We start from the raw sequence: 83,531 nt of genomic DNA on the forward strand, positions 1-83,531 counted from the left end.
GGCAAGGTGCCGGTGCTGGTGCTCGGCGCGGTGCTGCTGCTGGCCGCCGCCGCGCTGGCCGGCACGGCGGGGCACCAGGTGTGGCAGGTGACGACCGCGCTCGTGCTGCTCGGGCTCGGCTGGTCGTGCGGCCTGGTGGCCGGCTCCGCGCTGGTCACGGAGGCGGTCGGGATCGACCGCCGCCCCGCCGTCCAGGGCCTGTCGGACCTGCTCATGAACGTGTGCGGCGCGACGGGCACGCTCGTCGCCGGCTCGATCGTGGGACTGCTCGGCTACGGCACCCTCGGCCTCGTCGTCGGCGTCATGGTCGGCACGGCGGGGCTCTGGCTGGTGCTCACCCACCGCCGCCCGCCGCGTCACCCGGCATAGCGCCGGGTCATTTGGCGTCGGCGTAGGAGCCGACGGCGACCGCCTCCATCGGGAAGCGTACGGGCGTCGAGCCGAACAGCAGGCGGCTGGCCCGCGCCGCCGACTCCGAGACGGCGGCGATCACCTCTTCCGCCTGATCGAGCGGGCAGTGCACCATCACCTCGTCGTGCTGGAAGAACACCAGCCGGGCCGGCTCGGGCAGCAGCCCGCGCAGCACGGCGAGCAGCGCCAGCGCCCACTCGGCCGCCGTGCCCTGCACCACGAAGTTGCGGGTGAAACGGCCCCGGTCGCGGGCCGCCCGGCCGCCCTCGGGCCCGGAGACGAGCTGTCGCCACCGCTCCGACGGGGGCGGGCTCGTGCGCCCCAGCCACGAGCGCACGATACGGCCGTCCTCGCCCGCCTTGGCGGCGTCCTCCACGAACTGGTACGCCTTCGGGAAGCGCTGCCGCATCACCGCCAGCAGCTTGGAGGCGTCGCCGCTGGTGCCGCCGTACATGGCGGAGAGCATCGCGATCTTCGCGTTGGCCCGCTCGCCGCCGAACGACTGGGCGAGCGCGGCGTACAGGTCGATCTCGCCGGCCGCCCTGGCCAGGCCCACGTCGCCGGCCATCGCCGCCAGCACCCTCGGTTCGAGCTGCGCCGCGTCGGCGACGACGAGGGTCCAGCCGTCGTCGGCCAGCACCACGCGGCGCATCACCTTGGGGATCTGCAGCGCGCCGCCGCCGTTGGTGGCCCACCGCCCGGAGACCACGCCGCCCACCACGTATTCGGGACGGAAGCGCCCGCCCCGCACCCATTGGTCGGCCCACGCCCACCCGTGGGCGCTGAACAGCCGCGCGAGCTCCTTGTAGGAGAGCAGCGGCGCCACGGCGGGGTGGTCGATCCGCTTGAGCTCCCACGAGCGGGTCGTCCTCAGCTCGACGCCCGCGCCCTTGAACGCCTTGACGAGCTGCTGCACCGAGTCGGGGTTGACCGGGTGGCCGAACGCCGCCGCCACCTCGTCGGCCAGCGCCTGCAGCTTGGCCGGCCGCATGCCGTGGACCGGGCGCGGCCCGAGCAGCTCGGTGAGCAGCGCGTCGTGCAGGTCTCTGCGCCAGGGCATGCCCTCGTGGGACATCTCGGCGGCGACGAGCGCGCCCGCCGACTCGGCCGCGACCAGCAGCCGGAAGCGGCCGGGCTCGGGCAGCGCCGCGATGCGCCGCAGCTGGTCGGCCAGCACCTCGGCGACGGCCTCGGCGGCGAGCGGCTCGGGCGCGAACAGCGTGCCGGCCGCGTTCGGCTGCTCGTCGGGCACCGGCAGGCCGTGCAGCCTGGCGTGCGCCGCCCTGGCCGAGCGGGGCTCGCCGTAGCGGCCCTCGTGGGCGAGCAGCAGGCCCTCGGTGAGCGCGAGGTCGTGGCAGCGCGCGACGCGCACGCCCTGCTCCAGCAGCGGCGCGTACGCCTCGCGCGTGTCGGCCCACACCCACCGTGGCCCTTCGGCGGTCTCGAGCTCCTGGACCGCCCGCACGAGGTCGCCGGGCCGTCGCGGCACGCCCGTGGACGCCATCGGGTCGTCCCCGACAGGCAGCAGCGTCTCATCAGCGACCACGACGTACACGTGTCCAGGGTGCCAAACGGCACCGACAGAAAAGGACCTCAGGCCAGGCTGATGCGCACCTCGTCCTCCAGCGGCGGCTGCAGTTCCTGGGCGAGGCAGCCGGTGGCGGCGAAGCAGCGCAGCGTCAGCTCCTGCGAGGTGACCGCGACGTGCAGGAACTGCTTGAAGAACGGCGGCGTGTCCCAGTCGGACAGCTCCGACAGGTAGCGGTGGAACACCCGGTCGACGGGGAGCCGCAGCGGCCAGGGCCAGGAGCCCAGCAGCCGCGCCGCCCAGCGCATCCGCCGGGTGAGCGGCACGGGCCCGGACGGCGAGCGCACCGGCTGGTTGCCGATCTGCTCGGCCATGATGCAGGCCGCCTCGTCGGGCGTGAGGCGGAGCCACTTCATCCGCAGCCGCCGGGCGTACATCTGGCTGTAGAACGACAGCGAGTCGCCGCGCAGCGGGTAGCACCGGAAGTCGTCCTCGTGCACGCCGGCCACGTCCACCCGGCGGATCGTGTGCGTGGCGTGCATGAACGCCCCCGCGCCGCCGGTCACGACGTACTGGATGACCCGGTCGCCCACCTTGACCGGATAACGCTGGTAGTTGTGCACGTCGCCCCCGATGGCGGCGACGTACCGGTGCGCCGGGTCGCGGACGATGTCGTCGATCGTCCCGCCGTCCTCCAGGGCGGACGGCTTGTACGCGTTGGCGGTGTAGATCGGCTTTCCGGTCACCAGGATCTTCGGCCTGGGGTCTCGCGAGACCCGCCGCAGCCAGGCGGTCTGCTCGCGGTCGATGACGTTCCTGATGCCGGTGTCGACGCCCACGATGAGCAGGGCGTCGCTCTCGATCACCCAGTACGGCCCCGGCTGCTCGGCCTGCTGCGACGGCTTGCCGCGCAGCGAGCGGGCCTCGGTGAGCCGCGTCTCGTCGATCGTCTCCGGCTTGCGCCACAGCAGGCCGCGCAGCCCCCGGTCGGGTTTCGGCTTGAGCGGGGCCGCGTCGCAGAAGACCCGCATGAACCCGCCGAGCCCGTCGTACCAGTCGTGATTGCCGGGGACGGCGTAGATGGGGGCGTCGTAGTCCTTGTACGGGCGGAAGAACTTGTCGCCGTACTCGTTGCCCGACCCGGTCGGATAGATGACGTCGCTGGCGATGACGGCGAACGAGGTGTCCTCGCCGATCCTCAGCATTCCCGGGACGACGGCGTACTGCGAGGCGTCGCCCTCACCGGTGTCGCCGAGGACGAGAAAGCTGAAATCTCCCCCGGCGGGCGCCTTGACCTGGAAGTCGGGGTCGGCCCCGCGCGCCTTCTGGGCCGCCACCCAGCGCGCCCGCACCTCGCCGGAAGGATCGCCGAGCAGGCCGGCGAGGACCTCGTTCCTCGACCTCCACAGCGTGCGCAGGTTGAGCCACGAGAAACCTCGCTTGTCGGGCCTGAGCTGGGCGAACGTGCCGATCTGCGCGCAGGTCCAGCCCGCGCCCTCCTCCGACGTCCTGGACGACAGCTGCTTTCCCCGCTCGGCCGCTACATCCACCATGACCACATCTTTACCGCGATCTTCCGTTCGCGCATCTTGAACGCTGCGTGCTGGCGCAAACACAGAAGGTGTTTCATGATGTACCCTCACCCCCCAAGCAAGCGGTGGGTCGCCGAAGGAGGCTCGCATGATCCGTCAAGGCCCGGACGACGCGGCGCGCGTAGGCGGCACCTCCGACGTGGCGGCCGTCGAGGCCCTGCTCGCGTACGCCGCGTCCCTGTCGCGCCGGAGCGGCTCCACCGCGATCGCGCGGGCGAGCGAGGCGGTGGCCCGCAGCCGCGACCTCCACCGCAGGTCGCGCGGCGAGCACGCCGCGCTGCTGGCCCGCTGCCTGCGGGTCAGCGCGGAGCTCATGCTCGGGCGGCGCCGCGCGCAGGAGGCGCTCCCCATGGCCCGGGAGGCGGTGGAACTCTCCCGCCTCAACGGCGGCGCCGCGCTGGTGATGGCGCTGATGTCCCTCGCGCGCGTCCTCGACGCGCTCGGCCGGCACGCCGAGGCCGCCGCCGCGATGGCCGAGGCCGCGGCGGTCCCGCCGGGCGGCTGACGCTCATCCCTCCGGTACGAGGACGCCAGGGTTGAGGATCCCCGCGGGGTCGAGCTCCGCCTTCACCGCCCGCAGCACGGCGGCCCCGAGCGGGCCGATCTCCTCCCCGTACGCGTCCCTGTGGTCACGGCCCACGCCGTGGTGGTGCGAGATCGTGCCGCCCGCCGCGACGATCGCGGCGTTGACCGCCGTCTTGGCCCGCCGCCACTGCTCGACCGGGTCGGCGTCCTGCGCGGTCACGACGGTGAAGTACAGGGAGGCGCCGGTCTCGTACACGTGCGAGACGTGGCACATGACGAGCGGCGAGCCGAGCTCGCCGAGCAGCGCGAGGCGTACGGCGTCGTGGAGCCGGGGCAGGTTCGACCAGAACCCGGCCGTCTCCAGCGTCTCCACGGTCGCCCCGGCCGCGAGCAGCGAGTCACGCAGGTACGGCGCGGAGAAGCGCCCGTGCTCCCACGCCTGCCCCGGCTCGGCCCCCAGGGGCTCGCCGCCCATCCGGGTCAGCACCGCGGAGGCGGCGGCGTGCCGCCCGCCCACGCGTTCGCCCTCGTACCCGGCGACGAGCAGGCAGCCACCGGAACCTCCCGAGCCGATCTCGTCCGGCCGCGCGAGGCCGATCATCGTCTCGGTCTCGTCGGAGAGCCTGAGGACTGCGGGCAGCGGACCCTCCTGGGCGAGGGCGCGTACGGCCGCCGTGCCCTCGGCGAACGTGGCGAAGCGCCAGCCCTCGTAACGCCGTTCCGCCGGGGCGCGCCGGACGCGCAGCCGCAGCGAGGTGATGACCCCGAAGGCGCCCTCTGAGCCGAGGACGAGCTGGCGCAGGTCGGGCCCCGCGGCGGACCGTGGGGCGCGGCCGAGCTCCATGGCGCCGCGCGGCGTCGCGAGGGTCAGGCCGACGACCATGTCGTCGAATCGGCCGTACCCGGCCGAGGCCTGGCCGCTGGAGCGGGCCGCGGCGAAGCCGCCGAGCGTGGCGTACTCGAAGGACTGCGGGAAATGCCCGAGCGTGAGGCCGTGCGCGGCGAGCAGCCGCTCCGCCTCGGGGGCGCGCACGCCCGGTTCGAACTCGGCGACCATCGACTCGGCGTCCACCGACCGCAGCCGGTCGAGGCGGCGCAGGTCGAGCGCGATCACCCCGGCGTACCCCTCGCGGGCGGCGGCCAGCCCGCCGACGACGGACGTCCCTCCGCCGAAGGGCACCACCGCGATCCGCTCGTCCGAGCACAGCCGCAGCAGCGCGACGACCTCCTCGTGCGAGCCGGGCAGCACCACCGCGTCCGGCGCGTCCGAGCCGTCGCCCGCGCGCATGCGCAGCAGGTCGGGGGTGGACTTGCCGCGCGTGCGGCGGACGCGGTCCTCGTGGCCGGTCAGCACGTGTCCGGGGCCGACGACCTCGGCGAGCGCCGCCAGCCGCGCGTCGGTGAGGGCGACCGGCGGGAGCCGTACCGACTCGAGGGTGGACGCGGGGGCGGTGGGGGGCCGCACGCCGAGGAGGTCGCGCAGCAGGACGCGGACCTGTTCCGGCAGCTCACGGGCCTGGGCGGGGTCGCCCCAGCCGGACCACAGCATGGCTTCTCCAGTCACGCTTACACTGTGACATATGACGGTAAATCGTCACAACGACGGCGTGCTCGACGCGGCCCGCGACTGCGTGCTGGCCTACGGCGTGCGCCGCACCACCCTCACCGACGTGGCCCGCCGCGCGGGCGTGTCACGGATGACGCTCTACCGCCGCTGGCCCGACGTGCGCTCGCTGGTCGCCGACCTGATGACCAGGGAGTGGGTACGCGTCGCGGACGGTCTCGACATGTCCGACCCGGTAGGCGCGGTCGTGACAGGGGTACGGGAACTGCGTGCTCATCCGCTGTGGCGCAAGATCGTGGAAGCCGACCCCGAGCTGCTGCTGCCGTACCTGCTCCAGCGCCGGGGCGCCGCCCACGAGGCGATGCTCGACGCGCTCGCGGGCGCGCTCGGCGACCGGCGGAAGGCCACGGCGGTGCTGCTGGTCGCCCAGTCGTTCCTGCTCTCCGCCCCCACCATGCTCGGCCCGGTGACGACGGACGAGCTCGACGCCGAGCTGCACGCCCTCCTGGAGGCCTATCTTGGATAGCTCGCTGAACGCCGCCCGACGCTCGCGCGAGCTGCGCGAGGTCGCGGAAGAACGCCTCGACGTGCTGGTGGTGGGCCTCGGCGCGACAGGCGCGGGCGCGGCGCTCGACGCCGCCTCCCGCGGCCTGCGCGTGGCCGCGATCGACGCGCACGACCTCGCGTTCGGCACCTCGCGGTGGAGCTCGAAGCTGATCCACGGCGGCCTGCGCTACCTGGCCAAGGGGCAGGTGGGCGTCGCCTACGAGAGCGCGGTGGAGCGCGGGATCCTGCTGCGCCGCACGGCACCGCACCTGGTCTCCGCGCACCCGTACGTGCTGCCCCTGACGCCCGCCGTCCCGGCGCGGCAGGCGGCGCTGGTGATGGCCGGCTACCGGCTCGGCGACGGGCTGCGCGCGGCCGCCCGCACGCCCCGCCGCCTGCTGCCCGGCCCGTCGCGGCTGGGCCCGGAGCGCGCGCACACGCTCGCGCCGGTGCTGAAGCAGGACGGCCTGCGCGGCGCCCTGCTGTCGTGGGACGGCCGGCTGCTCGACGACGCCCGCCTGGTGGTGGCGATCGCGCGCACCGCGGCCGCGCACGGCGCTCGGGTGCTGACCCGCTGCCGCGCCCTGCGGCTGACCGGGCACGGCGCCGACGTCCGCGACGAGCTGACCGGCGAGCAGTTCACCGTCCGGGCCAAGGTGGTGATCAACGCGACCGGCGTGTGGGCGGGCGGGCTCGACCCCCGGGTACGGCTGCGCCCATCCCGCGGCACGCACCTCGTCCTGGCGCCGGGAACGCTGCCGGGCCTGATCGCGGGCCTGCATCTGCCCATCCCTGGCGAGGCGAACCGGTTCGCCCTGGTTCTTCCGCAGGCCGACGGCCGCATCCACGTCGGGCTGACGGACGAGCCGCTGGACGGACCGGTGCCCGACGTCCCCGAGGTGCCCGAGGAAGACGTCAGAAGGCTTCTGGAGGTGCTGAACGGGGTGCTTGAGTCTCCGGTGACACGAGAGGCGGTCGCGGGCGCGTACGCGGGCCTGAGGCCCCTTCTGGCGGCCGACGGGCGGACGGCCGACCTGTCCCGCCGGCACGAGGTGCTCAAGGGGGACGGCGTCGTCACCGTCGTGGGAGGAAAGCTCACGACATATCGCCGCATGGCCGAGGACGCGGTCGACTGCGCGGTCGAGCACGCGCAGCTGGCGGCCGGGCGGTGCCGTACGCGCAGGCTCCCGCTCGTGGGCGCCGGCCCCCACCCGAGGGGGGTGCCCGCCCGCCTCGCCGAGCGGTACGGCTCCGAGGCCGCGGCCGTGCGCGACCTCGTCGCGGCGCACCCGCAGGAGGCCGCCCTCGGTCTCACCCGGGGCGACCTGCTCTGGTCGGTCCTGCACGAGGGCGCGCTCGACGCGGACGACCTCCTCGACCGGCGCACCAGGATCGGGCTGGTCAGGCGCGACAGGGATCGCGCGCTCGCCGTGGCCAGGGACGCGATGGACGAAGCACCCCGCCTGTGACTGTCCTCACCCGTTAGGTTAGTCTTACCTAATCTGCATCGGGGAGAAGGGGCACGAGCGTTGGCGAGGGGCTGCGACCATCCGGCCGGCTGCCACACCGGGACGGCTCCCACCATGGCCAGCGCCACCGTGGGAGCCAGGCTCTGGCTGCTCATCGAGTACGCCGGGCCGTGGCCGTCACACCTGGAGAGCCTCCAGCTGCCCGACAAGATCGCCGAACTCGTCCGGCGGGCGCTCGACCGGGGCATCAGACCCCAGCTGATCCGCCGCCCTGGACGGCGCACCCGGACGCAGGTCGAGGACCTCCATGTGCTAGTCGCCTACGCGGCGAGCCAGGAGCCCTGGATGGCGCGGGGCGTCGTCGCAGGTCCCGACGATCTTGACCTCGACGCGCTCGTGGCCGGAGTGGTCCCGGAGTCCTGCATACTGGAAGACGAGCCGGTATTTCTGGTCTGCACGCACGCCAAGCGCAATGCGTGCTGCGCCCGCATTGGACTACCCCTCGCTCGGTCCCTGGCCGAAAGCCTGCCGGACAGAGTATGGGAAACGTCACACGTTGGCGGCGATCGCTACGCCGCCAACCTCGTGTGCTTGCCACACGGAATTTTCTACGGCAGCATGTCTCAGGCTGCTGCACTGGCAGCGGCTAACGCGTACCGGTCGGGCGAGGTCATCCTCGACCGCCTCCGGGGGCGCGCAGGCATCCCTGAGCCACTGCAAGCCGCGGAACACTTCGCCCGAGCCCATACGGGAGAGTGCTCTGTCGGCGCTGTGGCCGTGGAATCCTCCAGGTCGGACGGTGACGTCACCGAAGCCATCGTGCGCTGCGGCGACGTCCGGATCCAAGTTGTGGTCGAACCATCGGCGTTCACACCGCCGTGTGGCACGGCTTGCGCCGAGACGATCACAACTTACCGGCTGGTTTCGCTGGACAGGCTCACGCCTGTGCAGTACACCACGCCCGCCCTCGCCTGAGTAGGGAACATCACGGCCCGACCTTGCGTTGGAACAGTGACGCCATAAGCGTCCAATGCGGCTCAATTACCGAAATACCTCTCACGAAGGTGGTTTTCTCATGTCTCAGGTACGTCGGCAGCTCGCCCGCCCGCGCCCCAGCTGGGGTTGGCAGGATGATGCCGCGTGCCGGGGTGAGGACCTCGTGCTCTTCTTCGGCCCCGATGGGGAACGGCAGCCCGAGCGTGACGTACGTGAGCGGAAGGCCAAGGCGATCTGCGCCCAGTGCCCCGTCCGCAACGAGTGCCTTGACTACGCGCTGTCCCGGCCCGAGAAGTACGGCACGTGGGGCGGTCTCAACGAGGACGAGCGCGCCAGCGAGCGTCGCCGTCGTATGCGCCGCGCGGCCAGCGCCGGCATCTCCGCCGCCTGACACACCCGGCAGTCTCACCATCATCGCGTGATCACGCAGTTGTCCCGATGAACCGGAGCCTGGCCCGCCATGTCCAGGCTCTGGCGAACCCGGTCGGGGCAACTGCCTGATCAGGCGGATTACGCCGTCACCGACGGCACACGATCCCCAAGCGGTCCTCGCGGGCCCGCCCGGCGCCCCCGCGCCACGGCGGACCCGCGTCGCCGCCCGCCTTGCCCGCGGTCACCGCCACTGCATGTTCATGACCCGCTCCACGCGGGCGACCGCCTGCCCCGGGTCGAATCCCGGCAGGCCCTGGCGGATCAGTTCCTCCACCCTGCGGGTCACGTCGTGTCCCGCGCTCGCCACCGCCGCGAGCACCTCCTCCGACAGCGTCCGGCTGTCCAGGCGCACCGCGCGCGGCTTCAGGCTCACCTCGACCACCCGGCCGCTCGCCGCCACCACGGCCGTCACCTGCCCCGACGGGCTCTCACCAGTTCCGGTGAGCTCCTGCAGCTCGGCCTGCGCGCGATCGGTCCACGCGAGGATGCGCTCCGCCTCTTCCTCGGCTCGCGCGATGTCGTCGTCCCGGAAGCCGTCCGGGTCCGCCGCGAAGTCGTGCACGTCCCTCTCTCAGCTCATCAGATTGCCGGCGATCCGGTCCACCCGGTCGCGGACGAACCTCTCGTCCAGCGCGTCGGGCAGCGTCGCGGTGTCGGCCAGGGCCTCCTCGGTGACCCTCCGCGCCCTGGCCTCGGCCTCCCGCTGGGCGTCCTGCAGCACCGCCGTGATGCGCGCGCCAAGCGACACGTGGTCGAGCCGCATCACCCGCGGGTCGAGCCGCAACTCCACGATGCCGCCCTGGCCGTCGGCGACGGCCCGCACCATGCCGTCGGAGGTGCGGCCCGTGCCGGTGACCTGGCTCAGCTCGGCCCGTGCCCGCCGCAGCCTGGCCATCGTCTCCCTGCCCTGTCGCACGACGCGCTCCAGAATCTCGGCGTCGGCCTCGGGCGAAGGTGTCGACATGACAGGCTCCTACGGTTCGGCGGTGACAACCCGTCAGTTTTCCACAGCTCACCACATCCCGGACACATGCGATATGGATCACGAAACAGGCGATCACCGTGTGCCCGGAGATCGGGCTGACTAGGGTAGGTCCGCATGAGTGCGGGGTTCGAGATCGCCCGCGGCACCGTGGAGCAGCAGGCCTCCCGGATGCGGGCACACGGAGACGACTACGCGGCCGCGCTGCGGCGGCTCAGCGAACGCGGACCCGGCGCGGGGTCCTGGGCGGGTGGCAGCCTGCTCTCGGTCCTGGCCGGCCCCTACGCCGAGGCTGTCGGGCTCGGCCTGCGGGCCATGACCGAACTGTCCGCGACGATGACCGGCACCGGCGACGCGCTGGACCGCGCCTCCGCCAACACCCGCGAGACCGAACGCGCGGGCGAGGAGGGGGCACGCCGCATCGCCGACCTGCTCAGCGGCGGGCGGGCCTGACATGGGCGTGACCGTGCCGCCCGAGGTGCACGCCGTGCTCGGGATGCTCGGCATGCCCTGGCTCAGCGCCGACCTCGACGTCGACGAGGACGAGATCCGCAAGGACGCCGACGCCTGGCGCACCGTGCTCGCCATGGCCGAGCCGTCCGCCACCGGCGCCGACGCGGCCGTCCGCGCCACCGAGCAGGCCTACCACGGCGAGGGCGGCACCGCCCTCGCCTCCTACTGGAGCGAGACGGGCGGCGGCGGGCACCAGGGCCAGGCGCTCGGCGCGGCGAGGATGGCCCCGGCGGTGCTCGACAACACCGCCTGGCTCTCGACGGGCTTCAAGGTCGCGGTCGGCACGGCGGCGGTCGTCACGTCCGTACGCGTGGCCAGGGCGTTCCTGGCGGGCGGCCCCTTCGGCGGGGCCATGGCCACGGCCGAGATGCTCCGCTCCCGCGCCCTGATGGGCAAGCTCCAGCGGGAGGGCGCGGAAGGCGCGGGCAAGGTGCTGGCACCCGCGCTCAACCGCCACGTGACCGCGCAGTTCCGCCGCGTCCTGGACAGTCTGCGCCGTCCGGGCGGCGGAGGTCCCACACCCGCGCTCGCCGGGGCGGGGCGCGGGCTCGCGCGACCGCGCACGGTCGGCCCCCGGGCGACAACCGGCCCGGTGCACGTCCGCGACCGTATGGCGGCGATGGGCCGCAGCAACAACAACGCCAGGCGCGGCGGCAACGGGCGGCGCGGCGGAGGGGGCAGACGCGGCGGCGGCGGCCGTGACAACAGCCCGCAGAACAGCACCGACGGCACGACCTCGCACGCGAATGATCGCCAGGGCCAGCGCAACATCAGCGACGACATGGTCGCGCAGACGAAGAAGAACGGGAAGAAGCGTCCCGGCAACAAGCCGGGAACGACGGTCTACGAGACCCAGGCCGTCCGGATCGTGACCAATCAGAAGGGCGGCATCATCTCCGCCATCTGGAAGAAGAAGTAGAAGGTCTGCCGTGCGCATCGAACACGACGACGAGAACGACGTCGCGTACATCTACCTCGTGGACGAGATCGGCCCCGGGGAGGCCGACTCGCAGTTCCTCGTGGAGCGCGAGGGCATGCCGGGGGAAATCGTGCTCGACTTCGACGCCGGTGGCCGTCTCCTCGGCATCGAGGTGCTCGGGGCCGCCGCCATCCTGCGGCCGGAGGTCCTCGCCCTGGCGAACGAGGACGAACCGCCATCCGACCCGTACGGATTCCCGCCGAGATAGCCGGCCCGCGCGGCCTGTCATGGAAAGAGCCGGCCCTTGAGCGGCCGGCTCTTTCGCATGGCCGAAACCCGGTGACGCCAGGCCGGAACTCAGGTCAGGCGACGAGGTCGTCGAACTCGCCGTCCTTGGCCCCGAGCACGAACGCGGTGATCTCGGCCTGGGTGTAGACGAGGGCGGGTCCTTCGGGGAAGCGGCTGTTCCGCAGGGCGATCTCCCCGTTCGGCAGGCTCGCCACCTCGACGCAGTTGCCGTTGGGGTTGCTCCACCGGCTCTTGCGCCAGACGACGGGAAGGGCGGCTGCGGATGTCCCGTTCCGGAACTCTTGCATGGGGGGCAGCTCCTCGCGATCTTACGGATGCACGTGCATCCGCGTGTGCGAGCCGACACTACGGCAGCAGGACCGATTCCACAGAGCGGACGGCCAAAAAAGCGCTATGGGGTGGATCACAGCGCCAGCAGGCGCTCCAGGAAGCGCCTGGACGCCCGAGGGTCCTCCGCCTGGACGCCCAGCTGGTTCATGACCCCCGAGTAGTGATCGGAGTCGGCGTGTTTGTCCAGGTAGAGGGCGCTGGTCAGCTGTTCCATGTACACGACGTCGGGCAGCTCGGGCTCGGGGAAGCGCAGGATGCTGAACGGCCCGCCGGCCGCCGCGTGCCCGCCGCGCTCGAACGTCACGATTTGCACGGTCACGTTGCGCTCTGCTGTCATCTCCAGCAGATGCGCGAGCTGCTCGCGCATGACGTCCGGGCCGCCCAGCATGCGGCGCAGCACGGCCTCGTCGATCACCGCCCAGAGCGTCAGCCCGCTCTCCAGCCGCTTCTGCCGCGCCATCCGTAACGCGACCCGGCGGTCGATCTCGTCCTCGGGGGCGTGCGCGTGCGCCAGCTCGATGACCGCCCGCGCGTACGCGGGCGTCTGCAGCAGCCCTGGGACGAACTGGTTCTCGTACGTGCGGATGATCGAGGCCGCGCCCTCCAGGCCGATGTAGACCTCGAACCAGGACGGCAGCAGGTCGCTGTAGCGGTGCCACCAACCGGGCTCGTTGGCCTGCCGGGCGAGGTCCAGCAGCGGCTGCCGCTCGGCGGGGTCGACGACGCCGTAGAGGGTCAGCAGGTCGGCCACGTCGCGCTGTTTGAAGCTGACCTGGCCGAGCTCCAGCCGGCTGATCTTGGCGTGCGACGCGCGGATCGAGTAGCCGGCCTCCTCCCGCGAGATGCCCTTCTCGGTGCGCAGCCGGCGCAGCTGGGTACCGAGCAGGATCCGCAGCACCGTCGGGCTGCCCGGCGCATGGCCCAGCAGCCTGCCCTCCGCGCTCTCTGCGCTCACTCGCCCCTCCGAGATCGTCTGCACGTGCATGTGCAATTCGCATCTGTAAAAGACGGAAAGTCTTGCATCAGTAAGCACTCCCCGTAAAGATGGGCTCTGGATCATCAGACCGCGCTTCGGGGGCACGATGACGACTTTCGACGCACGGCCGTTAGCCGCCACCGGTTGCCGGCCACCAGGATGGCTCGCCTCCATCCTCATGGAGGGTCAATCGGCCGAACGTGACGCCGTGTTCTCGTTCCGGACCGATGACGCGCAGGCGCCCGCCTGCGTGGCCGCGGCCCGCAGGTTCGTCGATCGGACGCTCGGCCCCTGGGGAGCGGCGGAGCAGGCGTTCGACACCCAACTGGTCGTCTCCGAGCTGGTGACCAACGCGATGCGGCACGGCGGCGGCGCGGGCCTGCTCCGTCTGCTGGGCGGCGGCGGACGGCTGGTGTGCGTGGTCAGCGACCACAACCGCGCGACCCCCGTGTCCGCCACGCCCGACACCTTCTCCGAGTACGGACGCGGCCTGCACCTGGTCGACGCCCTCTGCTCGGCCTGGGGGTGGCTCGTCCCCCGCGATTCCGGCAAGCTCGTCTGGGCCATCGTCTCCGACTGACCCGTCCGATCGTCACCGCCTGCCGAGCAGGCGCAGGACGTCGTCGTCGGTGAGCTGGTCGAAGTACGCGTACCACTGGCCGACCGCCCTGAAGTCGAGGGGCGTCTTGAGCACGACCACCTCGTCCGCCTCCTTCTGCAGCGACCGTACGGTTCCGCGCGCCCCCACGGGCACGGCCAGCGTCACCTTGGCGGGCCCGGCTCGGCGCACGGCCCTGACCGCCGCCCGGGCGGTGTTGCCGGTGGCCAGACCGTCGTCCACCACGATCACCTCGCGGCCCTCCAGCGGGGGCAGCGGGCGGTCGCCGCGGTAGACGCGTACCCGGCGGGCCAGCTCGTGCCGTTCCCTGCGCACCACCTCGGCGACCGACTCCGGGGTGAGCCCGAGCCGGTGCAGCAGCGCCATGTCGAACACCGGTTCGCCGCCCTCCGCGATGGCCCCGACGCCCAGCTCCGGCGCGGGCGGATAACCGATCTTCCGCGTCACGAGCACCTCGACGACGGCGTCCAGCCGCCGCGCGATCGGCACGGCCACCTCGACGCCGCCGCGGGGCAACGCGAGGATCACGGGGTCGTGCGCGTCCAGCAGCCGCTCCGCGAGCAGCTCCCCCGCCTCGGCCCGGTCTGCGAAGAGCTCCATGCCCCCCGCCTACCCCGAGATGCGCCCGTCTCGCATCGAAATCCGCCCTCCGACCGGCCCCGCGGGCCGGTCGGAGGGCGGCACGCGGTCAGGGACGGTTGCGGCCGGCCCGGCGCATCTCCTTGGTGATCGCCTTCCACTTGTCCTGCTGATCCTTGCGGAGCCGCGCATCGGTACGGGACGCCATCCAGGCGGCCTCCCGCTGCAGCTTGCGCCAGCTTTCGAGACGCCGTTCCGGCAGGTCGCCCGAGTCGAGAGCGGCGAGCACCGCGCACCCCGGCTCTCCGGCGTGCCCGCAGTCGCCGAAACGGCACTGCTCGGCCAGCTCCTCGATGTCGGAGAAGACGCGATCGACGCCTTCGGCCATGTCGTAGAGCCCGATCCGCCGGATCCCGGGCGTGTCGATGACGAGCCCGCCCCGGGCCAGCGGGATCAGCTCGCGGTGGACGGTGGTGTGCCGGCCGCGCCCGTCGGCGGCGCGTACCTGCTGGGTGGCCATGACCTCATCGGCGGCCAGCGCGTTGACCAGGGTGGACTTGCCCGCCCCTGACGCGCCGAGGACGACCGCCGTACGCGAGCCTTCGAGGTAGCCGGCGACCAGCTCGACGCCGTCGCCGCGCAGCGACGACACCGCGTGGACGTCGACGCCGGGCGCGGCCGCGCGGACGTCGGCGAGCAGCCCGTCGAAGCTGCGCTCGAGGTGCTGGTCGAACAGGTCGGACTTGGTGACGAGCACCACGGGCGTGCCCCCGGACTCCCAGGCGAGCGCGACGAGCCGCTCGATACGGGCGAGGTCGGCGAAATCGGTCGCGTGCATGGACGGCTCGGCCACGAACACGATGTCCACGTTGGCCGCGAGCACCTGGCCCTGGCTGTCGCGGGACAGGCCGCCGACGGAGGTGCGGCCGACGCCGCCCCTGACGAACGCGGTGGTACGGGGCAGCACCGCGTCGAGGACGTACCGGCCCTCGGGCAGCCACCGCAACGCCGCCCAGTCGCCGACGCAGGGCAGCGCCACCGGGTCGGCGGCCGCCGCACGGCGCACGTCGGCGGCGTACTTGACGTGGTGCTGGCCGTCGGCGGCGAGAACCTCGGCGGCGCCGCGGTCGACGCGGGCCACCCGTGCGGGGACGGCGCCTTCTGGCAGCTCGGCGGCGCGGTCATCGGTCCAGCCGAGCAGGGAGAGATCGTAAGACAACGGAGTGCAACCTTCGGTGATCGAGAAAGGGTGGAGCCGGGCGGCTCAGACACACGCCCGGAGGTGGGCTGACGGCATGGCGAAGACGGCGACCCGCATAGCCCTCACCTCCTCGATCGGTTACCTGCGTGACTCTACGCACCTGGCCGGAAGGAGCGCAATCACATTACTTTCCGCCCCTTTTTGAACCGCTCCAGGCACGGCGGCCGTACCACCTGCCGACGGACCGGGAAAGGGGAACGATGCGAGCCACCACGTATCCCCCGCCCGCGGCCGACGCCTCGACGGGCCGCGCACGGCCGGACGACGAGCCGATCGTGTCCGCTCTCTACCGGGAGTACCACCGGCCGCTGCTGGCGTTCGCGATCCGGTTGACGGCGGGTGACCGGCAGTGGGCGGAGGACGTGGTGCAGGAGACCATGATCCGGGCCTGGCGCAGCGCGGAGCGGCTCGACGCCGGAGCGGCCTCGTTGATGCCGTGGCTCGCCACGGTGGCCAGGCGCGTCGTGATCGACGACCGGCGGCGCCGCGACGCCCGTCCCCGTGAGGCGGGCGACGGGCCGCTGGCGGGCGTCGCCGTGCCCGACGGGTTGGAGGGGCTGCTGCACCAGGTGGTCGTCTCCGAGGCGCTGAAGGCGTTGTCGCCGGCCCATCGCGAGATCCTCAACGAGACGATCCTGCGCGACCGGTCCGTCAACGAGGCCGCGGAGCTGCTCGGCATCCCCGTCGGCACCGTGAAGTCGCGCGTCTACTACGCCGTACGCGCGCTGCGGATCGCATTGGAGGAAAGGGGGGTGACGGCGTGACCTCGAGAGTCGAGCACACGGACGTGGGCGCGTACGCGCTCGGTCTGCTGGACGACGACGACGGCGCGGCCTTCGAGGCCCATCTGCTCGGCTGCCGCGCCTGCCGTCACGAGCTGACGGAGCTGGAGGGCGTGGCCGGCCTGCTGCGCACGGTCGGGCCCGGCCCGCTGCCGCGCGGCCGTCCGAACGGGGGCGACGTGATCGACCTGCCCCGGCGGGAGGACGCCGGCCGGCGGACGCGCAGGGGGACGTTGGCGATGGGGATGGCGGCGGCGGTCACGCTGGTGGCCGGCGGGCTCGCGATCGGCACCCAGATCGGCGCCCAGCTGGGCACCCAGGCCGACCCGCGGGCAGGCGCCCAGATCGGGGCACAGGTCGGGGCACAGGTCGGGGCCCAGGTCGACACGCGGGTCGGTGCGGGAGAGCCGCGGCCGACGGCCCACGGGGCCGGCGGGGGCATGGGCGACCATACGGGGCCCGCCGAACAGTTCTACGCCGCCGGGCGGCCCATCACGGGCGAGGGCTCGGACGGCGTGACCGGCGGGCTCGTCGTGGAGTCGAAGAAATGGGGCACGCACGCGGCGCTGAAGCTGGCCGGGGTCACCGGGCCGCTGGAGTGCGAGCTGGTGTCGGTGTCGACGGCGGGCGAGCGACGGGTGATGACCGGGTGGTCCGTACCTCCAGCCGGGTACGGAGTGCCGGGTTCACCCGACCCGCTCTACATGCACGGCGGCACCGCCACCCCGCTGAAGGACATCGACCACTTCGAGGTGACCACCACAGACGGCAGAAGACTCCTGACCGTCAGAACCTGAACGCCACGACGCCTCTCCGCCCGAACGCCCCGGAGGGCCAGGGCGTGCTCGCGGCCGGGCCCCCGCAGGTCGGGGGCCCGGACCACGCTCGGTTACAGGCCCGGGGCGGGGAACTGGGCGGTGAGTTCGCTGACCTCGTGGTGGACGCGCGTGATGACCGCCTCGGCGTCGCCCTTCGCGACGGCGGTGACGACCTCGTCGATCCAGGCGCCGATCTGCCGCATCTCGGCCTCGCCCATGCCGCGCGAGGTGACCGACGGCGTGCCGATGCGGATGCCGGACGGGTCGAACGGCTTGCGCGGGTCGAACGGCACCGTGTTGTAGTTGGTCTCGAGGCCCGCGCGGTCGAGCGCCTGGGCGGCGGGCTTGCCGCCGATGCCCTTGGGCGTGAGGTCGAGCAGGATCAGGTGGTTGTCGGTGCCGCCGGAGACGAGGTCGAAGCCGCGCGAGCCGAGCTCGTCGGCCAGCGCCTTGGCGTTCGCGACGACCTGGTGGGCGTATTCGCGGAACGACGGCTGGGCGGCCTCGTGCAGCGCGACGGCGATGGCGGCCGTGGTGTGGTTGTGCGGGCCACCCTGGAGACCAGGGAAGACCGCCTTGTTCAGCGCCGCGGCGTGCTCGTCGCTGCCGGCCATGAGCATGGCGCCGCGCGGGCCGCGCAGCGTCTTGTGGGTCGTCGTGGAGATCACGTCGGCGTGCCCCACCGGCGACGGGTGGGCGCCGCCCGCCACCAGGCCGGCGATGTGGGCGATGTCGGCGGCGAGCACCGCGCCGACCTCGCGGGCGATCGAGGCGAAGCCCTCGAAGTCGATCGTGCGCGGGATCGCGGTGCCGCCGCAGAAGATCAGCTTCGGCCGGTGCTCGAGCGCCAGCCGGCGGACCTCGTCGAGGTCGATGCGGCCGGTGTCCTTGCGGACGCCGTAACGGACCGGGTTGAACCACTTGCCCGTGGCCGAGACCGACCAGCCGTGGGTGAGGTGGCCGCCGAACGGCAGGCCCATGCCCATGACGGTGTCGCCCGGCTGCAGGAACGCCATGTAGACGGCGAGGTTGGCGGGCGAGCCCGAGTAGGGCTGGACGTTGGCGTGGTTGACGCCGAACAGCGACTTGGCCCGCTCGATGGCGACGGACTCGATCTGGTCGATGACCTGCTGACCCTCGTAGTACCGCTTACCGGCGTAGCCCTCGGAGTACTTGTTGGTCAGCACGGTGCCCGTGGCCTCGAGCACCGCCTTGGACACGTAGTTCTCGGACGCGATCAGCTTGACGGTGTCGGCCTGGCGACGCTCTTCCGCCTTGATGAGCTCGGCGATCTGAGGGTCGACGCTGGCGAGAGAACCCATGACTCTCCTGACATCATTGATGATCGGCGAAGACCCAGGCGCCCGGCCTCCGCTCACTCCGCTCCCTGGTGGTCGATCCCACCGAATGCGCCAGTCGCGTCTCGCTCTAGACGATAGCGGATCCCACGCAGGCTCCATTCGGGCGACGGCCCAGGTCAGTCGTCAGGATGATGAGACGGCCACGTTCTTGAGCACACCGAGCGGGCCGAGATTGACGTCGACGTACCCGGCGTCCTCGGGGAGTCCCTTGAAGATCGCCCAGAACTGCAGCTGGTCGCCCGCCTGGAACGACAGCTGGGGCACCTTGGAGCATTCGCAGGCTTCACCCACGGAGGCCGGGTAGACAGGGCTGGCCACCCCTGGCGGGACGAGGCTCACCCGCGAGACCGAGTTGTCGGTGACACCGTTGCCCAGCTTGTTGTACAGCAGCACGCCTTCGGTGCCGGCGTTCTGCACCGTCCACGCCAGGCGCGCGGTGGTGCCCTGCTGCACGAGCGAGTCGATCCGGACCTGGAACCTGGTGCCGAGGGCGTCGACCGTGCCGGCGGTGGCGGGCGTGCCCGGGTCGGCGCCGCGTTGCTCCCACGGGCGTACGACGCCCAGGGTGGCGCCCGCGCCGACCACGGCCGCGAGCAGCCCTACGGCGACGAGCAGCCACGGGCTCCTGCTGGCCGGCCCGGAGCCCGCGGGAAAGGACGCCGTCGCGGGGCGGCGGGTGGGCAGGACGGGCGTCCAGGTCTCCGAGACCGACTGCGACGCCACCGCGACCGGCACCTGTGTGCGACCCAGCAGCAGGTCCATGAGCTGCTGGGCGCTCGGCCGCCGGCGGGGGTCCTTGTCGAGCGCCCGTTCCACCAGCGCCCTCAGGCGCTCGTCGAGCCCGTCGAGCACGGGCGCGTGATGCATGACACGGTAGATGACCTCGTGGCCGCCACCGTTTCCGAACGGCGGCTTGCCGGTGCCCGCGTACGCGACCAGCGAGCCCCAGGAGAAGATGTCGCTGGCCGGAGTCGCCGGCTCTCCCCTGGCCTGTTCCGGAGACATGTACGCGGGCGTGCCCATCGACTGCGCGACCGTCGCCACGGTGTGGCCGGCGTCGGCGAGCTGGGCGATGCCGAAGTCGATGACCCGCGGCCCGACGGGGCTGAGCAGCACGTTCGACGGTTTCAGGTCGCGGTGGACGACCCCCGCCTGATGGATGGCGGTCAGCGCGGTGGCCACGCCGACGGCCAGGGCCTCCAGGTTGGAGCCGGTCAGCGGGGCTTGCGCGACGACGGCCGACAGGTCGGGGCCCTCGACGTACTCGGTGACGATGTAGGCGGTGCCGTCGTCGAACCCGGCGTCGAGCACGGGCGCGGTGCAGAACCGAGCCACCCTCCGCGCGGCGTCGGCCTCCTTGCCGAACCTGCGCCTGAACTCCTCGCGTGCGGCCAGCTCGTGGCGCATGGTCTTCAGCGCGACCGGGCCCCCCGCTGGGTCATGAGCGAGGAAAACGTAACCCATGCCGCCTTCGCCAAGCTTTCTGACGATTAAGTACGGTCCGACCCGCCGTGCGTCCATCCCAGGGATTATTCCGGACCTGACCCCGCGAGGTGCCCGTTGCTTCGGGCACGTTCCCGCGCCCGAAGATCCACCGTTGGTGCGGAGGACTACCCGCGCTGGGGCGGGTCCTCACCCACCAGGCCGTCGATCGCCTCGCGGAACAGGTCCGCGTGGCCGACGTGCCTGGCGTACTCGTCGTGGAGGTCGACGAGAACACGGCGCGCGTTGGGCGATCGGCCGTCCTCGGTGACGGTGAACCCGGCGGGCCGGTCGAGACCGCCGTCGGCCAGCACCCTGGCCACGGCGGCCCGGCCGCGGGCGACGGCCTCGCGCCAACGGTCGTAGAGCTCCTCGGGGGTGTCGTCGGCGGCGGCCTCCCATTCCCAGCCGTGTTCTGCGCTGTCCCAGGGCGGCGTGGGGCGCTCCCCGAACAGGCGCCAGGCCGCCGTCTCCTCCTCGACCCGGGTCAGGTGCTTGATCAACCCGGCCAGGGTCATCGTGCTCGGCGGGTGCGGACGGTTCAGGGCGGCGGCGTCCAGGCCGCCGGTCTTCCAGGCGAACGTGGCACGGGAACGGTCGAGGGCGAACAGCACCATCTCGACTTCGTCGGCGGTCAGGGACGGCTCACTGATGGCTGTGTCGTCGGTCACGGTCCGCATGCTAGAGCTGGTTCCGGACGTTCACCTTCCGGAACGTTCGCCCGTCCGTGGCCTATCGCGGCCGGCTGATGCCCGGCCAGAGCCGGTCGACCTCGGCGTTCAGGATCGCGCCGATGAGCACCGCCAGGGCCGTGATGTAGAGCCAGAGCAGCAGCGCGATGGGAGCGGCGAGGGAGCCGTACACGGAGACGGGCGAGAACCAGGCGGCGAGCACCGCGCGCAGCACCGCCGCGCAGACGATCCACAGGAACAGCGCCAGGATGGCGCCCGGCAGCTCGCGGTACCACTTCGTGCGCACCGGCACGCTCACGTGGTAGAGCACGGTGAGGAACAGCACCGAGCCGACGATCACGACCGGCCAGTAGAGCAGGTCGATCATGACGCCGTACTCGCCGGGGAGCGCGTCCCTGAGCAGGGTGGGGCCGATGACCAGGATCGGCATGACGATGATGCCGATGATGAGGCCCATGACGTAGAGGCCGAACGACATCAGGCGGGTGCGGATGATGCCGCGCTCCTCGCCGAGGCCGTAGGCGACCGAGATGAGGTCGACGTAGACGTACAGGGCGCGCGAGCCCGACCAGAGCGACAGCAGGAAGCCCAGCGAGATGATCGACACCTTGCCGGCGTCGTCGCTGAGCACGTCGGTGATGAGCGGGTTGATCACCTTGTTGACCGCGTCGTCGGTGAACAGCAGCCCCGCCTGGTCGATCACCCACGTCTTGACCTGGGTGACGACGTCCGGCCCGAGCCAGGCGCCGAACTTGCCGAGCACCCCGATGAGCCCGAGGACGAACGGCGGCAGCGACAGCAGCGCGAAGAACGCCGCCTCCCCGGCCAGACCGGTGACACGGTAGGCGACCCCGGCATTGGTGGCGGCGCGCACGATGGACCAGGACTTGGTGTCGAGCGCCCAGTTGAGCCGCGCCCGCGCGTGCGAGACGAGCCCTCGTTTGGGCCTGGATGGCGCTTCGGTGGACGTCATGGGCACCCAAGGAACTCGCAGTAGGAACTCGCAGTGACTCTTCGGGACAGCTTACGTGCCCTGCCCCGGTCGCCAGGCAGGGTGCGCCCTGGCGCCCGGCTACGACCGGGTCATCGGGGAACTATGCGTAGTGTGATCTGCGAGAGGTGCAAGGACAAGCGTCACGAGGAGTGCCGCGGCGGCTCGTGGTGCGACTGCCAGCACCGGCCGTCCGACAAGGAGCACGAGCCCGCGCTCGGCTGGCGCCGTCAGGGATGATGCCGAAAAGGGCCTCGGCCTGCGGTGACGAGACAAGTCCCACACTGTGGACCAACTCTTGGACATCTCGGACAGCCGGGGTACTCTCGAATCATGCCAGCGGACCCCATGCTCGTCGGTCGACGCCACGTCGACCTTCTGCGCGTCCGCTCTGCCATCTGTTGCGACGCCCGCTGACCGCACCTTTTCCTGCCGCTTAGCGCGTCGCACTCCTTTTTTCCTTTTTGCAGCCCTGACCTCGACGGCGAGGCGGGCGGGACGTCGCGCGCGCTGAAAAATCGAAGGACGCGCAATGATCACCCCTGCCAGCCGTACTCCTGCCAACCGGCACCACAAACGCCCGCGGGGCGAAGGCCAGTGGGCTCTCGGTTACCGCGAGCCGCTCAACAAGAACGAAGAGAGCAAGAAGAGCGACGACGGGCTCAACGTCCGCCAGCGCATCATCGACATCTACTCCAAGCGCGGATTCGACTCGATCGACCCGGCCGACCTGCGCGGACGCATGCGCTGGTACGGCCTGTACACGCAGCGCAAGCCCGGCATCGACGGCGGCAAGACCGCGGTGCTGGAGCCGGAGGAGCTCGACGACCGCTACTTCATGATGCGCGTGCGCATCGACGGCGGCCAGCTCGACGTGGCCCAGCTGCGCACGATCGCCGACATCTCCAACGAGTACGGCCGCGGCACCGCCGACCTCACCGACCGCCAGAACATCCAGCTGCACTGGATCGAGATCGAGTCGGTGCCCGACATCTGGGAGCGCCTGGAGGCCGTAGGACTGTCGACCACCGAGGCGTGCGGCGACACCCCGCGCGTGATCCTCGGGTGCCCGCTGGCCGGGATCGACGTCGACGAGGTCATCGACGCCAGCGAGCAGATCCGCGAGGTCCACGAGCGGATCGTGGGCAACCCGGCGTACTCCAACCTGCCGAGGAAGTTCAAGGGCGCGCTGAGCGGCTGCACGGCGCACTGCACGGTGCACGAGATCAACGACGTGGCGTTCGTCGGCGTGACCGGCGACGACGGCCAGGTCGGCTACGACCTGTGGGTGGGCGGCGGGCTGTCCACCAACCCGATGCTGGGCAAGCGGCTCGGCGTGTTCGTCCGCCCCGAGCAGGTGGCCGACGTCTTCGAGGGCGTCATCGGCATCTTCCGCGACTACGGCTACCGGCGGCTGCGCCACCGGGCCCGCATCAAGTTCCTCGTCAACGACTGGGGCCCTGAGCGGTTCCGTGAGGTGCTGGAGACCGAGTACCTGAAGGAGCGGCTGCCCGACGGCCCCGCGCCCGAGCAGCCGCGCGCGAGCCGCCGCGACCACGTCGGCGTCCACCGGCAGAAGGACGGCAACTTCTACGTCGGCTTCGCCCCCAAGGTGGGCCGGCTCGACGGCGACAAGCTGCACGCGATCGCCGACATCGCCGAGCGCCACGGCTCGAACCGGGTGCGGACGACGGTCGAGCAGAAGATGGTCGTCCTCGACGTGACGCCCGACCAGGTCGACTCGCTGGTGGCCGAGCTGGAGGCGAACGACCTGCGGGTCAAGCCCTCCACCTTCCGCCGCCAGACGATGGCCTGCACCGGCATCGAGTACTGCAAGCTCGCCATCGTCGAGACCAAGGCGACCGCCGCCGGCCTGATCGACGAGTTGGAGCAGCGGCTCCCCGACTTCGACGAGCCGCTCACCATCAACGTCAACGGCTGCCCCAACTCCTGCGCCCGCATCCAGGTCGCCGACATCGGCCTGAAGGGCCAGCTCGTCGTCGACGAGAACGGTGACCAGGTCGAGGGCTTCCAGATCCACCTCGGCGGCTCGCTCGGCGTCGACTCGGGCTTCGGCCGCAAGGTGCGCGGGCTCAAGACGACCGCCAAGGCGCTGCCCGACTACGTGGCCCGCGTGGTGTCCAACTTCGACAGCCAGAAGAAGGAAGGCGAGTCGTTCGCCGACTGGGTGCAGCGAGCGGACGAGGCGGACCTGCGATGAGCAGCCGAGCGGTTCCCTTCCACTGCCCGTACTGCGGTGACGAGGACCTGGAGCCCTACGAGGGCGAGCCGGGCGGCTCCCCCGACCGCGCGGCCGGCGGCGGCTGGTACTGCCGCGCCTGCGCCCGCGCCTTCAAGCTGAAGTTTCTCGGAATCGGAGTGAGGATATGACGCTGGCCGACATCGAGGCCGGTCTGAGCGCGCAGCGAGATTCGCTGGATCTCCAGGAGATCGTCGAGTCCGCGGCGACGTTCCTGGAGGGCGCCCCCGCCCGCGAGATCATCCGCTGGGCGGCGGCGACGTTCGGCGACCGGCTCTGCCTGACCTCCTCCATGAGCGACGCCCTCCTCATCGACCTGGTGAGCAAGGTCAAGCCCGGCGTCGACGTGCTGTTCATCGACACCGGCTACCACTTCGTCGAGACGATCGGCACGCGCGACGCCGTGCGCCAGGTCTACGACGTCAACGTCATCGACATCACGCCGTCCCGTACGGTCGCCGAGCAGGACCGCGACCTCGGGCCCCGCCTGTTCGGCCGCAACCCCGACCTGTGCTGCTACCTGCGCAAGGTCGAGCCGCTCAACCGGGCGCTGGAGCCGTACCTCGCGTGGATCTCCGGCATCCGCCGCGACGAGTCGCCGAGCCGGACCTCGACCAAGGTCGTCGAGTGGGACGCCAAGCGGCAGATGGTGAAGGTCAACCCGATCGCCGCCTGGACGCAGGACGACGTCGACAACTACATCGCCGACAACGGCGTACTGATCAACCCGTTGCACTACGACAACTACCCCTCGATCGGCTGCGCGCCGTGCACGCGGCAGGTCCTGGAGGGAGAGGATCCGCGCAGCGGACGCTGGGCGGGCCTGGGGAAGGTCGAATGCGGCATTCACCTGTGATCCCCAGCAGGGGTCCCGTCCCGTTGGCAGGCGGGACGGCCCCCGGCCGCGTGCCACTGGTGGCGGTGGCGCACGGGTCGCGCGACCCGCGTGCCGCCGCCACCGTGGCCGCGCTGCTCGACCGGGTGCGCGTGGCCCGTCCCGACCTGCCGGTGCGGGTGGCCTACCTCGACCACTGCGCTCCCACGCTGGGGCAGGCGCTGGACGGCCTCGACGCGGCGGTGGTGCTGCCGCTGCTGCTCACCGAGGCCTACCACAGCCGGGTCGATCTCCCGGCGGCGCTGAACGAGGCGCGGGCGCGCGAGCCGCGGCTGAGCGTGCGCTACGGCGCCACGCTGGGGCCGCACCCGCTGCTGCTGTCGGCGCTGGAGCGGCGGCTGGCCGAGGCCGGGGTCGCCCCGGGCGACCAGGACACGGCCGTGGTGCTGGTGTCGGCGGGGTCGAGCGACGCCCGCGCCAACGCGGTCGTCGCGGACACGGCGCGCTCGTGGCGGCGTTCCGGCTGGTGGACGGTGTCGGCCGCGTACGCCTCGGCGGCCGGGCCTGCGCCGGGTGAGGCCGTGGCCGCGCTCGTGCGGGCGGGAGCGCCACGCGTGGTCGTGGCGCCGTACCTGCTGGCCCCCGGGTTCTTCGCCGACAAGGTGCGCCGCGACGCGCTGGAGGCGGGCGCCGAGGTGGTGGCCGACGTGCTCGGCCCCGCGCCAGAGCTGGTCGAGGTGCTGCTGGAGCGGTACGTCGCCGCCCAGCACCAGCCGGTGACCCTCGCCGGCTGACCAGGCTCAGTAACCTCTGTGACGGTCGTCGCGGAGCTGCCTGCGCAGCTCGCGGCCCTCGGCGCGCAACTGCCGGCCGACCGCGCGCCAGTCGTCGCCGTGCAGCGCGCGCCAGTGCTCGCGCCAGGCCGACAAGCCGCGCTGCAGCGGCTGCGCCCGCGCGTCGCCGACCACCTTGACGTCACCCATCACCGCGTACGCCTTCACCCGCACGACGGGCACGTTCATGCCGGGAGCGGCCTCCAGGACGTCGACCTTCTTGTCGCCCATGACGGCCACGCCCTCGATGTCGACGATGACACCGTCCGGGACGATGATCTTGACGTCGCCCATCACGGCGACGGCGACGATGTCCACCGTGTCGGTGCGCACCTCGGCCTCGCGCAGGTCGAGCCGTACGTCGCCCATCACGGCGACCGCGCCGAGCTCCTGGTCGATCCGCCACTTCCCGCGGCGTTTGGAGTCGCCCATGATGCCCACGAACCACCGCCGCTTCCTGCCCTCACCGGCGGGCGCCGGGGCCGGCGCGGGCGCTGCCGAGGACGCGGGCAGGTCCTGGACGAGCAGCACGAGCTCGGCGTGGGTGGCCGCGGTGTAGGCGGCCTCGGTACGGTCGGTCAGCTCTGTGAGGGAGAGCCGGCCCTCGACCGAGGCGACGCGAAGCTGCTCGACTACGGCCTCACGCTCGGCGTCCGACGCGCGGACCTCACCGGGTTCAGTCATACTCGCAACATATCGCGTCTTGGCCCGCCTTGAAGGTCCTGATTTGGTAGCGATCGCCGCGACGCGGAGCCATGCCCGTACGGCATGGGAGGTGAACCTCACGGCGACAGGTCCCGTACCACCTCATGACACGGGACCCTGGCATGGTCGGGGGCGCGGCCGGACCAGGCTAGGGTCCCTGTCATGCATGAGGAACAGCTCTATCGCGCGGCGTTGAGCGGCGACATCGAGACCGTGGGCAAGCTGCTCGCGAGCGGCGCCGACCCCGACCGGCCCAGCGAGGCCGCACACGACGGCGGGGAGGGCGGTCTGCCCCTGTGCGCGGCCGCCGCCTGGGACCGCACCGAGGTGGCCGAGGCCCTGATCGCGGCCGGCGCCGACGTCAACGCCCGCGAGTCCGGCGGCTGGACCGCGCTGCTCTGGGCCGCCGCCAACGGCCACGCGGCCGTCGCAGGGGTGCTGATCGAGGCGGGCGCCGAGATCGACGCCACGAACGAGTCCGGCGACACCGCGCTGACGCTGGCCGCCCGGCGCGGCGCCCTGGGCGTGGTGCAGGTGCTGCTGGACGCCGGGGTCGACGCCGGCAAGTACGACGGCGACGGCGACACGCCGCTCCAGATCGCCGTCGACTGGGTGGGCGTGCACCTGGAGAGCGCGCTGCTCGACCAGATCGAGCAGGAGGGCTGGGAGTACGTCGTCACCCGCCAGTACGCCAAGGACGGCACCGAGCTCGTCACCGTGTCGGGCCGCGCGCCCGACGGCTCACGGAGCGAGGAGGTGCAGGCCCAGCGCGGTCACGCGGCCGTCGCGACCCTGCTGGAGGAGGCCACCGACGTCTTCGTGCCGGTCGACCAGCTCGTGGCGCGCGCCCTGGCCCACCGCGACATCGACGAGGACGCCGAGACCTGGTGGATCGTGGCCGACACGCTCGCCAAGCGGGCCGACGAGACCACGTACGAGGCACTGGCCCGCCTGTGCATGAGCGAGGACGCCAGGGAGCGCGAGTTCGGCGTCGACGCGATCGCCCAGTTCGGCTTCTCCGACGGCGAGAAGCCGTACCTGGAGCGGACGCTGCCGCTGCTGCAGAAGATGGTGACGACGGAGGCCAACCCGCAGGTGCTGCGGTCGGTCCTGGCGGCGCTCGGCCACCAGGGCGACCCGCGGGCGCTGCCGTCCGTGCTCGGCATCATCGGGCGGCCCGGCCACCAGCGCACGATCACCGACCCGATCGCGCTGGCCGACGTGCTGCCGCCCGACCACGAGGAGGGCCTGGCGCTGCTCGTCGCGATGTCGGAGGACGACGACGCGGAGATCCGCGACTGGGCGACCGCCGGGCTCGCCGGGCTCGCCGCCGACACACCCGCCATCAGGGAGGCCCTCGCGGCCCGGCTGGACGACTCCGACCTGCGTACGGTCGCCGAGGCCACGCGCGGCCTCGCGATCCGCGGCGACGAGCGTGCGGCGCGCGGCGCGGCGCGGGTGCTGGAGGAGTCCGACGACGAGTACGCCAGAGACCTCGTCACCCAGGCCGCGCACGAGTGAGCGTCAGTCGCCGTTGAGCACGCGGGTCACCCAGTCGAGGGTGCCCGTGCGCAATGCCTCCTCGGCCAACCGCTTGCCGGTGGCGGTGGTGAGCGCGGCGAGCGAGCTGTCGATCCAGCCCTGCACGTTGCGGTGCCCCTGCTCGCGGTACTCCACGGCCTGGATGAGGCACTCCAGCTTGTCGGCGTCGCGCGCGCAGACGGCCTCGAGGCTGGTCTTCTCCTCGTACTCGGCCACCGCGTCGCCCACCATGTCGGCCACGGCCGCCGGGATCCCGCGCACCTGGTCGGCGGTGACGTCCTCGTTGGAGGGCGGCTTGAGGTAGCGCTTGCCGATGTACGGGATGTCGGTGATGCGGGTTTCCTGCGTGTCGTGGAACAGGCTCATGAACGCCGCCCGCTGCGGGTCGGCGCCTTCCATCCTGGCGATCACGGCCGCGATGACGGCCGCGCGGAACGAATGCTCGGCGATGCTCTCGGGATCGCGTACGCCTGCGACCAGCCAGCCGGTTCGCTTGTACCGCTTGAGCAGGCCGAACTCGTACAGAAGCCCTGCCAAGCCTGTCGCGTCGTCCGTCACGAGGACCCCCTTTCCTCCTGCGCGGGACCGGTCGGCGGCTTCCGCCGCCGCGCCCCGCGCGCCGATCCGGCACGTCCGGCCGGTTAGTCACAGGATGCCGTGGCCGCGCACCGCGGCCACGGCATCCGTCGTCGGTCGTCCTGCCCGGCGTCCTGTCTAGTACCGGACCTGGTCGCTGAACTTGTCGTGCGCACCGAACCAGTCGTCGCCGCCGAACTTGTCGCGCTCGTCGAACTTGTCGCGCTCGTCGAACTTGTCGCGCTCGTCGAACTTGTGGTCGGCGAACTTGTGGTGGTCACCGAACTTGTCGTGGTCGGCGAGCTTGTCGAGGTCGGCGAACCAGTCGCCGTCGAACTTGCCACCCTTGTCGAACTTGTCGCCCTTGTGGAACTTGTGGAACTTGTCGCCCTTGTCGAACTTGTGATGGTCGGCGAACTTGTCGTGGCGGCCGAACTTGTCCTGATCACCGAACCTGTCGTGGTCGGCGAACCCGTCCTCGCCGTCGAACCCGTCGTGGTCGGCGAACCTCTCGTGGTCGCCGAACCACTCGCCGCCGTCGAACCCGTCGTGGTCGCCGTGGTACCAGTCGTCCTCGCCGGACCAGTCGCGGTCGCGGAACCTGTCGTCGCCGAACCTGTCGTGATCACCGAACCTGTCGCGGTCGGCGAACTTGTCCTCGCCGCCGAACCAGTCGCCCTCGCCGTACCTCTCGTGGTCGCCGAACCACTCGCCGTCACCGTACCCGTCGTTGTCGCCGTACCCGTCGTTGTCGCCGTACCCGTCGTTGTCGCCGTACCCGTCGTGGTCGCCGTACCCGCCGTGGTCGCCGTGGTACCAGTCGTCGCCGGAGTTCTCGTCGCCGAACCACCCGCGATCAGGGTCCTCGTACCCCGTCCCGGAGTTCACCACCACGTCCTGCCTCACCCGCGTCTCGGGCGCCCGGAGGATGATGGGCGGCTGGGTCATGGGCGCCGTCGCCGGGCGGACCCGGTGGTGATGGTCGTGGGCGTGGTCGTCACGCTTGTGAGCGACGTTGCGGTTGATGTTGTCGATGGTGATGCGGTAGTCGCGCCAGGCGCGCTTGTTGCGGCCGCCGCGCCACCCGCACTTGCGGCACCGCAGCAGCGGTTTCTCACCGGAGACGACCGCGGTGCCGGTCTGGACGACCGGAGCGGCCGTGCTCGCGCCGGCGGTGCCCTGCCCGAGAGGCAGAAGGCCGATGCCGGCGACCGCGACGACGGCGGCGGCGAGCCCGGCGACACGACGGCGAAGCGTCCTATGCGGATGCGAAGCGTGGAATTCTGGGTGCATTTTTCCGTCCATGGGTAGAGCGCCCCGATATCCGATGCCCATCTCACGGTGCATTCGGACCAGTGCGAACGTACCCATGCGCAGAATTCCATTTACCTCCACAACCTCCAACAACCCGTCAAATCATATGCGGTACGTACGCCTGCCACCCCAATCCCCAGGCCGCCTATGCCTTACAAAGCCGGTCGTATCCGACATATTCGTCAGGGATTTATTCGTGGATATTTCGCAAGTCGTCCTTTTTGTGGAATCACGTGCCAGAAAGAGCCGACAAGGATGTCCCGGGCGAGCCTTGAATCGCCTTCGGCGCCGCCGGGCGAGCGGACGTCCCCGGAACCCGGCGCGGCAGGCGACCGCCGGACGGCGAGCGGGACGGCCCGCTGAGGTCACCCCTGCCGCTAGCGATAGGGTCGGAAATCCACAACGGAGGGAGCACAGACCATGGCCACCACTCGTACCGCCACCACCCAGTGGAAGGGCGCCCTGCTCGACGGTTCCGGCACCGTGTCGCTCGACACGTCCGGCGTCGGCACGTTCGACGTCTCGTGGCCGTCGCGCGCCGAGGCCGCGAACGGCAAGACCTCGCCCGAGGAGCTCATCGCCGCCGCCCACTCGTCCTGCTTCTCGATGGCGCTGTCGCACGGGCTCGCCGGCGCGGGCACGCCGCCGGAGTCGCTGACGACCAGCGCCGACGTGACGTTCCAGCCGGGTGAGGGCATCACCGGCATCGTGCTCACCGTGCGTGGCCACGTCCCCGGCCTGACCGCCGAGCAGTTCCAGGAGGCCGCCGAGAACGCCAAGGCCAACTGCCCGGTCAGCAAGGCGCTCGCCGGCACGACCATCAGCCTCAAGGCCGAGCTTCTCTGAACAGGGCTCTCTTTCCTTTCCGCATTCCTTTCCGCGCGCCATCGGCGGCTCCGGCGTCCCCCCGGGCCGGACGCCGGGCGCCGGGAGGGCGGCCTGTCACGCGAACCGTTCTCATCAACAAGAGACCAAGAGCACGTTCGCGTGCGACAATCGGGTCACATGCGTGAGATCTGGCCGGGCGAACCGTATCCACTCGGCGCCACCTGGGATGGCGTGGGCACCAGTTTCGCGGTGTTCTCAGAGGTCGCCGAGCGGGTCGAGCTTTGCCTTTTCCACGACGACGGCGACGAAGAGCGCCTCACGCTGCCCGAGGTCGACGGGTTCGTCTGGCACGGCTACCTGCCGGGCATCCAGCCGGGGCAGCGTTACGGCTACCGCGTGCACGGGCCGTACGAACCGTCGCAGGGCCACCGGTGCAACCCCGCCAAGCTGCTGCTCGACCCCTACGCCAAGGCCATCGACGGCGGGCTGACCTGGAACCAGGCGCTGTTCCCTTACTACTTCACCGATCCGAGCAGGCGCAACACCGAGGACAGCGCGCCGTACATGCCGAAGAACGTGGTCGTCAACCCGTTCTTCGAGTGGGGCAACGACCGGCCGCCGCGCATCCCGTACCACCAGACCGTGATCTACGAGGCCCACGTGCGCGGGCTCACGATGCGCCACCCCGACGTGCCGCCCGACCTGCGGGGCACGTACGCGGGCGTCGGGCATCCGGCGATCATCGAGCACCTGCAGTCGCTGGGCGTGACGGCGGTCGAGCTCATGCCGGTGCACCACTACGTCCCCGAACACTTCCTGGTGGCCCGCGGGCTGACCAACTACTGGGGCTACAACACGATGGCCTACCTCGCCCCCCACGGGGGCTACTCCAGCGCGGGCACGCGGGGTCAGCAGGTGCTGGAGTTCAAGGCCATGGTCAGGGCGCTGCATGAGGCGGGCATCGAGGTCATCCTCGACGTGGTCTACAACCACACCGCCGAGGGCGACCACATGGGCCCGACGCTGGGGTTCAGGGGCATCGACAACACCGCCTACTACCGCCTGCACGACGGCGACCGTCGCTACTACCTCGACTACACCGGGTGCGGGAACTCACTGAACGTCCGTTCCCCGCACGCCCTGCAGCTCATCATGGACTCCCTGCGCTACTGGGTGCTGGAGATGCACGTCGACGGGTTCCGGTTCGACCTGGCCTCCGCGCTCGCCAGGGAGCTGCACGACGTCGACCGGCTGAGCGCCTTCTTCGACCTGATCCAGCAGGACCCGGTGATCTCGCAGGTCAAGCTGATCGCCGAGCCGTGGGACGTCGGGCCCGGCGGCTACCAGGTGGGGAACTTCCCTCCCCTCTGGACGGAGTGGAACGGCAAATATCGCGACATCGTCCGCGATTTCTGGCGGGGTACGCACTCCGCGCTGCCCGAGTTCGCCTCCCGCCTGACCGGCTCGTCCGACCTGTACGAGTCGTCCGGCCGCCGTCCGGTCGCCTCGATCAACTTCGTCACCTGCCACGACGGTTTCACCCTGGCCGACCTGGTCTCGTACGACCACAAGCACAACGAGGCCAACGGCGAGGACAACCGCGACGGCACCAACGACAACCGGTCATGGAACTGCGGCGCGGAAGGCCCCGTCGAGGACCCGCAGATCGTCACCCTGCGCCGCCGGCAGCGACGCAACTTCCTCGCCACGCTGTTCCTGTCGCAGGGCGTGCCCATGCTGTCGCACGGCGACGAACTCGGCCGCACCCAGCGGGGCAACAACAACGCCTACTGCCAGGACAACGAGCTGGCCTGGGTCGACTGGTCGCTGGTGAACGCGGAGTCCGACCTGCTGGGGTTCGTCAGAGCGCTGGCCAAGCTGCGCCGCGAGCACCCGGTCTTCCAGCGCCGCCGCTTCTTCCACGGCCGCCACCCCGACAACGGCAAGCGCGACCTGGTGTGGCTCACCCCCGACGGCCGCGAGATGACGGCGGGCGACTGGCACATCAGCTACGCCAAGTCACTGATGGTCTACCTCAACGGCGAGGCGATCACCGAGCCGGGGCCGCGCGGCGAGCGGATCGTCGACGACTCGTTCCTGCTGCTGATCAACGCCCACCACGAGAGCCTGCCGTTCACGCTGCCGGACGAGGAGTTCGGCTCCGGGTGGCTGCCTGTGCTCGACACCACCCACGACGTGCTGGAGGACTCCTTCGCCGACGAGGTGTGGCAGGCGGGCGACGTGGTCGCCGTCACGGCCCGCTCGATGCAGTTGCTGCGCCAGCCGCGCAAGACCACTCGTCCCTCCTGATCGTTCCTTACGGCTCGCGTCAGAACGCGCTGGCAGCCCGAAGCAGGAGCGTGAACGTACGGCTCGCGTCAGAACGCGCTGGCCGCGAGGAGCAGGAGCGTGAACGTGGCCACCCCGGCGAGGCCGTGCAGGGCGACCGCGAGCACCGGGAAGCCGCGCACGGCGTTGCCGTGCCGGCCGGCGCCGAGCCACCGCGTGGACATCGCGAAGCCCAGCAGCGCCGCCACCGCCAGGGCGCCGAACGCCGTCCACGCCAGCGCCCGGCTCCCCGTGAGGAGCCCGCCCGCCCAACACGCGAACGCCGCCACGGCGAGCGCCGGGTGGCCCACGACGAGGGCTCCGGGGAACCGCGTCACCTTCGCCCGGCGCGCGTCGCGGCGCTGACGGCCGCGCGGCAGCCAGGAGAGCAGGAGGTACGCGCCGGCGAGTGCGGCGATCGTCCATGACACGGCGGTGACCAGGCCCACGGGGGCACCCCCTCGGTCGACTGTCCGTCATTTGCACGTTAGGCCGGAAATTTCCGCATGTCCTGGGAAATGCGGAAACGCGCTGTCTGCCGCAAAACCCCCTGAGGCTGATTGTCGGTGGCGTGTGCCAAGGTAGAGGAGTGCGGCGCATCTACCCCGACATACAAGACAACCCCGACATCGCGCAGGCGTACGCGTACCCCGCCGAGCGGCCGTGGCTGCGGCTCAACATGGTCGCCAGCGCCGACGGCGCGGCCTGGCTCGACGGGCGCTCGGGAGGGCTGTCCAGCAAGGGCGACAAGCGGATCTTCCAGACCCTGCGCGGGCTGGCCGACGTGATCGTCGCCGGCGCCGCGACCGTGCGCAAGGAGAGCTACGGCCCGGTCCCGCCGCGCGACTGGTGGGCGGAGCTGCGCGTGGGCCGTCCCACGGTGCCTCCCATCGCGGTGATCAGCCGCAGCCTCGCCCTCGACCTCGACGGCCCGCTGTTCACCGACGCCCCGAGCCGCACGATCGTCATCACCTGCGACGACGCGCCCCTCGACCGGCGCGAGCTGGCGGCCGAGCGGTCCGACCTGATCGTCGCGGGCGACGACTGCGTCGACATGAAGCTCGCCGTGGCGGCGCTCCACGAACGCGGGCTGACCAGGGTGCTGTGCGAGGGCGGTCCGCGCATCAACGCTCAGCTGTCGGCCTGCGACCTGGTCGACGAGCTGTGCCTGTCGATCAGCCCCGTCCTGGTGGGCGGCGACGCGGCCCGCATCCAGAACGGCGAGCTCGCCAAGGTCCCACTCCAACTCACCCAGGTGCTCGAAGAGGAGGGGGTCCTCTTCTGCACGTACACGAGGGAGCGCAGCGATGACCGAACCGACGCGACAGGCCACGGTGGAGCCGTCTGAGCCTGAGCCGGTGCCGAGCCTGCCGGTGCGTCCGCCGGTGGCGCCGATGCTGGCCAAGCCGGTCAAGGCCATGCCCAAGCAGGACGGCACCCTGTTCTACGAGCCGAAGTGGGACGGGTTCCGCTGCATCGTGTTCCGCGACGGCGACGAGGTCTACCTCGGCAGCCGCAACGAGCGGCCGTTCACGCGCTATTTCCCCGAGCTGATCGAGGCGGCGCGGGCCGAGCTGCCCGAGCGGTGCGTGATCGACGGCGAGATCGTGCTACCCGTGGGGGCGCAGCTCGACTTCGACGCGCTGCAGCAGCGCATCCACCCGGCCAAGTCGCGGGTCACGATGCTGTCGGAACGCACGCCCGCCCAGTTCATCGCCTTCGACCTGCTGGCTCTCGGCGACGAGTCGCTGATGGAGACGCCGTTCGCCGAGCGGCGGGCCAGGCTGGAGAGCCTGTTTCCGCACAAGGGCGGCTCCTTCCGGCTGACCCCGGTGACGACCAGCGACGCGCAGGCTGCCGAGTGGTTCGAGACCTTCGAGGGCGCGGGCCTCGACGGCGTGATCGTCAAGCCGGGCGACCAGCCGTACGTGCCCGACAAGCGCACGATGTTCAAGGTCAAGCACGAACGCACGGCCGACGTGGTGGTCTGCGGCTACCGCGAGCACAAATCGGGCCCGATCGTCGGCTCGCTGCTGCTCGGCCTCTACGGCGACGACGGGCGGCTGCACCACGTGGGCGTGGCGGCGTCGTTCCCGATGAAGCGCCGGGCCGAGCTGGTCGAGGAGCTGAAGCCGTACCTCGCCGAGCTGAGCGAGCATCCCTGGGGGCACTGGGCCGAGCAGGCGGCGGCCACCGTGGGCCGGCCGTCGCCCGGCCCCGCGTCGGGCGGGCAGCGGGTGCCCGGGGCGGTGTCGCGGTGGAACGCCAAGAAAGACCTGTCGTTCATCCCGCTCCGGCCCGAGCTGGTGATGGAGGTCGCCTACGACCAGATGGAGGGCGACCGGTTCCGGCACACCGCGCAGTTCCGGCGGTGGCGGCCCGACCGTACGCCCGAGTCGTGCACTTATGAGCAGCTTGAGCGTCCAGTGAGTTACAACCTCGACGATATCCTTGCCCGCTGACTTCGATGGCGTTATATCTCGTTACGTGAATACTGGTGATGAGCTTCGCGCCGCCGTGTCCGCCCGACGTGATCTCGGCCCCGACTTCGAGGACGCCGTCGTCGATTCGTTCCTCGACAAGATGGGGCAGGAGATCGACCGCCGGGTGGACGAACGGCTCGCCGCCGCCCCTGAGGCCGGCAAGGCGCGGGCGAGCAGCGGACCGTCCCAGGGGCAGCGGCTGGCCCTGGCGATCGTCTCCGTCTCGCTGGGCACGGTCGCCACGATGGTGCTCACCATCCTGGGCGACGGACGCGCGTACGCACTGGTGCCCATCTGGATCGGCATCCTCGTCATCAACGGCATCTTCAACGGCTCGAAAAGCAGGGGCTAGCTTGACTGCCGACCCGCCCAGCCGCAACACACCCCTGCCAGAACGCGCGCACCCGCCTGGCCGACCAGTGTTGATCTCCCGGGCGGGATGACCGACACCCCGGCCGGGGAAATCCCGGCCAGTCCGCCCACCCACACCACACCGCCCAGCCCGGCACCACACCACGCTGTACGTTGCCGGCCCGCCCACTCCGCACGGCCCGGCCGCAGGCCCCCCGCATCACCACGGGCATGCCACGCTGGACTTTCTGTCGCCGGCGGGCCGGACCTGGTGGGGCTGAGCTGTCAGGTGAGCCAGATGAGGCCGGCGAAGCGGCCGCCGGGCTGTTCGCGGCGGTGGGAGTAGAGCTCGTCCGACTCGATCGTGCAGCGGGCGTCGTGGCGCACCTCGGGCAGCCCCGCTGCCCGCAGTTGCGCCTCGATACCGGCCCGCAGGTCGAGCGCGGGCGTGCCCCACGACGTCGTCGACCACGTCTGCGGCACCTTCGAGGCCACTCGTTCGCGCAGGTCGGCGGGCACCTCGTAGCAGCGGCCGCAGGCGCCTGGGCCGATCAGCGCGACCATCCGTTCCGGCTGCGCCCCCTTGGCCGCCATCGCCTCCACCAGCGCCGTCGCGACGCCCTCCTCCGTACCTGGACGGCCGGAGTGGGCGGCGCCGACCATGCGCGCCACGGGGTCGGCCACGAGCACCGCCGGACAGTCGGCGCCGAGCGAGGCGAGGGCCAGCCCTGGTTCGGTGGTGAACACCCCGTCCAGCGGCGGCGGGTCGTCCCCGAAGGGCTCGCTCACGTACGCGACGTCGGCGCTGTGGACCTGGCGCATGAACACCACGTCCCGCACACCCAGCTCGGCGACCAGACCCGCCCGGTTGGTTTGCACCGCGGCCGGGTCGTCGCCGACCGCGCCGCCGAGGTTGCGGGAGCCGTACGGGGCGGCACTGACACCGCCGTTCCTGTCGGTGACGTGGACGTGGACGCCGGGGGCCAGCTGCATGCCCCCGATCCTAGGCCACCCCACCGAACCCCTCGGCGCCCGCGCCAGGTCACCCCCGGAACCCCGGCCCGCATGAGTGTCGTCCAGCGCCACCCGTGGCCCGATCGGTGTCCTCGTGCCTGGCTCAGTGGCCTTGCCAGGTGACTTCCTGTTTGGCGAGGAAGGCCGCGACGGCGGTGCGGAAGTCGGTGCTGCCGAAGACCTCGGTGACGAGGTCGTCCCCGTTCGGCAGGTTCGCCGTCCGCAGACGTCGGACCGCCTCCTTGGCCGCCCACATCGACAGCGGCGAGTGGCCGAGCAGCCGTTCCTCGATCTCCGCCTGCCTGACCGGCAGCTCGCCCGGCTCGCACAGCTCGGCCACGTACCCGGCGGCGTGCGCCTCCTCGCCGGTGTAGAGCCGCGCCCTGAGCAGCATGTCGAGGGTGCGCGCGGGTCCGAGGTGGTGCACGAGCAGCGAGTACGTGTTCATCGACAGGCAGTTGCCGAGCGTCCGCGCGATCGGCGCACCGAACCTGGCCTCCGGCACGGCCAGCCGCAGGTCACACGCGGAGGCCAGGATCAGTCCAGCACCCACGCAGTAGCCCTGGACGACGGCCAGGGTGGGCACCCGCACACTCTCGAGCCGGTCGACCACACGCTGGACGCGACGTTCGTAGGCGACGCCGTCGGCACCGTCGGTGAACGCGGTGAACTGGGAGATGTCGGTGCCGGACACGAAGGCCCGCTCCCCCGCCCCCGACAGTGCCAGCAGCCGGATCGCGGGGTCGGCGTCGGCGCGCTCGCACGCGTCGTGGAGGCCGTCCCACATGGCCCAGGTCAGCGCGTTGTGCCGGTCGGGCCGGTTGAACACGACCCGCAGCACGGGCCCGTCGGCGGTCACGATCAAGTCATCCACAAGATCTGTAGTTCCCCGGCAAACTGTGGCGAACAGCGTGGAGTACCCCGTTTTGTCGGCGAGCGTGAGCACGGTGGCTAGCGTGGGACTCACGTGACGACGAGGAGAGAACGCCGATGACGAGCCTTGCCGACCTGCACGCCCTGATGGAACGCCTCGGCCACCCGGTGGTCCGGGCCGCCGGCGACTCCGGCGCCGGATTCGCCGACGGGGCGCCGTACCGTTTCGAGATCCCCAGCGTCGAGGGGCCCGCCGTGCTGGAGGCCGTGGTGGCGGAGGCCGACCGGCTCGGGGTGCCGGTCGCGCGCACCTCGCAGGGCAGCGGCGTGATGATGCTGACCGACGACGAGATCCGCCACATGGCGCACATCGGGGCAGAACGCGGCATGGAGGTCAACCTGTTCCTCGGCCCCCGTGCCGCCTGGGACACCGGCGGCCAGGCCAAGCTCACCCAGGCCGTCGGCGCGGCGGCGCGCGGCAATGCGATGGTCGTCGCGTGCGTGGCCGACGCGCTGCGCGCCTGCTCGCTCGGCATCCGCAGCCTGCTCGTCGGCGACCTCGGCACGCTGGAGGTGCTGCGCACGTTGAAGGAGGACGGCACGCTGCCGTCCGGCCTGGTGCTGAAGACGTCGGTGCTGATGCCGCTCACCAACGGCCCCACCGCCGCGATCTACGAGCGGCTCGGCGCGACGACGGTGAACGTCGGCACCGACCTGACCGTCCCGCACCTGGCCGAGATCCGGGCCGCGACGACGCTGCCGATCGACCTCTACCTGGAGGTGCCCGACGACCAGGGCGGGTTCGTCCGGTTCTACGAGGCGGTGGAGATCGTCCGGGCCGCCGCCCCCGTCTACCTCAAGATGGGCCTGCGCAACGCGCCCAACATCTACCCCTCCGGCGGCCACCTGGGCGCGGCGCCGCGCGAGCTGGGCCGCGAACGGGTCCGCAGGGCCGCGCTCGCGCAGCGCCTGATCGAGCAGCTCGACCCCGCGCTCGGCAAACCGTCCCAGACGTCCGACCAGGGCGTTCCCGAGGTCTAGGGGTTCAGGCGGTGGATGGTGAGCGGGCCGCTCCAGCGCCCGATCGCCTCCTCGTCCGCGAAGGCCAGCATGCGCATCATGTTGCCGCCGTCGCTGAGCTCGACGTTGCGACGCAGCCGCCGCGTCAGGTCGGGCCGCAGCGCGGTGGTGCCGGCCTCGATCGTGTCGCCGTAGTGGGGGGCGAAGGCGACCCCTGCGAATCCGGTACGGGCCAGCAGCGTCCGCACGGTCGTCGAGGAGTAGAACATCAGGTGGTTCTTGGTGAATCCGCTCCACGTCGACCCGTACGCCTTGAGCAGCAGCGATCGGGCGTTCACGGTGAGGACGAGCAGCACGCCTCCCGGCCCGAGCAGGCTCCTGAACGTCCTGAAGTCCTCCAGCGGGCGCGGCAGGTGCGCGAGCACCGACCAGAGCGTGATCACGTCGAAGCCGCCTGCGGAGATCTCGGGGACGTCCTCGGGCGCGCCGAAGTAGGTGCGCGCCCTGCGGAGCCGTTCGTTGGCCTGGGCGACCGACTCCGGCGACAGGTCCACGCCGCAGGCGTCGAAGCCGCGCTGCTCGGCCAGCTCCAGGAAGAGCCCGACGCCGGAGCCGAAGTCGAGCAGGCGGCGTTCCTTGCCCTCGTCGAAGACCGGTGAGAACGCCTTCATCGTCAGGTCGTAGCGGCGCTGCCGGTTGGCGGCGTACTTGCCGGTCAGGAAGTTGCTGTAGCCGGTGGCGTAGAGGTCGCCGAGGCGTTCGGGCCGTACGTTGGGGTTGCGGTACAGGAAGCCGCACGCGGGGCAGCGAGTGACGTGGTAGCGCCACCCCTTTCCTGAGCCGCCGGTCGGCTGGAAGAGCGGCTGCTGGCGGGACTCCCCGCACATCATGCAGCTCAGGAACTCCTCGATCTCGCCGAGCGGCCTCATCCGCTGGTACTCCTCCAGCGACACCACCGGCGAGCGCCGGATGAGCCACTGCCACTGCGTCTCGCGGATGAGCCGTTCCCCCGGCCGGACGTACACCCGCTGTCCCCACGGGACGTTGTCGTATCGGGACCCGTACGCCAGTCTGCCGAGCCTTCTGTGTGCCATCGCCACCACCCTGCGACCGGTTGTGCCCTTACGCTCTTGCCACTAAGCGTGACGATTACCGCGCTTTACGTGATGTTGGACGTGCGCTCCGCCCGTCCGACTCTAGAGCAGAAATTTGAGCAAGCATATGCTTGGTTAAGGACGTCCTGTCCGCATCGCGGGCGCCTGTCCGAAACGGGATCTCGACGGCATCGCGTCCGATACATTTACCGGACATGAGCAACTTGATCACGGATCGTCCGGAAATGCCGGAGGAGAGCGCCCACTCACGCGCGGCGGTGCTGCGCAGCCGCGCCGACTCCTACATGGCACTGGAACGGTACGAGGCGGCCGTCGCCGACCTCACCGAGGCGATCGCGCTGCACGGGGACCATGCGAACGCCTGGAGGCTGCGCGGCGAGTGCCACCGCATCCTCGGCCTGCGCGAGGCCGCGCTCACCGACTTCGACGAGGCGCTGAAGATCGAGCCGGACAACGCGTTCGCCCTGGGTTCCCGCGGACAGACGTACGCGGCCATGGGCCGGCTCGAGGAGGCCCTCGACGACTACGAGCACGCCCTGGCCATCTCGCCCGAGGCCCTGTGGATCCTGGAGGGCAAGGCCAACGCGCTGGCCGAACTGCGCCGGATGGACGAGGCCCTGGCGACCCACACGAAGATCATCGAACTGAACGGGGAACTGCCGTACTCGTGGACCGCGCGCGGCGACCTCTACCAGCAGATGGACCTCTTCGACGAGGCACTCGACGACTACGGCAGGGCACTGAAGATCGAGCCCGACAACGTACGGGTGCTGGCCAGGCGCGGTGAGGCGCTGCGCATGCTCGACCGCTACGACGAGGCGCTCGTCGACCTGAACCGGGCCCTGGAGCTGGACCCGGACAACGACAACGCGCTCGGCAGCCGGGGCGCGACGCTGAGCGAGATGGGCGACAAGGAGGCCGCGCTGGCGGACCTCAACCGCGCGATCGAGCTCGAGCCGACCTACGTCTGGGCCTTTCGCGTCCGCGGCGAGGTCCTCCAGGAACTCGACCGCCACGAAGAGGCCATCGCCGACTTCACCCAGGCCCTGCACCTGGAGTACGGCGACTGATCCCACCCACGCCACCAGGGGAACGACAGCTACGCGCGGGGGCGGCCGAGCACGACATGGCCGCTCCAGCACTGAAGGCGTCTCCCGAACAGCCAACGGGCGCGCCCACCGCCTCAGCCGTCCATGCGGAAACCCGCCACACCACCCCGCACCGACTCAGGCGCAGGTCCCCCACAACCGGCCCAAGCGCACGCCACGTCCGACTCAGGCGCAGCTCCCCGCAGCGGGCCCAAGCGCACGCTTCCTCCGGCTCAAGTGCAGGTCCCCGCAACGGGCCCACGCTTCCTCCGACTCAGGCGCAGGTCCTCGAACCCGTAAATCACCGCGCACGTCCTCCCCGCCAAATCAAGCGCCCGCCTCTCCACCACTCAGGCGCGCATTCTGAACTTCCGCGCGCGCCAATGCTCGACTGCCCCAGGCGCGCTGCCCTCCCCACCGAACCCGCACACCATCTCCACAGCTGATCCGGCCCGTGGTGTCTCACATCTCGGCTTTCGCTGGGGTGCGTCGGGTTTGGGTTCTGCCCGTTGGGCAGGACATATCTATACAAAGGGAGACAAATGGTAATGCGCGACCCGCTTCTGACCGAGCTTCGTCGGGTAGGAAGGGCCGTCGGCGACGGCCCGTCCGAGGGCTACTCGGAGACACACGACCTCCCCGCAGTCGCGGGGCGCGCAGTCGCGGGGCGCGACTTCCGCACCGCAGCCGCGCGGGCGCGGGCGGTCGCGGGGCGCGACTTCGGCACGGCGGGAGTGGGGTGAGTGACGTGGAAGGAAGCCTCCAGTTCATCGGGAACGCGACGGTGCTGATCCGCTACGCGGGCCTCACCTTGCTGACGGACCCGAACTTCCTGCGCCGGGGCCAGCGTGCGTACATGGGGTTGGGACTGAGTTCGCCCCGCCTGCGTGATCCGGCGGTGAGGATCGAGGACCTGCCCGTCGTGGACGCGGTGATCCTCTCGCACCTGCACGGCGCCCATTGGGATCGCGTGACGCGCAGGCGCCTGGACAGGGACACGCCCGTCATCACCACCACGTCGGCAGCCGGGAGCCTGCGCAGGCAAGGGTTCCGGCACAGCGTGGGGCTGCGGGAGTGGCAGCAGCACGAGCTCCGCGGCCCCACCGGGTCGGTCACGGTCACCGCCCTGCCCGCCAGACACGCACCCCGCCTGGCCAACGCGCTGCTACCGCCGGTGATCGGCACGATGCTGGAGTTCTGCGGCCCTGAGGGACGGGTGGAGCTGCGCGTCCTGGTCAGCGGCGACACCGTGCTGGACCGCCATCTCGACGCGATCCCGCGCCGGTTCCCCGACATCGACGTGGCGCTGATGCACCTGGGCGGCACCAAACTGCTCGGCAGCCTGTTCGTCACCATGGACGGGAGGCAGGGCGCCGCATGGGTGAGCCTGATGAACCCGCGATCGGTCGTCCCGATCCACTACGACGACTACACCGTCTTCCACTCGCCCCTGGACGAGTTCCGCCACCACATCAAGATGGCCGGACTAGCCGACCGGGTCGTCTACCTGGAGAGAGGCGAAACCTGCGAACTAGCCCCCCACCGCCTACTCCAACGCTGACCATCCCGTCACGTGTGGCAGCGCCGTCGCAGATGGCCGTCGCGTCGCCGTGAACGTCCGCCGCGGCGGGCCCACGATGACTACAACCATCGCGGTGGCAATCCGAACGCGTGCTCGTTCCGTCGCCGTCACCGGTCGTACCGGGCTCGGCCTTGGCGCAGCAGCCGCCCTGCGACGGTCGGCCGGGGCGGTTCGCACGGCCGCCCGGCTCAAGACATGATCCAGCGCCAGGGCCGCGATCGAGTTCCCTCGTGGGAAGCCGCCCGCACGTCCTCGCGTCGGTCACCGTCCAGCGCGGCCGGCCGGCCGGGGCTGCTGGGCGGCCTCGCGAGGCCGCCCCCCCTGCCGCCGCTCCTGCTTCCCTGCGACGGCGCCCCCTACCTGCTGATCGTTCGTCCACGCTGGGAGCGCGCCGCGGTCGCCTCAACCGAGCACCGGATAGTTCGCGCGGAACACGTTGTGCGGGTCGCGGGCCCGCTTGATCTCCCGCAGCCGCGCGAGCGCGCCGCCGGAGAAGGACTGCGCCGCCGTCTCACCGGGCGACAGCATGGTGTACGGCTTGCGGCCGCTGATGTGGCCCTCCAGGTCGGCCACGACCTCGGCCTGCCTGGCGCGCGTCGCGTCGGCCGCGTGCGGCAGGCCGAGCCCCACCAGGCCGAGCAGGTACGGCTCGGTCACCGCGCCGCTCGCGCCCGCCCCGCCGCCCGGCTCGGCGAGCGCCTCGTCCAGGTGCCTGATCTCCAGGTTGATGAGTGGTTCGACCGGCTTGGCCAGCAGGCGCTCCACCGCGTCCGCGTCCAGGCCGGTGAGCAGCTCCGCACGAGCGATGGCCGGGGCCGGAGCGGTGGGCTCGGCGGCGATGGCGCCCAGGTCGACAACCGGGACGACGCTGCGGCTGTCGGAGATCGCATCCCCGATCTTGTCGATGCGCGCCAGCAGGTCCTCCGCCTGACCCACCTCACCCAGGCAGGCCAGATTCAGCGTCACCATCGGCGGCGCGCCGGGGGGCTGGAGCCGGTAGACCCAGACACTGAGTTCACGCGGCGCCTCGGCGGTGATCTCCAGGAACGCGTCGTACACCTCCCTCGCCCGGTGCTCCGGCCAGATCACGCGCCCGCCGTACAGGCTCGGCGCGGGATACAGTTCGAGTTCGAGTGCGGTCACCACCGCGAAGTCGCCGCCACCGCCGCGCAACGCCCAGAACAGCTCGGGATCCGACTCGGCGGTCACCCGGCCCCGCTCGCCATCGGCGTCCACGATCTCGATGGCCAGCACGCTGTCGGAGGCTAAGCCGTACTTGCGGCTGAACCAGCCGAGCCCACCGCCCAGGGTGTAGCCGGTGACGCTGACCCCCGGCGCGCTGCCGGCCAGGCCGGTCAGACCCAGCGGACCGGCCGCCGCCAGCACCTGCTCCCACTTCGCGCCCGCGCCCACCCGGACCATGCGTTCGTCCGCGCGTACCTCCACGTCGTCCAGCAGGCCGGTGCGCAAGAGGATCAGGCCTCCCACATCGCCCGAGGCGCCATGCCCGCTCGGCTGCGCGGTCACCGTCATCCCCGCCCGCCGCGCGTGACGTACGAGCGCCGCCACGTCATCGGCGTCCACGGCCTCCACCACGGCCGCCACCGGCTGCCTGACGGTGAGATTCCACGGGGTGGCCGCCTGTTCGAAGCCGTCGTCACCCGGCAGGAGCACGCGCCCCTTGAGGACACCGCGCACATCGTTGATCGTCACAGTCGTCTCCCTTCGCGTTCTCACGAGTGGCATCTGACGGACCGCCCCCGGCGGGCGCCGGGAACCTGGCGGTGGCGCTGCGCCCGGTCGCGACGACCACCCGGCCTCAGCGGGAAGACACGTCCGGGAGCGGAGCGCCTTGACCAGCGCGTGGCCGGCCCGTCGCGGTATTTCTCGGCAGCTCGCGGCTTCGGTGTCTCAGGTGTCGGATCTGGCCTTGCTCGGTTGGACGCGCTTCGGCTCGCCGGGCATCTTCGGGTAGTTGGGGGGGTACGGCATGTCGCCGCGGTCGTCGCCGGCGTACAGCCGCAGCAACGGTTCGATGCTGTGGGCTCGGTCGTCGATGGACTCGTGCGGGTCGCCCACCTCCGCGAAGCGGGCCGGCACGGTGCGGATGTCGAAGTCGCGGGGGTCGGCGTCGGTCAGCTCGTCCCACGTGAGCGGTGCCGAGACGAGGGCGTCGGGCCGGGCCCTGACGGAGTAGGCGCTGACCACCGTGCGGTCGCGGGCGTTCTGGTTGTAGTCGACGAAGACGCGCTCCCCACGCTCCTCCTTCCACCAGGCCGTGGTCACGAGGTCGGGGTCGCGCGCCTCGACGGCTCTGGCCAGCGCGATGCCCGCGTGGCGCACCTCGACGAAGTCCCACCGCGGTTCGATGCGCACGAGGATGTGGATGCCGCGGTTGCCGGACGTCTTGACGAACCCGGTCATGCCCAGCTCACCGAGCACCTCACGCGTCAGGAACGCGGCCCGCCGCGCGGCGTCGAAGCCGAGCCCCGGCTGCGGGTCGAGGTCGATGCGCAGCTCGTCGGGGTGTTCGACGTCGGAGGCGCGCACCTGCCAGGGGTGGAAGTCGATGGTGCCGAGGTTGGCGCCGTAGGCGATGGCGGCGACCTCGGTGACGCACAACGATTGCGCCGTGCGGCCGCTCGGGAACGTCACCGTCACGGACTGCAGCCAGTCGGGATGCCGTGGCGGCATGCGCTTCTGGTAGATGGCCTCGGTCTGCACGCCGTCGGGATGGCGTTTGAGGTTGGTGGGCCGGTCGCGCAGCGCCCGCAGCGCCCCGTCTCCGACGCTCACGTAGTACTCGACCAGCTCGCGCTTGGTGGCCCCGATTTCCGGAAAGTAGACCTTGTCGGGGTTGGTGACCTTGACGGTCCGCTCCCCCACCTCTAGCTCGATGTACGGCGATGCCATGCCCCAGAACCTACTCTCCGGGTCCGACAACTCCGGGGAACGAGACGGGGTGGGCCCGTCCCGGAGCCGCCGCGGTGGCGGGACCGGGGGCTCGACGGGACGGGCCGGAAGATCGTCCGCCGCCGTTCCGGGCGCTGGCGCGCCACCCGGCCGGCCTCACGATCCCCGCGGCTCCAGCACGGGCGTGGGCTGCGCCGCTAGGCGGGATCTGGCGAACGATCTCACCCCTTTGCAGGAGGCGATGACACCCCCTTGCCTACAAAGACGCGAATTCGCCCCAGAACGGATGCTTCACCCTGCGGAGATCTCTTTTTGCCACCATCTCGTACTCTGGACTCATGGAAAAGGTCGTCAAGAGCGAGGCGGAGTGGCGGCAGCAGCTGTCGCCCGAGGAGTACCACGTCCTCCGGCAGGCCGGCACGGAGCGCCCGTTCACGGGGGAATACGTCGACACCAAGACCGAGGGCGTCTACTCGTGCCGCGCGTGCGGCACGGAGTTGTTCCGGTCTGACACGAAGTTCGAGTCGCACTGCGGCTGGCCGAGCTTCTTCGAACCGTCCGAGTCCGACGCGGTACGGCTCATCGAGGACCGCACCCTCGGCATGGTGCGCACCGAGGTGCGCTGCGCCCGGTGCGACTCGCATCTGGGGCACGTGTTCCACGGTGAGGGTTATCCGACCCCCACGGACGACCGCTACTGCATCAACTCGATCTCGCTGCGCCTCGAACCCAAGGCGTGATCACCTGGCCACGCGGCGTACCGATCGACGCTGAAGGGTACGTACGCCGCGTGCGCTTTGTCCATTTTCGCCATCGCTGGATGACGATCGAGACCATCGGGCGCGTCGTCACCCAGCAGTGCAAGGTGTGCTCGAGGACACGGGTCAGGGTCCGCTGACGGGCCTGGACGTCAGCGCCGGGCGGGACGGCTCACGCGGCACGTCCGGTCGGAGTCGCCGAGGATGTTGGCGAGCACGGGGTTGCCGTTGCCGCCCGTCCTCGCGTGGACGAACACCACCGGCTCGGCCACGCCTCGGGCGCGCAGGTACGCGAGCCCGCGCTCGCACAGGGTGATCGCGGTGGACGAGTCGTGCGCGCTGTCCGGCAGATCCGTGTAGATGCGCAGATAGCCGCCGACCGTGCGGATGTCCTTCATCCGGCGCAGCGCCTTGTCGCCGGCGCCCCAGCTCGCGTGGAAGTAGTCGGCCGCCTGCCGGTCGGTGTGCCGGTGGTCGTCCTTGGCGTCCGCACCGCGCGCGGCCAGGGAACCGCCGGCGGGCCGTGCGCCGCTCCCCTCAGGTGTGGCGGCGGGCCCGTCCGGCAGGACCGCGCCACCGGTCCCTCCGAGCGCGGACGCACCCGGACCTGACACGGGCGTACGACCCCATCCGGCGACCGCGGCCGGCCCACCGCCCTCGGCGCCGGACGTCGCGCGCACGCCGACCAGCACGGCCACCACGCCTCCTGCCAGCACCGGCACCGCCACCCACAGCATCTTCCCGGTACGGCTCCGCACCGCGCGCCGGCGCGCCGCATGCCGTCCCCGCATGCTGCCCCCCTCGGCCCTCTGGAACGTACCAAGCCCGAGTCTGGCAAAAGGGGTACGTCCCCGCAGCGGTATCGCCGACTTGGGTATGACCCGCCGCGCTGCCCGGGCACACGCACCGAGCAGCGTTCGGCCGGTATGCGTCAGGGAAGGCTGGCGATGATCTCGCTGACCGGCTTGCGCGCGCCCGTGTAGAACGGGATCTCGACGCGGGTGTGGCGGCGGGCCTGCGCGCCGCGCAGCGTGCGCATGAGGTCGACGATGCGGTGCAGCTCGTCGGCCTCGAACGCGAGCATCCACTCGTAGTCGTTGAGCGAGAAACACGCGACCGTGTTGGCCCGCACGTCGGGGTACTCGCGCGCCATCCGGCCGTGCTCTGCCAGCATCGCCCGGCGCTCGGAGTCGTCGAGGAGGTACCACTCGTAGGAGCGCACGAACGGGTAGACGCTGACGTACGCCCGCGGCTCCTCCTCGGCGAGGAAGGCCGGGATGTGCGACTTGTTGAACTCGGCCGGCCGGTGCAGCGCCATCGCCGACCAGACCGGCCTGGTGTGCCGGCCGAGCTCGGTGCGCCGGAACCGCGCGTAGACGTCCTGGAGGTCCTCCGACGTCGGCGCGTGCCACCAGAACATGAAGTCGGCGTCGGCCCGGAAGCCCGCAACGTCGTAGACCCCCCTGGTCACGACGTCCTTGCCGGCGGCCTGGTCGAGCAGCTCCTGCACCTCGGCGGCCTGCTCTTCACGGTCGCCCGGGCAGTGCCCGGTGACCTGGAAGACCGACCACATCGTGTAACGGATCACCTGGTTGAGATCGCGAGCCTTCGGCCGCGGAGCGCCCTCTGTCATGGTGACTATTCTCCCCGCAGGTGAAGGTGGTCCAGAATCCGGGCGGCGGCCTTGCGGGCGGAGCCCACGCAGGCCGCGATGCCGACACCGTCGTAGGCCGCGCCGCACACCGCGAGGCCGGGCTGCATCGCCACCGAGGCGAGGACCCTGGCCACCCGGTCGAGGTGACCGACGTTGTACTGCGGCAGCCCGCCGCCCCAGCGGGTGACGCGGGAGTCGACCGGCAGGCCGCTCGCGCCCATCACCTCGGCCATCTCGGCGGTGGCCAGCGAGACCAGCTCGGCGTCGTCGCGCTGCAGCAGGTGCTCCTCGCCGATCCGGCCGATCGAGCAGCGCAGGATCACGAGGTCGCCTGCCAGGTGGGGCCACTTCACCGAGCTGAACGTGACCGCCTTGACCGCCCGCCGCTCCACCGGGGGCACGAGGTAGCCGCTGGAGGCCACCGGCTGGGGGAACGCGTCGACGGGGTAGGCGAGGGTGACGACGGCCATGCTCGCGTACTGGATGCGGGCCAGCTCGTCGGCGGCCTTGGGCGCCTCGGCCTTGAGCAGCCGGCTGGTGGCGGGGCCCGGCGTGGCGAGGACGACCGCGTCGGCGTCGAGGACCTCGGGCCGCGGCACGGGACCGGTCACCAGCCGCCAGCCGTGCTCGGTGCGGCTCAGCTCGCGTACGGTGACGCCGGTGCGGATGTCGGCTCCGGACGCCTTGGCGACCACCTCGGGCAGGCCGCCGAGACCGTTGCGGAGCGTGGTGAAGACCGGGCCGGCGTCTTTGGGCGCCTCGTCGACGAGCTGCCGCGCCGCGGACAGCAGCGACCGTTCGGTGCGCGCCACCGCGGCGACGCGCGGCATCGTCGCCTCCAGCGACAGCTGGTCGGCGCGGCCCGCGTACACGCCGCCGAGCAGCGGCTCGATCAGCCGGTCGAGGACCTCGCCGCCGACGCGCGCCCGGATGTAGGCGGCCACGGACACGTCGGTACGGACCAGCGTCGGCGGCAGGATCTGGTCGAGCGGCACGCGCAGCAGCCCGCCGGGAGAGATGATGCCCGACCTGGCCAGCTCGGCGAGGTCGGCAGGCACGCCCATGACCTGGCCCTTCGGCAGGTGTCTCAGGGCGCCCCTGCTGTAGATGGCCGAGCGGGCGGTGCCGGGGAAGACCAGGTCGTCGCCGAGACCCACCGCCTTGGCCAGGTCGGCCGCCTCGGGCCGGCGGGCCAGCATGGCCTCTGCCCCCGCGTCGACGTTCACGCCGGCGACCTCGGAGGAGTACAGCTTGCCGCCGATGCGCGGCGCCCCCTCCAGGACGGTCACCCTGATCCGATCACCCGCGCCCTGGCGGAGATGCCACGCGGCGGCGAGACCGGAGATCCCTCCGCCGACCACGACCACGTGGGCCCGATTGCCTTCCACGTCCCCGACGCTATCGTCTCCGGAGGCCGCCCGGCCGCTCGGGTCGCGTGACCGTACCGTGATCGCCGACCGCAAACCGACCGCGCCCGGCGGCCGTCTTGAGGGTATGAGGAGAATCCGGTACGGCATCGTGCTCACCGTGGCCTGCACGGCCCTGTTGGCCGCTGGTTGCGGCGGTGGTCCCACGGTGACCTCCACGTCCGGGTCGGCCCCGGCCCCCGCGTTCGCCGGTGGCGGTGAGAGCGCGGCCGACTCCGCCCGCGCCGTGGCGCCCGCCGAGCGCCCGATGGCCGAGGCGAAGCAGGACCCCGCCGCCACCGACAGCGTCGTGTCGAACGTCGCGGCCACCCGCCAGGAGCGCCAGGTGATCTACACCGGGAGCGTGACCGTACGGGCCAAGGAGGTGGCCACGGCCGCGCAGCAGGCCAAGCAGATCGTCACGGAGGCGGGCGGCTACCTGAACCGCGAGGAGAGCAACTCGGCCGGCAGCGCCGAGGACACGGCGCTGCTGGAGTTCAAGGTGCCGCCGGCGAAGTACCCGGACGTGCTCCGGCGCTTCGGCGCCGAGCTCGGCAGGCAGCTGTCGGTGAACCAGGGCACCCAGGACGTCACCTTGCAGGTGGCGGACGTCGAGAGCCGGCTGCGGTCGGCCCAGGCGTCGCTGAAGTCGCTGCGCGAGCTGTTGGCACGGGCCGACACGATCGGGCAGGTGCTCCAGGTCGAGCGTGAGATCTCCTCCCGAGAGTCCGACCTGGAGGCGCTGCAGGCGCAGCAGAAGGAGCTGGCCGCGCAGGTCTCGATGGCCACGCTCACGCTGCGGCTGGTGGGCCCGGTCGCCGTGGTGGACGACCCGGCGGAGGAGCCTGCCGGTTTCCTCGGCGGCCTCAAGGCGGGCTGGGCCGCGCTGGTCGCGTTCGTGAAGGTCGCGCTCACGGCGGTGGGTGCGGTGCTGCCGTGGCTGGCGGTCGTGCTACCGCCGACCGCCCTGATCGTCTACCTCGTACGCCGTGCCCGTGCCCGCCGTCCCGCTCCGCCGCCCGCCGTCGCCGCCGAGCCCGGCCCCGAGGCGGGGTGATTCAGGACGTGGCCTCGTGGACGAGGTCGGTCAGGCGCTTGAGCTGGTCGGGGTCGGTGGACGGCAGCACGCCGTGGCCCAGGTTGAAGACGTGGCCCTCGGCGGCGCCGCCGCGGCGCAGCACCTCGCGGGCCTTGCGCTCGACGACCTCCCACGGAGCCAGCAGGATCGCCGGGTCGAGGTTGCCCTGCAGCGCCTTGCCCGGCCCCACGCGGCGGGCGGCCTCGTCGAGCGGGACGCGCCAGTCGACGCCCACGACGTCGGCCCCGGCCTCGCCGAGCACGCCGAGCAGCTCGCCGGTGCCGACGCCGAAGTGGATGCGCGGGACGTCGGCGACGCCCGCGAAGATGCGCCGGGTGTGCGGCAGGATGAACTCACGGTAGTCGTCGGGCGCCACCGCCCCCACCCACGAGTCGAAGAGCTGCACGGCCGAGGCGCCCGCGTCGATCTGGACGCGCAGGTGGGTGAGGACGATGTCGGTCAGCCGCTCCATCAGCGCGTGCCACAGCTTCGGCTCGCCGTACATCATGGCCTTGGTGCGGTCGTGGTTCTTGGACGGGCCGCCCTCGATGAGGTAGGAGCCGAGTGTGAACGGCGCGCCGGCGAACCCGATCAGCGGCGTGCCGCCCAGCTCGCCGGTGAGCGCGCGGATGGCCTCGGTGACGTACGGGACGTCGTCGGGCTCCAGCGGGCGCAGCACGTCGAGCGCCTTCGCGTCGCGGATGGGGTCGGCCACGACGGGCCCGACGCCGGGCTTGATGTCGAGGTCGACGCCGATGGCCTTGAGCGGCACGACGATGTCGCTGAAGAAGATGGCCGCGTCGACCCCGTAGCGGCGTACCGGCTGCATGGTGATCTCGACGATCAGGTCGGGCGTCTCGCACGCGGTGAGCATCGGCACGCCCTCGCGGACCTTCAGGTATTCCGGCAGCGACCGGCCGGCCTGGCGCATGTACCAGACAGGCGTGTGGGGAACGGCCTGGCGGCGGCAGGCGCGGAGGAAGGCGGAGTCGGCGAGGTTCACCCCACAAGGGTGCCACGGACGGTCACCGGTTCGGCCCCGGACCCTCGCGTCAGCCGGAGTTCACGCAGGTCGGGACGGCGGCCGGAGCGAGGGTACAGATGCGAGGTGTCGGAAAAAGATGCATTGGGTACACCAAATCATGATCAGATAGGCCGATGATGGTTTACCGGTCTGCTCGGCATCGGCATCGGGCACGGGTCGAACACACCCCATGCCCGCCCAGAGAGCCGGTCTCGAGTGGGCCAAAAGTCACCCAAGCCACCGCGCGGCACCGATTCAGCGACCACTTTCGGGACACGCCGAGCGCGTTGCGGGGAAATGTCAGCGCCACGTGCCAACGTCGGAGCCACGACCCGAAGAAAGGCCCCGGTTCGATGACTGGTGCGATGACCGCGCTGTGGAGTTCCCCAGAGCGCCACGGTGGGTACCTCGGTGGCCGCCACGACGGGAGCCGCCCGTCCCGCGGCGGCCGGCGCCCGTTCGAGCCGCCGTGCGGCGAAGGACGCGAGCCGGGCGCGTGCCCCGACCAGGCCGGCGGCCACGTGGTCACGATCGGCGCCACCGAGTCCACCCTTCCGGTTCGCCAGCTTGTTACGGCAGCGGCTTGATCACCAAGGATGAGCACCCCCGTGGTCCCCTTCCGTCCCACCTCGACCTACGCTTCGGCTATGACACTCGGTGACCAGCCGCCGCCTCCCGCCGCCTTCACGCGCGCGGTCGCGAGCATGCGGCCGGCCGAGGTCAGGCCCGAGATCGAGTTGGAAGACCTGCCCGCGCCCCAGCGGCTGGCCCCCTACGCGGCCGCCATCGGCGCCTCGGTCTACCGCGACGACGACGAGCTGGCGGTCGGCCGGCTGATCCTCCTCTACGACCCCGACGGCCAGCGAGGCTGGGAGGGCCCGTTCCGGCTGGTCGCCTATGTCAGGGCCGACATGGAGCCGGAGATCACCTCCGATCCCCTGCTCGGCCCGGTGGCGTGGAGCTGGCTGACCGAGGCCCTCGACGCACACCACGCCGACTACTCCGCCGCTGGCGGTACGGTGACAAGAGCCGTGTCCGAAGGTTTCGGCAACAAGGCCGACGATCCGGTCACGACCGAGCTCGAGCTGCGGGCGTCCTGGTCACCCTCCCAGGAGGACCTCTCGGGGCATGTGGCCGCCTGGTGCGACCTCATGTGCCTGGCCGCGGGCATCCCGCCGCTCCCGCCCGACGTGGCCGCCCTGCCACGCCGACGTGATGATCCGGAGAGTGACCGAACGAAGTGAGGGCACCAGTCAAGACAGCGCCAGCGTCATGAGGTCGGTGAGCTCATGACAGAAGAACGCACAGTGGAGCCGCTGCTCGAACCGCGCGAGGGCATCCCCCCGGTCATCGCCGACGCCGCCGCGCTGGCCGAGACGGTGGACAGGTTCGCCGCGGGCACCGGTCCTGTCGCGGTCGACGCCGAGCGCGCCTCCGGCTACCGCTACGGCAACCGTGCCTATCTGGTGCAGCTGCGCCGGGCCGGCGCGGGCACCGCGTTGATCGACCCGATCGAGTGTCCCGACCTGTCCGGGCTCGACCGGGCGGTCGCCGACGCCGAGATCGTCCTGCACGCCGCATCCCAAGACCTTCCTTGCCTGCTCGAGGTGGGGTTCAGGCCGCGCCGGATGTTCGACACCGAGCTCGCAGGACGGCTGCTCGGCTACGAGCGCGTGGGGCTCGGCACGATGGTCGAGACCGTGCTCGGCCTGCGGCTGGAGAAGGGGCACTCGGCCGCCGACTGGTCGACCAGGCCGCTGCCGGAAGACTGGCTGCGCTACGCGGCGCTCGACGTGGAGGTGCTGGTCGAGCTCCGCGACGCGCTCCACGAGCAGCTCTCCGAGAGCGGGAAGCTGGAGTGGGCGCGCGAGGAGTTCGCCGCCGTGCTCGCCACCCCGCCGCCCGCCCCCAGGTCCGACCCGTGGCGGCGTACGTCGGGCATCCACAAGGTGCGCAACGTGCGCGCGCTGGCGATCGTGCGGGAGCTGTGGACCATGCGCGACAGAATCGCGCGCGAGTCCGACCTCGCTCCCGGGCGGGTGCTGCCGGACGCGGCGATCGTCACGGCCGCGCTGGAAGGTCCGCGAACCAAGAAGGCGCTGACCGAAATTTCGGCATTCACTGGCAGAAGTGCGCGCAAGCACATGAGTGACTGGCTGGCCGCCGTCGCGCGGGCGCGGGCGCTGCCCGACAACCAGCTCCCCCTGCCCAGCACGGCCGGTGACGGGCCGCCGCCGCCCAACCGCTGGGCCGACCGCGACCCGGCCGCCGCCAAGCGGCTGGCCGCAGCGCGGGCCATGGTGTCCACGCTGGCCGAGCAGCACCACATGCCCACGGAGAACCTCCTGCAGCCCGACGCCGTACGCCGGCTGACGTGGGAGCCGCCCGCCGAGATCACCGACGAGAGCGTGAGCGCGCGGCTGCGCGAGCTGGGCGCGCGGGAGTGGCAGGTCACGCTGACCGCCCACCCCATCGCCAAGGCGCTGGCCAAGCTGGAGACCCGCGACCTGTAACCGTGTGACCGGCCGGGCGCGGGGTCTGCCGGTACGGCCGCTCAGCGCCGGCCTGTCCATGCGGCGTGTCGTGCGGTCTGCCCGTGCGGTCTGCCCGTGCTGCCTCTGAGCAGTGCCTGTTGGGTGGGGTCGGTACTTGACGCCCTCGGCGGCCCGGCCTTACCGTTCGGGAAAGCGCTTTCCTTAGGTGAAGGGATCCTCATGAGCGTGCGCACCATCGGCATCGTGATGAACGGTGTCACCGGACGGATGGGCTACCGCCAGCACCTGGTCCGTTCCGTCCTGGCCATCAACGAGCAGGGCGGCGTCGCGCTCTCGGACGGCGAGCGGGTCAAGCTCAGGCCGGTGCTGGTGGGCCGCAGCGCCGACAAGCTCGCGGCCATCGCGAACCGGCACGGGATCCCCGACGTGACCACCGACCTCGACGCCGCCCTCGCCGACGACGCCAACCTGATCTACTTCGACGCCCAGGTGACCAGCGCCCGGGTGAAGGCCGTGCTCAAGGCCGTCGACGCGGGCAAGCACGTCTACGTGGAGAAGCCCACGGCCGAGTCGACGCAGGAAGCGCTCTCGCTGGCCGAGGCCGCCGCCGCCAAGGGCGTCAAGAACGGCGTCGTGCAGGACAAGCTGTTCCTGCCTGGCCTGCTCAAGCTCAAGCGGCTGATCGACGGCGGCTTCTTCGGCCGCATCCTGTCGGTGCGGGGCGAGTTCGGCTACTGGGTGTTCGAGGGCGACTGGCAGGAGGCCCAGCGCCCGTCGTGGAACTACCGGGCCGAGGACGGCGGCGGCATCGTGCTCGACATGTTCCCCCACTGGCACTACGTGATGGAGAACCTGTTCGGCCGCGTCCGGTCGGTCTACGCCCAGGCGACCACGCACATCCCGGCGCGCGTCGACGAGCAGGGGAACACCTACCAGGCGACCGCCGACGACGCCGCGTACGGGATCTTCGAGCTGGAGGGCGGGATCATCGCCCAGATCAACTCCTCCTGGGCGGTCCGCGTGCACCGCGACGAGCTGGTGGAGTTCCAGGTGGACGGCACGCACGGCAGTGCCGTCGCGGGCCTGCGCAACTGCCGCGCGCAGCACCGCTCGGTCACCCCCAAGCCCGTGTGGAACCCCGATCTGCCGGCCACCGCGCGCTTCCGCGACGGCTGGCAGGAGGTGCCGGACAACGACGAGTTCGACAACGGGTTCAAGATCCAGTGGGAGGGGTTCATCCGGCACGTGCTGGAGGACGCGCCCTTCCCCAACGACTTCGCCTCGGGCGCCCGCGGTGTCCAGCTCGCCGAGCTGGGTCTGCGCTCGTCCGCCGAGGGCCGCCGGATCGAGGTGCCGCAGTCGTGAGGATCGACCTGCCAGGAGTGGGCCCGTACGAGCTGCGCGAGCCCGCACGCTGGTCCCCCGCCGAGCGGCCGGCGACGAGCCGGATCGCCTACGCCGCCGCCCACGTGGTCGCCGACCCGCTGGGCGACAACACGCCCGGCTCCCCCGCCGTCGTCGACTGGGACGCGACGCTGCGCTTCCGCCGCCACCTGTGGTCGTACGGTCTGCGGGTGGCCGACGCCATGGACACCGCCCAGCGCAACATGGGCCTCGACTGGGCGGCGACCAGGGAGCTCATCCGGCGCAGCGCCGCCGAGGCCCGCGCCTACGGCGACCCGGCGGCGCTCGTGTCCTGCGGCGCCGGCACCGACCACCGTCCGGACGCGGGCGACCTGGACGCGATCACGGCGGCGTACGCCGAGCAGATCGAGACCGTGCAGGACACCGGCGCCGGCGTGATCATCATGGCCTCGCGCCAGCTGGCCCGGGTGGCGTCGGGGCCCGCCGACTACCACCAGGTGTACGGCAAGCTGTTCGGGCTGGCCGGCCGTCCGGTGATCCTGCACTGGCTGGGCGAGATGTTCGATCCGCAGCTGGCGGGCTACTGGGGTTCGCGCGAGGTCGACGCGGCGACGGAGTCGTTCCTTGAGCTGATCCACGCCCACGCCGCGATGGTGGACGGCGTGAAGGTGTCGCTGCTCGACGAGGAGCACGAGGTGCGTCTGCGCGCCGCGCTGCCCGAGGGCGTCAAGCTGTACACCGGCGACGACTTCAACTACCCGTCCCTGATCAGGTCGGGTTCGCACGCGCTGCTCGGCATCTTCGACGCCATCGCCCCGGCCGCGGCGGCGGCGCTGCGGGTGCTCGACGAGGCCGAGGCGGCTCCCGACGCGGCGGAACGCGACCGGCTGCTGGCCGCCTACGACGAGATCCTGGCGCCGACGGTGCCGCTGTCGCGGAAGATCTTCGAGGCGCCGACGTACCACTACAAGACCGGCATCGTGTTCCTGTCCTGGCTGAACGGCCACCAGGACGCGTTCGCCATGGTGAACGGCGCCCAGTCGGCCCGCTCGCTGGTGCACCTGGCAGAGGTGTTCGCCCTGGCCGACCAGGCCGGGCTGCTGGCCGACCAGGAGCTCGCGGTGCGCCGGATGAAGGCCCTGCTGGCGGTGAACGGCCTGTGAGCCTCTCGCTGAACCAGTGGACGACCAGGCGCTGGTCGGTCGCCGAGGCCGTGGACGGCTGCGTCCGGCACGGCCTGGAGGCGATCGGGCTGTGGCGCGAGAAGGTCGCCGAGCAGGGGCTCGCGGAGAGCGTCAAGCTCGTGCGGGCAGCCGGGCTGCGGGTCTCGTCGCTGTGCCGCGGCGGCTTCCTCACCGCGGGCGGCCTGCCCGGCGAGGAGGGGCGTACGGCGTTCGCGCGGGCGCTGGAGGACAACCGGCGGGCCATCGACGAGGCGGCCGAGCTGTCGGCGGCGTGCCTGGTGATGGTGGTGGGCGGCCTGCCCGGCGTGCGGCCGGGCGAGGCGCTGCCCGCCGGCGGCTTCACGCGTGACCTCGCAGGGGCCCGCGAGCAGGTGGCCGAGGCGCTGGCGGAGCTGGCGCCGTACGCCGGGGAGCGGGGGGTGAAGCTGGCCCTGGAGCCGCTGCACCCGATCTACTGCCCGGACCGGGCCGTGCTGTCGACGCTCGGGCAGGCGCTGGAGCTGAGCCTGCCGTACCCGCAGGAGCAGGTCGGCGTCGTGGTGGACACCTTCCACGTGTGGTGGGACCCGCGGCTGTTCGAGGACGTCGCTCGGGCCGGCCGCAGGATCGCCTCCTACCAGGTGTGCGACTACCTGCACCCGCTGCCCGAGGACGTGCTGCTCGGGCGGGGCATGATGGGCGACGGCGTGATCGACTTCCGGCCGATCACGCAGGCGGTGCTGGCCGCCGGGTACGCCGGCGACGTCGAGGTCGAGATCTTCAACGCCGACGTCTGGGCCGCCGACCCCGACGAGGTGGTGGCCACCATGCGGGCCCGCTACGAGGACGTGGTGCTCGCCGCCCCGTGACGGCCGGTGTCAGGACGGCACCGGGCGTCACGGGCGTCCGGTGTCAGGACGGCACCGTCACGGTGCCGGCGGCGCCGTTCACGGTGATCTCCTGGCCCGGCGTGATGCGCTGTGTCGCGCCGGGCACGCCGACGACGGCCGGGATGCCGTACTCCCTGGCCACGACCGCGCCGTGCGACATCGCGCCGCCCATCTCCATGACGAGCCCGCCCGCCGTCAGGAACAGCGGCGTCCAGCCAGGGTCGGTCGAGGGGCAGACGAGGATCTCGCCGGGCTCCAGGTGCGCGCCGACCGGATCGAGGACCACCCTGGCCCTGCCGGTGACCGTGCCAGGGGAGGCGGCGGTGCCGGTGATCGCGCCGTCGGCGGCGGGCTCGGCGAGCGCCTCCGGCTCGGTGCCGTCGGACAGCAGCACGCGCGGCACGTGCCGGCGGCGGCGTTCCCTGTCGTACTCCTCGCGCCTGGCGGCCACGAGCGGACGCCGGTCGCCGCCGGACAGGGCGGCCCTGGCCTCGCGAATGTCGAGGAAGAACACGTCGGCGGGCGCGTCGAGGACGCCCCGCTCCGCGAGGTGCTCGCCGACCACCAGCAGGCTCCGCCGGACCGCCGCGAGCGACTTGACGAGGTGGAACTTGGGCAGCTCGCGCAGCCCCGCATACGTACGGGTGCGCCCGAGCGCGAACCGCACCACGGGGGCCCGCCAGCGCGCCCTGCGCCCGGCCCGCGCCGCCACCCGGGCGACCGCCTGCCGCGCCTCTCGGTCGCCCTTCGCGAAGAGCACGTCGGGGGCGAGGTCATCATCGTCCATGCGCAGGTAGTTGGCCAGCGCGCCGAGGATGTGCTCGGGCTCCTCCGACCAGCGGGGCACGCCGAGGTCGATCTCGGCGACGCCGCGGTGGCCGTACGTGTCGAGGAAGGCGGCGATCTCGCGCTGGGCCGTGGGCAGGAGGAGCTTCTCGCGGTAGCGGCGGGCCAGCTCGGCGACGGACAACTCGCGGAACGGCTCCGGCTCGATCCGGGTGGCGAGGTGCCACAGGGCGAGGTCCATCTCCGTGGTGGGGTTGTGCGGGACGCCGCGCAGCACGTCGCCCATGTCGTTCACCGGCACCCCGGACAGCCGGGAGGCCAGCGCGAACAGGGCGTAGCCGGTGACGACGGTCGGCATGATCGTGATGATCCGCGGGAACGTCCCGGCGAGCACCCGTTCCGCGTGGTCGAGCCGCTGCTCGGGGGTGGCCGAGTCGGGCACCCTGAGCCGGCGCTCGTTCTCCTGTCCGATCCGCTCGATGGACGCCAGCGCCTTGCGGGGGCTGGTGAGGGCGGTCAGCGCGCGGGCGGGCAGGCGTACGCGGCGGGCGAAGTGGGCGAGGCCGCGCAGGAAGCGGTGGGCGGGGGCGGGCGTCACGGCCAGCCGGGGGTCGTCGAACAGCCGCTCCATCACGGTCGCGGTGCGCGCCTCGCCGAGCGTCATCGCGCGCGGCAGCAGGACGCGGCCCTGGCGGCTGCGTACGGCCGGGGTGATGTCGAACCACACGCGGTCGCCCGACGCCGTCATGAAGGGGGCGCCGTCGCGCGGGTCGGCGGGGGCGCGGCCGAACAGGCCCGCGCCGCCCGCGCTGATCAGCCGGAACGCCGACACCCCCATCGGGGTGAGCGGGCCCATGACGCCCTGCACCACGTTGAGCGAGAAGTACACCCTCAGACCAGGACCCTTGGGCTCGGGCAGCGGGTAGAGCGTGGTGACGGGCCTGGCCTGGGTGAGCCAGAGCTTTCCGTCGCGGTCGAGGGCCCACTCGGTGTCCTGGGGGCTGCCGTAGTGCCGCTCGACGCGCTCGCCGAGGGCGGCGAGCTCGCGTACGCGGTCGTCGGTGAGGCTGAGGCCGCTCACGGCGGTCTCGACGTGTTCGGTGCCGCCTCCCGGCAGGGGACGGACGGCGATCCGCTTGTCGCCGGCGCGGCGCTCCAGGATTCTTCCGTCGAGGACGACGAAGCGGTCGGGGTTGACGGCGCCCGAGACGACCGCCTCGCCGAGCCCCGGGCTCGCGTCGATCACGATCTCGTGCCGCCGGCCCGTGACCGGGTTGGCGGTGAACATGACGCCCGCCACCTCGGCGTCCACCATCGTCTGGACGACGACCGCGAGGCTCACGCAGGCGTGGTCGACGCCGTTCGACTCGCGGTAGGCGACGGCGCGGTCGGTCCACAGCGAGGCCCAGCAGCGGCGTACGGCCTCCACGACCGCCTGCGCGCCCACGACGTTGAGGAACGTGTCCTGCTGACCGGCGAAGCTGGCGAACGGCAGGTCTTCCGCCGTGGCGGAGGAGCGTACGGCGACCGGCACATCATCGCCGAGCGCGGTGTAGGCGGCGACGATCGCGTCGCGCACGTCCGGCGGGACGGGGGTTTCCAGGAGGTGCCGCCTGGCCCGTTCGGCCAGGTCGTCGCCGGTCGGGTCGAAACCATGGGCGGCCCGCCGGTAGGCCTCCGTGGTCAGCGCCCACCCGGGCGGGACGGGCAGCCCCGCCTTGGTGAGCTCGCCGAGGTTCGCGGCCTTGCCGCCGACCGTGGCGAGCAGCCCGGCGTGGATCTCGGCGAGATCGAGGACCAGCGTCATCGTGTGTGCTCCCGGGGGTGAGTCGTCCTGCCCCCAGTGTCACCCGTTTCCGCCAGAAATTCAACACATGATGAAAATGCTGCGTCCGGGGCCGGCGGGATGCGGACCAGTCGCGCGAGGAGGCGGCCGAGACGGTCGACCGCAGCCCAGCAGACCGCGGCGCGGGCCGGCGTGGACAAGCTTCGGGGGAACCGGCTCGGCTGCACGCCGACCGGGGGTCATTCGAGGAACCGGGTGAGGCGCCGCCAAGATCTTGGTAGAGCCAATCGGGCAGGTCGGCCGATGACCCGAGGGGCGGGCACCCGAGAGAGCGCCGGCCGGGCGGTCCAGAGATCATTCCCCATGACGGTTCTTGTGATACTCACGAATGGCCACGAAACCGGTGACCAGAAGAATCACGATGATGAAAGCAGATGCTGCGAATATGTTGGCGCCGGACTTTCCTTCGTTGATGGAGTTCGTGATGCGAACGAAGCCGAACAGCGCACGTTTCCATCACTTCAGCTCCTTGAACTTCTTCGTCTTCATCGATTGTCCACTTCGCTGAACGGCGAGAAATACCCCTGTCAAACCAGAAGTACGGGGCAGGATCCAGGCCTGCGGAGACTTCCGCTTCCATCGATTACCTGCCGCGCCCCACTCGGAAGAATGGTGTCAGCGAGCGCCAACCCGCCGTCCTGAGGTTTTCTCGAGCGTAAAACTCCACGGACCCGCTGGGGCACTGCCGCAGAACGACGTCATGGCCGATCCGAGCGGGAGAGCCGCCGGGACGACGTCCGCGGCCAGGTCCGGCGGCGTCTGGATGGCGGCCTTGTGCCTTGGCCATCTGCTATGGCAGGACAGTCCCCACCCGCCGGGAACTTCGTGTTCGCGCCATCGCGGCGGCAGTCGGAGACGGCCGCAACGTTCTGGGCGTGGTGGGTGGCGGAGATCGTTCTTCGCGGGGGTTGGCGGATATCAACAGTCGGATATTTCAGGATTTGCAGAGGCTGGGTTCCTATAGCAGGTGAAACCAGGATCTCGGATTTCAGGCACGGCCATCCGTGATCACCTAGAAGTGGCTGAGCGGGACAGTCTCGGGCCAGCTCAGACACGGTCGAAGTCTTCTATCGGCCCGTACGGCCGCCAAACGGGAAATGTCTGGCTATTCATCGCGTTCCATGCGCGATTCGCCACCTTTATGGATGCTTCGCGCTTACCTGCGAGAACGACGGACGACGTTCCATGCACTGGTGAACAATGGCCCCGCCAAACAGTCGCGCCTACCCGAGGCGCGGTAAATTCCGAGAGGCACACTCACATGTTCAGCAAAGTCGCGGCCGCCACGGCCGCCGGCGTGCTGGCGGTGTCCGGACTGGCCACCGGCACCGCCCACGCGTCCACCGGATGGCAGGCCAAGGCGCCGTCCAAGATCCTCGACTCCGGCACCGTCCGGCTCGAGGGTGGCAACACCAGCGTCGAGACGTCCGCCCTCGACATGCCCGTCCAGGCGGGCGACGTCGTGTCGTTCCGCTACCGGCTGAGGGACGGAGCGACCTGCACGGGCGGCGCGCCCCGGGTCTTCGTCGAGACGCAGGGCACGTACACCAACTCGTGGGACCAGAACATCGGCGCGGGCAAGCAGTGCGGCGAGAACGGCGTCGTCACGTTCACCGTGCCCGCCAACGGGCGCATCGGCGCGGCCGGCATCGTGTACGACAACGGCGGCCCCGGCCACGTCATCGTGTCCGACCTGACGGTCGACGGCCGCAAGGTGCGCTTCCTCGACCGCCGGCCCGCCCCGGCGGCGGTGCCGGTGAAGCCGAGGCAGCCGTGGGTCGACCAGCCCAAGTGCGGGACGAACCTCGGCTGGGTGGGCATCCCGCGCCAGCGCGGCGTCTCCTTCAAGATCGACGGTCGCCCGATGGAGCCGGGCCGCCATGAGGTCCGTCCCGGCCGCTACGTCGTCACCGCGCACGCCTGGGACGGCCACAAACTGGTCGGCGAGCGCGCCTGGAAGCGGTTCGTGAAGCGGGGCCTCCCCTGCGGCTCCGGCCGGGTGGCCACGCCGGTGGAGCCGACGCTCGACCAGCCCACCTGCGCCGACAAGGTGGCGTCGCTCGCCATCCCGAAGGCGCGCGGCGTCATCTACCGCACCGCGCCCGACGCGCTCCTCGAGCAGGGACAGCGCTACACGGTCGACGCGGGCCTCGTGGTGGTCACCGCCGAGGCCGCCCACGGCTTCAAGCTCGCCGAGGGGGCGCAGCGCGAGTGGCGGATGCCTGTCGCTGAGAAGCCCGACTGCCGGCCCGCGAACCCGCCGGCCACCGACGTCGACGTGGTGAACGACATCCCCGTCCCCACCCGCGTCGACACCGGCCTCGGCGGCCTCGCGCGCTGACGGCCGTCACGGACCCCCACCACCAGAGCGGCACTCCCCCATCGCAACCGCCCGGTCGAGGCACCGCGCGCCTCTGGCCGAGCGGCCATCACAACCGCCCGCCCGGGACACCGCGCACCCTGGCCGAGCGGCCATCACAACCGTTCGGTCAGGGCACCGCGCGCCCCTGGCCGAGTGGCCATCGCAACCATCCGGTCCGGGCACCGCGCGCCCCGGCCGGGCGGCGTCCTCCCCGGTCGGGACGTCCCGGCCGGGGAGGGTCTCTCCGCCGGTCCCGGGGACGTCCTCCGCAGGGAGGGCGTCCCCTCCGTCCTCCCCCTGGAGTTCCCTTGATGCGTCGTATCCTCGCCGTCACCGTCCTCGTCGTCGCCATCGCCGCCTGTGGCGACTCGCCTCCGTCGTCCGCCCCCTCAGCGGTCGCGACCGACACCCCCGTGGCGGCGGTGACGCCGCGGCCCGCGGTGGCCGACCCGGCCCGCATCCGCATCCCGGCCATCGGCGTGGACGCGCCCCTGGTGCGGCTCGGCCTCGCCGGCGACGGGTCGATGCAGACCCCCGACTTCGGCAAGGCGGGCTGGTACAAGGAGGGCCCGCGGCCCGGCGAGCCGGGCCCCGCGGTGATCGCCGCCCACGTCGACGGCAAGAGCGGCCCCGACGTGTTCGCCAAGCTCGGACGGCTGCGGAAGGGCGCCAAGATCGTCGTGGTCGACAAGAGCGGCCAGACGCATCAGTTCGTCGCCGGGAAGACCCAGCAGTCGGCCAAGACCGCGCTTCCCACCGAGGAGATCTGGGGCGAGACGGCGAAGCCGGCGCTGCGGCTGATCACCTGCGGCGGCACGTTCGACCGGGCGAGCGGCCACTACGACAGCAACGTCATCGTCTGGGCCGACTCGGTGTGACCCGCGGGGCGGGTCACACGTCGAGGGGACGGCCGTCCAGCTCCCAGGCCGGGTCCACGGGCACGCCGAGCGCGGCGAACGCCGTCGGGGCGACGTCCACCAGGCGCGGGCCGTCGAGGAGGCGCCCGCCCAGGTCCTCGCCCATGCGGTGGGCGACGACGAACACCGTGCGCTCCTCGTCGGAGGTGCCGCCGTGGCCGCCCGCGTCCACGTGCCCGTGGTCGGTGGTGACGAGCACCGTCCACCGCTCCTCGCCGTACGAGGGGCGGGCGCGGACGGCGTCGAGCAGCCGGCCCAGGTAGGCGTCCTGGGCGGCGAGGGCGGCGGCGTACTCGGGGCAGTGGGGGCCGAGGGCGTGGGCCACCTCGTCGGTGTCGCCGAGGTAGACGAACACCGCGTCGGGGTCGTCGCCGGCGAGGTGCGCGGAGGCGGCGGCGGCCACCTGGGTGTCGCACTCGGACCAGCCGACGGCGTACCCGTCGAGCACGAACCGGTGGTCGATCTCGGGGCCGAACGCGCCGTGCTCGGCCAGGGCCGCCCACGAGAAGAAGGCGGAGGTGGTCAGCACGGGGCGGGCCCGCTTGATTCGCGTCAGGAAGTCCGGAAATTTCGTGTACTGGGGTGCGGCGAAACCGTTGTCCACGACGCCGTGCTTGTCGGGCCAGACGCCGGTCGCGATGGACGACCACCCGGGCCCCGAGTCCGTACGCGACCTGATGACCCGGACGCCCTCCACGGGCGCGACCGACGTGGGCACCACCGCGCCGGGCGACGCGGTGCGCGGGGTGCCCGGCTCGCCGTAGGGAAGCTTGCTGGTGCCGTACGCGCCGGTGGACATCAGGCCGGCCAGCACGGGGGCGTCGAGCGCGAGGAGTCGGTCGAACCGCAGGCCGTCCATGCCGACGACGAGCACCTTGTTCACCCGACTGTTCACCCGACCGTTCACCCGGCCGGAATTCTGGGAAGCGGACATGCCCCTATCTAAGCGGGGACGCCTGAGCGCCGAACCTCCGCACCCAGGCCGTCGCGCCCGGCAGGATCTCCTCGACCGGGGCCACCTGCGGGTACCACGTCCGCTCCCACTCCAGGGACACCCAGCCGTCGAACCCGGCCGCGCGCAGCAGCGCGCCCGCCTCCTCCAGCGGCACCGACCCCTCGCCCATCGGCACCGGCGTGCTGTCGTCCGCCGACACAGCGTCCTTGACCTGCACGTACGTCAGCCAAGGGCCGAGTGCGGCCAGCGTGGCGGCGGGGCTCTCGCCGTGCCGCCATGGATGCAGCAGGTCCCAGATGGCGCCGGTCGTCGCGGGCAGGCCCGCCTCGGTCAGCAGCGCGGCCACGGCGGCGCCGGTGGCCATGCTGTCGTGCGTCTCGACCAGGACGCGGCGGCCCAGGTCGGCGGCCGGCCCCGAGACGGCCTTGAGCCGCCGCGCACCGATGCCCGCGTCGCCGCCGCGCGGGAACACCCGTACGCCGGACGCGCCGAGGTCGGCGGCCAGGCGCAGGTCGGCGAGCAGGGCCTCCACGACCGGTTTGTCAGGCCCCGGCTTACATATGCCGACATATCCAGCGAGAGCCGAAATTTCCAGACCTGCCTGCTCCACCCGCTCCCGCACCGACCGCCGCTCCTGCGCGCCGAGCCCGGCGTGCACTCCGGTGTCGGGGTGCAGACGCAGCTCCAGCCCCTGGCAGCCGTGGCCGGCCGCGATCTCGATCGCCCGGTCGAGCCCGTCGCCGGGCATTCCCAGGGTGCTGACCGCGATCCTCACATGAGCCTCCGCACGCTCTCCCGGAGCACCACCTCGCCGGCGACCTGCTCGACGACGACCGCGTCCGCCTCGTCCCTGTCGTGGAGCGCCAGTTCAAGCGCTCGCGCCCCCATGCCGCTGAGCGGCAGCCGTACGGTCGTCAACGCCGGGACGTGGTCACGCAGCGTGACGATGTCGTCGAAACCAGCCACCGAGACGTCGTCCGGCACCCTGATCCCGCGCTCGCGGCAGGCGGCCAGCGCTCCCACGGCCATCACGTCGTTGACCGCGAAGACACAGGTCGCGTCGCGCACCTGCCGCGCCGCCGCGTAGCCGCCCTCGCGGTCGAACGGACCGTGGATCACCTGCGGCTCGGGCAGCCCGAGCTCCCGCAGCGCCGCGACGAAGCCGGCGCTGCGGTCGGCGGCCGTCATCAGCTGCGGCGGCCCCGCGAGCACCGCGAAGCGGGTGTGGCCGAGCCCGGCCAGCACCCGCGCCAACTCGGCCGCGCCCTCGCGGTTGGCCGGCGCCACGGTGTCGACGCCGAGCAGGTCCTGGCCCACGCAGGCCACCCGGCCGCCGCTGTCGCGGTAGCGGGCCAGCTCGGCGCGCAGCCGGTCGGTCACCGCGGGATCGGCGACGCGCGAGCCGACCAGCAGCACCGCGCGCACCCGCTGGGCGTTCAGCGTCGCGACGTAGGCGATCTCCTGCTCGGGGTCGCGGTGGGTGGTGCCGACCATGACGAGCATGCCCTCGGTGGCCGCCGCCCGCATCGCCCCGTCGGCCAGTGCCGCGAAGTAGGGGTCGATCAGGTCGTGGACGACGATGCCGATGACGTTGCTCGACCCGCGTGCCAGCGTCTGGGCGGCGATGTTGGCTCGGTAACCGAGCTCGTCGGCGGCCCGCTCGACGCGCGCCCGCAGGGCGGCGCCCACCTGGCGGGTGCTGCCGTTGAGCACCCGCGAGGCGGTCGCGAGCGAGACGCCCGCCTGTTTGGCGACGTCTTCAAGCGTGACCACGAGACCCTCCCGGAAAGCGATTTCCCAGTCTGCCAGACCAGATCCTGGAACCGCATCCTCGCACGTCCAGCGTCCGGGCAGGTCACGATCACGTTCTCAGAGCCAGGGGAAGAGGATGCCGAGCAGGCCCCCGTTGCCCTTGTCCTCCTCCTGCTGCGGCTGCTCCGGCTGCTCGGTCACCTCGGTGGGCGCCTGCGCCTCCTCGTCCTGCCCCGTGTTCGAGCGGGGGGCGTCGTCCTGGCGGGAGTCGTTCTCGTCCGCCGTACGGCCGCCGCGGTCGACGCCGCCGTTGCCGCCCTCGCGGTTCGCCGGCACGCGGACCTGCTCCTCGTCCGTGTCCTGCGCCGGTTCGGCGGTGCGGGTGGCGCGCGGGCGCTCGGACGGCTCACGCGTGGGCCTGGTGCGCTGCTCGGTGTGCGTCGGCACGGTGGACGCGGGCTGGTCGGCCGGCGTGCCGGCGTCGCCCTGCTGGTCGCGCGGGGTCCGCTCCTCCTGGTCGGCCGAATCGGTGGGCTCCGGCTCGGCCTCCTCCTCCTCGACGGGCTCGTCCTCCGGCAGCGCGGACTCCGCGGGCGTGTTCACCTGACCGGCGCTCGCGCACTGGCCGCCCGCGCAGGAGTCGTCGGACGAGGCGCCGGTGAGCACCCAGCCGACGCCCACGCCGAGCACCACCACGGCGGCCGCGGCGACCAGCAGCGTCCGCGTGCGGCGGCGTACCTCCCGCTCGCCGCGCGCGTGGTAGTCGTCGCCGGACTCCTCTGACCAGCCGGCCCCGAGGAAGCCGCGGCGAGGCTCGTCGTCGCCCGCGTCGAAGCCCTGGTCGTAGCCACGGTCGAGCGGAAGGTAGCCCGGCTCGTGCTCCACCGGGAACGGCCCGCTGTCGTCGGCGTAGCGCCCCTGCTCACGCTCGTCCTGATAGGCGCGCTCGTCCTGGTAGGCGCGCCCGTCCTGGTAGCCGCGCCCGTCCTGGTAGGCCGCGTCCTGCGCGCCGCCGAGCACGTCGTGCGCGCCACTCGCGCCGCCGAGCACGTCGTGCGCGCCACTCGGGGCGCCCAGCACGTCGTGGGCGCCGCTCGGCGCGTCCAGCACGTCCTGGCCGCCGCCCAGCACGTCGTACGGCGCGGGCGGGTCGAGCACGTCGCGAACGCCCTCCCGCTGCGGGTCGGCGCCCTTGTCCGGCAGGATGTACGTCTCGTTGCCGCTGACCTGGATGGCGGGCTGCTCGTCGGTGTCCTCGGTGCTCCATCGCGGCGACAGCACGTCACCCGCCAAGTCCGGGTTCAACGACCTACCCTGACCATCCTCGTACGGCCTGTCGTTCTCGTCGCGCCCCACGATGAACCTCTCTCACATTTTCTTGTCAGCGCCCTTTCCTAGCAGAATCAACCACACACTGTCCGGAAATTTCACATGTTTCCCTCAAGTCACACTAAGTGACATGTGTCGCAATGTGTGCCGCTCTGGCTACCAACAGGAGAGCGAAATGCCCGATCCCGGGCTCACAGGCAGGGGTTGGTCTCGCTGTCGACGACCTTGTCCTTCAGCGAGTCGGGAATCGCCGACAGGACCCGCACGCCCGGCCAGTCAGCGCCGATGACGAGCTGGATGACCGGCCCGTCGGGCCGTCCCGCCTTCCGCTTCCCCTGCGCGCCGGCCGTGGACCCGGCCTGCGGCTCGTACGCCTCCATGCTGACCGGCCGCACCTTGCCCGCCACCGGCGTGCGCTTGGCCTTCGACAGCCGCGCCGCGACCGCGTCGCCGTACGCAGGGCCGTCCTGGGTGTCCTTCTTGGCGTACCGGATCGTCGTGGTCGCGACAGGGGCGGCGTTGCCCACGTGCGTGACGACGAAGCCCTGGGTGGACAGTTCGTCGGCCACCTGCCCGGCCTTGCCCTGCTCGCCGGTGGCGTTGAGGATCTGCAGGCGCACCTGTCCGTGCTCGATCCTGGGCGTGGCCGGCTTGCCGGGAGTCGGCGCGGCGGTCACCTCGACGTCGTTGCGCACGGCCTCGAAGAAGTCGCGCGCCGCCGGCTGCGCGAGCTGCACCCGCGCGGTGTCCGGCGGGTACGGCTCCACCGGCACCGTGATGCCCCTGAGCTCCTTGGCGGTCAGCCCTCGGATGCTGTCGCCGATCTCCAGCATCCGCTCGACCGTGAGACGGTCGTCCACGGTGACGGCCCGGACGGCGGCCTGCAGGAAGCCGTTCAGCCTGCCGGGATCGGCGAGCAGGCCGCCGTCGGTGACCTTCTCCGCCACCTTGGTCAGGAAGACCTGCTGGCGCTGGATGCGGCCCAGGTCGCTGCCGTCGCCCAGGGCGTAGCGGGTGCGGACGTAGCCGAGCGCCTGCTCGCCGTCGACCACGTGCTTGCCCGCGCCGAGCCGCAGCTTGGCCTGCGGGTCGTCGACCGCCTTGGGCAGACAGATCTCGATGCCGCCGATGGCGTCGATGATGGCCTTGAAGCCGGTGAAGTCGACCTTCACGAAGTGGTTGACGTTGATGCCGGTGAGCGACTCCAGCGTCCTGATCGTGCAGTTGATGCCGCCGTCGTTGAAGGCGGAGTTGATCTGCCGCAGGCCGCCCGGCAGCGTGGCGCCGTTCCTGCCCTCGCACTCGGGGATCATGACCATGGTGTCGCGGGGGAAGCTGATCACGGTGGCGTTGTCGCGGTTGGGCGCGACGTGCAGCAGCATGATCGTGTCGGTGCGCTCGCCCAGGCCCTGCGACTTGGCGCCGTACTTCTTGTTGTCGCCGTCGCGGGAGTCGGAGCCGACGAGCAGCACGTTGAGCGCGCCGGTGTCCGGGGGGCGGTTCGGGCCGGCGTTGATCCGCTCGGTCCGCAGGCCGCTGAGCACGTACCGGTAGTAGCCGTACGCGCCGAGCACGGCGGCGACGAGCACCAGGGCCATCGCCACGCTCACCCAGCCCATCGCGGTCAGGCGGCGCCGCGGCGACGCCGCCCGGCGCCTGGCCCGCCTTCCGGCCTCGTGCGGCGGCGGTGCCGGCGACGGTTGCGGTGGAGCGGCGCGGCGGCCGGGAGCCGCGTCGTCCCGCTGCCCTCTCACCTTGTCCACCCCTCGTGCCATGATCGCGAATCCAGTAGCCACCGGCAGAAGATCGAAGGGGTGACTCCGGCGACAAAGTCGGTGCGCCACCCCGTCATCACGAGAACCTGGTCGTCCGGACGGGCCCCTCCCCCGTGAGAGGCGTCCAGCGCTGATGGTAGACGCGCTGTGGCCCGTCGGGCGAGGGTTCGCTGCAAAGCCGACGAATCGCGGGCGGCACTACGGGCCGTGACGCCATGATGACAGTCATGCTGTTGACCGAGATGGCTCCCCTCCCCGGCGCCCGCGACGTCGCCGGCCTGCGCGCCGGGGCGGACACCGCCCGCCGTCGCGCCTTCGTCGCCCTCGTGGCCTCGATCGCGCTGCTCGCCACCACGCAGTTGATCGCCGAACGGGCCCCGACCAGGGAGCAGACCCTGCCGCTCGCCGTCCTGACCCTGACGGTCTTCGCCGCCGCGCTGCCCGCTCTGGCCGTCACGCAGTACGTCTGGGGCGCGCGCGCCCGCCGCGTGCGGCGGCGCGAGCTCGAACTGTACGGCGTGACCCGCTCCGGCCGGGCCCGCCCGCTGGTCCGGCTGGGCGTGGCCGGCGGCTGGGCGCTGACGCTCCTGCTCGGCTGGACGGTGCCGCGCTTCTTCCACGAGTCGGCCCTGCACTCCTTCGCCGCCGTGCTGACCCGGGCCGTCGAGGCGCTGTCGGTGGTCAGCGTGGCGGCGGGGGTGTCGTTCGCGCTGTGGTGGGCACGGGACGTCGTGGGGCTGCTGTGGTCCGCCGTGCGTTCTGGCGGTTCGCCCGGCGATCCGTGGGACCCAGGGAGTCGCGCCCGCCCGCACCGCCCGCACCTCGGGGCCGCGCTGCGGATCGGCGCGGCCCTGGCGGTGGCGTCGCTGGTCGCGGCCCGCGCGCACCTGTGGGAGCCACCCTCGTGGATGGTGTACGCCCTGCTGACGACGGCCCTCTTCTGCGCTGTAGTTACTGACGAGTAGCATTAGGCGCGGAACCACTATCCGGCAACGAGGAGCGAATCCGTGCCTTCCTCTCGTGACGTCGTGTTCGTCGACGGCGTTCGCACACCCTTCGGCAGGTCGGGGCCGAAGGGGCTTTACGCGGAGACCCGCGCCGACGACCTGGTCGTCCGCGTCATCCGCGAGCTCGTCCGGCGCAACCCCCAGCTGCCGCCCGAGCGGGTGGACGAGGTCGCCATCGCCGCGACCACGCAGATCGGCGACCAGGGGCTCACCATCGGGCGTTCGGCGGCGGTGCTGGCCGGGCTGCCGAAGACCGTGCCCGGCTACGCCATCGACCGCATGTGCGCGGGCGCGATGACCGCGGTCACCACGGTCGCGGGCGGCATCGCGTTCGGCGCGTACGACGTCGCCATCGCGGGCGGCGTCGAGCACATGGGCCGGCACCCGATGGGCGAGGGCGTCGACCCCAACCCGCGCTTCCTCGCGGAGAAGCTCGTCGACCCGAGCGCGCTCGTCATGGGCATGACCGCGGAGAACCTGCACGACCGCTACCCCGGCATCACCAAGGAGCGCGCGGACGCGTACGCGGTGCTCTCGCAGGAGAGGGCCGCCAAGGCGTACGCCGACGGCAGGATCCAGCCCGACCTGGTGCCGACCGCGATCAGGACGGCAGAGAAGGGCTGGGGCCTCGCCGTCGAGGACGAGGCTCCCCGCCCGGGCACCACGATGGAGGGGCTGAGCGGGCTCAAGACGCCGTTCCGGCCGCACGGCAACATCACGGCCGGCAACTCCTCCGGCATCAACGACGGCGCCACCGGCTGCATCATGGCCGCCGCCGACGTCGCTGCCGAGCTCGGCCTCCACCCGAAGATGCGGCTGGTGTCGTACGCGTTCGCCGGCGTCGATCCGGAGGTCATGGGCGTGGGGCCGATCCCGTCCACGGAACGGGCGCTGCGCCTGGCCGGTCTCGACATCGCCGACATCGGGCTGTTCGAGATCAACGAGGCGTTCGCCGTGCAGGTGCTCGCCTTCCTCGACCACTTCGGCATCGCCGCCGACGACCCGCGGGTCAACCCGTACGGCGGCGCGATCGCCTACGGTCACCCGCTCGCCTCCTCGGGCGTGCGGCTGATGACGCAGCTCGCCCGGCAGTTCGGCGAGCGTCCCGACGTGCGCTACGGCATCACCACCATGTGCGTCGGCATGGGCATGGGCGGCACCGTGATCTGGGAGAACCTGGCATGAGCAGCACCACGAACACCGGCGCGCCCGACACCATCGACGGCTGGCGCGCCCTGCTGGGCGAACACAACCCCGACGAGGTCGTCACCAAGGCCCTCGTCCGCGACGTCCAGCTGCCCGGCGGGGCCGGCACGATGGCCCTGATCACCCTGGACAACGGTTTCGACCACACCAAGCCGAACACGTTCGGCACCCGTGGCCTGCTCGCGCTGAACGGCGCGCTGTCGGAGATCGCCGAGCGCACCGACCTGGTCGCGGTGGGCGTGACGGGCAAGCCGTTCATCTTCGCCGTCGGCGCCGACCTCAAGGGCGCCTCCGAGGTGACCACCCACGAGGAGGCCCTCGCCGTCGGACGGCTCGGCCACCACGTCTTCCGGCGGCTCGGCGAGCTCGCGATCCCGTCGTTCGCGTTCGTCAACGGCGCGGCCATGGGCGGGGGCCTGGAGATCGCGCTGCACTGCACGTACCGGACGATCTCCTCCGGTGTCCCCGCCGTGGCGCTGCCCGAGTGCTCGCTCGGCCTGGTGCCGGGCTGGGGCGGCACGCAACTGCTCCCCCGCCTCGTGGGCCCGGCGAACGCCATCAAGCTGATCATCGAGAACCCGCTGGCCCAGAACCGCATGATCAAGGGCGCGCAGGCGCACGAGATGGGCATCGCCGACGCGATGTTCGAGCCGGCCGACTTCCTGGAGGAGTCGCTGCGCTGGGCCGCCCGGGTGCTCCAGGGCGAGGTGGCCGTGGAGCGGCCGTCCCACGAGGCGTCGGAAGGCTGGGACAAGACGGTCGCCGACGCGCGCTTCCTCGTGGACCTGAAGCTGCACGGCGCCGCCCCTGCGCCGTACCGGGCGCTCGACCTCATCGCGCTGGCGCCGACCGCCTCCCGCGACGAGGGCTTCGCCGCCGAGGACGACGCGCTGGCCGACCTGCTCATGAGCGAGGAGCTGCGGGCCGGTCTGTACGCCTTCGACCTGGTGCAGCGCCGCGCCAAGCGGCCGGCGGGCGCGCCGGACAGGGCACTCGCGCGCAAGGTCACCAAGGTCGGCGTCGTGGGCGCGGGCCTCATGGCCTCGCAGATGGCGCTGCTGTTCGCCCGCCGCCTGGAGGTCCCGGTCGTGCTGACCGACCTCGACCAGGCCCGGCTCGACAAGGGCGTCGGCTACGTGCACGCCGAGATCGACAAGCTGCGGGCCAAGGGCCGTCTCACGCAGGACGCCGCCAACCGGCTCACGTCCCTGGTGACCGGCTCGCTGACCAAGGACGCCTTCGCCGACGCCGACTTCGTCATCGAGGCCGTCTTCGAGGACATGGCGGTCAAGAAGCAGGTGTTCGCCGAGGTCGAGGCGGTGGTCTCGGCGGAGTGCGTGCTCGCCACGAACACCTCCTCGCTGTCGCTGACCGAGATGGGCGAGGGGCTCGCCCACCCCGAGCGGCTCGTCGGCTTCCACTTCTTCAACCCGGTCGCCGTCATGCCGCTGCTGGAGATCATCCGGGGCGCCGCGACGGATGACGCCACGCTCGCCACGGCGTTCGCCGTCAGCAAGTCGTTGAAGAAGTCGTCGGTGCTGGTCAAGGACGCCCCCGCGTTCGTGGTGAACCGCCTGCTGACCTGCTTCATGAACGAGGTCATCACGGCCGTGGACGAGGGCACGCCGCTGGAGACGGCCGAGCACGCGCTCGACGAGCTCGGGCTGCCGATGACGCCGTTCGCGCTGCTGCAGCTCGTCGGCCCGGCGGTGGGCCTGCACGTGGCCGAGACGCTGCACGAGGCGTTCCCCGAGCGCTTCGGCCTGTCGGCGAACCTCGCGAAGCTGGTCGCCGCCGGCAAGCCGGGCGTCTACCGTCCCGACTTCACGCTCGACCCTGAGGCGGTGGCGCTGTTCGCGGGCGGCGACGCGCCGTCCACCGCCGAGCAGGTGCGCGAGCGCGTGCTGACCGCACTGGCCCGTGAGATCCGCATCATGCTGGACGAGGGCGTGGTGGCCGCGCCGCAGGACATCGACCTGTGCATGATCATCGGTGCGGGCTGGCCGTTCCACCTGGGCGGCATCACGCCGTACCTCGACCGGACGGGCATCGCCAGGACGCGCTTCCTGCCCGAAGGGGTCGCGTCGGTTCCCGCCTGACCCTTGCGCTGAACCGCCCGTCCCGGTCCCCCCGGGGCGGGCGGTTCGACGGTCAGCCGCGTTTCTGCCAGGGCGTCGCGGCCCGGCTGTGCCAGTAGCCGTAGGCGAAGTAGAGCACCACGCCGACGATCATCCAGATGACGAACCGCAGCCACGTCTCCGCCGGCAGGTTGAGCATCAGGTACAGGCAGGCCAGCACCGACAGGATCGGCAGCACCGGCACCAGCGGCACCCGGAACGCCCGCGGCAGGTCGGGACGCGTCCTGCGCAGCACGATCACTCCGGCCGACACCACCACGAACGCGAACAGCGTGCCGATGTTGACCAGCTCGGCGAGCTCCCCGAACGGCACGAACCCGGCCAGCGCCATGGTCACCGCCCCGATCAGGATCGTCAGCCGGGCGGGCGTGCCGAAGGCGGGGCTGACGGTGGCGAGCCCGCGCGGCAGCAGACCGTCGCGGCACATCGCGAACAGCACCCGGGTCTGGCCCAGCAGCAGCACCAGCACCACGGTCGTCAGGCCGGCGACGGCGCCCAGGCTGATGATGGTGGCGAGCCAGGGCTGCCCGACCGCGATGAACGCGTCCGACAGCGGCGCGGCGGTGCTCAGGTCGCTGTAGTGCTGCATGCCGACGACGACGAGCGAGACGGCGACGTACAGCACCGTGCAGATGCCCAGCGACGCGAGGATGCCGCGCGGCACGTCACGCTGCGGCTCGATGGTCTCCTCGGCGGCGGTGGCCACGATGTCGAAGCCGATGAACGCGAAGAACACGATCGCGGCGGCGGAGAAGACGCCGATCACGCCGAACGCGACGGGCGTGATGCCGAAGATCAGCTGGATGAGCGGAGCCTGCACCCCCTCCACGCGCTCCGTGGCCTGCGCCTCGGGGATGAACGGCGTGTAGTTGGCCGCCTTGACGAAGAACAGCCCGGCCAGGATGACCAGCAGCACCACGGTGACCTTGACGATCACGAGGACGAGGTTGACCCGCGACGACACCTTGATGCCGGCGACCAGGACCACGGTGAGGGCGAGGACGATCAGCATGGCGGGCACGTTGACCACCGGATCGTCACCCGCGATGTACTCGGGCAGCGCGAGCCCGAGGGACGCCAGCAGCGAGGCGACGTACCCCGACCAGCCGACCGCCACCACGGCGGCGGCGAGCGCCAGCTCCAGCAGCAGGTCCCAGCCGATCACCCACGCGGTGAACTCGCCCAGCGTGGCGAAGGCGAACGTGTAGGCCGACCCGGCCACCGGGATCGTGGAGGCGAACTCGGCGTAGCACAGGGCCGCCAGGCCGCAGACGACGCCGGCGACGACGAACGAGATCGCCACCGCGGGCCCCGCCACCTCTTTGGCGACCTGCCCGGTGAGCACGAAGATTCCGGTGCCGACGATGACGCCGATGCCGAAGACGGTCAGGTCGACGGCGGTCAGGCGCTTGCGCAGCTGATGATCGGGGGATTCGGTGTCGCGGATGGATTGCTCGACACTCTTCGTGCGAAAGATGTCCACGCCGAGCGATCCTTCCCTCACGGCGCGTCATCATGCCCGTGCCGGGCGGGGATCCGGCGTCCCGCGGGAGGTTCGCGCGGGACGCCGGTGAAGGTCAGTTGCGGGCCGGCTCGACCGAAGAGGTGCGCTTGGCGACCGCCTCGGTGACCTGCCGCGCGAGGTCTTGCCCGGTCAGGCCGATCTGGCCGAGGATGGCCGCCCGCTTGGCGTGGTCGAGGAAGCGCTGCGGGATGCCGAAGGTGCGGACGGGCACGTCGACGTCGGCGTCGCGGAGCAGGCGGGCCACCGCGTCGCCCACGCCGCCCACGCGGCCGTTGTCCTCTGCCACGACCACGAGCTTGTGGGCGCTCGCGGCCAGGACGAGCGCCTCGTCGAGCGGCTTGACCCAGCGGGGGTCGACCACGGTGGCGGAGATGCCGTGGGCGTCGAGCAGCACCGCGGCCTCCATGCAGATCCTGGCCATCGGGCCGACGCCCACCAGCAGCACGTCGGGCTCGGTCTCGGGGGCGAGCAGCACGTCCATCTCGCCGAGCTTGCCGACGGCCTCGAGGGGCTCGGCGACCGGACCCTTGGGGAAGCGCACGACGGTGGGGCCGTCGGTGACCGCCACGGCCTCGCGCAGCAGCTCGGCCAGCCGCTCGCCGTCGCGCGGCACCGCGATCCTCAAGCCGGGGACGACCTGCAGGATCGACAGGTCCCACATGCCGTTGTGGCTGGCGCCGTCGTCACCCGTGACGCCCGCGCGGTCGAGCACCACCGTGACGGGCAGGCGGTGCAGGGCGACGTCCATGAGGAGCTGGTCGAAGGCGCGGTTGAGGAACGTGGCGTAGACGGCGACGACCGGGTGCATGCCGCCGAGCGCGAGGCCCGCGGCGCTGGTCAGCGCGTGCTGCTCGGCGATGCCGACATCGTAGATGCGCTCGGGGAAGGCCTCGGCGAACGCGTTGAGCCCGGTCGGGTGGAGCATGGCCGCGGTGATCGCGACGAGGTCCTCGCGCTCCTTGCCGAGCCGGACGAGCTCCTCGCTGAAGACGTTGGTCCAGATGCGGCCCTTGGGCTTCTCGGCGCCGGTCGCCCGGTCGAAGGCGCCCGGCGAGTGGAACTGGTCCTCGTCGTGGTTCTCGGCGGGCGTGTAGCCGCGGCCCTTCTGGGTGAGGGCGTGCACGATGACCGGGCCGCGGAAGTCGCGGGCCTGGCGCAGCGCGGCCTCCATGGCCTGCTCGTCGTGGCCGTCGATGGGCCCGACGTACTTGAGACCGAGGTCCTCGAACATCACCTGGGGCGCGAGGACGTCCTTGACGCCCTTCTTGAAGCCGTGCAGGGCGTCGTAGAGGACGGGTACGTTGCCGATCTTGTCCTTCACGTACTCGAGGACGTCCTCGTAGCGGCGGTTGACGCGCAGCGAGGACAGGTGGGAGGCCAGACCGCCGATCGTGGGCGAGTAGGAGCGGCCGTTGTCGTTGACGACGATGACGACGGGCAGGTCCCTGCCGGCGGCGATGTTGTTGAGCGCCTCCCAGGCCATGCCGCCGGTCAGGGCGCCGTCGCCGATGACCGCGACCACCGTGCGGTCGCACTCGCCGCGCAGTTTGTACGCCTTGGCCAGGCCGTCGGCGTAGGACAGCGCGGTGGAGGCGTGGGAGTTCTCGACGAAGTCGTGCTCGGACTCGGCCTGGCTCGGGTAGCCGGACAGGCCGCCCTCCTGCTTGAGCGCCTCGAAGCCGGCGGCGCGGCCGGTGAGCAGCTTGTGCACGTACGCCTGGTGGCCGGTGTCCCAGACGACGGGGTCGTGCGGGGAGTCGAAGACGCGGTGCACGGCGATGGTGAGTTCGACCACACCGAGGTTGGGCCCCAGGTGGCCGCCGAACTTGGAGCAGGCGTCGACGAGCAGGTCACGGATCTCTCCCGCGAGCCGCGGCAACTCCTCGACAGCGAGCCGTTTGACGTCCTGCGGTCCCTTGATCGAGCCCAGCAACCCGCTCACGGATGCGACTCCCCTCTGCTTTTGTGCGCCGACCCCCCGCAGTCTAGTTCGCCGAGGCTTCGCTGACTCCATCACGTCAAATGCACCCCTATATGTCCGATCTTGACCTACCCTTGCCGAACATATGACTTCCGTCCCCACAGGCAAGCTCGCCGTGATCGTCGCCGCCGTCGTGGCACTGTCACTGGCACTGGGGGCGCTCGGGGCCGTGCTGGCCGATGTGCTGGCCGACCAGGTCACCCGTACGCCGGCCGGGAGCGCCGCCGGGGAGCGGCCCGCCTCCCCGGCGCCGCAGCCGGGCGGCAAGGCGGGACAGGACTCGAGGCGGGACGGCAGCTCCGCCCCGCAGGGCGCGGCGCTCGCGACCGACAGCCCGCTCTACCGGACCGGGCGGCTCACCGACGTGAACTGCCGGCCGGGACGCCTGCCGGCCGGCGACATGGCCAGCTACCGGCGCTTCCTCATCCGCGTGACCTCGTGCCTGAACAGGGCCTGGGCCGCGCAGTTCCGCAAGGCGGCCATGCCGTTCACCAAGCCGCGGCTGCGCATCATCACCCGCCCGGTCCAGACGCCCTGCGGCGCGTGGAACCGCGGCGCCGACGGCGTCTACTGCTCCACCGACCGCACGATCTACCTGATGATCGGCAAGGAGCAGCTGCGCAACCCGTTCCCGCTGGGCATCACCCGGCTGGTCGCCCACGAGTACGGCCACCACGTGCAGCAGATGTCGGGCATCTGGCAGTACTACTGGGTCGCCAGGACGATCGCCGGCACGACGCGCCGCCTGCAGCTGTCGCGCAACTCCGAGCTGCAGGCGGAGTGCCTCTCCGCGGTCTTCATGAGCACGATGAAGGACACCCCGCTGGTCACCGGCGACGACTGGGCCTACACCGTCGACTGGTTCAGGAAGAACGGCGCCAAGGGCTGGCCGCAGAACGACCACGGCCGCGGCCCCACGCAGGCGGCCTGGATGACCCGCGGTTTCGCCAAGGGGACGCCCGGCGCCTGCAACACCTGGGCTGCCGATCCCCGGAACGTCACCTGAACGACCGTCCACGACGGGCCTCCGAGCGTCTAAGATCCGCGATCGTGCGCATCTTCCTCCTGGCGCCGGTGGCGTGCCTGGTCGCGTTGTCCGCCGTACCGGCCGGAGCGGGCAGGGCCGACGCCGCGCCCCCGCCCGGGCAGTACGGGCTGATGGGCGTGATGGGCGGGGCCGTCGTCCCGCAGGAGTGCGAGATCCCCGCGATCCGCACGGGCAGCGTGGGCTCGCTGCGTTCCTTCCACCGCGCGATGGCCGGGTGCGCCGACCGCTTCTGGGCCGCCCGGTTCGCCGCGGCCGGGCTCGCGTACACCTCCCCCGCGGTCGAGATCACGACCACGGACGACTCCGTCTGCGGGGCGGTCACCGGCAACGGCGCGCAGTACTGCCCGCAGCAGCGCACGATCGTCGTGCGCATCACCGACGACGACGCGCGCGACCCCTTCCGGATGAACCTCGCGCACTCGGTCGCCCACGAGTGGGGCCACCACGTGCAGGGCCTCATCGGGGTGCTGAGCGCGCAGAGCGCCCTGTACGGGCCCGCCTCGGACGAGGCCCGCCGATTACTGAGCCACCGGCTGGAGATGCAGGCCGAGTGCTTCGCCGGCGTCTTCTACAGCGCCGCGCTCGACTCGGTCGATCCTGGGATCTCGTGGGACGGCTGGATGAAGGCGGTCCGCCAGGCGGACGAGAGCGACATCCACGGCAAGCCTCGCAACCTGGCCTTCTGGCAGAACCGCGGCTACCAGGGCGGCGCCACCGGCTTCTGCAACACCTGGACCGCCCCGGCGTCGAAGATCACGTGAGGGCGGGTCAGGCGTGGGCGCGGGCCAGGACTTCCAGGGGGTCGGACAGGACGTTGGCGAAGGCCAGTTCGGCGGCGCCCACGAGGGTGGCGGCGTCGCCGAGCGACGACGTGCGCAGCCGCAGCCGCTCGCGCTGCGGCGCCATCGCGTGCAACGCGAGCCGGGAACGCACCTGAGCCGCCGCCCCGAGGTAGATGTCCCGCAGCATCCCGCCGAAGATCACCATCTCGGGGTTGAAGATGTTCACCAGGTTGGCGACGCCCAGCCCGAGCCAGTCACCGACCCGCTTGAGCGCCTCCTGGGCCACGATGTCGCCGCGGTCGGCGGCCTCCACGACGGCGCGCACGGAGTCGCGCCCCTGATGCCCGCCGTACCGGCCGGCCGACTCCAGCAGCGCCCGCTCCCCCACCTCGGCCTCCAGGCACCCGTGGGAGCCGCAGCCGCAGGCCCGGCCGCCGGGGTTGACGACCATGTGGCCGACCTCGCCGCCGTACCCCTCGTGGCCGCCGATCAGGTGGCCGCCGGAGATGATGCCGCCGCCGATGCCCACGTCGCCGTGCAGGTAGACGAGGTCGCGCACGGCCGCGCCGACGCCGCGGCTGTGCTCGGCGAGTGCGCCGAGGTTGGCGTCGTTGCCGACGCTGACCGGCAGCCCGAGGCCGAGCCGGCGGGCGAGCTCCTCGCCGAACGGCACCTCCTCGGCCTTCAGATTGGGCCCGAACCTGACGACCCCGTCGTCCTTGCGGACCCCGCCCGACACGGCCGCCGCCGCCCCGACGCAGACGGCGTCGGCCGCGGCCTTGCGGCGCATCTGGCGGGCGAAGCCCGCGAGCACCGCGGTCAGCTCGGCGAGCTCGAACGCGCCGCGCTCGCGTACGGCCTCGCGGCGGTCGAGGATCAGGCCGCCCAGCCCGACGCGGGCCGCCGCCAGCCGGTCGGGGCCCACGTCGAAGGCGAACACGTAGACCCTGGCCGACTCGGGACGCACCACGAGCGAGGGCCGCCCGGCGCGGCCCGTCTCGCGCGGCAGTTCCTCGCGCACCAGCCCTGCGGCGGTGAGGTCGGAGGTCAGCGCCATGATCGTGCTGCGGTTGAGCCCCATGCGGGAGGTCAGCTCCGCCCGCGAGATCGGCCCGCCCAGGTGGACATGACGAAGAAGCGCGCCAAGATTGTGGCGCCTGATGTCCTCCTGTGAGGGGCCGGCACGCATGGTCTGGTGTTCCTTGAAGGGCCGCGGGTCGCTGATCACCTTAACCCGGTGGCGGCCGCCCGCTTGCGCGCCAGGGCGTCCACGCCCGCGGCCAGCAGCAGGACGGACCCGGTGACCAGGTATTTCACGCTGGCACCGTACCCCATCAGGCCCATGCCGTTCTCGATGACCGCCACCACCGCGCCACCGAGCACGGCGTCGAGGACCCGGCCCTTACCGCCGAACAGGCTCGTGCCGCCGATGACGGCCGCGCCCACCGCGTACAGCAGGACGGAGCTGCCGCCCGTGTTCGGGTCGACGGAGCTGGCTCTGGAGGCGGCCACGATGCCGCCGACCGCGGCCATCGAGGAGCAGATCACGAAAGCCATGATCTTGATCCGGTCGACCGGGATGCCCGCCCGCCGCGCCGCCTCGGCGTTCCCGCCGACCGCGTACAGGTGGCGGCCGAAGGCGGTACGGCGCAGCACGACCGTCCACACCACGAGCAGCGCCAGGATGACGGGCACCACGATCGGCACGCCGGTGAGCGAGACGAGGGCCGGGTTGCGGCTGCGTTCCAGGTTGAGCACGAACACGGCGGCCCCGGCGACGAGCGCCAGCGCGCCCACGCGGAAGGCGATGAGCGACAGCGGGTCGGCGGCGAGCCCGCGTCCGGCGCGGTTGTGCGCCCGCCGCAGCTGCACGGCGGCGAAGACCGCCACGCACACGGCGTACAGGGCCCAGCCGAGCCAGGGCGCCAGGTTCCGGTTGGCGATGGCGATGACCACGTCGTCGCGGATGGAGATGTTCGTGCCCTCGTCCACCAGCACGAGCACCAGGCCCTGGAAGGCGAGGAAGCCGGCCAGCGTGACGACGAACGACGGGATGCCGACCTTCGCCACCAGCGTGCCGAGCGTGGTGCCGATGAGCACACCGGTGAGGACGGCGGCCAGCATGCACACGTACCAGGGCAGACCGGCGCTGGTGAGCGTGACGGCGAGCACCGCGGCGCAGACGCCGCTGGCGAAGCCGGCGGACAGGTCGATCTCGCCCAGCAGGAGGACGAAGACCAGGCCCATGGCGATGAGCGTGACCGCCGCGCCCTGGGTGAAGAGGTTGGCGAAGTTGATCGCGGTGACGAAGGACGGGCGGGCGACGGCGAAGACCGTGCACAGCACGCCCAGGCCGAGGACGGCGGGCAGGGAGCCCATGTCGCCGCCACGCACCCGCTGGACGTACGCGGCGAGGCTGTTCCTGACCGACGGCGCCTGCGCCGCCGTGACGATCGCCTCGCCGGGGAGTTCTTTGACCTTGCTCATGGGGTGACCCCGTTCTTGAGGCCCAGGTCGCCGCTCCGGCCCGAGGTGATGAGCTCGACGACCTGCGCGTGCGTCACGTCGGCGGTCCTGACCTGCGCGGCCATCCTGCCGAGATAGAGCGCCGCGATCCGGTCGGAGACGGCGAACACGTCGTTCATGTTGTGCGAGATGAGCACCACGGCCAGCCCGGTGTCGGCGAGCCTGCGCACGAGTTCCAGTACCTGCGCGGTCTGGGCCACGCCCAGGGCCGCCGTGGGCTCGTCGAGGATGACGACCTTGCTGTTCCACAGCACGGCCTTGGCGATGGCCACGGTCTGCCGCTGCCCGCCGGACAGGCTGGAGACCTGCTGCCTGATCGACTTGACCGTGCGCACGGACAGCTCGCTGAGCGTGCGTTCGGCCAGCTCCTCCATGGAGTCCTCGTCGAGGAGGAGGCCGTTCTTGCGTTCCCTGCCGAGGAACATGTTCTGGACGATGTCGAGGTTGTCGCAGAGGGCGAGATCCTGGTACACGATCTCGATGCCCAGCTCGCCCGCGTCGCGAGGGCTGTGCACGTGCACCTCGCGGCCGTCGAAGAGCAGTTGTCCCGCGTCGACCGGGTAGATGCCTCCGACGCACTTGACCAGCGTCGACTTGCCCGCGCCGTTGTCGCCGACGAGCGCGGTGACCTCGCCGGCGTACGCGGACAGGCCGACGTCGTGCAGGACCTGCACCGGGCCGAAGCTCTTGTCGATCCCGCGCAGTTCGAGGAGGGGGGTCATGTGGCTCCCTAAACGGGGGGTACGGCCCCGCTCGTGGCGCGGGCCGTACCCCTGGATGTCATTGAATTCCCGCCTCGGTGCACTTGTCGGCGAAGTCGCCGGTGCACAGCTCCTCCTTGGTGACGAAGCCGTCGGCCACCACGTCCTTGACGTTGTCGAAGTAGATGGCCTGCGGCTCCATCAGCTCGGAGGGGACGCTCTGGCCCGTCTCCGGGTCCTCGACGCTGCTGGCCGCCGCGGGCTTCTCACCCTTGGCCAGCGCGACGGCGAGCTTGGCCGCGGCGTCGGCCTCCTTCTTGATCGCCTTGTAGACGGTCATGCACTGGTCGCCCGCGAGGATGTTCTGCAGGCCCTGAACGGTGGCGTCCTGGCCGGTGACCGGGATCTTGCCGTTCAGGTTGTTCTTCTTCAGCACGGTGATGGCCGCGTTGCCGAGGCCGTCGTTGGCGGAGAGGACGCCGGCGATCTTCGGCTCCTCGGTCAGCATCTGCTCGAAGAGCGTGCCTGCCTGGGTGTTGTCCCAGTCGGGCACCGACTGCTCGGGGCCCTTGACGTACTCCCCGGCGTCGAACTTCGGCTTGAGCACCCCGTCGTAGCCGTTCTTGAACAGGGTGGCGTTGTTGTCGGTCGGCGAGCCGTTCAGGTACGCGACGATCGGCTTGTCGGCCTTCTTGTCGGTCAGGCACTTGGTGAGGCCCTCGCCCTGGAGCTGGCCGACCTTGGTGTTGTCGAAGCTCACGTAGTACGCGGCGCCGCCGCCGAGCGTCAGGCGGTCGTAGTCGATCGTGGCGACGCCCTGCGACCTGGCCTTCTCGATGACGGTCTTGCCGGTGCCGCTGTCCAGGTTGACGATCATCAGTACGGTGGCGCCGTTCGTGATCATCTGGTCGGCGATGGTCTGGAACGCCGTCTTGTCGTTCTGGGCGTTCTGGATGTCGTACTCGACGCCGGCGGCCTCGAAGGCCTCCTGCAGGTACTTGCGGTCCGCCGTCTCCCACCGGTCGGAGGACTTGCTGTCCGGGAGGATGACGCCGATCTTGCCCGTCGCCGCCGCCGGCGCGGAGGCCGACGCGGACGAGGTCGTCGTGGTCTGACCGCTTTCGCCCCCGCAGGCGGTGAGACCGAGGGCGAGCGCGGCTGCCGCGGCGGTCGTGCTGAGGATCCCCTTGCGCATGGTGCATGGGTCCTTTCTTCCGGAGGGGCCCGGATGAATGTTGTTTGCGGCAACGTAAGCCGGGATTCTCCGCTTGTGAAGGCCCTCAGCGACGTGGATTTGTTGTATCAGGTAACAATCCAGAAACACGCGTGCAGCCGTGACACGTCAGCGCAGGCAGGGCCGCGGGGTCGGCCGCCGGCCGTCCGGGGGATGCTCCTATGGATGTCAAGCGACGTGTTCTTGATCGTTTGATGTGATGATTCGGTAGAGTTCGCGGGCTATGTAGCGCTTCAGGCAGCGGATGATCTCTTTCTTGGACAGGCCGTCTTGGGTGCGTCGTTCCATGTAGGCGCGGGTGCGTGGATCCCAGCGCAGACGGCATAGGACCACGCGGTAGAGCGCGGCGTTGGCTTGGCGGTCGCCGCCGCGGTTGAGGCGGTGCCGGGTGGTCTTGCCGGAGGAGGCGGGGATCGGGGAGACGCCGCACAGCATGGCGAAAGCGGCTTCGCTGTGCAGCCGGTCGTGGTTTTCGCCGACGGTGACCAGCA

Annotated in this window: 81 protein-coding genes and 1 riboswitch (1 of these 82 cut by a window edge); of the genes, 42 read left to right on the forward strand and 39 right to left on the reverse strand. The window is 71.6% G+C overall.

The window, feature by feature from the left end:
• A protein-coding gene (locus BLR04_RS21425) for an MFS transporter (RefSeq protein ID WP_245740397.1) crosses the window boundary here: on the forward strand, positions 1-369 show its 3' portion. It extends 909 nt beyond the left edge of the window; the window shows 369 of its 1,278 coding nt (coding positions 910-1,278); its start codon lies beyond the left edge, outside the window; the stop codon is at positions 367-369.
• 7 nt (positions 370-376) lie between these two features.
• Here BLR04_RS21425 and BLR04_RS21430 read toward each other — a convergent pair whose 3' ends face one another.
• Positions 377-1,966 carry a bifunctional 3'-5' exonuclease/DNA polymerase gene (locus tag BLR04_RS21430; protein ID WP_090768103.1) on the reverse strand — a complete coding sequence of 530 codons (1,590 nt, stop codon included), beginning with the start codon at positions 1,964-1,966 and terminating at the stop codon, positions 377-379.
• A 38-nt stretch (positions 1,967-2,004) separates the two neighbouring features.
• Entirely contained in the window at positions 2,005-3,492 is a 1,488-nt protein-coding gene (locus tag BLR04_RS21435; RefSeq protein WP_090768343.1) for a metallophosphoesterase family protein, read from the reverse strand.
• A gap of 127 nt (positions 3,493-3,619) precedes the next feature.
• Here BLR04_RS21435 and BLR04_RS21440 point away from each other — a divergent pair, with 127 nt between their 5' ends.
• Complete coding sequence (locus BLR04_RS21440) at positions 3,620-4,036, forward strand: hypothetical protein (RefSeq protein WP_090768106.1); 417 nt, start codon at positions 3,620-3,622, stop codon at positions 4,034-4,036.
• 3 nt (positions 4,037-4,039) lie between these two features.
• On the opposite strand, the gene BLR04_RS21445 is transcribed toward BLR04_RS21440, so the two are convergent.
• Positions 4,040-5,605: an FAD-binding oxidoreductase gene (locus BLR04_RS21445; RefSeq protein WP_090768108.1), complete on the reverse strand. Its 1,566-nt coding sequence runs from the start codon at positions 5,603-5,605 to the stop codon at positions 4,040-4,042.
• 31 nt (positions 5,606-5,636) lie between these two features.
• Here BLR04_RS21445 and BLR04_RS21450 point away from each other — a divergent pair, with 31 nt between their 5' ends.
• The 4 genes from BLR04_RS21450 (at position 5,637) to BLR04_RS21465 (ending at position 9,022) form a co-directional block, all read left to right on the forward strand.
• Positions 5,637-6,146 carry a TetR/AcrR family transcriptional regulator gene (locus BLR04_RS21450; protein WP_090768111.1) on the forward strand — a complete coding sequence of 170 codons (510 nt, stop codon included), beginning with the start codon at positions 5,637-5,639 and terminating at the stop codon, positions 6,144-6,146.
• Complete coding sequence (locus tag BLR04_RS21455) at positions 6,139-7,635, forward strand: glycerol-3-phosphate dehydrogenase/oxidase (RefSeq protein ID WP_090768114.1); 1,497 nt, start codon at positions 6,139-6,141, stop codon at positions 7,633-7,635. Before BLR04_RS21450 ends, BLR04_RS21455 begins: the two co-directional genes overlap by 8 nt.
• Positions 7,636-7,749: 114 nt before the next feature.
• The gene (locus BLR04_RS21460; protein WP_245740398.1) at positions 7,750-8,610 is read left to right on the forward strand and encodes a sucrase ferredoxin; all 861 of its coding nucleotides are present in this window, start codon (positions 7,750-7,752) and stop codon (positions 8,608-8,610) included.
• A 100-nt stretch (positions 8,611-8,710) separates the two neighbouring features.
• Positions 8,711-9,022, forward strand: coding sequence for a WhiB family transcriptional regulator (locus BLR04_RS21465; RefSeq protein WP_080036407.1), 312 nt, complete (start codon positions 8,711-8,713; stop codon positions 9,020-9,022).
• Positions 9,023-9,244: 222 nt separating this feature from the next.
• Here BLR04_RS21465 and BLR04_RS21470 read toward each other — a convergent pair whose 3' ends face one another.
• Positions 9,245-9,625, reverse strand: a complete 381-nt coding sequence (locus tag BLR04_RS21470) for a YbaB/EbfC family nucleoid-associated protein (protein WP_090768120.1) — start codon at positions 9,623-9,625, stop codon at positions 9,245-9,247.
• A 9-nt stretch (positions 9,626-9,634) separates the two neighbouring features.
• Positions 9,635-10,027, reverse strand: a complete 393-nt coding sequence (locus BLR04_RS21475) for a YbaB/EbfC family nucleoid-associated protein (RefSeq protein WP_090768123.1) — start codon at positions 10,025-10,027, stop codon at positions 9,635-9,637.
• A 135-nt stretch (positions 10,028-10,162) separates the two neighbouring features.
• Here BLR04_RS21475 and BLR04_RS21480 point away from each other — a divergent pair, with 135 nt between their 5' ends.
• From BLR04_RS21480 to BLR04_RS21490, 3 genes are read left to right on the forward strand one after another with little or no spacing between them, the layout of a single operon-like run.
• Positions 10,163-10,498, forward strand: a complete 336-nt coding sequence (locus BLR04_RS21480) for a hypothetical protein (RefSeq protein WP_090768126.1) — start codon at positions 10,163-10,165, stop codon at positions 10,496-10,498.
• 1 nt (position 10,499) lies between these two features.
• Complete coding sequence (locus tag BLR04_RS21485) at positions 10,500-11,477, forward strand: hypothetical protein (protein WP_090768129.1); 978 nt, start codon at positions 10,500-10,502, stop codon at positions 11,475-11,477.
• Between the two features lie 10 nt (positions 11,478-11,487).
• Complete coding sequence (locus BLR04_RS21490; RefSeq protein ID WP_090768132.1) at positions 11,488-11,745, forward strand: DUF2283 domain-containing protein; 258 nt, start codon at positions 11,488-11,490, stop codon at positions 11,743-11,745.
• Between the two features lie 94 nt (positions 11,746-11,839).
• Here BLR04_RS21490 and BLR04_RS21495 read toward each other — a convergent pair whose 3' ends face one another.
• Positions 11,840-12,073 (reverse strand): DUF397 domain-containing protein, encoded by a 234-nt coding sequence (locus tag BLR04_RS21495; protein ID WP_090768135.1) that lies wholly within the window; start codon positions 12,071-12,073, stop codon positions 11,840-11,842.
• 116 nt (positions 12,074-12,189) lie between these two features.
• The gene (locus BLR04_RS21500) at positions 12,190-13,101 is read right to left on the reverse strand and encodes a helix-turn-helix domain-containing protein (protein WP_090768346.1); all 912 of its coding nucleotides are present in this window, start codon (positions 13,099-13,101) and stop codon (positions 12,190-12,192) included.
• A gap of 169 nt (positions 13,102-13,270) precedes the next feature.
• On the opposite strand from BLR04_RS21500, the gene BLR04_RS21505 reads away from it, so the two are divergent.
• Positions 13,271-13,672 carry an ATP-binding protein gene (locus BLR04_RS21505; RefSeq protein WP_176903212.1) on the forward strand — a complete coding sequence of 134 codons (402 nt, stop codon included), beginning with the start codon at positions 13,271-13,273 and terminating at the stop codon, positions 13,670-13,672.
• Positions 13,673-13,684: 12 nt separating this feature from the next.
• Here BLR04_RS21505 and BLR04_RS21510 read toward each other — a convergent pair whose 3' ends face one another.
• Both BLR04_RS21510 and rsgA read right to left on the reverse strand, forming a co-directional pair.
• A complete protein-coding gene (locus BLR04_RS21510; RefSeq protein ID WP_090768141.1) occupies positions 13,685-14,311 on the reverse strand; it encodes a phosphoribosyltransferase in 627 nt (208 codons plus the stop codon).
• 88 nt (positions 14,312-14,399) lie between these two features.
• The gene (gene rsgA, locus BLR04_RS21515; protein ID WP_090768147.1) at positions 14,400-15,509 is read right to left on the reverse strand and encodes a ribosome small subunit-dependent GTPase A; all 1,110 of its coding nucleotides are present in this window, start codon (positions 15,507-15,509) and stop codon (positions 14,400-14,402) included.
• Between the two features lie 242 nt (positions 15,510-15,751).
• Here rsgA and BLR04_RS21520 point away from each other — a divergent pair, with 242 nt between their 5' ends.
• Positions 15,752-16,315 (forward strand): sigma-70 family RNA polymerase sigma factor, encoded by a 564-nt coding sequence (locus BLR04_RS21520; protein WP_090768150.1) that lies wholly within the window; start codon positions 15,752-15,754, stop codon positions 16,313-16,315.
• On the forward strand, positions 16,312-17,130 hold the full coding sequence (locus tag BLR04_RS40800; protein WP_176903213.1) for an anti-sigma factor family protein: 819 nt from the start codon (positions 16,312-16,314) through the stop codon (positions 17,128-17,130). Before BLR04_RS21520 ends, BLR04_RS40800 begins: the two co-directional genes overlap by 4 nt.
• Before the next feature lie 92 nt (positions 17,131-17,222).
• Here the strand turns inward: BLR04_RS40800 and glyA are convergent, their stop codons facing one another.
• The 4 genes from glyA to BLR04_RS21545 form a co-directional block, all read right to left on the reverse strand.
• Complete coding sequence (gene glyA, locus BLR04_RS21530) at positions 17,223-18,473, reverse strand: serine hydroxymethyltransferase (protein WP_090768153.1); 1,251 nt, start codon at positions 18,471-18,473, stop codon at positions 17,223-17,225.
• 25 nt (positions 18,474-18,498) lie between these two features.
• A riboswitch (ZMP/ZTP riboswitch) is annotated at positions 18,499-18,581 on the reverse strand.
• 54 nt (positions 18,582-18,635) lie between these two features.
• Positions 18,636-20,033, reverse strand: a complete 1,398-nt coding sequence (locus BLR04_RS21535) for a serine/threonine-protein kinase (protein ID WP_090768156.1) — start codon at positions 20,031-20,033, stop codon at positions 18,636-18,638.
• 89 nt (positions 20,034-20,122) lie between these two features.
• The gene (locus BLR04_RS21540) at positions 20,123-20,674 is read right to left on the reverse strand and encodes a mycothiol transferase (protein ID WP_090768158.1); all 552 of its coding nucleotides are present in this window, start codon (positions 20,672-20,674) and stop codon (positions 20,123-20,125) included.
• A 52-nt stretch (positions 20,675-20,726) separates the two neighbouring features.
• The gene (locus tag BLR04_RS21545; protein ID WP_090768349.1) at positions 20,727-21,659 is read right to left on the reverse strand and encodes a YihY/virulence factor BrkB family protein; all 933 of its coding nucleotides are present in this window, start codon (positions 21,657-21,659) and stop codon (positions 20,727-20,729) included.
• A 132-nt stretch (positions 21,660-21,791) separates the two neighbouring features.
• On the opposite strand from BLR04_RS21545, the gene BLR04_RS42415 reads away from it, so the two are divergent.
• The 6 genes from BLR04_RS42415 to BLR04_RS21565 all read left to right on the forward strand — a co-directional run bounded on the left by BLR04_RS42415 (position 21,792) and on the right by BLR04_RS21565 (position 25,566).
• A complete protein-coding gene (locus BLR04_RS42415) occupies positions 21,792-21,917 on the forward strand; it encodes a hypothetical protein (protein WP_281191583.1) in 126 nt (41 codons plus the stop codon).
• A gap of 93 nt (positions 21,918-22,010) precedes the next feature.
• On the forward strand, positions 22,011-22,094 hold the full coding sequence (locus BLR04_RS42805; protein ID WP_354532976.1) for a putative leader peptide: 84 nt from the start codon (positions 22,011-22,013) through the stop codon (positions 22,092-22,094).
• A gap of 115 nt (positions 22,095-22,209) precedes the next feature.
• Complete coding sequence (locus BLR04_RS21550) at positions 22,210-23,898, forward strand: nitrite/sulfite reductase (RefSeq protein ID WP_090768161.1); 1,689 nt, start codon at positions 22,210-22,212, stop codon at positions 23,896-23,898.
• Entirely contained in the window at positions 23,895-24,068 is a 174-nt protein-coding gene (locus tag BLR04_RS21555; protein ID WP_090768165.1) for an Insertion element protein, read from the forward strand. Before BLR04_RS21550 ends, BLR04_RS21555 begins: the two co-directional genes overlap by 4 nt.
• Positions 24,065-24,793, forward strand: coding sequence for a phosphoadenylyl-sulfate reductase (locus BLR04_RS21560; RefSeq protein WP_090768167.1), 729 nt, complete (start codon positions 24,065-24,067; stop codon positions 24,791-24,793). The genes BLR04_RS21555 and BLR04_RS21560 overlap by 4 nt, the downstream gene beginning before the upstream one ends.
• Positions 24,775-25,566, forward strand: a complete 792-nt coding sequence (locus tag BLR04_RS21565) for a sirohydrochlorin chelatase (RefSeq protein ID WP_090768170.1) — start codon at positions 24,775-24,777, stop codon at positions 25,564-25,566. The genes BLR04_RS21560 and BLR04_RS21565 overlap by 19 nt, the downstream gene beginning before the upstream one ends.
• A 6-nt stretch (positions 25,567-25,572) precedes the next feature.
• Here BLR04_RS21565 and BLR04_RS21570 read toward each other — a convergent pair whose 3' ends face one another.
• Positions 25,573-26,289, reverse strand: a complete 717-nt coding sequence (locus BLR04_RS21570) for a DUF1707 SHOCT-like domain-containing protein (RefSeq protein ID WP_090768173.1) — start codon at positions 26,287-26,289, stop codon at positions 25,573-25,575.
• Positions 26,290-26,472: 183 nt separating this feature from the next.
• Between BLR04_RS21570 and BLR04_RS21575 the strand changes: the two genes are divergently transcribed.
• Positions 26,473-27,831, forward strand: a complete 1,359-nt coding sequence (locus BLR04_RS21575; protein WP_245740400.1) for an ankyrin repeat domain-containing protein — start codon at positions 26,473-26,475, stop codon at positions 27,829-27,831.
• 3 nt (positions 27,832-27,834) lie between these two features.
• Here BLR04_RS21575 and BLR04_RS21580 read toward each other — a convergent pair whose 3' ends face one another.
• Together BLR04_RS21580 and BLR04_RS40805 are read right to left on the reverse strand one after the other, a co-directional pair.
• Positions 27,835-28,410, reverse strand: a complete 576-nt coding sequence (locus BLR04_RS21580; RefSeq protein ID WP_090768180.1) for an HD domain-containing protein — start codon at positions 28,408-28,410, stop codon at positions 27,835-27,837.
• A 156-nt stretch (positions 28,411-28,566) separates the two neighbouring features.
• Positions 28,567-29,721 (reverse strand): hypothetical protein, encoded by a 1,155-nt coding sequence (locus tag BLR04_RS40805; protein WP_176903215.1) that lies wholly within the window; start codon positions 29,719-29,721, stop codon positions 28,567-28,569.
• A gap of 441 nt (positions 29,722-30,162) precedes the next feature.
• Here BLR04_RS40805 and BLR04_RS21590 point away from each other — a divergent pair, with 441 nt between their 5' ends.
• Both BLR04_RS21590 and glgX read left to right on the forward strand, forming a co-directional pair.
• Positions 30,163-30,588 (forward strand): OsmC family protein, encoded by a 426-nt coding sequence (locus BLR04_RS21590; protein WP_090768185.1) that lies wholly within the window; start codon positions 30,163-30,165, stop codon positions 30,586-30,588.
• A gap of 159 nt (positions 30,589-30,747) precedes the next feature.
• Entirely contained in the window at positions 30,748-32,880 is a 2,133-nt protein-coding gene (gene glgX / locus BLR04_RS21595) for a glycogen debranching protein GlgX (RefSeq protein ID WP_090768188.1), read from the forward strand.
• Between the two features lie 68 nt (positions 32,881-32,948).
• On the opposite strand, the gene BLR04_RS21600 is transcribed toward glgX, so the two are convergent.
• Complete coding sequence (locus BLR04_RS21600) at positions 32,949-33,347, reverse strand: hypothetical protein (protein WP_090768191.1); 399 nt, start codon at positions 33,345-33,347, stop codon at positions 32,949-32,951.
• Between the two features lie 140 nt (positions 33,348-33,487).
• On the opposite strand from BLR04_RS21600, the gene BLR04_RS21605 reads away from it, so the two are divergent.
• Genes BLR04_RS21605 through BLR04_RS21615 form a run of 3 tightly spaced genes read left to right on the forward strand, consistent with a single transcriptional unit; the run spans position 33,488 to position 35,733 of the window.
• Entirely contained in the window at positions 33,488-34,246 is a 759-nt protein-coding gene (locus tag BLR04_RS21605; protein ID WP_090768194.1) for a pyrimidine reductase family protein, read from the forward strand.
• Positions 34,206-35,360, forward strand: coding sequence for an ATP-dependent DNA ligase (locus BLR04_RS21610; protein ID WP_090768197.1), 1,155 nt, complete (start codon positions 34,206-34,208; stop codon positions 35,358-35,360). Before BLR04_RS21605 ends, BLR04_RS21610 begins: the two co-directional genes overlap by 41 nt.
• A 25-nt stretch (positions 35,361-35,385) precedes the next feature.
• Entirely contained in the window at positions 35,386-35,733 is a 348-nt protein-coding gene (locus tag BLR04_RS21615) for a hypothetical protein (protein WP_090768200.1), read from the forward strand.
• A gap of 284 nt (positions 35,734-36,017) precedes the next feature.
• Here BLR04_RS21615 and pgeF read toward each other — a convergent pair whose 3' ends face one another.
• A complete protein-coding gene (pgeF, locus tag BLR04_RS21620) occupies positions 36,018-36,725 on the reverse strand; it encodes a peptidoglycan editing factor PgeF (RefSeq protein ID WP_090768203.1) in 708 nt (235 codons plus the stop codon).
• 124 nt (positions 36,726-36,849) lie between these two features.
• On the reverse strand, positions 36,850-37,620 hold the full coding sequence (locus BLR04_RS21625) for an enoyl-CoA hydratase/isomerase family protein (protein WP_090768205.1): 771 nt from the start codon (positions 37,618-37,620) through the stop codon (positions 36,850-36,852).
• A 116-nt stretch (positions 37,621-37,736) separates the two neighbouring features.
• On the opposite strand from BLR04_RS21625, the gene BLR04_RS21630 reads away from it, so the two are divergent.
• On the forward strand, positions 37,737-38,660 hold the full coding sequence (locus BLR04_RS21630; RefSeq protein WP_218129102.1) for a U32 family peptidase: 924 nt from the start codon (positions 37,737-37,739) through the stop codon (positions 38,658-38,660).
• Here BLR04_RS21630 and BLR04_RS21635 read toward each other — a convergent pair.
• On the reverse strand, positions 38,657-39,733 hold the full coding sequence (locus BLR04_RS21635) for a class I SAM-dependent methyltransferase (protein ID WP_143022131.1): 1,077 nt from the start codon (positions 39,731-39,733) through the stop codon (positions 38,657-38,659). The two genes, BLR04_RS21630 and BLR04_RS21635, sit on opposite strands and share 4 nt — an antisense overlap.
• A 215-nt stretch (positions 39,734-39,948) precedes the next feature.
• On the opposite strand from BLR04_RS21635, the gene BLR04_RS21640 reads away from it, so the two are divergent.
• The 3 genes from BLR04_RS21640 (at position 39,949) to BLR04_RS21650 (ending at position 42,403) form a co-directional block, all read left to right on the forward strand.
• Entirely contained in the window at positions 39,949-40,824 is an 876-nt protein-coding gene (locus BLR04_RS21640; RefSeq protein ID WP_090768211.1) for a tetratricopeptide repeat protein, read from the forward strand.
• Between the two features lie 566 nt (positions 40,825-41,390).
• Positions 41,391-41,585, forward strand: coding sequence for a hypothetical protein (locus BLR04_RS21645; RefSeq protein ID WP_143022132.1), 195 nt, complete (start codon positions 41,391-41,393; stop codon positions 41,583-41,585).
• Positions 41,586-41,590: 5 nt separating this feature from the next.
• Positions 41,591-42,403, forward strand: a complete 813-nt coding sequence (locus BLR04_RS21650; protein ID WP_090768356.1) for an MBL fold metallo-hydrolase — start codon at positions 41,591-41,593, stop codon at positions 42,401-42,403.
• A gap of 423 nt (positions 42,404-42,826) precedes the next feature.
• Here the strand turns inward: BLR04_RS21650 and BLR04_RS21655 are convergent, their stop codons facing one another.
• A complete protein-coding gene (locus BLR04_RS21655) occupies positions 42,827-44,137 on the reverse strand; it encodes an FAD-binding oxidoreductase (protein ID WP_218129103.1) in 1,311 nt (436 codons plus the stop codon).
• A 198-nt stretch (positions 44,138-44,335) separates the two neighbouring features.
• On the reverse strand, positions 44,336-45,337 hold the full coding sequence (gene ligD / locus BLR04_RS21660) for a non-homologous end-joining DNA ligase (protein ID WP_090768220.1): 1,002 nt from the start codon (positions 45,335-45,337) through the stop codon (positions 44,336-44,338).
• A 338-nt stretch (positions 45,338-45,675) separates the two neighbouring features.
• On the opposite strand from ligD, the gene msrB reads away from it, so the two are divergent.
• Positions 45,676-46,077 (forward strand): peptide-methionine (R)-S-oxide reductase MsrB, encoded by a 402-nt coding sequence (gene msrB / locus BLR04_RS21665; RefSeq protein ID WP_090768223.1) that lies wholly within the window; start codon positions 45,676-45,678, stop codon positions 46,075-46,077.
• Positions 46,078-46,247: 170 nt separating this feature from the next.
• Here the strand turns inward: msrB and BLR04_RS21670 are convergent, their stop codons facing one another.
• The 3 genes from BLR04_RS21670 to hemG form a co-directional block, all read right to left on the reverse strand.
• The gene (locus tag BLR04_RS21670; RefSeq protein WP_143022133.1) at positions 46,248-46,886 is read right to left on the reverse strand and encodes a hypothetical protein; all 639 of its coding nucleotides are present in this window, start codon (positions 46,884-46,886) and stop codon (positions 46,248-46,250) included.
• A gap of 140 nt (positions 46,887-47,026) precedes the next feature.
• Positions 47,027-47,728 carry a hydrogen peroxide-dependent heme synthase gene (hemQ, locus tag BLR04_RS21675; RefSeq protein WP_090768228.1) on the reverse strand — a complete coding sequence of 234 codons (702 nt, stop codon included), beginning with the start codon at positions 47,726-47,728 and terminating at the stop codon, positions 47,027-47,029.
• Positions 47,729-47,733: 5 nt separating this feature from the next.
• Positions 47,734-49,137, reverse strand: coding sequence for a protoporphyrinogen oxidase (gene hemG / locus BLR04_RS21680; protein ID WP_245740401.1), 1,404 nt, complete (start codon positions 49,135-49,137; stop codon positions 47,734-47,736).
• A 106-nt stretch (positions 49,138-49,243) separates the two neighbouring features.
• On the opposite strand from hemG, the gene BLR04_RS21685 reads away from it, so the two are divergent.
• Entirely contained in the window at positions 49,244-50,212 is a 969-nt protein-coding gene (locus BLR04_RS21685) for a DUF4349 domain-containing protein (protein WP_090768235.1), read from the forward strand.
• A gap of 1 nt (position 50,213) precedes the next feature.
• Here the strand turns inward: BLR04_RS21685 and hemE are convergent, their stop codons facing one another.
• Entirely contained in the window at positions 50,214-51,236 is a 1,023-nt protein-coding gene (hemE, locus tag BLR04_RS21690) for a uroporphyrinogen decarboxylase (RefSeq protein WP_090768238.1), read from the reverse strand.
• Between the two features lie 668 nt (positions 51,237-51,904).
• Here hemE and BLR04_RS21695 point away from each other — a divergent pair.
• The 5 genes from BLR04_RS21695 (at position 51,905) to BLR04_RS21715 (ending at position 57,149) form a co-directional block, all read left to right on the forward strand.
• Complete coding sequence (locus BLR04_RS21695) at positions 51,905-52,501, forward strand: DUF3000 domain-containing protein (RefSeq protein WP_090768241.1); 597 nt, start codon at positions 51,905-51,907, stop codon at positions 52,499-52,501.
• Positions 52,502-52,546: 45 nt separating this feature from the next.
• The gene (locus tag BLR04_RS21700; protein ID WP_090768245.1) at positions 52,547-53,770 is read left to right on the forward strand and encodes an HRDC domain-containing protein; all 1,224 of its coding nucleotides are present in this window, start codon (positions 52,547-52,549) and stop codon (positions 53,768-53,770) included.
• Between the two features lie 201 nt (positions 53,771-53,971).
• Entirely contained in the window at positions 53,972-55,117 is a 1,146-nt protein-coding gene (locus BLR04_RS21705) for a Gfo/Idh/MocA family protein (RefSeq protein WP_090768248.1), read from the forward strand.
• A complete protein-coding gene (locus tag BLR04_RS21710) occupies positions 55,114-56,280 on the forward strand; it encodes a dihydrodipicolinate synthase family protein (RefSeq protein ID WP_090768251.1) in 1,167 nt (388 codons plus the stop codon). Before BLR04_RS21705 ends, BLR04_RS21710 begins: the two co-directional genes overlap by 4 nt.
• The gene (locus BLR04_RS21715) at positions 56,277-57,149 is read left to right on the forward strand and encodes a sugar phosphate isomerase/epimerase family protein (RefSeq protein WP_090768254.1); all 873 of its coding nucleotides are present in this window, start codon (positions 56,277-56,279) and stop codon (positions 57,147-57,149) included. The genes BLR04_RS21710 and BLR04_RS21715 overlap by 4 nt, the downstream gene beginning before the upstream one ends.
• 43 nt (positions 57,150-57,192) lie before the next feature.
• On the opposite strand, the gene BLR04_RS21720 is transcribed toward BLR04_RS21715, so the two are convergent.
• Complete coding sequence (locus BLR04_RS21720; protein WP_090768258.1) at positions 57,193-59,763, reverse strand: PEP/pyruvate-binding domain-containing protein; 2,571 nt, start codon at positions 59,761-59,763, stop codon at positions 57,193-57,195.
• 1,300 nt (positions 59,764-61,063) lie between these two features.
• Between BLR04_RS21720 and BLR04_RS21725 the strand changes: the two genes are divergently transcribed.
• Together BLR04_RS21725 and BLR04_RS21730 are read left to right on the forward strand one after the other, a co-directional pair.
• Positions 61,064-62,143 carry a hypothetical protein gene (locus BLR04_RS21725; protein WP_090768261.1) on the forward strand — a complete coding sequence of 360 codons (1,080 nt, stop codon included), beginning with the start codon at positions 61,064-61,066 and terminating at the stop codon, positions 62,141-62,143.
• Positions 62,144-62,475: 332 nt separating this feature from the next.
• Positions 62,476-63,042 carry a class F sortase gene (locus tag BLR04_RS21730; protein WP_245740404.1) on the forward strand — a complete coding sequence of 189 codons (567 nt, stop codon included), beginning with the start codon at positions 62,476-62,478 and terminating at the stop codon, positions 63,040-63,042.
• Positions 63,043-63,055: 13 nt separating this feature from the next.
• Here the strand turns inward: BLR04_RS21730 and BLR04_RS21735 are convergent, their stop codons facing one another.
• The 5 genes from BLR04_RS21735 to BLR04_RS21755 form a co-directional block, all read right to left on the reverse strand.
• On the reverse strand, positions 63,056-63,976 hold the full coding sequence (locus BLR04_RS21735; RefSeq protein WP_218129104.1) for an alkaline phosphatase family protein: 921 nt from the start codon (positions 63,974-63,976) through the stop codon (positions 63,056-63,058).
• Between the two features lie 43 nt (positions 63,977-64,019).
• Positions 64,020-64,811, reverse strand: coding sequence for a sugar phosphate isomerase/epimerase family protein (locus BLR04_RS21740; RefSeq protein ID WP_090768272.1), 792 nt, complete (start codon positions 64,809-64,811; stop codon positions 64,020-64,022).
• Positions 64,808-65,809 carry a LacI family DNA-binding transcriptional regulator gene (locus tag BLR04_RS21745; RefSeq protein WP_090768276.1) on the reverse strand — a complete coding sequence of 334 codons (1,002 nt, stop codon included), beginning with the start codon at positions 65,807-65,809 and terminating at the stop codon, positions 64,808-64,810. The genes BLR04_RS21740 and BLR04_RS21745 overlap by 4 nt, the downstream gene beginning before the upstream one ends.
• A gap of 96 nt (positions 65,810-65,905) precedes the next feature.
• The gene (locus BLR04_RS21750; protein ID WP_143022134.1) at positions 65,906-67,093 is read right to left on the reverse strand and encodes a hypothetical protein; all 1,188 of its coding nucleotides are present in this window, start codon (positions 67,091-67,093) and stop codon (positions 65,906-65,908) included.
• A 215-nt stretch (positions 67,094-67,308) separates the two neighbouring features.
• The gene (locus BLR04_RS21755) at positions 67,309-68,913 is read right to left on the reverse strand and encodes an LCP family protein (protein ID WP_245740402.1); all 1,605 of its coding nucleotides are present in this window, start codon (positions 68,911-68,913) and stop codon (positions 67,309-67,311) included.
• 206 nt (positions 68,914-69,119) lie between these two features.
• On the opposite strand from BLR04_RS21755, the gene BLR04_RS21760 reads away from it, so the two are divergent.
• From BLR04_RS21760 to BLR04_RS21770, 3 genes are read left to right on the forward strand one after another with little or no spacing between them, the layout of a single operon-like run.
• Positions 69,120-69,857, forward strand: coding sequence for a hypothetical protein (locus tag BLR04_RS21760; RefSeq protein WP_090768282.1), 738 nt, complete (start codon positions 69,120-69,122; stop codon positions 69,855-69,857).
• A 42-nt stretch (positions 69,858-69,899) separates the two neighbouring features.
• Complete coding sequence (locus BLR04_RS21765; protein ID WP_090768285.1) at positions 69,900-71,084, forward strand: thiolase family protein; 1,185 nt, start codon at positions 69,900-69,902, stop codon at positions 71,082-71,084.
• On the forward strand, positions 71,081-73,204 hold the full coding sequence (locus BLR04_RS21770) for a 3-hydroxyacyl-CoA dehydrogenase NAD-binding domain-containing protein (RefSeq protein WP_090768288.1): 2,124 nt from the start codon (positions 71,081-71,083) through the stop codon (positions 73,202-73,204). Before BLR04_RS21765 ends, BLR04_RS21770 begins: the two co-directional genes overlap by 4 nt.
• Positions 73,205-73,256: 52 nt before the next feature.
• Here BLR04_RS21770 and BLR04_RS21775 read toward each other — a convergent pair whose 3' ends face one another.
• Entirely contained in the window at positions 73,257-74,726 is a 1,470-nt protein-coding gene (locus BLR04_RS21775) for an amino acid permease (RefSeq protein WP_090768291.1), read from the reverse strand.
• Positions 74,727-74,820: 94 nt separating this feature from the next.
• On the reverse strand, positions 74,821-76,701 hold the full coding sequence (dxs, locus tag BLR04_RS21780) for a 1-deoxy-D-xylulose-5-phosphate synthase (protein ID WP_090768294.1): 1,881 nt from the start codon (positions 76,699-76,701) through the stop codon (positions 74,821-74,823).
• Positions 76,702-76,834: 133 nt separating this feature from the next.
• On the opposite strand from dxs, the gene BLR04_RS21785 reads away from it, so the two are divergent.
• Complete coding sequence (locus tag BLR04_RS21785) at positions 76,835-77,755, forward strand: neutral zinc metallopeptidase (protein WP_090768297.1); 921 nt, start codon at positions 76,835-76,837, stop codon at positions 77,753-77,755.
• A 44-nt stretch (positions 77,756-77,799) separates the two neighbouring features.
• Entirely contained in the window at positions 77,800-78,558 is a 759-nt protein-coding gene (locus BLR04_RS21790; protein WP_090768299.1) for a neutral zinc metallopeptidase, read from the forward strand.
• 7 nt (positions 78,559-78,565) lie between these two features.
• Here BLR04_RS21790 and BLR04_RS21795 read toward each other — a convergent pair whose 3' ends face one another.
• From BLR04_RS21795 to BLR04_RS21815, 5 genes are all read right to left on the reverse strand, one after another.
• Entirely contained in the window at positions 78,566-79,768 is a 1,203-nt protein-coding gene (locus BLR04_RS21795; RefSeq protein ID WP_090768362.1) for an ROK family transcriptional regulator, read from the reverse strand.
• A gap of 35 nt (positions 79,769-79,803) precedes the next feature.
• Positions 79,804-81,066 carry a sugar ABC transporter permease gene (locus tag BLR04_RS21800; protein ID WP_090768302.1) on the reverse strand — a complete coding sequence of 421 codons (1,263 nt, stop codon included), beginning with the start codon at positions 81,064-81,066 and terminating at the stop codon, positions 79,804-79,806.
• Positions 81,063-81,827, reverse strand: coding sequence for an ATP-binding cassette domain-containing protein (locus BLR04_RS21805; protein ID WP_090768305.1), 765 nt, complete (start codon positions 81,825-81,827; stop codon positions 81,063-81,065). Before BLR04_RS21805 ends, BLR04_RS21800 begins: the two co-directional genes overlap by 4 nt.
• A gap of 58 nt (positions 81,828-81,885) precedes the next feature.
• Complete coding sequence (locus tag BLR04_RS21810; RefSeq protein ID WP_090768308.1) at positions 81,886-83,001, reverse strand: sugar ABC transporter substrate-binding protein; 1,116 nt, start codon at positions 82,999-83,001, stop codon at positions 81,886-81,888.
• A 207-nt stretch (positions 83,002-83,208) separates the two neighbouring features.
• Positions 83,209-83,531: transposase (locus BLR04_RS21815; RefSeq protein ID WP_143022135.1), on the reverse strand; the 323-nt coding region annotated here is incomplete at its 5' end.

The organism is Nonomuraea maritima, assembly GCF_900100395.1.
GTDB lineage: Bacteria > Actinomycetota > Actinomycetes > Streptosporangiales > Streptosporangiaceae > Nonomuraea > Nonomuraea maritima.

What these genes read in the sequence shown, in the direction of transcription:
- BLR04_RS21435 (WP_090768343.1), bottom strand. Translation starts at nt 3,492, where the DNA reads ATGGTGGATGTAGCGGCCGAGCGGGGAAAGCAGCTGTCGTCCAGGACG.
- BLR04_RS21440 (WP_090768106.1), top strand. Translation starts at nt 3,620, where the DNA reads ATGATCCGTCAAGGCCCGGACGACGCGGCGCGCGTAGGCGGCACCTCC.
- BLR04_RS21445 (WP_090768108.1), bottom strand. Translation starts at nt 5,605, where the DNA reads ATGCTGTGGTCCGGCTGGGGCGACCCCGCCCAGGCCCGTGAGCTGCCG.
- BLR04_RS21450 (WP_090768111.1), top strand. Translation starts at nt 5,637, where the DNA reads ATGACGGTAAATCGTCACAACGACGGCGTGCTCGACGCGGCCCGCGAC.
- BLR04_RS21460 (WP_245740398.1), top strand. Translation starts at nt 7,750, where the DNA reads ATGGCCAGCGCCACCGTGGGAGCCAGGCTCTGGCTGCTCATCGAGTAC.
- BLR04_RS21465 (WP_080036407.1), top strand. Translation starts at nt 8,711, where the DNA reads ATGTCTCAGGTACGTCGGCAGCTCGCCCGCCCGCGCCCCAGCTGGGGT.
- BLR04_RS21475 (WP_090768123.1), bottom strand. Translation starts at nt 10,027, where the DNA reads ATGTCGACACCTTCGCCCGAGGCCGACGCCGAGATTCTGGAGCGCGTC.
- BLR04_RS21480 (WP_090768126.1), top strand. Translation starts at nt 10,163, where the DNA reads ATGAGTGCGGGGTTCGAGATCGCCCGCGGCACCGTGGAGCAGCAGGCC.
- BLR04_RS21485 (WP_090768129.1), top strand. Translation starts at nt 10,500, where the DNA reads ATGGGCGTGACCGTGCCGCCCGAGGTGCACGCCGTGCTCGGGATGCTC.
- BLR04_RS21495 (WP_090768135.1), bottom strand. Translation starts at nt 12,073, where the DNA reads ATGCAAGAGTTCCGGAACGGGACATCCGCAGCCGCCCTTCCCGTCGTC.
- BLR04_RS21500 (WP_090768346.1), bottom strand. Translation starts at nt 13,101, where the DNA reads ATGCACGTGCAGACGATCTCGGAGGGGCGAGTGAGCGCAGAGAGCGCG.
- BLR04_RS21505 (WP_176903212.1), top strand. Translation starts at nt 13,271, where the DNA reads ATGGAGGGTCAATCGGCCGAACGTGACGCCGTGTTCTCGTTCCGGACC.
- BLR04_RS21510 (WP_090768141.1), bottom strand. Translation starts at nt 14,311, where the DNA reads ATGGAGCTCTTCGCAGACCGGGCCGAGGCGGGGGAGCTGCTCGCGGAG.
- BLR04_RS21520 (WP_090768150.1), top strand. Translation starts at nt 15,752, where the DNA reads ATGCGAGCCACCACGTATCCCCCGCCCGCGGCCGACGCCTCGACGGGC.
- glyA (WP_090768153.1), bottom strand. Translation starts at nt 18,473, where the DNA reads ATGGGTTCTCTCGCCAGCGTCGACCCTCAGATCGCCGAGCTCATCAAG.
- BLR04_RS21535 (WP_090768156.1), bottom strand. Translation starts at nt 20,033, where the DNA reads ATGGACGCACGGCGGGTCGGACCGTACTTAATCGTCAGAAAGCTTGGC.
- BLR04_RS21540 (WP_090768158.1), bottom strand. Translation starts at nt 20,674, where the DNA reads ATGCGGACCGTGACCGACGACACAGCCATCAGTGAGCCGTCCCTGACC.
- BLR04_RS21545 (WP_090768349.1), bottom strand. Translation starts at nt 21,659, where the DNA reads ATGACGTCCACCGAAGCGCCATCCAGGCCCAAACGAGGGCTCGTCTCG.
- BLR04_RS42805 (WP_354532976.1), top strand. Translation starts at nt 22,011, where the DNA reads ATGCCAGCGGACCCCATGCTCGTCGGTCGACGCCACGTCGACCTTCTG.
- BLR04_RS21550 (WP_090768161.1), top strand. Translation starts at nt 22,210, where the DNA reads ATGATCACCCCTGCCAGCCGTACTCCTGCCAACCGGCACCACAAACGC.
- BLR04_RS21555 (WP_090768165.1), top strand. Translation starts at nt 23,895, where the DNA reads ATGAGCAGCCGAGCGGTTCCCTTCCACTGCCCGTACTGCGGTGACGAG.
- BLR04_RS21560 (WP_090768167.1), top strand. Translation starts at nt 24,065, where the DNA reads ATGACGCTGGCCGACATCGAGGCCGGTCTGAGCGCGCAGCGAGATTCG.
- BLR04_RS21565 (WP_090768170.1), top strand. Translation starts at nt 24,775, where the DNA reads ATGCGGCATTCACCTGTGATCCCCAGCAGGGGTCCCGTCCCGTTGGCA.
- BLR04_RS21570 (WP_090768173.1), bottom strand. Translation starts at nt 26,289, where the DNA reads ATGACTGAACCCGGTGAGGTCCGCGCGTCGGACGCCGAGCGTGAGGCC.
- BLR04_RS21575 (WP_245740400.1), top strand. Translation starts at nt 26,473, where the DNA reads ATGCATGAGGAACAGCTCTATCGCGCGGCGTTGAGCGGCGACATCGAG.
- BLR04_RS40805 (WP_176903215.1), bottom strand. Translation starts at nt 29,721, where the DNA reads ATGCACCCAGAATTCCACGCTTCGCATCCGCATAGGACGCTTCGCCGT.
- BLR04_RS21590 (WP_090768185.1), top strand. Translation starts at nt 30,163, where the DNA reads ATGGCCACCACTCGTACCGCCACCACCCAGTGGAAGGGCGCCCTGCTC.
- glgX (WP_090768188.1), top strand. Translation starts at nt 30,748, where the DNA reads ATGCGTGAGATCTGGCCGGGCGAACCGTATCCACTCGGCGCCACCTGG.
- BLR04_RS21610 (WP_090768197.1), top strand. Translation starts at nt 34,206, where the DNA reads ATGACCGAACCGACGCGACAGGCCACGGTGGAGCCGTCTGAGCCTGAG.
- pgeF (WP_090768203.1), bottom strand. Translation starts at nt 36,725, where the DNA reads ATGCAGCTGGCCCCCGGCGTCCACGTCCACGTCACCGACAGGAACGGC.
- BLR04_RS21630 (WP_218129102.1), top strand. Translation starts at nt 37,737, where the DNA reads ATGACGAGCCTTGCCGACCTGCACGCCCTGATGGAACGCCTCGGCCAC.
- BLR04_RS21635 (WP_143022131.1), bottom strand. Translation starts at nt 39,733, where the DNA reads ATGGCACACAGAAGGCTCGGCAGACTGGCGTACGGGTCCCGATACGAC.
- BLR04_RS21640 (WP_090768211.1), top strand. Translation starts at nt 39,949, where the DNA reads ATGAGCAACTTGATCACGGATCGTCCGGAAATGCCGGAGGAGAGCGCC.
- BLR04_RS21645 (WP_143022132.1), top strand. Translation starts at nt 41,391, where the DNA reads ATGCGCGACCCGCTTCTGACCGAGCTTCGTCGGGTAGGAAGGGCCGTC.
- ligD (WP_090768220.1), bottom strand. Translation starts at nt 45,337, where the DNA reads ATGGCATCGCCGTACATCGAGCTAGAGGTGGGGGAGCGGACCGTCAAG.
- msrB (WP_090768223.1), top strand. Translation starts at nt 45,676, where the DNA reads ATGGAAAAGGTCGTCAAGAGCGAGGCGGAGTGGCGGCAGCAGCTGTCG.
- BLR04_RS21670 (WP_143022133.1), bottom strand. Translation starts at nt 46,886, where the DNA reads ATGCGGGGACGGCATGCGGCGCGCCGGCGCGCGGTGCGGAGCCGTACC.
- hemQ (WP_090768228.1), bottom strand. Translation starts at nt 47,728, where the DNA reads ATGACAGAGGGCGCTCCGCGGCCGAAGGCTCGCGATCTCAACCAGGTG.
- BLR04_RS21685 (WP_090768235.1), top strand. Translation starts at nt 49,244, where the DNA reads ATGAGGAGAATCCGGTACGGCATCGTGCTCACCGTGGCCTGCACGGCC.
- BLR04_RS21695 (WP_090768241.1), top strand. Translation starts at nt 51,905, where the DNA reads ATGACACTCGGTGACCAGCCGCCGCCTCCCGCCGCCTTCACGCGCGCG.
- BLR04_RS21700 (WP_090768245.1), top strand. Translation starts at nt 52,547, where the DNA reads ATGACAGAAGAACGCACAGTGGAGCCGCTGCTCGAACCGCGCGAGGGC.
- BLR04_RS21705 (WP_090768248.1), top strand. Translation starts at nt 53,972, where the DNA reads ATGAGCGTGCGCACCATCGGCATCGTGATGAACGGTGTCACCGGACGG.
- BLR04_RS21720 (WP_090768258.1), bottom strand. Translation starts at nt 59,763, where the DNA reads ATGACGCTGGTCCTCGATCTCGCCGAGATCCACGCCGGGCTGCTCGCC.
- BLR04_RS21725 (WP_090768261.1), top strand. Translation starts at nt 61,064, where the DNA reads ATGTTCAGCAAAGTCGCGGCCGCCACGGCCGCCGGCGTGCTGGCGGTG.
- BLR04_RS21730 (WP_245740404.1), top strand. Translation starts at nt 62,476, where the DNA reads ATGCGTCGTATCCTCGCCGTCACCGTCCTCGTCGTCGCCATCGCCGCC.
- BLR04_RS21760 (WP_090768282.1), top strand. Translation starts at nt 69,120, where the DNA reads ATGCTGTTGACCGAGATGGCTCCCCTCCCCGGCGCCCGCGACGTCGCC.
- BLR04_RS21770 (WP_090768288.1), top strand. Translation starts at nt 71,081, where the DNA reads ATGAGCAGCACCACGAACACCGGCGCGCCCGACACCATCGACGGCTGG.
- BLR04_RS21785 (WP_090768297.1), top strand. Translation starts at nt 76,835, where the DNA reads ATGACTTCCGTCCCCACAGGCAAGCTCGCCGTGATCGTCGCCGCCGTC.
- BLR04_RS21795 (WP_090768362.1), bottom strand. Translation starts at nt 79,768, where the DNA reads ATGCGTGCCGGCCCCTCACAGGAGGACATCAGGCGCCACAATCTTGGC.
- BLR04_RS21800 (WP_090768302.1), bottom strand. Translation starts at nt 81,066, where the DNA reads ATGAGCAAGGTCAAAGAACTCCCCGGCGAGGCGATCGTCACGGCGGCG.
- BLR04_RS21805 (WP_090768305.1), bottom strand. Translation starts at nt 81,827, where the DNA reads ATGACCCCCCTCCTCGAACTGCGCGGGATCGACAAGAGCTTCGGCCCG.
- BLR04_RS21810 (WP_090768308.1), bottom strand. Translation starts at nt 83,001, where the DNA reads ATGCGCAAGGGGATCCTCAGCACGACCGCCGCGGCAGCCGCGCTCGCC.